Below are 112,013 nucleotides of genomic sequence, written 5' to 3'. Positions count from 1 at the left end.
CTTGCGTGCGGTTTCCTTGGCGGTGGCCGGCATCACCTGCATCAGGCCACTGGCACCGACGCTGGAGCGGGCATCCTCCATGAAGGCGCTCTCCTGGCGAGTAATGGCGAATACCCAGCTCGAGTGCAGCCCACGCACTTTGGCTTCACGCACCAGGGTATCGCGATAGGCCATCGGGAAGCGGATATCCAGGTCGTCCCAGTACTGCGCCTGGCTAATGGTGCGGATGGCCGGGAAGTACCAGTGCATGTCGTAGGCCAGGCGTGCCTGGGCCACCATTTCATCGCGGGTGAAGTGGCGGCTGACGTGGTACCACTCGCGGCGGCCTTCGACGACCTGGCCGCGGGCGTGGAACTCCAGGGCACGCTGGATGCCCGGGGTATTGCGCACCTTGTTGACCAGTTGCGGGCTCAGCAGCAGTGGCTTGTTGTTCAGCTGGTAAGGCGTTTTTGCCCGGTCAGCCGCGAGGAAGCCATAGAAGTCACGCTCGCGCGCCACGTTCTTGTACAGCAACGGAATCTGCGGGTTGTTCGGCTGGGCCAGCTCCAGGCTGCGTGCCTGCCAGTACTTCCAGCGGTTGCTGCTGGCCAGGTCCTGAGGCAGGCGCCGGGTCAGCTCGTAGGCGTCTTCCCAGCGGCCCAGGCGCAGCAGCAGGCGCAGGCGCCATTCGCTGACCGTGTTGTCGCGCAGCTCGGGGTCGTAGCGGGTCATCAGGTCAAGGGCGCGCGGATCGTAACGGCGGGCCAGGGTCAGGCCGATCTCGCGGGCGATGGCGACTTTCTCGTCGCGCGAGAAGTGCATGCGCTGGGCGTAATCGTCGAGCATCTCCATGGCGCGGTCAGGGTCCTGTCGGGCCAGGCGGCGCAGGCCGAGGCTGACCACGTCGGACATGGCTTCGTTGGCCGGGGTGAAGCGCGAGGGCTGGTTGAGCAGCTCGGGCTTTTGCGCCACGTCGATCAGCAAGCGGCCCTGCGGTGCGAGGGTAGTCAGGCCTTGCACCATGTTGTTTGCCAGCGCGTAGTTGCGCGCCTGGGCCGCCAGTTTGGCGCGGTTCCAGCGTTTGGCTTCTGTCAGCTGGCCTTCTGCGGCCCACATGCCGAACAGAGTGTCGCAGGCAGCCGGTTGCGACTTGCCGACGTTCCACAGTTTTTCGGCGCTGGCGAAGCCTTCGGCGCGCTGGCCATGGCTCAACTGGTACTGGCCATTGAGGCAGTCCAGCTCGGTGAAATTGAGCTTGGGGTCGTAGTACTTGACGAAGGTGTTCCACTCGCCGCGTTCGGCCAGCCAGCGCAGCCAACGCAATTTCATCCAGTTGGCCTGGGGCAGGTCGCCGTGCTTGGCCAGGAAACCTTCGATTTCCTCGTTGCTGGCAGTCTTCAGACGCGCGGTCAGTTCGTCGTACGCCAGGTACGGTGTGAGCGGGTAGTCGCGCAGCGCCTGGGCGTAGCGCAGGTAAGGGCCTTTGTCGCCCTTGGCCAGCGCACGCTTGGCCTCGTCGTAGTACTGGCGTTGCTGGGAAAGGTCGGTGGCCTGCGCCGCGCTGACGGTGGCGGCGGTGAGCAGCAGGCAGGAAGCAATCTGTAACAGGCGGCTGCGCATGATACGTCCGGGCAGTTGAACCATGGGGAAGTGACGGCGAAGCCAGCACTGTTGAAATCTGATTGCCTTAGCTTAGCCGTTTGCCGGCGGCGGGTGATAGCGCTGTGCTTGTAACCGGGCGTTAACGCCGACCGGGTGTCGCCAAGCCCCTGTGCGGTAGTCAACTTAATGCCGGAAAGGGCCAAGTCAGGTAGAATGCGCGCCCGCTTTCTGGAGACGAACATGACCCTGCTCAAATTCAGCGATGTGTCCCTCGCATTCGGCGCGATGCCGCTGCTGGACAAAGTGTCCTGGCAGATCGCCCGTGGCGAGCGGGTGTGCATCATCGGCCGCAACGGCACCGGCAAGTCGAGCATGCTGCGCCTGGTCAAGGGCGAGCAGAAGGGCGACGACGGCGAGATCTGGCGCGCCCCTGGCCTGAAGATCGGTGAGCTGCCACAAGAGCTGCCGGTTGCCGACGAGCGCACGGTGTTCGATGTGGTCGCCGCTGGCCTGGATGGCGTTGGAGAGCTGCTGGCCGAGTTCCATCACCTGAGCCAGAACATCCAGGGTGATGACGACCTGGAAAAACTCATGCACGTCCAGCACGAACTGGAGGCCCGCGACGGCTGGCGCCTGCAGCAGGTGGTGGAAAGCACCCTGAGCCGCCTGCAGTTGCCCGCGGACAAGACCTTGGCCGAGCTCTCCGGTGGCTGGCGCCGCCGCGTGCTGCTGGCCCAGGCGCTGGTGTCCGAGCCTGATCTGCTGCTGCTCGACGAACCGACCAACCACCTGGACATCGGTGCCATCGCCTGGCTCGAAGAAGCCCTGCGCGGCTTCAACGGCGCCGTGCTGTTCATCACCCACGACCGTTCCTTCCTGCAGAACCTCGCCACGCGCATCCTCGAACTGGACCGCGGCGGCCTGATCGACTGGAATGGCGACTACGCCAGCTTCCTGGTGCACAAGGAGGCCGCGCTGGCCGCCGAAGAGACGGCCAATGCGCTGTTCGACAAGCGCCTGGCCCAGGAAGAGGTGTGGATCCGCCAGGGCATCAAGGCCCGCCGTACCCGTAACGAAGGCCGCGTGCGTGCGCTCAAGGCCTTGCGTGTGGAGCGCGGCGAGCGTCGCGAGCGCCAGGGCAAGGCGAACATCCAGATCGAGGCGGCAGACAAGTCCGGCAAGCAGGTGATGGTGCTGGAGAACGTCAGCTTCCATCACGCCGATGGCCCGCTGCTGGTCAAGGACTTCTCCATGGTCCTGCAGCGCCAGGACCGTATCGGCCTGCTGGGTGCCAACGGTACCGGCAAGACCACCCTGCTGAAGATGATGCTCGGCGACCTGGAGCCTACCGCAGGCAAGGTCGAGCGCGGCACCAAGCTGGAAGTGGCCTACTTCGACCAGATGCGTCACCAGCTCGACCTGGAAAAGACCGTCATCGACAACCTCGCCGAAGGCCGCGACTTCATCGAGATCGATGGCCAGAACCGCCATGTGCTGAGCTACCTCGGTGATTTCCTGTTCAGCCCGCAGCGTGCGCGCACGCCGGTCAAGGCGCTGTCCGGTGGTGAGCGTGCGCGCCTGCTGCTGGCCAAGCTGTTCAGCAAGCCGGCTAACCTGCTGGTGCTCGACGAACCGACCAACGACCTGGATGTGGAAACCCTCGAGCTGCTCGAAGAGGTGCTGTCCAACTACAAAGGCACCGTGCTGATGGTCAGCCACGACCGGGCCTTCCTCGATAACGTCGTCACCAGCACGCTGGTGTTCGAAGGTGAGGGCAAGGTGCGCGAGTACGTCGGTGGCTACGAGGACTGGATCCGCCAGGGTGGTTCGGCGAAGCTGCTCGGCGTGACCGAGAGCAAGGGTGGCAAGTCCGAGCTCAACAGTGCCGTGGTCGAAAAGCCGGTGGAAGTGGCAGCGCCTGCGCCAGCCGCGCCGGCGGCGGATGCTTCGAAGAAGAAGCTCAGCTACAAGCTGCAGCGCGAGCTGGAAATGCTGCCGGGGCAGATCGACGAGGTCGAGAAGCGCATGGCCGAGGCGCAAGAAGAAGTGAACGCTGCTGGCTTCTATCAGCGGCCGATTGCCGAAACTTCGGCAGTGCTGGCCAAGATCGAGAAGCTGCAGGGTGAGCTGGATGCGCTGGTAGAGCGGTGGGCTGAGCTGGAAGGCTGAGCAGTCCTCACCGGCCTCTTCGCGGGTAAACCCGCGAAAAGGCCGGTCCTGCTCACTCTTTCTTCTGCAGTCGCACCGCCAGCACATCGCACGGCGCCCCGTGCAGCACGTCGTTGGCGGTGGAGCCCAGCAGCAATGCCAGGCCATGGCGGCCATGGCTGCCGACCACGATCAGGTCGCACTTCTGATCCTTGGCCAACTGGTGGATTTCCTGGCGCGGCTGGCCGTAGGTCAGGTGCGAGTCGCCACGGTTGATGTCGGGGTACTTGTTGAACAGGCGGTCCATGCGCTCCTTGGCCTGGTCGAACTGCTGCTGTTGCAGTTGCGACAAGTCCATCGGCACGTCGCCGCCAAAGGCCATGGCCATCGGTTCGACGATATGCACCAGCGAGACCTTGGCGCCAGTGGGTTCGGCGAGCTTCATGGCGCGCTTGATCACCGGATCGCATTCTTCGGTAAGGTCGACAGCGACCAGAAGATGTTCGTAGGACATGAGCTGTACTCCTGACAATCGCGATAGTAGAAGTATGGTCGCTTTCCGGCAGGTCATCCGTGAATACTGAGTAACCCGCTCATTTGCAACGCTTTATGGAATCTACAGATATGACGGTATGGCTAGTGGTGTCAATCCTTGCGCTGGTGCTCAGTCCGCTTTCCTGGTTGCGCCTGTCGCGCAAGCAGGGGCAGCAGATGAGCTTGCGCCTGGAGGCGCGGCGCATGGGCCTGGCCATGCAGCTGGCACCGCAGCAGTGGCCGCACTGGCTGGAAAATGAGCCGCCAAGCCCGTGCCCGCAGTACCACCGTGGGCGCCGTCGGGGGCATGAAGACAGCTGGTGCTACTGGCAGGTCAGCCCTGGCGTCTGGTGGAACCAGTGGAAGGAAGTGTGCGAGGAGCCGCGCCTGAACGAGGTGTTCGCGCGCCTGCCGGAGACCGTCTACAAGGTCGAGGCCGACAAGCGCATGATCGCCCTGTACTGGAGCGAACGCGGGGATGAATCTGTATTGCAGGATATTGCCCACGCCTTCGACACCCTCGCTTGATGGCATAACGACAAAGCGGCAACCCGGTAGTTACCAGGTTGCCGCTTTGTCGTTTCTGCAGCGCAGAAAAGGCCAGGCAGGCCGGGAAATTGTTGAATCCAGTCGCAGTGTAGCCACTGCCTGGCCCACTGCATGAAAAAATTGCAGTCCCGTCCGTTTGCTTGTGGTCAATCGCTGACATGAATGATCGGTAATCACTGTCATCATGTTTTGTGCTACGGCGATTCAAAATGACCGGAAAGTCGCGTTTTCACCCCGTTCGTGAGCATTTGACAACGCCGATCTTTTCGGAGAATGTGTGCATACCCAAATCAAACGGGCGTATGAATTGAGCGTTTGTATGTCACACCGCTCATACAGAATCCCGACTAGCGCGCTGACGGGTGTGCCTGGGGCAAGGGCGGCAAGACCTACTCTTCCACCAGCGATCGGCGTGTACAGTTCAGCTTCCATATCGTGGAGATCAGTTGATGATTTACGAAGGTAAAGCCATCACGGTTAAGGCTCTTGAAAGCGGCATCGTCGAACTGAAGTTCGACCTCAAGGGTGAGTCCGTCAACAAGTTCAATCGCCTGACCCTGGACGAGCTGCGCCAGGCCGTCGATGCCATCAAGGCCGACGCCTCGGTGAAAGGCGTGATCGTCAGCAGTGGCAAGGACGTGTTCATCGTCGGCGCCGACATCACCGAGTTCGTCGAAAACTTCAAGCTGCCCGAGGCCGAACTGGTTGCCGGCAACCTGGAAGCCAACCGCATCTTCAATGCCTTCGAAGACCTCGAAGTGCCGACCGTGGCGGCCATCAATGGCATCGCACTGGGCGGCGGCCTGGAAATGTGCCTGGCAGCCGACTACCGGGTCATGTCCACCAGCGCCAAGATCGGCCTGCCGGAAGTCAAGCTGGGCATCTACCCAGGCTTCGGCGGCACCGTACGCCTGCCGCGTCTGATCGGCTCGGACAACGCCATCGAGTGGATCGCCGCCGGCAAGGAAAACCGTGCCGAAGACGCCCTGAAGGTCGGCGCCGTCGATGCTGTGGTCGCTCCTGAGTTGCTGCAGGCCGGTGCCCTGGACCTGATCAAACGCGCCATCAGCGGCGAGCTGGACTACAAGGCCAAGCGCCAGCCCAAGCTGGAAAAGCTCAAGCTCAACGCCATCGAGCAGATGATGGCCTTCGAGACCGCCAAGGGCTTCGTCGCTGGCCAGGCTGGCCCGAACTACCCGGCGCCGGTCGAAGCCATCAAGACCATCCAGAAGGCCGCCAATTTCGGCCGCGACAAGGCCCTGGAAGTCGAGGCGGCTGGCTTCGCCAAGCTGGCCAGGACTTCGGTTGCCGAAAGCCTGATCGGCCTGTTCCTGAATGACCAGGAACTCAAGCGCAAGGCCAAGGCCCATGACGAAATCGCCCACGACGTGAAGCAGGCCGCCGTACTCGGCGCCGGCATCATGGGTGGCGGCATCGCCTACCAGTCGGCGGTCAAGGGCACCCCGATCCTGATGAAGGACATCCGCGAGGAAGCTATCCAGCTGGGCCTGAACGAGGCCTCCAAGCTGCTCGGCAACCGCGTCGAGAAAGGCCGCCTGACCCCGGCGAAAATGGCCGAGGCACTCAACGCCATTCGTCCGACCCTGTCGTACGGCGACTTCGCCAACGTCGACATCGTCGTCGAAGCCGTGGTCGAGAACCCGAAGGTCAAGCAAGCCGTGCTGGCCGACGTGGAAGGCCAGGTGAAGGAAGATGCGATTCTCGCCTCCAACACCTCGACCATTTCCATCAACCTGTTGGCCAAGGCGCTCAAGCGCCCGGAAAACTTCGTCGGCATGCACTTCTTCAACCCGGTGCACATGATGCCGCTGGTGGAAGTGATCCGTGGCGAGAAGTCCAGTGAAGTCGCCGTCGCCACTACCGTGGCCTACGCCAAGAAGATGGGCAAGAACCCGATCGTGGTCAACGACTGCCCGGGCTTCCTGGTCAATCGTGTGCTGTTCCCGTACTTCGGCGGTTTCGCCAAGCTGGTCAGCGCTGGCGTGGACTTCGTGCGCATCGACAAGGTCATGGAGAAGTTCGGCTGGCCGATGGGCCCGGCCTACCTGATGGACGTGGTCGGCATCGACACCGGTCACCACGGCCGCGATGTGATGGCCGAAGGCTTCCCGGACCGCATGAAGGACGAGCGCCGCTCGGCCGTCGACGCGCTGTACGAGGCCAACCGCCTGGGCCAGAAGAACGGCAAGGGTTTCTACGCCTACGAGACTGACAAACGCGGCAAGCCGAAGAAAGTCTTCGATGCCACCGTGCTGGATGTGCTCAAGCCGATCGTCTTCGAGCAGCGTGAAGTGACCGACGAAGACATCATCAACTGGATGATGGTGCCACTGTGCCTGGAGACCGTGCGTTGCCTGGAAGACGGCATCGTCGAAACCGCCGCCGAAGCCGACATGGGCCTGGTCTATGGCATTGGTTTCCCTCCATTCCGCGGTGGTGCGCTGCGTTACATCGACTCGATCGGTGTGGCCGAATTCGTTGCCCTGGCCGACCAGTACGCCGACCTGGGGCCGCTGTACCACCCGACCGCGAAGCTGCGCGAAATGGCCAAGAACGGCCAGCGCTTCTTCAACTGAGTGGTCAACGAGCTAGAGCGAGAGATTTGATATGAGCCTGAATCCAAGAGACGTGGTGATTGTCGACTTCGGTCGCACCCCCATGGGCCGCTCCAAGGGTGGCATGCACCGCAACACCCGCGCCGAAGACATGTCCGCGCACCTGATCAGCAAGCTGCTGGAGCGCAACGACAAGGTCGACCCGAAAGAAGTCGAAGACGTGATCTGGGGCTGCGTCAACCAGACCCTGGAGCAGGGCTGGAACATCGCCCGCATGGCGTCGCTGATGACCCAGATCCCGCACACTTCGGCCGCGCAGACCGTCAGCCGCCTGTGCGGCTCGTCGATGAGCGCGCTGCAAACCGCTGCCCAGGCGATCATGACCGGCAACGGCGATGTATTCGTGGTCGGCGGCGTCGAGCATATGGGCCACGTCAGCATGATGCATGGGGTCGATCCCAACCCGCACATGTCGCTGCACGCGGCAAAGGCGTCCGGGATGATGGGCCTGACCGCCGAGATGCTGGGCAAGATGCATGGCATCAGCCGTGAACAACAGGACCTGTTCGGCCTGCGTTCGCACCAGCTCGCCCACAAGGCGACGGTCGAAGGCAAGTTCAAGGACGAGATCATCCCGATGCAGGGCTATGACGAGAATGGTTTCCTGAAGGTTTTCGACTTCGACGAGACCATTCGCCCGGAGACCACCCTCGAGGGCCTGGCGTCGCTGAAACCGGCGTTCAACCCCAAAGGCGGCACCGTGACGGCCGGTACTTCGTCGCAGATTACCGACGGTGCTTCGTGCATGATCGTCATGTCTGGCCAGCGCGCCATGGACCTGGGCATCCAGCCACTGGCGGTGATCCGCTCGATGGCGGTAGCCGGTGTCGACCCGGCGATCATGGGCTACGGCCCGGTGCCAGCGACCCAGAAAGCCCTCAAGCGCGCCGGCCTGACCATGGCCGATATCGACTTCATCGAGCTCAACGAAGCCTTCGCCGCACAGGCCCTGCCAGTGCTCAAAGACTTGAAAGTGCTCGACAAGATGGATGAGAAGGTTAACCTGCACGGCGGCGCCATCGCTTTGGGCCATCCGTTCGGTTGCTCTGGTGCACGTATTTCCGGCACCCTGCTCAATGTCATGAAGCAGAACGGCGGTACTCTGGGCGTGGCGACCATGTGCGTCGGCCTCGGCCAAGGTATCACCACTGTCTTCGAACGCGTCTGATCGCGTTGCGGGACAGCAGCCGGGGCCTTGTGCCCCGGTTTTTGTTTTTTACAGAATTTGTTTCAAGAGGAAGGGCGACATGCAGATACAACCAGGCGTATACCGGCATTACAAAGGGCCTGAGTACCGTGTCTTCAGTGTTGCACGGCACTCCGAGAACGAAGAGTGGATGGTCTTCTACCAATGCCTGTATGGTGATTACAGTTTCTGGGTAAGGCCCCTTGCGATGTTCCTGGAGTCCGTCGAGGTTGACGGCGAGCAGGTGCCGCGCTTTGCTTTGGTCAAGGCCGAAGAAGGGCTGCCCGAGCTGTCTGGCAAGTCGCAAGCGTGATCGACCACGCTTGACCTCACTCTTTTGCCACTATATATAGCGGTGCCGCGTCTGGCACCTGACGCGTTTTTCATCTTCAGATTCAGGAATACTCCGATCCATGGGCAAATCGCTGGTCATTGTGGAATCCCCGGCCAAGGCCAAGACCATCAACAAGTACCTGGGCAACCAGTACGTGGTGAAGTCGAGTATCGGCCATATCCGAGACCTCCCCACCAGCGGTTCGGCCAGCGCAAGCAAAGAGCCGGCCGCCAAGCGTGGCAAGGCCGCGGCGGGTGAGGCTCCGGCGCTGTCGCCAAAAGAAAAGGCCCGTCGCCAGCTGGTGGCGCGCATGGGCGTCGACCCCGAGCACGGCTGGAAGGCCAAGTACGAGATCCTTCCCGGCAAGGAAAAGGTGATCGAAGAGCTGCGCCGCCTGGCCAAGGATGCCGACACCATCTATCTCGCAACCGACTTGGACCGCGAAGGGGAAGCCATTGCCTGGCACCTGCGCGAAGCCATCGGTGGTGACGACACCCGCTACAAGCGCGTTGTGTTCAACGAAATTACCAAAAAGGCTATCCAGGAAGCGTTCTCGCAGCCGGGCGAGCTGGACATCGACCGGGTCAATGCCCAGCAGGCGCGGCGCTTCCTCGACCGCGTGGTGGGCTACATGGTCTCGCCGCTGCTGTGGGCCAAGATCGCCCGAGGCCTGTCTGCCGGCCGCGTGCAGTCGGTGGCGGTGAAGCTGGTGGTCGAGCGTGAGCGCGAGATCCGTGCCTTCGTCCCGGAAGAATACTGGGAAGTGCATGCCGATCTCGGCACTGCCAAGAGCGCCAAGGTGCGCTTCGAAGTGGCGCGCGAGAAGGGCGAAGCCTTCAAGCCGCTGAACGAAGCCCAGGCCATGGCCGCGCTGGAGAAGCTCAAGGCTTCCAGCTACAGCGTGATCAAGCGCGAAGACCGCCCGACCAGCAGCAAGCCGTCGGCCCCGTTCATCACCTCCACCCTGCAGCAGGCCGCGAGCAACCGCCTGGGCTTCGGGGTGAAGAAGACCATGATGATGGCCCAGCGTCTGTATGAAGCGGGTTACATCACCTACATGCGTACCGACTCGACCAACCTGTCGGCCGACGCCCTGGACATGGCGCGCAGCTACATCGAGCGCGAGTTCGGCAAGCAGTACCTGCCGGAAGCCCCGCTGGTGTATGGCAGCAAGGAAGGCGCCCAGGAAGCGCACGAGGCGATTCGCCCTTCCGACGTCAACACCCATCCGACCAAGCTCAGCGGCATGGAACGGGACGCGGAGCGCCTGTACGAGCTGATCTGGCGCCAGTTCCTGGCCTGCCAGATGCCACCGGCGCAATACCTGTCCACCAGCGTTACCGTGGCCGCTGGTGACTTCGAGCTGCGCGCCAAGGGCCGCATCCTCAAGTTCGACGGTTACACCCGCGTGCTGCCACAACAGAGCAAGCCGGGCGAAGACGATGTGCTGCCGGAAATGGCCCAGGGCGAGGCGCTCAAGCTGATTCAGCTCGACCCGAGCCAGCACTTCACCAAGCCGCCAGCGCGCTTCACTGAAGCCAGCCTGGTCAAGGAAATGGAAAAGCGCGGCATTGGCCGCCCGTCGACCTATGCGGCGATCATTTCCACCATCCAGGACCGCGGTTACGTCACCCTGCACAACCGCCGTTTCTACTCCGAGAAGATGGGCGACATCGTCACCGAGCGCCTGTCGGAAAGCTTCTCCAACCTGATGGACTACGGCTTCACCGCCGGCATGGAAGAGAACCTCGACGACGTGGCCCAGGGCGAGCGTGACTGGAAGAACGTGCTCGACGAGTTCTACGGCGACTTCAGCAAGAAGCTGCTGACTGCCGAATCCGCCGAAAGCGGCATGCGTGCCAATCAGCCGACCATGACCAACATTCCGTGCAAGGAATGCGGCCGGCCGATGATGATCCGCACCGCTTCCACTGGCGTGTTCCTCGGTTGCTCGGGTTACAGCCTGCCGCCGAAAGAGCGTTGCAAGGCGACCGTGAACCTGGTGCCGGGCGACGAGATTGCCGCGGACGACGAGGGTGAATCGGAATCGCGCGTGCTGCTCGGCAAGCACCGCTGCCCGATCTGTGCCACGGCGATGGATGCCTACCTGCTGGACGAGAAGCACAAGCTGCACATCTGCGGTAACAACCCGGATTGCGCCGGATACGAAATCGAAGAGGGCAGCTACCGTATCAAGGGCTACGAAGGGCCGAGCCTGGAGTGCGACAAGTGCGGTAGCGAAATGCAGCTCAAGACGGGCCGTTTCGGCAAGTTCTTCGGTTGCACCAACCCGACGTGCAAGAACACCCGCAAACTGCTCAAGAGCGGTGAGGCAGCGCCACCTAAGATGGACAAGGTGGAAATGCCGGAGCTCAAGTGCGAGAAGGTCGACGACACTTACGTGCTGCGTGACGGCGCTTCGGGGCTGTTCCTGGCTGCCAGCCAGTTCCCGAAAAACCGCGAGACCCGGGCACCGCTGGTGCTGGAGATCGTGCCGCACAAGCACGAGATCGATCCGAAGTACCACTTCCTGTGCGATGCGCCGCAGAAGGACCCTGAAGGTCGCCCGGCGGTGATTCGTTACAGCCGCAAGACCAAGGAGCAGTATGTGCAGTCCGAGGTCGATGGTAAGCCGACTGGCTGGAAGGCTTTCTACGACGGTGGTGCGTGGAAGGTTGAAGACAAGCGCTGATCCATCAGTGCTGTGATTGGGGCCGCTTTGCGGCCCTAATCATTTATGATGCAGCTATCCGCCTTGCAGCCTCACGGAGGGCACTGAAATGGCCCAGGAACTCTACACCCGCACCAACCAGAAACTGTTCTTCGCAGGCCTCGCCCTGGAGTCGATGGCCAAGGCCGAACAGAGCCAGGCCATGAACGCCCAAGGCCTGGTCCAGGCCGAGCGCGAGTCGGCGCTGTTTCACCTGTACGGCGCGCTGTTGGGGCTGTGTCATGAAATCGGCGGTTTCTACCGCCTGCCCGTGGTGGCTTCGGTCGAGCAGGCGCTAGCCGACGATGCGCTGAACAACATCGCCATTCCTGAAGTTGCAGAGATGCTGGAGCTGGTTCGCCAACGCGAAACCTGGTTGGCGCAACTGCTCAGCGCTTATGCCGATTTGTTCCGACCACCGGTCGCGAAAAAAGCAGCAAAAACCGACGTTTCCCAGCCACTGATTCAGGCCGTCAATCTCGATGAGCCCGAGCACCCAGCGCTTTCGCGGGAAGAGCTGGAAAGCTGGCGTAATAACCTAAAAGGCTTGGTGAGACGTTTCCGCGACGCGTTGAGTGAGTGCTGATAGCCGCAACGGCTGGTACACTAGCCGCCTTTCGTGGAGAACAGCCCTATATGTCTACGTCGTTTCTGGAAATTGTCGAGTTGCCTGATGGCCGTATCGAGCTGCGTCGCGCCGAGGATGAAGGCTCCCTGGTAACCCTGGATTTCTCGGAAGACGCCAAGGCGTTCCTGCAGGGCCAACATGTCGAAGTTGCCAAGGCCATGCTGAGCGTTGGCGTACAGATGGCTGGTCGCCTGATGGATGGTGAGCTGGAGCGCGACGAAGGGCCGCGCGTGCTCCACTAGAGCGTCTGCTTGTACTGCTTCACAGGCAAAGCCTGAACATCAGCCGAGGCGGATGTTCAGGCTTTGTGCGTTTCCGGCACTGGCTGCACGTAACAGTTGTTGGCGAGCGGTAGCGTTGACGCTGCCAAGCCAGCTGACGACCGTGTGGCTGCGGCCCAGGCGCAGCGCTTCGCAAGCCAGTTGCAGCGCGCTTTGATTGCCGCGGGGATGTAGTAGCAGGATCCGTTCGCGGTTGAGCCCGGCATCGCGCAGCCAGGCCTGGGTCAGGCTGGCCGGTGGAGCGATCAGCGTCAGCCAGCGGGCTTCTTCCTCTTCGCTCAGCTCGCGCAGCACCGGTGCCAACAGGCTCTGGCAGTGTTCGGGGGCGCCACGCAGGGACAGCTCGCTGAACAGCTCCGGATGGCTGCTCTTGCGTGCCTGCTCGCTGGCCTTCAGGCCTGGCAGTACCGGCTGGGCGAGGAACGCTTCGAACAGTGGAAGCTGGACCTGCTGATGTGCTTGGATAGACTGCTGCATGACGCCTCCTGGATCAGCGGCGAATGACGCCGACACTCAAACCCTCGATCACCAGTTCCTGTTCTTTCAGGTCGACTTCGATGGGGGCGAACTCGGGGTTTTCGGCGATCAGCCAGACCTTGCTGCCTTCGCGCTTGAAGCGCTTGACGGTCACTTCATCGCCGATGCGGGCGACGACGATCTGGCCATTACGGGCTTCGCGGCAAGTGTGCACGGCCAGCAGGTCGCCGTCGAAGATGCCGACATCCTTCATGCTCATGCCGTGCACGCGCAACAAATAGTCGGCGGGGGGGTGGAAGAAGGTCGGGTTGATGTTGCAGGATTGCTCGATGTGCTGCTCGGCGAGAATAGGGGCGCCAGCCGCTACGCGGCCGATGATCGGCAAGCCGTTTTCTTCGGCCTTGGCCTCGAAGCCCGGGATGCGGATGCCGCGGGAAGCGCCCGGGGTCATTTCGATCGCGCCTTTACGGGCGAGGGCCTTGAGGTGCTCCTCGGCGGCGTTCGGCGACTTGAAGCCCAGCTCCTGAGCGATTTCCGCACGCGTCGGAGGGAAGCCGTTGTCTTCGAGGCAGCGTTTGATGAAGGCGAGGATCTCGGCTTGGCGTGGCGTCAGTTTCAACATGGCAGGCGCTCTGTCTTTTTATACAGTGACTGGAATTATATACAGTACTGGATGCGCTGCAAGCACAAAGCAACGGGAAATACGCAGGATGACACTTGCAGCCTGCAGTCTGGCGCTTTTAAATGGCGACCGCCCAGTCACCGAGCCTTGACATAAGCAGGCCTGAAACGTATGTTTCAAACACCTGTTTGTCTCTGTCTGGCGGAGTAGTGATGGCCCAATCTGAAACCGTTGAACGCATCCTCGATGCTGCCGAGCAGCTGTTCGCGGAACGAGGCTTCGCGGAAACCTCATTGCGGCTGATCACCAGCAAGGCCGGGGTCAACCTGGCAGCGGTCAACTATCACTTCGGCTCGAAGAAGGCGCTGATCCAGGCGGTCTTCTCGCGCTTCCTCGGGCCGTTCTGTGCCAGCCTGGAACGCGAACTGGAACGGCGTCAGGCCAAGCCCGAGCAAAAGCCCAGCCTCGAAGAGCTGCTGGAAATGCTGGTGGAGCAGGCGCTAGTCGTGCAACCGCGCAGCAATAACGACCTGTCGATCTTCATGCGCCTGCTGGGCCTGGCCTTCAGTCAGAGCCAGGGCCACTTGCGGCGCTATCTTGAGGACATGTACGGCAAGGTGTTCCGCCGCTACATGCTGCTTGTGAATGAAGCCGCACCGCGCATTCCGCCGCTGGAGCTGTTCTGGCGCGTGCATTTCATGCTCGGTGCTGCGGCGTTCAGCATGTCCGGGATCAAGGCGTTGCGCGCCATTGCCGAGACCGATTTCGGCATCAATACTTCGATCGAGCAGGTCATGCGCCTTATGGTACCGTTCCTGGCCGCCGGCATGCGTGCCGACACCGGTGTCACCGACAACGCCATGGCCAGTGCCCAGCTGCGCCCGCGGAGCAAGACTGGCAGCAGCACCGCCAAGGCCTGAAGGCTGGGCGGGGCGGGGCGCTTCGGCTAAGCTAGCGCCCATGCCTGACCTCGATTTCCTGCACATCTCCCTCGCCGACCAGTGCCTCTATGGCTTTGCCCAGGGCCAGCTGCGCGTGCGCCTTGCGGTGTCCACTGCGCGCAATGGTGCGGGTGAGCGCATCGGCTCGGGTTGCACGCCGCGAGGGCTGCACCTGGTGCGTGCACGGATCGGCGCGGGCTTGCCAGTCAATGCCGTGCTGCAAGGCCGGCGCTGGACCGGCGAGGTCTGGTCGCCAGCGCTGCACGCGCAGCATCCAGGGCGTGACTGGATCCTGACCCGCATCCTCTGGCTCAGTGGCTGCGAGCCGGGCATCAACCGCCTGGGCAGTGTCGACACCTTTCGCCGCTATATCTATCTGCACGGCACGCCAGACACGGAACCCTTGGGCGTGCCGCTGTCCCATGGCTGCATACGTTTGCGCAACACCGATCTGCTTGGCCTGTTCGAGCGCGTTCCGGCACATTGCCCGGTGCGTATCGACGAGGCCGCCTGCCCCCAGTGGGCTTCACTGAATCTGCAATGAAGGATTGCCTATGACCGCCAGCCTGCAAGGCTCCCTGATGGTGGATATCGCCGGTAAATGGCTGACTGCCGAAGATCGCCAGCTCCTGCGCCAGCCGGAAGTGGCCGGCCTGATCATCTTTGCCCGCAACATCGACAGCCCGCGCCAGGTGCGCGAGCTGTGCGCTTCGATCCGCGCCATCCGCCCCGAGCTGATCCTGGCGGTCGACCAGGAAGGCGGGCGGGTACAGCGTCTGCGCCAGGGCTTCGTGCGCCTGCCGGCGATGCGCGCCATTGCCGACAATGCCAACGCCGAATACCTGGCCGAGCAGTGCGGCTGGCTGATGGCGACCGAAGTGCTGGCAGTCGGCCTCGACCTCAGCTTCGCTCCAGTGCTCGACCTCGACCACCAGCGCAGCGCGGTGGTAGGCAGCCGTGCCTTCGAAGGTAACCCTGAGCGTGCTACACAGCTGGCCGGCGCGTTCATTCGTGGCATGAATGCAGCGGGCATGGCGGCCTGTGGCAAGCACTTCCCGGGGCATGGCTGGGCCGAGGCGGATTCGCACGTAGCGATTCCTACCGACGAGCGCAGCCTCGATCAGCTGCGCCAGGCGGACCTGGTGCCGTTCTCACGCCTCAGCGGGCAATTGGCGGCGGTGATGCCGGCGCATGTGATCTACCCGCAGGTCGACAACCAGCCGGCCGGGTTCTCGCGGCGCTGGCTGCAGGACATACTGCGTGGCGAGCTGGGCTTTGACGGAGTGATCTTCAGTGACGACCTGTCCATGGCCGGTGCGCATGTGGTTGGTGATGCCGCCAATCGCATCGAGGCGGCGCTGAGCGCCGGGTGCGACATGGGCCTGGTGTGCAACGACCGGGCAGCGGCGGAGCTGGCGTTGACCGCAGCGCAGCGCTTGAAGGTCAAGCCGTCGCCGCGCATTGCGCAGATGCGTGGGCGTGGTTTTGCGCGTACCGATTATCGCCAGCAGCCGCGTTGGTTGGAGGCCCTGGGGGCCTTGAAAGACGCACAACTGGTCGATTGACTGTACTGGCCTCTTCGCGGGACAAGCCCGCTCCTACAGGACTTCACCTACCTCAAGAACGGTGCGCTACCTGTAGGGGCGGGCTTGTCCCGCGAAGAGGCCGGTACAGGCTAGCGCCCACGCTTGCCTGGCAACGGCGCAAACAGCGCCTCGATCTCCTCATCCCCCAGCCGCCATTGCCCCGCCTGCCCACCATCGAGCAGGCTCGCCGCCAGTGCTGCCTTTTCCTGCTGCAGCGCCTGGATCTTCTCTTCCACCGTCCCCCGGGTAATCAGCTTGAACACGAACACCGGCTTGTCCTGGCCAATCCGGTAGGCGCGGTCGGTCGCCTGGTTCTCGCTGGCCGGGTTCCACCACGGGTCGAAGTGGATCACGGTGTCCGCAGCGGTGAGGTTCAGCCCCACACCCCCAGCCTTGAGGCTGATCAGGAATACTTCGCTGTCCCCCTGCTGGAACTGTTGCACCGGCGTGCGCCGGTCGCGGGTGTCGCCGGTAAGCAGGCTGTAGCGGATCTTGCGCTTTTCCAGCTCCTGCTCGATCAGCGCCAGCATCGAAGTGAACTGCGAGAACAGCAGAACCCGGCGGCCCTCGCTGAGCAGCTCTTCGAGCATCTCCAGCAGCGCACCTAGCTTGCCTTTGTCGGCCTGGTTGCCCTTGGTCTCGACACCTTTGACCAGGCGCAGGTCGCAGCACACCTGGCGCAGCTTGAGCAGGGCGTCGAGGATCACGATCTGGCTGCGCGCCGCGCCATTGCGGGCGATTTCGTCGCGGACCTTCTTGTCCATGGCCACGCGCACCGCTTCATAGGTGTCGCGTTGGGCGTCACTGAGTTCAACCCAGTGGACCATTTCAGTTTTGGCCGGCAGCTCGGTGGCCACCTGTTCCTTGGTGCGGCGCAGCAGGAATGGGCGCACCCGGCTGACCAGGTGGGCCAAGCGCTCGGTATCGGCGTGGCGTTCGATCGGGGTGCGGTAATCCTGGTTGAAGCGTTTCACGTCACCCAGCCAGCCGGGCATGAGGAAGTGGAAGATCGACCACAGCTCACCCAGGTTGTTCTCCATTGGCGTGCCGGTCAGGCACAGGCGCTGGTTGGCCTGCAGCTCGCAGACGGCGAGGGCGGCCTTGCTGGTGCTGCTCTTGATGTTCTGCGCCTCGTCCAGCACCAGCACATGCCAGGCTTGCGCGCTCAGGTGTTCCAGGTCGCGTGGTACCAGGGCATAGGTGCTGAGCACCAGGTCGTATTCGTGCAGCTTGGCGAAGTGCTTGCTGCGGCCCGGTCCGTGCAGGGCCAGAACACGCAGGCCAGGGGCGAAGCGTTGGGCTTCGTCGAGCCAGTTGGGCACCAGGCTGGTGGGCATCACTGCCAGTGCCGGGGCGGTCAGGCGCCCGGCCTGTTTTTCCAACAGCAGGTGGGCCAAGGCCTGCAGGGTCTTGCCCAGCCCCATGTCGTCGCCAAGGATGCCGCCGGTGCCCATTTCGCGCAGGGCCTGCAGCCAGTTCAGGCCCTGCTGCTGGTAGGGCCGCAAGGTGGCGTTGAGCCCGACCGGCACTTCGACCTGCAGGTCGCGGGCATCGCGCAGGCGCCGGCCGAGGTCGCGCACATGGGCGCCGCCTTCCCAGTGCAGCGGCAGGTATTCGATGTCGTTCAGGCGTGCGGCGTCGGCGCGGTCCATGCGCAGGGTCGGGCCGACCGCATCCTCGTGCAGGTACAGCTCGCCGAGTGTGCCCATCACCGCCTTGATGCGGCCGTAGGGCAGGGCGACGCGCAGCGCCGGGCTGTCCAGGCGGCCACGGTTGAGGTCGATCAGCAGGTGCTCGTCGTCGCTGCGCCGCGCCAGCTCGCTGGGGCGCAGCAGCTCGGGGTTGCTACGCAGCAGTTGCAGCACGATCGGCAGCAGGCTGTGGCGCTGGCCTTCGACCACGATGCCCAGTTCCAGGTCGAACCATTCATGCCCAGGCGCTTCGTCGATGCTGGCGTACCAGTCGTCCACCTCCTGCAGGTTGAAGGCGAAGTCGCGGTGGGTGTCGATGTCCCAGCCGGCCTCGCGCAAGCGTGGCAGGCTCTCACGGGCGAAGCGCAGCCAGGCCTCGTCGTCGGGCAGCTGGAGCATCTCGCCAGCGCTGTCGGGCAAGGCTTTGCTCTGCCGGGTGGCGGGCTTGAAACCGAGGTCGCGCAGCACCTTGCGCAGCGCCTGCTCGGCCTGGGGCTGGCGGCGGATGCGCTGGCTGGTGGCGTCGACCAGGCGGGTCAAAGGCTTGTCGTCGCTGCCGCTGGCGCGCAGGCCGTCGTAGTCGAACGCCAGTGCGGCGCGGTGCTGCATCTGCCGTTGCATGCGCCCGGTCTTGGGCGTGTAGGCACTGAATTCGAGGCTGCCAAGGGTCAGATGAGGTTTGGGGTGGATATCGTCGATCACTTGCACATCTACGGTCGTGGGCGTGGGAACCCGGTGATTCAGGGCTTTTAGCTTATGGCTGAGGGGCACCACGAGGTGTTCCGGCACATCGGGCGCGATCGTCAGCTGCATGGCGATGTGCGGGTCCAGGGTGTGCTCGACCCTGCCGACTTCCCGGGTCATGACATCGAAATAGTAAAGCGGTAGCAACGGTATGACGCAGAGCAACCGTTCTTCGCCGCTGCACCAGACGCCTCGGTAGTTGCCATTGTCCAGGCGCACCCAGCGAAACTCGGCAGGGCGTGCAGCACCTTCCTGAAGTAGCGGCAAATCGACATCAAAAAACATCCGGCCGGTTTCCAGGGCGCGCTGGAACAGCTCGCCTCCTTCCTGGCCTTTGAGTGGATAGCCACGGTCCTGGTAGCCGCCCTGATTGAGTGCGGACAACAGACGCAGAATGCGGATGTCATCCTCCGTGACAAAGCGCGGCGGTTCGTACAGGAATTCGTAAAGAGACTGGACGCGGCTGTAGCGGATGCCATCTTCAGTGCGCGTGCCCTTGCGTACCTGCAAGGCGCAACCTGCACCTTCGGTCAGTTTGAGCTGATAGCACACCATGCGGCCGCGTTTGTCTTGCGAGTCGGCGGTTCTAGGTGGCGCCTGTTCCAGGTCGGTGAGCCAGCGCTGCAGTTCAGCGGGCAGTGTGCCCTGGCTTTGCGCAGGTGTGGAGTACGGGTCACTCAGTAAAAAGAGCGCGGCTGCGCAGTGTTTGCAGTTGTGCCCCACGGGGCAGCTGCACTGGCCGCGCACGTGGCAGCGGCCGTTGACGGCATTGACAGTGATGGTTTGCCGATAATGGTTGCCTTCGCTCCCTTTGCAGTTGGCCTCGATGATCGCCCCCGAGCAGCTTTCGATCTCGACCTTGCCTTCTTCGGCGTACCGTTCGGCACGCTTGAGGGTTGCCTGGCTGAACGATTGGGTCCAGTTCGGATATTCGTTCAGCAACGCCAAGGCATCATGCTTCATCGGCTTACTGCTCCATCATCTCCGGGTCCATCACTGGCATCTTCGGCGTGCCCGGTGGCGTGACCTTCAGCAGCAGCGCCAGGTGGCCGCCATCAAGGAAGGTCAGCTGGCCGCCTTTCATGTTGCTGTTGCTCTGCTTGAACTGCTCGCTTTGCAGCACGTTACCGTTGCTGTCGAGCTGGTTGACCCAGAAGTTGGCCTCTACGGCGATGAAGCGACCGGCAGTAATGCCCAGGTTGCCCTCGATGGGGAAGTGGCCGAACTGCTCGTTGCCGACGCCCAGGGCGATGCGGCTAGTGTCGCTGCTGACCGGCTGCTGCCAGGCCTTGTGCAACAGCACGGTGTAGTCGGCGGTGGCCTTCAGCCGGGTGGCCTCGTCCTGCAGGGCCAGCGGGCGTTCGGCGCCCTTGTCCAGGCGCGGGGCGCCGGCGCTCCAGTCTTCCGGGGCGAACGGGCTGGTGAAGGCGGGCACGCTGTTCTGCCGCACCAGGATCATTTCCACCTGATACATCCCTTCGGCAAAGGCGGCTGGCGCGAACAGCGCGAGCAGCAGGGTCAGGCAACGGATGGCACGCATGGATCTTCCTTAGGCAGGCTTTGGGGTCAGGCGCTCGAACAGCGCCTCCAGGGTATTGAAGCGTTCTTCGGGGCGTTCCATCGGTACCAGGAAACGGAACTGCGTTGCGCCTTCGAACTTGTAACGTTTGGGCTGGCCCTGGATCAGCTTGATCAGGGTCAGCGGATCGACCGGGGTCTCGGCTTCGAATTCGAGCTTGCCGCCGTTGGGGCCAGCGTCGACCTTCTTGATGCCGAGGGTTTCCGCCTGCAGCTTGAGCTGGGTCAGGCGCATCAGGTTCTTGGTCGGCTCGGGCAGCAGGCCGAAGCGGTCGATCATCTCCACTTGCAGGTCCTTGAGGCCTTCTTCGTCGGCCGCCGAGGCAATGCGCTTGTAGAGGATCAGGCGGGCGTGCACGTCGGGCAGGTAGTCCTCGGGGATCAGCGCCGGCAGGCGCAGGTTGATTTCCGGGCCGCCGCCCAGCGGCTGCTCGAGGTTGGGCTGGGTACCCTTGCGGATGGCCTTGACCGCACGTTCGAGCATTTCCATGTACAGGGTGAAGCCCACCGCCTGGATCTGCCCGCTTTGGCCTTCGCCAAGCAGCTCGCCGGCACCGCGGATTTCCAGGTCGTTTGTGGCCAGCACGAAGCCGGCACCGAGGTCCTGGGTATTGGCGATGGCCTCCAGGCGCTTTTCGGCGTCGGCGCTGATCTTCTGCCGTTGCGGCGTCAGCAGGTAGGCGTAGGCCTGGTGGTGGCTACGGCCAACCCGGCCGCGCAGCTGGTGCAGCTGGGCCAGGCCAAACTTGTCGGCACGCTCGATGACGATGGTGTTGGCACTGGGTACGTCGATGCCGGTCTCGATGATGGTCGAGGCAATCAGCACGTTGAAGCGCTTGTGGTAGAAGTCGCTCATCACCTGTTCCAGATCGCGCTCGCGCATCTGCCCGTGGCCGATGCCGATACGCGCTTCCGGGACCAGTTCGGCCAGGTCGGCGGCGCACTTCTCGATGGTTTTCACATCGTTGTGCAGGTAGTACACCTGGCCGCCGCGCAGCAGCTCACGCAGCAGCGCTTCCTTGACCGTGCTCTTGTTCTGCTCCATGACGAAGGTGCGCACCGACAGGCGTCGCGCCGGCGGGGTGGCGATGATCGACAGGTCGCGCATGCCCGCCACCGCCATGTTCAGCGTGCGCGGGATCGGCGTGGCGGTCAGGGTGAGGATGTCCACTTCGCTGCGCAGGGCCTTGAGCTGCTCCTTCTGGCGCACGCCGAAACGGTGTTCCTCGTCGATGATCGCCAGGCCCAGGTCCTTGAAACGCACGTCATCCTGCAGCAGCTTGTGGGTGCCGATGAGGATATCGATCTTGCCTTCGGCGAGGTCGGCGGCCGCAGCGGCCACTTCCTTGGCCGACTTGAAGCGGCTCATCACTTCGACCTTCACCGGCCATTCGGCGAAGCGGTCGCGGAAGCTGTTGTAGTGCTGCTGGGCAAGCAGGGTGGTTGGCACCAGCACCGCCACCTGGCGGCCACTGTGCACGGCGATGAAGGCTGCGCGCATGGCCACTTCGGTCTTGCCGAAACCGACGTCGCCGCACACCAGGCGGTCCATCGGCTTGGGTGCCAGCATGTCGACGCGCACCGCCTCGATCGCCGCTTGCTGGTCGGGGGTCTCCTCGAACGGGAAGCCTGCGCTGAACGTGGCGTAATCGGCAGCCGGGTCGGCAAAGGCATAGCCCTTGCGCGCGGCGCGGCGGGCATAGATGTCGAGCAGCTCGGCTGCCACGTCGCGAACCTGTTCGGCGGCCTTGCGCTTGGCTTTCTGCCAGGCTTCGGAACCCAGCCGGTGCAGTGGCGCCAGGGCGTCATCGCTGCCGGTGTAGCGGGCGATCAGGTGCAGGTTGGCCACCGGCACATACAGCTTGGCGCCCTCGGCGTATTCCAGGGTGAGGAATTCGGCGGCCTGGCCGTCGATCTCCAGGGTGGCAAGGCCCAGGTAGCGGCCCACACCATGGTCGATGTGCACCACCGGTGCGCCTTCGCGCAGCTCGGTGAGGTTCTTGATGACCGCGTCGTTGGCCGCCTCGCCGCGTTTTTCGCGGCGCCGGCGTTGCATCACGCGCTGGCCGAACAGCGGGCTCTCGGCGACCAGAGCGACGGCCGGGTCTTCCAGCAGCAGGCCGTCGTCGAGCGGGGCGATGGTGATCGCCAGGCGCTCCCGGCCGGTAATGAAGTCGGCCCAGCTGTCGACCGTCTGCGGGCGCAGCTTGAGGCGTTCGAGCAGCTCCAGCAGTACCTCGCGGCGGCCCGCCGATTCGGCGGTGAACAGCACGCGGCCGCTGAACTGGTCGAGGAACCCGGCCAGGGCCGCCAGCGGCTGGTTGGCCTTGGCTTCGATGGCCAGGTTGGGCAGGGCGCGCGCCGGGAAGCGTTCGCGGCCGGCACCGGCTTCGAGGTCGTCGGCGCTGACCACCACCCGTGGCCACTGCTTGAGCTGGGCGAAGCAGTCTTCCACCGGCAGGAACAGTTCGGCCGGCGGCAGCAGTGGGCGGGTCAGGTCGCCACGGCGTTCTTCATAGCGCCCGCGCACGTCGTTCCAGAAGTGCTCGGCAGCCTGCTCGACGCCCGGCAGCGAGAACACCTGGGTGTCGGCGGGCAGGTAGTCGAACAGGGTCGAGGTTTCTTCGAAGAACAGTGGCAGGTAGTACTCGATGCCAGCGGGAATGATGCCGCTGGCCAGGTCCTGGAAGATCGCGCTGCGGCGGAAATCGACATCGAAGCGCTCACGGAAGCGCGCCTTGAAGCGGGTCACCTCTTCCTTCTGCATGGGGAACTCGCGCGCCGGCAGCAGGCGGATCGAGTCGACCTTGTCGATCGAGCGCTGGGTCTCCGGGTCAAAGGTGCGCAGGGTCTCGATCTCGTCATCGAACAGGTCGATGCGATAGGGCAGCTTGCTGCCCATCGGGAACAGGTCGATCAATGCGCCACGCACGGCGAACTCGCCATGCTCGTAGACCGTGTCGACGCAGCGGTAGCCGGTGGCTTCCAGGCGCGTGCGCATCTGTTCGACGTCGATGGTCTGGCCCACGTCCAGCACCAGGCTGCTGCCCAGCAGGAAGCGCGTGGGGGCCAGGCGGTGCAGGGCGGTGGTGATCGGTACTACCAGAATGCCGTGGCTCAGCTCCGGCAGCCGGTAGAGGCTGGCGATACGCTGGGAAATGATGTCCTGGTGTGGCGAGAACAGGTCGTAGGGCAGGGTTTCCCAATCGGGAAACGGCAGCACCGGCAGTTGCGGAGCAAAGAAGCGCAGCTCCTGTTCCAGACGATCGGCCGCCTGACTGTCGGCGGTCAGCAGCAGGGTGAAGCGGCCCGCGCTGCTGGCGGCCTCGGCGATGGCCAGGCTGAGGGCGGCACCGGGCAGGTTGCCCCAGGTTTGTTTGCCGGCCGTGGCCGACATTTGCGGAAGGCGCAGAACTGACACGGGAGATTGCACTCCAAGCGTTGCGGCAAAGAGATCGATTGTACCGGTGACGGTGCCTGCTGTCAGGCCTCGACAGGCCATGAACTGCGGGCTTTGCCATCGGCGACAGGCGCTCATTGCCGGTTACGCGCAGGGGCGTCATAATGTAGCCCCTTTTTTCTGTCCCTACATGTGGAAGGTTCCCGTGACTCAGAAGCCCGACCAGTGTCTTGGTGAGTGGATTGATCGTGAAGCTCTGGCTGAAGCGATGATCCCGCTTATCGGTCAGCTCTACCGCAACAACAACGTGGTGAGCTCGATTTATGGCCGCAGCCTGATCAACCGTTCGGTTATCTCGATCCTCAAAGCCCACCGCTTTGCGCGTCACCGTCAGACCGACGAGACCGAACTGTCCGTACACGAGACATTCCCCCTGCTCAAGGCCATGAGCGAGCTGAAACTGGGCGCCGCTTCGGTCGACCTGGGCAAGCTGGCCAACAAGTTCAAGCAGGAAGGCAATGGCCGAACTGCCGAGCAGTTTGTCCGTGAAGAACTGGCCGACGTGGTTGGTCAGCAGAACGCTTCGGCTCGCAAGGGTACCGACGTCGTCCTGTACGGCTTCGGCCGCATCGGCCGCCTGCTGGCGCGCATCCTGATCGAGAAGACCGGTGGCGGCGACGGCCTGCGCCTGCGTGCCATCGTCGTGCGCAAGGGCGCCGAGAACGACCTGGTCAAGCGCGCCAGCCTGCTGCGCCGTGACTCGGTGCATGGCCCGTTCGATGGCACCATCACCATCGACGAAGCCAACAACACCCTCACTGCCAACGGCAACCTGATCCAGATCATCTACGCCAAGAGCCCGAGCGAAGTCGACTACACCCAGTACGGCATCAACAATGCGCTGATCGTCGACAACACCGGCGTGTGGCGTGACGCCGACGGCCTGGGCCAGCACCTGGCCTGCCCGGGCGCTGCCCGCGTGATCCTTACCGCACCTGGCAAGGGCGCGCTGAAGAACATCGTGCACGGCATCAACCACGGTGACATCACTGCCGATGACAAGATCATCTCGGCAGCCTCCTGCACCACCAACGCCATCGTGCCGGTGCTCAAGGCCATCAACGACCAGTACGGCATCGTCAACGGCCACGTCGAAACCGTTCACTCGTTCACCAACGACCAGAACCTGATCGACAACTTCCACAAGGGCAGCCGCCGTGGCCGCGCCGCGCCGCTGAACATGGTCATCACCGAAACCGGCGCCGCCACCGCTGCCGCCAAGGCACTGCCAGTGCTGAAGGGCAAGCTGACCGGCAACGCCATTCGCGTTCCGACGCCGAACGTTTCGATGGCCATTCTCAACCTGAACCTCGAGAAGCCGACCACCCGCGACGAGATCAACGAGTACCTGCGCCAGACCGCCATGCACTCGGAGCTGCACAAGCAGATCGACTACGTCAGCTCGCAGGAAGTGGTTTCGACCGACTTCGTCGGTTCGCGCCACGCCGGTGTGGTGGATGCCGAGGCGACCATCGCCAACGACAACCGCGTTGTCCTGTACGTCTGGTACGACAACGAATTCGGTTACAGCTGCCAGGTCGTTCGCGTGATGGAAGAGATGTCGGGTGTGAACCCGCCAGCGTTTCCACGCTGATTCGCTTGTAAGCGCATGAAAAAACGGGAACCTTCGGGTTCCCGTTTTTTTTGCCTGGCATTTGTGGTCATCTGTGCCGGCCCTTTCGCGGGGCGGCACAGGCAATCGAGAACTCGATATTGCGCGCACTCCTTTCAATATTGTTGATGCTCCTCAACGCCTGCAACCAGGGCCCGACTCTGGAACGTCTGGGCGGCCCGACCATGGGCAGCAGCTACAGCATCCAGTACGTCCGCGAGCCCGGCGGCCCGGCCCCGGCCCAGGTCCAGGCAGCGGTCGAGAGCCTGCTCAACGACATCGATCAGCATTACTCGACCTACCGCGGCGACTCCACGGTCAGCCAGTTCAACCTGCTGCCCGCCAACCAGTGCATGGCCTTGCCGCCCGACATGCTCGAACTGGTCGCCTTCGGCCAGCACCTGGCAGAGCTGAGTGACGGCGCTTTCGACCTCACCGTCGAGCCGCTGCTCGACCTCTGGGGCTTCGGCCCGCAGGCCCGCCACGAACAGCTCCCCACCCCGCAGGCCCTGGCCCAGGCACGCCAGCGCGTCGGCTATCATCACCTGCGCGTCGACGGCCAGGCGCTGTGCAAGGACGCCCCGGTACAACTGGACTTCAACAGTATCGCTGCCGGCCATGCCGTCGACCTGATCGCCGAGCGCCTGCGCGCCATGGGCGTGGCCAGTTTCGTCGCCGAAGCCACCGGTGAGCTCAAGGCCGTGGGCCGCAAGCCCGATGGCAGCCCCTGGCGCATCGCCCTGGAACTGCCCCGCGAAGACCGCCAGATCGCCCGTCAGATCATTCCGGTCAATGGCCTGGGGGTATCGACCTCGGGTGACTATCGCCACTATTTCGAGGAGAATGGCCGGCGCTATTCACACACCTTCGATGCCCGCCAGGGGCGCCCGGTCGACCACGACCTGGCCGCGGTTACCGTGCTCGATGCCTCGACGCTGCAGGCTGATGGCTATTCGACCCTGCTGTTGATCCTGGGGCCGGAGCGCGGCTGGGATTTCGCCCTGGCCCATGATCTTGCTGCGGTTTTGGTGACTCGGGGCGAAGGTGGCTTCGTCTCCCGAGCGACCCCGGCATTCGAGCAGGCGGTGAAAGGCGATTGAAAGCGTTGGCAGGGATGATCGCCGCCAGGGATCGGTGAATGACATGTAGTGCAGGTAAAAATGGCCTACGACGCGACCAAGGGTTAATGTGCGCGGCGTTCACGCTTGATTAGACTGCACCCGAATTTTCTCATGACGCCCCGGCGGCATGATCGAGTCCCGCGGGTAACCGTAACCCCGGGCCAGTTCTGAAGGAGTACGCATGGCTGTCTACAACTACGACGTAGTGGTGCTGGGTTCCGGCCCGGCCGGTGAAGGCGCGGCAATGAACGCCGCCAAAGCGGGGCGCAAGGTGGCAATGGTCGACAGCCGCCGTCAGGTCGGCGGCAACTGCACCCACCTGGGCACCATCCCGTCCAAGGCGCTGCGTCACTCGGTGCGGCAGATCATGCAGTTCAACACCAACCCGATGTTCCGCGCCATCGGTGAGCCGCGCTGGTTCTCGTTCCCGGACGTGCTCAAGAGCGCCGAGAAGGTCATTGCCAAGCAGGTCGCTTCACGTACCGGCTACTACGCCCGTAACCGCGTAGACCTGTTCTTCGGCACGGGCAGCTTCGCCGACGAGCAGACCATCGAAGTGGTCTGCCCCAATGGCGTGGTCGAGAAGCTCAACGCCAAGCACATCATCATCGCCACCGGCTCGCGCCCGTACCGCCCGGCGGACATCGATTTCCACCACCCGCGCGTCTACGACAGCGACACCATCCTCAGCCTGAGCCACACCCCGCGCAAGCTGATCGTCTACGGTGCCGGGGTAATCGGTTGCGAATACGCCTCGATCTTCAGTGGCCTGGGCGTGCTGGTCGAGCTGGTCGACAACCGCGGCCAGCTGCTGAGCTTCCTGGATTCGGAAATTTCCCAGGCGCTGAGCTACCACTTCAGCAACAACAACATCACCGTACGCCACAACGAAGAGTACGAGCGTGTCGAGGGCCTGGACAATGGTGTGATCCTGCACTTGAAGTCGGGCAAGAAGATCAAGGCCGACGCCTTGCTGTGGTGCAACGGCCGTACCGGCAACACCGACAAGCTGGGCCTGGAAAACATCGGCATCAAGGTCAATAGCCGTGGCCAGATCGAGGTCGACGAGGCCTACCGCACCAGCGTGCCGAACGTCTATGGCGCCGGTGACGTGATCGGTTGGCCAAGCCTGGCCAGTGCTGCCCACGACCAGGGCCGTTCGGCTTCCGGCAGCATCGTCGACAACGGCAGCTGGCGCTTCGTCAACGACGTGCCGACCGGCATCTACACCATCCCGGAGATCAGCTCTATCGGCAAGAACGAGCAGGAGCTGACCCAGGCCAAGGTGCCATACGAAGTGGGCAAGGCGTTCTTCAAGGGCATGGCGCGCGCACAGATCGCCGGCGAGCCGCAAGGCATGCTGAAGATCCTGTTCCACCGCGAAACCCTGGAAATCCTCGGCGTGCACTGCTTCGGCTACCAGGCTTCGGAAATCGTTCACATCGGCCAGGCGATCATGAACCAGCCGGGTGAGCAGAACAATCTGAAGTACTTCGTCAACACCACGTTCAACTACCCGACCATGGCCGAAGCCTATCGGGTAGCTGCCTACGACGGCCTGAACCGGCTTTTTTGAGCGGCTCCGGCCGGTGGCCTGAGCCGGTCGGGGAGACCGATTTCAGCCCTACCCGAGGGTGGTCTTGGCCAAACCGGGAAAGTCTGTAATCAGGCTGTCCACGCCAAAATCAGCGAGCCGGCGCATCAGCGCCGGTTCGTTGACCGTCCACACCGACACATGCAGACCCTGGCCCTGGGCTTTGAGCAGGCGCTCGGGGGTGCACAGTGTCCAGTTCAAAGCCAGCAGTTCGCAGCCATAGTTCTGCGCGACCTTCAACGGGTCGAGCCAGGCGTACTCGGCAACCAGCCCGCGTTTCACATCCGGTACCAGTTCTTGGGCCGCGCCCAGCACTTCCCGTGAACTGGAGGTGATGGTCACCTTGTCCAGCAGGCCGTATTGCTGCGCCAGTTCGCGGATCGCCAGCACGGTGGTGGCGGCGCGGGTGCGCGAGGCACTCTTGACCTCCAGCTGCCAATGCTCGAATGGGCACTTCTCGAACAGCTCTTCGAGTTTCGGAATAGGGCAGGGCTGCACGTGGCCCGGGCCACCCTTGCGCGCATCGATCTTGATCAATTCGGCAGCCGGGTGCTCGACCACCTTGCCGCGTCGGCCGGTGGTGCGCTTGAGGGTGGGGTCGTGGATCACCATCAGCTCGTTGTCGGCCGACAGGTGCAGGTCCAGTTCGCAGCGGGTTACGCCGTGGGACAGGCACTGCTGAAAACTCTTCAGGGTATTTTCGGGGGCTTCGCCCTTGGCGCCGCGGTGGCCGTAGATCAGGGTCACGTTCGTTCCTTCAAATCAGGGGGATAGGGCTCAGGAGGCGGGGCCGTCTTGTTCCAGTTGCTGGCGCCGTTGCTGCTGTTGGCGCTGCAGGATGTAGCGGGCCAGCAGTTGCCGTTGGGCATCGGTCATGTCGGTGAATTCCGTGCCGACCTCGAAATCGCCGTCCGGGCGCGGGTCGCAGTGGGTGACCTTGCCGCGCAGCAGCAGGCCGTGGGCGCGTGGCATCAGCACCATCTTCACCTTCACCCGGGTGCCGGGGGCGATCTGCTGGGGTTGCGCGAACTCGATGCCACCTTCGGAAATGATTACCCGCTGGGGTTGGCCGATTTCACCGAGCAGGGTTTGCGCGACCACTGCGCTGAGCAGGTCGAGGCGCTTGTTCTGCGCCCGCAGGAACGCCGCCAGGGTGCGGTCCTTCTCGCTCAGCTGGCGCAGCAGGTGCTGCGACTCGAAGTCGGACAGGTGCAGCTCGCTGAGCAGGTTGAACAGCGGTGAATCATCCTGCAACAGTTCTGCCTCAAGGGCTTCGGCCGCACTGAGGGGGCTGATTTCCAGTGCGATCCGATCTTCGATGCGGTAGTATTCGCGGCGATCTTCTTCGTCTAATGTCGTCATGGCGAACCCATGGTTGCGGCGGTGGTCCGAGTGTAAAGCCGCCGTAGGCGCCTCGCCACAAGGACGTTCCCTTTCATCCGAACAAGCCCCGACATGTTCAGACCTCTTTTCGCATTCATCGGTACGCGTTACACCCGTGCCAAGCGCCGTAACCACTTCGTCTCGTTCATTTCCCTGACCTCGATGATCGGCCTCGCCCTGGGCGTGGTGGTGATGATCGTGGTGCTCTCGGTCATGAACGGTTTTGATCACGAGATGCGTACCCGCGTGTTGGGCATGATCCCCCACGCCACGCTGGAGAGCGGCCAGCCGATCAACGACTGGTCTGCCCTTGCCCAACAAGTAAAGCAGAATCCGCAGGTGCTGGCGGTTGCCCCGTACACGCAGATGCAGGGCCTGCTGACCCATGACGGCAAGGTGCAGAAGGTGTTGCTCAATGGCATCGACCCGGCGCGCGAGCGCGAGGTGTCGATCATCGACAACTTCATCCAGCAAGGCAGCCTCGACAAGCTGGCGCCCGGCGAGTGGGGCATCATGATCGGCGACAAGGCCGCAGCCAAGCTGGGCGTCGCCATCGGCGACAAGCTGACCTTCGTCGCCCCCGAGGTCAGCGTGACCCCGGCCGGCATGTTCCCGCGCATGAAGCGCTTCACCGTGGTCGGCACCTTCCACGTTGGCGCGGGCGAGATCGACGGTTACCTGGGCCTGACTAACATCACCGACCTGTCCCGCCTGCACCGCTGGAAGCCGGACCAGGTCCAGGGCCTGCGCCTGAAGTTCGACGACCTGTTCCAGGCGCCGCGGGTGGCCTGGAGCATCGCCCAGCAGCTGGGCGACCAGGAGTACTACAGCCGCGACTGGACCCGTACCCACGGCAACCTGTACCAGGCGATCCGCATGGAAAAGGCCATGATCGGCCTGCTGTTGCTGCTGATCGTCGCGGTGGCGGCGTTCAACATCATTTCCACTCTGGTGATGGTGGTCAACGACAAGCGCGGCGATATCGCCATCTTGCGGACCCTGGGCGCCACGCCGGGGCAGATCATGCTGATCTTCATGGTCCAGGGCACGGTGATCGGGGTGATCGGCACCCTGATCGGCGCCGTGGTCGGGATCGTCGCCGCGCTGAACGTGAGCGCGGTGATCGCCGGCATCGAGAAACTGATCGGGCACAAGTTCCTCAACGCCGACGTCTACTTCATCGATTACCTGCCGTCGCAGATCCAGTCCCAGGACGTGTACATGGTCTGCGGTGCGGCGCTGGTCCTGAGTTTCTTCGCCACCCTGTACCCGGCCTGGCGTGCGGCCCGCACCCAGCCTGCAGAGGCGCTACGTTATGAGTGAGTCGCGCATGAGTGATAAAGCCGTTCTGAGTTGCCGCAACCTGGGCAAGTCCTACGACGAGGGCCCGGAGTCGGTGCAGGTACTGTCCGGGCTCAACCTGGAGCTGCATGCCGGTGAGCGCGTGGCCATCGTCGGCAGCTCCGGCTCCGGCAAGAGTACCTTGCTCAACCTGCTCGGCGGCCTCGACCGGCCGACCCAGGGCAGCGTATGGCTGGCCGGGGAAGAACTGTCGGCCCTCGGCGAGCGTGCGCGCGGCCTGCTGCGCAACCGCGAGCTGGGCTTCGTCTACCAGTTCCACCACCTGTTGCCAGAGTTCACCGCCATGGAGAACGTGTGCATGCCGCTGCTGATCGGCCGCACCGCCATTCCGCAGGCCCGTGAGCGTGCCGAAGCGCTGCTCAAGCGGGTCGGCCTGGGTCATCGTCTGCACCATAAGCCGGCCGAACTGTCCGGTGGCGAGCGCCAGCGGGTGGCGATCGCCCGTGCCCTGGTAAACCGCCCGGGCCTGGTGATGCTCGACGAGCCGACCGGCAACCTCGACCACCACACCGCTCAGGGCATCCAGGAACTGATGCAGGAGTTGTCCAGTGCGTCGCGCACCGCCTTCCTGGTGGTGACCCACGACCTCAACCTGGCACGCCAGATGGACCGCGTACTGAAGCTCGACGACGGCCACCTGGTGGCGATCTGACCGAGTGCACGGGGTGGCGATGCCACCCCGTTTTCCCGTTTTAATTGGGTGTTTCCAACATGTTCAGACCCTTGCCCATCTTCATTGGCGCGCGCTACACCCGGGCCAAGCGCCGCAACCACTTCATCTCGTTCATTTCGATGACCTCGATGATCGGCCTGTCGCTGGGCGTGCTGGCGATGATCGTGGTGCTGTCGGTGATGAACGGCTTCCAGCGCGAAATGAGCTCGCGCATTCTTGGCCTGGTGCCGCATGCCTCGATCCTTGGCGTGCAGCCGCTGGACGACTGGCGCACGGCGGCCGACGCTGCGTTGCAGAACCCGGCTGTGATGGCCGCGGCGCCGATCACCGAGATGGAAGGCATGCTTTCGTACAAAGGGGCGATGCAGCCGATCCAGGTCAGCGGCATCGACCCGGCCGAGGAAGACAAGGTCTCGATCGTCGGCCAGCATATTGTTCAGGGCCGCCTGCAGAACCTGCAGCCGGGCGAGTACGGCGTGGTCATCGGCGAACTGACCGCGCGGCGCTTCCGCCTCAACACTGGCGACAAGCTGACCCTGATCGTGCCGGAAATCAGCAAGGAACCCGGCGGTATCACCCCGCGCATGCAGCGCCTGACTGTGGTTGGCATCTTCAAGGTCGGTGCCGAGCTGGACGGCTCGCAGGCCTACATGCATGTGGCAGATGCCGGCGAAATGCAGCGCTGGGCACCTGGCCAGGTACAGGGTGTGCGCCTGAAGCTGCATGACCTGTACGCAGCACCGCAGGTGTCCAAGGCAATCGCTGCGGGCTTGGGCGATGGCTACCGCGCCGATGACTGGTCGCACACCCAAGGGAGCCTGTTCAGCGCGATGAAGATGGAAAAGACCATGATCGGCCTGTTGCTGCTGATGATCATTGCGGTGGCGGCATTCAACATCATCGCCACCCTGGTGATGGTGGTGAACGACAAGGGGCCGGACATCGCCATCCTCCGTACCCTGGGTGCCACGCCTGCGCAGATCATGGGTACGTTCATGGTTCAGGGCAGCCTGATCGGCATTGTCGGCACCTTGATCGGCGGGGTGCTCGGGGTGATTGCCGCGCTCAATGTCAGCCAGATCGTCGGCTGGCTGGAGCGGGTGAGCGGGCAGCACATCTTCACTTCCGATGTTTACTTCGTCAGCAGCTTGCCGTCCGAACTGCAGGGCGGGGATGTGCTGATGATCTGTGCTGCCGGGTTGGTGATGAGCTTCCTGGCGACCATCTATCCGGCGTATCGGGCATCGCAGGTTCAGCCGGCGATTGGCCTGGCGGTCTGAGCCATCCAGCCAGGGCCTCTTCGCGGGGCAAGCCCGCTCCTACAGGTAACGCATTTCCCTGTAGGAGCGGGCTTGCCCCGCGATGGGCTGCAAAGCAGCCCCCCGTTTCACCGGATTTCAGGCAGCTCGATCACGAACTTTGTCCAGCCGTCCCCGCATTGCGCCCGAATACTCCCGCCATGGGCCTGCACGATCGATCGGGTAATCGCCAACCCCAACCCGGCATGCTCACTACTCCCTTCCCGCCGCGCCGGGTCCACCCGGTAGAAACGATCAAACAGGCGCGGTAACGCCGCCGCTTCGATTGCCGTCCCGGTATTGGCCACGCAAATCCGCAAGCCCGGCTCCAGCGTCACCCGTATCTGCCCGCCCGGCGGCGTGAAGCGCAAGGCATTGTCGAGCAGGTTGGACAGCGCCCGTCGCAGCATATGCCGATCCCCCTGCAAGACCGCCTCGCCTTCGCGCAGCAACTGCACCTCATTGTCCTCGGCCAACGGCGCGTAATATTCCAGCAGCGCGTCCACGTCATCGTGCAAGGCCAGCGCCGCCTGCCCCGGCACCAGCAGGCCGTGGTCGGCCTTGGCGAGGAACAGCATGTCGTTGATCATCTGCGCCATCCACTGCAGTTCTTCGAGGTTGCCATGCAGTGCTTCGCGGTATTCCTCCAGGCTGCGCGGGCGGGTGAGGGTGACCTGGGTGTGGGTCAGCAGGTTGGACAGCGGCGTGCGCAGCTCGTGGGCGATGTCGGCGGAGAACGCCGACAGGCGCTGGAAGGCGTCGTCCAGGCGTTGCAGCATGGCGTTCACGGTGGTGGCCAGTTCCGCCAGCTCCTCGGGCATTTGCACCACCGGCAGACGGGTGGTCAGTGAGCGCGCCGACACGCTGTTGGCCACCTGGCCCATCTGGCGCAGTGGGCGCAGGCCGCTGCGCGCGGCCCAGGCACCCAGCAGCGCAGTGGCCAGGGCCGACAGCCCGACGGTGAGCCAGATCAGGCGCTGCATGCCTTGCAGGAAGTGCTGGTGATGGGTGATGTCGAGAAACAGTGTCAGTTGCGCAGCCGTCTGATCGTCCGCCGGCACTGCCAGGCTTCGATAATCGACGCCGTCTGCGTACAGGGTCGTCAGCCCGGGCGTTGACGGTGTGTCTGGCAGGCCGTCGCGGCTGGCAAACCAGATCGCGCCGTCGCGGCCGTCGATGCGCAGCGCCAGGTCAGCCTGGTGGCTGAGCTCGTTGCGCAAGGCTGGCAAACGGCTCTGCAGATCGTCAGGGCCCTTCAGGCCGGCGAGCTGGCTGCGAAACAGGGACAGGCGCGATTCCAGCAGTTGCTGGTCCAGTTCGACGAAATGCTGCTCGCTGGCACGGTTGAACAGCAGCCCCGCACCCAGCGACACGGTGGCGGTACAGGCGGCAAACAGCAGTGCCAGACGCGTGCCGAGGGAAAGCCGGCGCATCAGTCCTGGCGCTCTTCGAGCACGTAGCCCATGCCGCGCACGGTATGGATCAGCTTGTTCGGGTGCGGGTCGTCGATCTTCAGGCGCAGGCGGCGTACCGCCACTTCGATCACGTTGGTGTCGCTGTCGAAGTTCATGTCCCACACTTGCGAGGCAATCAGCGACTTGGGCAGCACCTCGCCCTGGCGGCGCAGCAGCAGTTCGAGCAGGGCGAACTCCTTGGCGGTCAGGTCGATGCGTGTGCCGGCCCGTTCGGCGCGCCGGCGAATCAGGTCCAGGCGCAGGTCGGCCAGGATCAGGGTGGTGTCCTGGCTGGGGCTGGCGCCGCGGCGCAGCAGGCTGCGTACCCGGGCCAGCAGTTCGGAGAAGGCGAACGGCTTGACCAGGTAATCGTCGGCGCCCAGTTCCAGGCCGTGCACGCGGTCTTCGACGGCGTCGCGGGCGGTGAGGAACAGCACCGGGGTATCCAGCCCGGCAGTGCGCACGGCCTGCAGAATCTGCCAGCCATCACGCCCGGGCAGCATCACGTCCAGGATCAGCAAGTCGTGGTCGCCGGTCAGGGCCAGGTACTGGCCGGTCTCGCCGTCGGTAGCCAGTTCGGTGGCGAAGCCGGCTTCACTCAGGCCCTGGCTCAGGTACTGGCCGGTGCGGGCCTGGTCTTCGACGATCAGCAGTTTCATGAGGCTCCTACAGGGTCGGGTGATGGCTGAAATGATACGTGACGATGTGCCTGCTCGCCCAAGCTGACAAAGTTGTAATCTTCCCGTCAGCTAACCGCCAGCCGTGCCTTTCTAGAGTGGTCTCATCCCGCTGTGATCTTTGGAGTCATCATGAAACACCTGTTCATCGCCGCCGCTTTGGCCCTGGTCAGCCTGCCCGCCCTGGCCGGCGAGGCGAAAACCTTCGCTTTCGGCGAGCCCGCCCCGGCAGTCAAGGCCACTCGCACTGTCGAGGTAGTGCTCAAGGACATCGCCTTCGAGCCCAAGAGCCTGCAGGTGAAAGCCGGTGAGACCGTGCGTTTCGTGCTGATCAACGAAGGCAAGTTGCCCCATGAGTTCAACCTCGGTGACAAGGCCATGCATGCTGAACACCAGAAGGAAATGATCGCCATGCAGGGCAAGATGTACAACGCTGCCATGCAGCATGAGGGCATGGACCATTCGCAGATGGGCCATGCTCCGATGACCCCTGGCCAGATGGACCACGGTGCCCATGGCCATGGCGGTGGCAACACCGTACTGGTGCAGCCTGGCCAGCGCGCCGAACTGACCTGGACCTTCCGCAAGTCGGCACCGATTGAATTCGCCTGCAACGTGCCGGGGCATTATCAGGCCGGTATGGTCGGGGAGCTGACCATCGAGTGACTGGCACTCCAAGGCGGGGTGCAAAACCGGTAGACTAGGGGCAATTTCGAACCTCCAGGTCAGTTTCCATGCATCCCGCCGCCGAACATTCTCCGCTGGGCAAGTCCAGCGAATACATCGCCACCTACACGCCTTCGTTGCTGTTCCCGATCCCGCGTACGGCCAAGTGGGCTGAGCTGGGCGTGACTGCCCAGACCTTGCCGTGGCAGGGCGTGGATTACTGGAACTGCTTCGAGCTGTCGTGGTTGCTGCCCTCGGGCAAACCGGTGGTGGCCATCGGTGAGTTCGCCATTCCGGCCGATTCGCCGAACATCATCGAGTCGAAGTCCTTCAAGCTCTACCTCAACTCGTTGAACCAGACCGTATTCGCCTCGATCGGCGAGCTGCAGGCGTGCCTGGAGAAGGACCTGTCGGCGGCCGCTGGCAAGCCAGTTGGCGTGCAGGTGCGCACCCTGGCGGAGGTGGAGGCGCAGGGCGTGGTTGCCTTGCCCGGGGAATGCATCGATGCGCTGGATGTGGCGATCGACAACTACGAGCAACCGCAACCTGAATTGCTGAGCTGCAACCCGGAGCGCATGGTCGAAGAGACGGTGCACAGCCACCTGCTCAAGTCCAATTGCCCGGTGACCGGCCAGCCAGACTGGGGCAGCGTGGTGGTGGAGTACAAGGGCAGGGCGCTGGACCATGCCAGCCTGCTGACCTACCTGATCAGCTTCCGCCAGCACGCCGACTTCCATGAGCAGTGCGTGGAGCGGATCTACCTGGACTTGAAGAACCTGCTGCAGCCTGAGCACCTGACCGTGTATGCGCGGTATGTGCGCCGCGGCGGGCTGGATATCAACCCATACCGCAGCACCGGGGCGATTAGCCCGGCGAACCTGCGACTGGTTCGCCAGTAAGTTCTATGTAGCTGGGGCCGCAAAGCGGCCCCGGTCGTTTCAGATACCCATGCTGTGCAGCGAGTTGGCAATGCTGCGCAGGGTGGCGGTCAAATCCGGGTGGTCGGCCTCGAAGCGTTCGATCGCCAGGTTCACCCCGTCGACCACGTTGTTGTCCGGCGTGGCTTCCTCGAGCTTCAACTGCGCTTCGATCTGCCTGGCTTCTTCGTGCAGGGCGGCCAGTTCTTCATCCGTAAGCGGTACGTTGCGGTCCAGTTGCTCGCGCAGGCTGTTCAAGCGCTCTTGCAATTCGCGGGCAGGCATTGGCTTTTCTCCATCAATGGCTTGGCAAGGCATGGACCTCAGCGAAGCGGCAAAGGTTCTCGCCTGTCTCCTAGCGTAATCCACTCGCTGGCGCTTTGCATGATCCGCATCAATGGTGCTGTGTCAGGGTTTTTCGCCCTTGCTGCAGCGCAGCGCGATGTCGGCAAGGCAGGTATCCAGTTCATCGAGGTGGTCGATTACCGAATGCACGCCCAGGCTGAACAGGGCCAGCGTGGCCTTGCCGCGGGCCAGATCCTGCTCTTGCTGGGTCATGGCCTGCCATTGCCTGGAGGAGAGGTCGCACGACGGGCTGCAGGCCGCCAGCCCCACTGTCCACAAGCCGGCGTTGAGGCCTGACTGCAAGAGCTTGGGCTCACCGCTGACCAGCACGCAACCTTCCAGGCGTTCGCTGTCCAGGCTCATCAAGGCCTGCCAGCAGGCATTCGGCGCCGGCCAGCGCACGCCGTTGACCGAGTGACCTGGCAACCAGTCTGGTAACACGGTGGCCAGGCGCCTGCTTTGCAAGCTGCTCAAGTCGTCCAGCCAGATGCACGGCACCTGCGCATGGCGCAGGCCAGCCAGCGTTTCGAGGGCGCCAGGGGCGGGCAGGGGGCTGCCGTCGGTGGCCTGGACCAGGCAGCCGCGCAGGCCGAACAGCACAGCGGTAATGGCGGGTGCAGCGAGCATGGTAACGTCCCTGAAATAATCCGCAGGCTATTCGACGATTGTTACCGTGCTGTGACGGGCAACAGTTGTTCACAATTTATTGAGCAAAAATGTGTAAAGCTGTTTATCAGCGTGCAAGGCTCTATACTGCCGCAGTACAGCAGCGCCCCGTTGCGCTTGCGGCCGAGAATTTCGATGGAGAAACATCTATGCGTAGGATCGGTGCCGGTGTGATCGAGCGAGTCACCCAGGCCTTTGTCTGCGCCAGCTTGCTGCTGGCGCCCATGGCAGCCACTCAGGCCGCCACCGAGGAAGATCCTTGGGAAGCGGTCAACCGACCGATTTTCCGTTTCAACGATACGATCGATACCTATGGCCTCAAGCCATTGGCCAAGGGCTACCAGTGGGTCACCCCGCAGTTCTTGCAGGATGGCATCCACAACATGTTCAACAACGTCGGGGATGTCACCAACCTGGCCAACGACGTGCTGCAATTCAAGCCCCATGCAGCGGGCGTGGATACCGCGCGGCTGATCGTCAATACCGTGTTCGGCCTTGGCGGCTTCTTTGACGTCGGCACCAAGATGGGCCTGCAGCGCAACGACGAAGACTTCGGCCAGACCCTCGGTCGCTGGGGCGTGCCCAGCGGCCCGTACGTCGTGATCCCGCTGCTCGGCCCGAGCACCGTGCGGGACGGCCTGGCCAAGTACCCCGACACCTATACCGAACCCTACCGCTACATCAACGATGTACCGGTGCGTAACTCGATCTTCGCCCTGAACGTGGTCGACACCCGGGCCAGCCTGTTGTCGGCCGAGAAGCTGATTCAGGGTGACAAATACATCTTCATCCGCAATGCCTATCTGCAGAACCGCGAGTTCAAGGTCAAGGATGGCGAAGTCGAAGACGACTTCTGATCCGTGCAGGCATGAAAACGGCGACCTTCGGGTCGCCGTTTTTGTTACCGCTCAATGCATGGCCAGGATGCGAAGGCCGAGTTTCTGCTGCCCATCGGGTTGATCGGCGATCCACACCACCTCGGTGCTGGTGTGCAGGCCCTTGAGGGCCGGGTGATCGGAGTCGATGCGCACCTCCAGGTGGTCACCGACTTTGAATTGCTGCGGCGCCTGGACCTGCATGCCGCCGCTGGAAAGGTCCAGGCACACCGCCGCGATGACCTGCCCCTCATGCAGCAGGCTGACCTCGGTGTCGATGCGCATGCGGATGAAATCGCGTTTCTCGCTGTGGTTGGAGGGTGTATGAGGCATGCTGCATCCTTCCCAATAGGTTGTACTGGTTGGCGTTTTTATAACTCTCGGTGATTTACCCTGTAAAGAGCAGCGTACTCGACCGACGTATGCTTGAAACGCCTTGCGGATGGGAGTACCGTCTGCGCCTTACGAGGTATCTCGACTGGTTGCCTGGGCCGCGTTCTTGGCCTACAACTCAAGTAGAGCGTTACCACAGAGTATTCCAGCAGTTGGATGTCAGCCTTGCTGGCACCCCTGCACCCACCCAAATCGGCGCCGTTCGCCCACATGCAGAAAATCAGTGCAACGCTGCTGATCATCGATGATGACGACGTGGTCCGTGCGAGCCTCGCCGCCTATCTGGAAGACAGTGGCTTCAGCGTCCTCCAGGCCGGTAATGGCCAGCAGGGGCTCCAGGTCTTCGAAGAACACCAGCCCGACCTCGTGATCTGCGATCTGCGCATGCCGCAGATGGGCGGCCTCGAACTGATCCGCCAGATCAGCGAGCGCGCACCGCAGTTGCCGGTGATCGTGGTGTCGGGTGCCGGCGTGATGAGCGATGCGGTCGAGGCCTTGCGCCTGGGCGCTGCCGACTACCTGATCAAGCCGCTGGAAGACCTCGCCGTGCTCGAACACTCGGTACGCCGGGCGCTTGACCGTTCGCGCCTGGTGCTGGAAAACCAGCGCTACCGCGACAAGCTGGAAGCGGCCAACCGTGAACTGGAAGCCAGCCTGCACCTGTTGCAGGAGGACCAGACCGCTGGTCGCCAGGTGCAGATGAACATGCTGCCGGAAAGCCCCTGGAAGCTCGGCGAGTTCTCTTTCGAGCACCAGATCATCCCGTCGCTGTACCTGTCGGGTGATTTCGCCGACTACTTCCGTGTGGATGAGCGGCGCATAGCCTTCTACCTGGCCGATGTCTCCGGGCACGGTGCATCATCGGCGTTCGTCACGGTGTTGCTGAAGTTCATGACCACGCGGCTGTTGTTCGAATTCAAGCGCAGCAGCAAGCTGCGCGAGTTCAAGCCTTCGGAAGTGCTCAGCCACATCAACCGCGGGCTGATCAACTGCAAGTTGGGCAAGCACGTGACCATGGTCGGTGGTGTGATTGATGAAGAAACCGGCCTGCTGACCTACGCCGTGGGCGGCCACCTGCCGCTGCCGGTGCTGTATACCCCGGGCCAGGCCCGCTACCTGGAAGGCCGCGGCCTGCCGGTGGGGCTGTTCGACGAGGCGACCTACCAGGACCTGGTGATCGAGCTGCCGCCGCAGTTCAGCCTGAGCTTGATGTCCGATGGCATTCTGGACCTTTTGCCGGGGCATACGCTCAAAGATAAAGAAGCTGCTTTGCCGGAGATCGTCAATGCAGCGGGTGGTAGCCTGGATGGGCTGCGCCAACGATTTGGATTGGCTACGCTTGGGGAGATGCCGGATGATATCGCCCTATTGGTGTTGAGCAGGAACCTTCAATGAGTACCGGTAGAATCCAGTTCGCCGAGCAGAGCGGTACCTTTGTACTGAAATTCGTCGGTGAAGTGCGTCTGACACTGTGTTCGGCGCTGGATGCGACGATCGAGAAGATTTTCACCGCGCTGAACTTCTCGACCATCGTCATCGACCTGACCGAAACCGAGAGCATCGACAGCACCACCTTGGGCCTGCTGGCCAAGCTGTCGATCCTGTCGCGGCAGAAGGTGGGCCTGTTGCCGACCGTGGTTACCACCAACCCGGACATTTCGCGCCTGCTGCAATCCATGGGCTTCGACCAGGTGTTCAACATCGTCGACCGCCCGGTGCCACGCCCAGAGTGCCTGACCGATCTGCCGTCGCAGGATCAGAACGAGGATGTGGTGCGCTCCAAGGTGCTGGAGGCGCACAAGATCCTCATGGGGCTCAATGACTCCAACCGCGAAGCCTTCCATGACCTGGTGAATGCGCTGGAGCGGACCTGATCCCTTTCGGTATGACACGGTCATTGTAGGAGCGGGCTTGCCCCGCGAAAGGGCCACCAGTTCATACCCAGATCGCATCCCAGTGTGGGTAGTCCCCCGACCGCGTCACCAGTCCAGCCCTTATCGGATTGGCAATAATGTACCTGGCGACTTCCTGCACATGCTCTTTTCGGCGTAGCGCTCGGTCGTAATACCCTGCTTGCCATATTTTGCGGCGCGCCATGCCAGCTTGATAAAGCGCATGGCTACTGCATGATTTGAACCGGCGCATCAGATGGCACAGGGTTCCAGTTTGCAGTTCAATCAGCCAATGCACATGGTCAGGCATGACGACCCACGCCAAAGATTGGGTCAGTCCATCACTATCAGTTTTCCGCAGTTGATGAATGACGGCGCGGGCAAAGCGCATCTGAGTAAAGATGCGTTGTCGCTGATAGGTGACAGTGGTGAGCAGGTAAAGCTCGCCCGGTTGAGAAAAGCGGCCACGGCGCAGGAGGTGGTTGTGGGCACGATCCATGTGATATCCCTTGATGAGCGTTCAAGCGAAACATAGTTCAGGTAGCCGTGGCGTGAAGCAGGTAATGGTTGCTGGATATTGGTTGCCAGTACTGGCCCTTTCGCGGGGCAAGCCCGCTCCTACAGGATTCGCGTGGTCGCCAGGTGACATTTAATCCCGCTGCGCAAACTCGGTCGCCTCACTGCCATCCGCACTCAGCTGGAACACCCGCGCCGGCCGCCCTTGCTCATCGAACAGCACCTGCCCCAACCCCGCCCCATTCCACAGCCGCTCCCCGGCCTTGCTGCGGCTGGGCGTGAGTGGCACCACCTCCATCTGCCGGCGCTTGGTGAACCAGTTCAGTGGTGATCGTGGCGAATACAGCCAGCGGTTGAGCCGGTCCAGCACGTCCAGCAAGCGCCGTGGGAACTCGTTCTTGATCCCGCTGCTGGTCACCTGCCACAGATGCGGGCTGCGTTGGCGGTGGCGGATCAGCACCTCGTAGACGAACGAATAGTGCACGTCGCCCGAGAGGATCACGTAGTGCCCCGGTGTGCGTGAATGGCGGAAGATGTTCAGGATCACCTGCGCCGCGCCACGGTGGGCCATCCAGTTTTCGGCATCCACCAGCAACGGGTAGCCCAGCCAGCTGAACACCTTCTGCACGGTCTCGATCAGCTTGACGCCAAAGATCGGTGCCGGTGACACGATGATTGCCGAGGGGTGGTCCAGCAGCGCCTGCTGCAGCTCGCACAGCGCTTCCCAGTCGAGCAGGCCGGACGGCTTGCCCAGGTCGCTTTCGCTGCGCCAGCGGCGGGTGCGGGTGTCCAGCACCAGCAGCGGCGGCTCGCTGGGCAGGCTGTACTGCCAGCCCTGGAAGCGCAACAGCTCGCCGATCAGCTCATCCTGCTGCCGGGTTAGCGTCTGGCACTGGCTGACCAGTATGTTGCAGCCATCCGGGTCGTTGCCCCAAGCCTGGCACAGCAGATAGCCCAGCAGCGCATTGCCGATGATCCGCCGCGAGAAGGGGTTGCCGTAAGCGGTTTCTTCCCATTGCGCCGAGAGGTTCCAGTCGTCGGTGATGTCGTGGTCGTCGAAGATCATCAGGCAGGGCAGGTGGGCCATCACCCGTGCCACGTCGCTCAGGCTGGCGGCGAAGGCCTCGATCAGCGGCAGTTCCTCGCGGTAGCGCGCCTGGTCTTGCTGGCTCAGGCCGCTAGGCATGCCCAGGTCTACCAGGCGCCAGGGCGCGGGCGCCCACACCAGCAGATACATGGCCATGACCTCGGCGAAGGTCACCAAGTGGTTGTCGGCGTTGCTGGAGGAGAAGATCGGCTTGCGCTTGCCGCCGAAGAAGCGCTCGCGCAGGGTTTCGTTGCCCTGCTGGGCGGGCAACAGGTCGGCGCGATGGTAGTAGCTGGCCGGGTGGCTGTAGAGCGTTTGGCTGTCGGTGACCACCGCGCCGTCCAGCGATTCGTCGAACAGCCCCAGGCGTTCGATCAGTGAATGGATGGCGCGCAGCATCGGGCCGGCGACGTCGTCGGTATAAATCTGGTCGCCTGTCATCAATAGCACGGCGGGGCGGTCTTCCGGTCGTTGGCAGGTTTGTAGCAACCGGTCAGCGCAGAGCAGGCCGTCGGCGGCCGGGTGATGCGGCTTGCGGCAGGACCCATGCAGCACCTGGTCAAGGCGGTCGCGCAGCACCAGGCTGGGGCGATGGCTGCCAGGGTAAAGCAGGTGCGGGGCCCAGTCGGCGATGCCCAGGCCATCGATCAGCAGCTCGTAGGCGATGGCGACGTTGCGCGGCAGGGGCTCGGCGAAGTGAATGTCCAGCAGGTGAATGAAGGCGTGCTGGCCGACAGCAACGACTTGGCAATCGACCTTGGCGGTGCCGTCGAGGATGAATTCGGGCTGCAGGGGTTGGCTGCCGACCAGCCAGATGGCTAGCCTTTGCGGTTCCAGGCGGCGCATTACCGGGCCGGCGAGTACGAGGGGCAATGGGGATGAGGTCATTTTGCCTTTGAGTTCAGAACGCATTCATAGCCCGCTGAAACAAAACGGGCGGAAAATGCTGAACATTTCCCGCCCGTCTGGCAAACCTTAGATGTATCAGGCTTTTTCAGCCATCAACTTCTCGAGCTTTTCCTGATCGCGGGCAAACTGGCGAATGCCTTCAGCCAGTTTCTCGGTGCCCATGGCATCTTCGTTCATCGCCCAGCGGAACTGGCTTTCGTTCAGCACCTGCTTGGCCTCACCGGCATTGCCCGGCTTGAGAATCCGCGGCAGCTCGCCCTGGTCACTGCCCAGCTTGTCCAGCAGGTCCGGGCTGATGGTCAGGCGATCGCAGCCGGCCAGCTGTTCGATCTGGCCGAGATTGCGGAAGCTGGCGCCCATGACCACGGTGTCGTAGCCATTGGTCTTGTAATAGTTGTAGATGCGCGTGACCGACTGCACACCCGGGTCTTCGGCGCCGACGTAGTCCTGGCCGGTGCTTTTCTTGTACCAGTCGTAGATACGGCCCACGAACGGCGATATCAGGAACACGCCAGCGTCGGCGCAGGCCTGGGCCTGGGCGAAGGAGAACAGCAGGGTCAGGTTGGTCTGAATGCCTTCCTTTTCCAGCTTTTCGGCGGCGCGGATGCCTTCCCAGGTGGAGGCCAGCTTGATCAGCACGCGGTCTTTCGATACCCCGGCGGCTTCGTACAGGCCGATCAGCTGACGTGCCTTGTTCAGCAGCGCCGGCTCATCGAACGACAGGCGCGCATCCACCTCGGTGGAAATTCGCCCCGGAATGACCTTGAGAATGCCCGCGCCCACGGCCACGGCGAACTTGTCGCAGGCCAGGTCGACATTGCCCTTGGCATCGGCCTTCACCTGCTTGAGCAGCTCGGCATAGCCCGGCATGGCGGCGGCCTTGAGCAGCAGCGACGGGTTGGTGGTGGCATCGACCGGCTTGAGGCGGGTGATGGCATCCAGGTCCCCGGTGTCGGCAACCACGGTGGTGAACTGCTTGAGTTGTTCCAGCTTGGAGGTCATGGGCGTGCTCTGTCCTGTGCATTTACTCGACATTACCCGAGGCCCGACGGGCGCTCAAGAGGCCAGTGGGGCAGGGCAGAATTGCCGAAGGTGATGATTCGAGTCAGCAGCTGGCGCGAGGTTCCCTGAGGGCTCGCCTTGAGTGTTTTAGCGCCTGTGGGATCGAGCGCCGCCCGCGCGGCGCTCGATCCCACAGGCGCTGAAGATATTGTGGCAAGCACCTGTCAGACTCGCCGCAACCCCAACCTCACCGCCCTTGCATCAACTCCGCCGCCTGATCGAACACCTTCAGCGGCTCCGCCGCCTTGTGAATATCCGCCGACAACAATTGGCGGAACCGTCGCGCCCCCGGGAAACCCTGGCCAAGCCCCAGAATATGCCGGGTGATGTGATGCATCGCGCCACCACTCTCCATGTGCGCCACGATATAAGGCCGCAACTGCTCCAGTGCCTCGCTGCGGCTCACCACCGGCGCTTGGCTGGCAAACAGTTGCTGATCCACCTCGGCCAGCAGGTAAGGGTTGTGGTACGCCTCACGCCCCAGCATTACGCCATCGAAGGTCTCAAGGTGCGCCTGGCATTCCGCCAGGGTCTTGATCCCGCCATTGAGCACGATCTCCAGGTCTGGGAAGTCCGCCTTCAACTGCGCGGCCACGTCGTAGCGCAGCGGCGGGATCTCGCGGTTCTCCTTCGGCGACAGGCCCTCGAGAATCGCAATGCGCGCATGCACGGTAAAGCTCCGGCAGCCGGCCTCACGCACCTGGCCAACGAAATCGCACAGCTCGGCATAGCTGTCGCGGCCATTGATGCCGATGCGGTGCTTCACCGTCACCGGCGTGGATACCGCATCCTGCATGGCTTTCACGCAATCGGCCACCAGTGCCGGATGGGCCATCAGGCAGGCACCGATCATGTTGTTCTGCACCCGGTCGCTCGGGCAGCCGACGTTGAGGTTGACCTCGTCGTAGCCGGCTTCCTCGGCCAGCTTGGCGCAGGCGGCCAGGTCGGCCGGCACACTGCCGCCCAGCTGGAGGGCCAGCGGGTGCTCGGAGACGTCGTGGCGCAGGAAACGGTGCGCGTCGTTGTGCAGCAGGGCACCGGTGGTGACCATTTCGGTGTAGAGCAGGGTTTGCTTGGAGAGCAGGCGCAGGAAGAACCGGCAATGACGGTCCGTCCAGTCCATCATGGGAGCCACGCTGAAGCGTCTGGACGGCTCAGCGCGCGTGGTATCTGGCTTAGCGCCTGATTTTGCAGTGATTTCGTTCAACGTGTTTCGTACCGATTTTCGGGGGTTTTGGGGCGTTTTTACCAAGCGCTTGTTGCAATGTACCAATCGAATCAGGACGTGTACCAATTCTCATGGCAACGATCAGACCCCGCAAGAAGGCCGACGGCTCCATCAGCTACACAGCTCAGATCCGCATCAACCGCGATAAGGTGACAGTCTACCAAGAGAGCCAGACGTTCGCCCGCAAACAGGCGGCGGTGGCCTGGGCGAAGCGACGGGAAACCGAGTTGGCGGAGCCTGGTGCAATCGAGCGGGCCAGCCGGGTAGGGCACACGGTCAAGCAGATGATCGATCGCTACCTAGTCGAGGCCGAGAAAGCCCGGCCGTTGGGCGATACGAAGCGCCGCACGTTGAATGCCATCAAGAACAGCTACCTGGGGGAGAAGGTGGATTCTGACCTCACCCAGCAGGTGCTGGTGGACTATGCGCTGTGGCGCATGAGTCCTGAAGGTGGAGGCATTAAACCGCAGACTGCCGGCAATGACCTGGCGCACCTGGGGTCGGTGCTGTCCCTCGCCAGGGCGGCGTGGGGGTATGAGATTGACGCGCAAGCAATGCCAGATGCGCGTCTGGTGCTGAAGAAGTTCGGCTACAACCTGAAGAGCCGAGAGCGGGATCGGCGTCCTACGCTCGATGAGATCGATAAGGTGATGGAGCACTTCTTCGAGATGTTGCAGCGGCGTCCGAGCGTCATCCACATGCCCAAGGTAGTAGCGTTCGCGATTTTTTCGACCCGCCGAATGGACGAGATCACACGCATACGGTGGGAAGATCTCGATGAGCACCGGCAGGCAGTGAAGGTGCGGGACATGAAAAACCCCGGTCAGAAGATCGGCAACGATGTCTGGTGTTACTTGCCGGATGAAGCGTGGATCATCGTGCAGAGCATGCCCAGAGAATGTCGCGAGATATTTCCTTACAACACGGATTCAATCGGTACAGCCTGGTCGAAGGCATGCAAGATGAAAGGGATAGAGGATCTGCACTTCCACGACTTGCGTCACGAAGGGGTGAGTCGGTTGTTTGAAATGGACTGGGACATACCGAGGGTCTCAAGTGTATCTGGTCACCGTGATTGGAACTCGCTGCGGCGGTATACCCATTTGCGTGGGCGAGGTGATGGGTATAAAGGCTGGAAGTGGATGGATCAGATCATTCAGGCCCCGGTTAAACTCGGCGCCCGGGCGGAGTAGGCGGGTGGGTAACGATGCTACCTCTATAAGCGCTTACAAGTGGTAGGCATCGGCTTTGGGTCGATTGCGGTCAGTCGAGTACGGCTGCTTTCGACCCATAGCTGACGGACATCCTAGCTTCTATTCGCTTCAGCACGCCTGGAGCCAGCAGTGCCAGTACGTTGTTGGATAGGATTTCCACTGCCCGACAAACCAAGTGCTTACATCTGCGGCGGCCAGTTGTGTGTTTCACTCTGGCAGTCACGGCACCATGCGTACAGTGCGTCGTAGAGCGCCAGGCCTTGCTTCAGCATTTCTTGGTCATCCGCGTAGCAGCGTGAAAGCCCCAACGAAATGGCGTAGAGGCCCGCGGATTGAGGCGTTAGGTCGAGCCGTGACGTGTCAGCCCCGCGAACGATTTCTGCCAGCCTGGCCAGAGCAGGATCATCAAGTTGGTACTTCCTGAGGAATGCATCGAAGCTGCACAGCGGCCCGACATGGCTCAACTCAACCCCTGGAATGTCATAGGGCGTGGCGCCTTCATCATTTGCCACACGCAGGACCTCGCTGCTGGGGACGTAGAGGAACATCGGGGCTGGATCGATGAACCGCTGTATGAGCCAAGGACAGGCAATACGATCGATCTTCGGACGTTCACGCGTTACCCATTTCATTGGACGCCTCCCGCCGGCAGACAATGAGTCATGAAATGCCGGCCGATGGTACTGGCCGGCTGTTGGTTTCAAACACGCAACAGATGGACTGCCAGACCAGCCAGGGCGCAGGCAAACAGTACTTGGATTACACCCCGTTTGAAGCGGAACAAGGCAATCGCAGCAGCAACCGCGATCACCGCCGACGGCCAGTCAAAAGCCCCACTGAAACCCTTTGGCCAAAGCACGTGGTAGCCGAAGAACATAGCGAGGTTCAGGATCACCCCCACCACAGCGGCGGTGATGCCTGTCAGCGGGGCGGTGAATTTCATCTCGTTGTGAGTCGACTCCACCACCGGGCCACCGGCAAGGATGAAGATGAACGAAGGCAGGAAGGTGAACCAAGTGACGAGGCTCGCCGCGATCGCGCCGGCAAGGAATGAGTGTTCCGCACCGAACATCGAATGCACATAGCCACCGACGAAGCCGACGAAGGCAACGACCATGATCAGTGGCCCAGGCGTGGTTTCCCCCAAGGCGAGGCCATCGATCATCTGGGTTGGCGTCAGCCAACCGTAATGCCCAACAGCTCCCTGATAGACATAGGGCAGCACAGCGTAGGCACCGCCGAAGGTCATCAGGGCGGCCTTGGTGAAGAACCAGCCCATCTGCGTCAGCGTGCCCTCCCAGCCAAACGAGAGCGTCAGCAGCCCCATAGGCAGGATCCAGAGCCCAGCAGCGATCAGCAACAGGCGTACTAGGTGACCCCATCTGAAACGTGCATGTTCAGGTGTTGGGGTATCGTCATCGATCAGGGCCGGGCCATAGCTGTTCTTCGCCACCCCATGACCGCCACCGATCACGAATTTGCTTGGGGCGAAGCGCCCCCCCGCATAGCCAATGATGGCGGCAACCAGCACGATCAGCGGGAACGGCATGTTGAGGGCGAAGATGGCCACGAACGAGGCCCCGGCTATGGCCCACAGCCAACCATTCTTCAACGCTCGCGAACCAATTCGGTGGGCAGCATGGACGACAATGGCCGTGACCGCCGGCTTGATGCCATAGAAGATCCCCGCGACTACCGGCACCTCGCCAAAGGCGACGTAGACCCAGGACAAACCGATCAGGATGAACAGCGAAGGCAGCACGAACAATGCGCCGGCAATCACCCCGCCCCAGGTGCGGTGCATGAGCCAGCCGATGTATGTGGCGAGCTGCTGAGCCTCAGGACCAGGTAGTAACATGCAGTAATTCAGCGCATGCAGAAAGCGCTTCTCACTAATCCACCGCCTACGCTCGACCAACTCCTGGTGCATGATCGAGATTTGTCCGGCAGGCCCGCCAAAGCTGATGAAACCTAGCTTGAGCCAGAACAGGAAGGCTTCATAGAGGCCGATCGGCTGCTGAGTCGCTTGCGATGGCGGCTGTTCACTCACTGCTGAAGTGGTATCAACCATTTTGGGTTTCCTCACTTGCGAAAGCCGTCAGGAGGCCATCGAAGATGCCTCCGGCGACCGTTGTCAGTTGATCGTCATCGCCAATGCTCTCTCTCAAGCCGGCGAGGACACGCTCGATGCCTGGTGCTTCGGAAGGTTGGACGCCCCCCACATCCAGGTAGTGGATGACGCCTGCCAGGCGTGCCAGGCCTGGCTGCTGAACACAAAAGCTCTCGATAAGGGTTTCGAAGGAAACCCGCTGGCCAACGTGGCTGAACCTGGCCCCATCAAAATCAAAGCCGAGCGCATCGCTTGGGCAGTCGCTGGGACTGTCCAACCAAATGAATTGGGCGTCTGCATCGATGAAGCGACGGATCAGCCAGGCACATGCCAATCGATCCACCCACGGGCGTTTTCGCGTTGCCCATCGGCGACCTTGGTATTCGCTGCGCTCCAGCTGATTGACGGCCTCATCGTGCGCACTTGGCTCATCGGAGGACAGTGCACGGCTAATCGCGGTTTCAAGCTCCTGTAGGGCCGAGTCGGTTTGTTTCTTGAACACACCTGGGAAGAAGTCGATCGCCGCCAACTGGCCGAAGGCCTTCCTGAGCTTGCGCACCTGCCGGGCTATCTGCAGCGCATTATACGGGGACAAGTCAGCTCGGCAGCCTGCAATTTCCTCCATCAGCTTGGCGTACTCATCGCTTCTGTCGAATAGCCCGCTGAAGCGCTCCTCGCGTTCAGGCAGCGACAGCAGAAATGCCGTTCCGTTGATGGCCAACACATCTCGCTCCACGGCTTCGAGCGTTTCTCGGCCTGCGCACTGTTCTGGCAGCAGGTAAACACCATCACGCAGCACAGCTGCACCAGAGGCCTTCAGCGTCCTCCAGGCGCGCATACGCTCGGTGGCATTGGCCGTCGGCAGCCCAAGGATCAGTAGCGACCAATAAATCATGTAGAGTATTCAACGTAAAATGTATGTTTCTCTACACTACTCTAGGTCTAATAAGAAGCAAGGGGTATTCATCGAGTGTGCTGAATAGCAGGGAGTCGCTTTGACGATGCTCTTCCCACGGCATGCGCAACCTGCAAAGGCAAATTGCTTTGCCCAAGCCTTACATCCTCAGGATCAAGTTGCTCAGGAATGACCGCTATGGGTCGTTAGCTGCCCTCGCCAAAGTCCGGTCCGGATTGATCGTCGACGATGTCGACGGCCACCGGCACCTGGCCAGGCGAGGTGCAATTTCCCGGTTATAGGGCATCACCAAGCTCTCGGACAAGCTGCCGGAAGTGGTGATGGGGCTGGGAGCCCTGGCGGCTGCGGTTGGGGCGTTGGGTTACCGGCGTGGAGGCAAGGCGGAGGCAGCTCAAGCCGATGTCGCTCTGCCCAAGACGGGTATTCCGGTGGTAGATGTGGGCTTGGACGCACTGGGCAAGGTGCTTGGCGCCCCGGCCAGCAATGACGCCGGCCCAGTGGTTGGCAATGATCCGCAACGGGTGTTCGTGGTGAACGCGAACGCAATCGGCCGTGTTGGTGAGAGCAGCATCGGGGCGGGAACGGCAGAGCAACCTGGGAGCCGCCGCGCGCGTCGGCGTCGTCGTCGGGTTGCGGCCAAGTTGTCTCGGTCGCGGCCAAGCGTGCCAGCTCCTCGAGCAGTAGCCTCGGCTCCAGCTTCGGTTCCGGTGGCCCGTCCGCCAAAAGCGTTGGTACCCACGTTGACACTGGCGGAGCAACTGCCGAAACCTGCGGTTCAACTGCCTGTTCATGGCGCTCAGGCGCTGGCCGGTGCGGCTTCCCCTGAGCTTGGACGCCTGGGGCAGATGGTTCGTGGCGTGCGCGGTGTCACCCGGTACATCGGCAAACTGCCGGGTGGCAAGTTTGCGGACGCCATTCCCGGTGTGCTCGACACTGCAGTCAATGCTGAAACGCGTGACGAGAAGGCAGAAGGGTATGGCGGCGCGGCAGTCGGCATGGCCGGCGCCTGGGCAGGTGCTTCGGTGGGGGCTGCAATCGGTTCGGCTGTGCCAGTCATCGGTACCGCGATTGGCGGGGCGATTGGCATGGCCATCGGTGGTATCGGTGGCGAAGCGCTCGGCGGGTGGCTGAGTAAGAAACTGTTCGGGGAGGATAAGCCAGAGGCCGTGGCAGAGGCGCCTGAGCCAAAAGGCAAAGAGCAGCCCAGGGTAGTTACTGCAGAGAGCCCACCAGCAGCGCCCCTTGTGGCGATCAGCCCCGTGGTCGGTATGCCGGCACCGGTGCCTGTGGTGAAGGCGCCGCCGGCACCCGCACCTGCATCGGCGGTTTCACCATCACGGCCAAGCAAGTCCGCTGTAGGGATGCCACCACCGGTGGCTGCAGTTCAAAAATCGGTAACGGTCGAGACGGCTACCTACAGGAGATGGACGATGCCTATCAACGAGAAACAGCTGCTGCAGATCCTCCCGAACGCCGGCCGCAAAGCCGGCGTTTTTGTTCCCGGCCTCAACGCCACCATGGGCAAGTTCGCCATCATCACGCGCCTGCGCATGGCCGCGTTCCTCGCTCAGGTCGGGCATGAGTCGGGCCAGCTGCGGTACGTGCGCGAGCTGGGCAATGACAAGTACCTGTCGAAGTACGACACCGGCCGCCTGGCAGAGCGCCTGGGCAATACGCCTGAGGCAGACGGTGATGGCCAGCTGTACTGCGGTCGCGGGCTCATCCAGGTGACGGGCAAGTTCAACTATCAGGCCTGCAGCGAGGCCCTGTTCGGGGACAGCCGGTTGCTCAATACCCCCGAGCTGCTCGAGCAGCCGGTCTACGCGTCGATGTCGGCCGGCTGGTTCTGGCAGAAAGAAGGCCTGAACAGCTTGGCCGATAAGGGCGACATCCTGGCCATCACCAAGCGGATCAATGGCGGGACCAATGGCCTTGATGAGCGCAAAGCGATCTACAAGCGGGCGCTCGAGGTGCTGCAGTGAACGCCTGGGCCACTCGCTTGCTCGTCGTGACTGCGCTGCTCATCGCGTGCGCTGCCGGCGCCCGCGCAGCCTGGATGTGGCAGGAAAACGCTTACATGAAACAGCTCGCCGAGCAGGCAGACAATTACGGTGAACAGCTGGCGGCGAAGGATCGGGCGCATCTCCTTGAGCGGGAGAAGGCAGCAGCTGCGGCGCTAGACCGGCTGGATGAACAACGCAAGGCGCGCGGCGCCCTGGAAGCCCGCCTGCAGCAGCAGGCCCAAACGCACTGGAAGGAAATGAACGATGCTCAACAAGCTCAAGCTCGCCTGCGTGACAGGCTTGCTACCTCTGATCTGCGGCTGTCAGTCCTTGTCGACGCCGGAGCCTTTGCCGCCTCGCGTTGTGACGGTGGGGTGCGAGAAGCCGCCGCCACCGGAGACGTGGTACCTGGCGCCGTACGCGCCCAACTTGACCCAGCGCATGCTCAACGAATTGTCGCCATCACCGACGAAGGCGACCGGGGGCTGATCGCGTTGCAGGCCTGCCAGGCCTACGTGCGCGAAGTCACCAAGTGAAAAGAGGCGAGCCGGATGGATGCGTCAACATCCAGCCGGCCCGCCGAACCCGCAGACCATTCCTGCAAGTCCAGCCGCAGCCTCTGCCTTGTGCACAAAGCGCGGCGAGCCTAACACCTGTTTATCCATACAGTAAAGACTTGCATACCTATGACCTCTCCAATCATCCCCTGGATGGGTGGCAAACGCCGCCTGGCCGACCGCTTGATCCCCCTCTTTCCCCCTCATGAATGCTATGTCGAAGTCTTCGCAGGCGGTGCCGCGTTGTACTTCATGCGTCCCCAGCCCGCCCCGGTGGAGGTGCTGAACGATCTCAACGGTGACCTGGTCACCCTCTACCGCGTTGTGCAGAATCACCTGGAGGAGTTCGTGCGCCAGTTCAAGTGGGCGCTCAGCTCCCGCCAGATCTTCGAGTGGCAAAAGATGACGCGCCCTGAAACCCTGACCGACATCCAGCGTGCTGCACGCTTCTTCTACCTGCAGCAGCACGCCTTCGGCGGCAAGGTCACCGGGCAGACGTTCGGTACAGCTACGACCGGTCCGGCCATCAACCTGCTGCGCATCGAGGAGAATCTGTCCGCCGCATGGCAGCGCCTCGCCGGCACCTACGTCGAGAACCTGTCCTGGCTCGCCTGCGCCGAGCGCTATGATCGAGCGCACACGTTCTTCTACATGGACCCGCCTTACTGGCAGACCGCCGGCTATGGCGTGGACTTCCCCTTCGAGGAGTACGAGCGGATGGCCGACTTCATGCGACGGTGCAAGGGCAAGGTGATGGTCAGCATCAACGACCACCCGGACATCCGGCGTGCTTTCGACGGCTTCCACTTTGAGTACTTGGATATTCGCTACACCAACACAAATCAGCGCCAGAGCAAGGCGGAGGTGACCGGTGAGCTGGTGATCCTGAACTGGGTGCCGGATCAGCTCGGGCAGCTTTCCTGACAGCTCTGCGAAAGAGGAAGGGTTTTGTTCGTAGGCGGCGTGTCTTGTAGGATGAGCCGCCTCAACGATATCGCGCTGAGATTAAGGACAACCAGAAGAAGGTAGGGAATGTGAAGACGCATCAACGTGCTGTATTTTTGGCCGCTGTGGCCCTTTCGGTAACAACGGCTTTAGTTGGCTGCAAAGACCAGGGCTACAAGATCACAGGAAACAACCAGAAAGAGATCGGCCAGTACGAGAAACAACGCGAGGAAGCGATGGCCTACCTCTTGAAGACGACAGCCCATGTCGGTGAAATCCGAGGACTGTCAACTCTTCCAGTGGGGGCGGATTTGGTTGGCCAGAATAAAAAGATGCTGGCTCTCAAGTCTGAGGGTGATGCGTTCGGTGTCCTGTCCCCGCTGTCCCAATGCCGTGGGGCAGGTTACAAGGCTCAAGAGTACTGGTTGACGGTGGCGGGAACCGTCCGTACTCAGACGCCCGAAGAAGCTTTGAAGGCATACGTGAATGAAGCTCAGGGATGTCAGCAGCAAATTGACAATGCCCCGGCCGCAGTTACCTACATCGAAACGCCCCTTGATAAGCACGCGCCCGTGGACGGCTGTTTGAAGGTGGTTTCTCTCGGGGGCGATGAGAAAGTGCAAGCATGGACCTGCCCATCTGACTTGCTATCCCGGAAGTGAGATATGCCGCGTTGAGCCGGCACTTTCACAGTGCCGGGCTAACGGGGCGTCCGCTCAACATGTATTGGCTGCCTGCCTCGCTTGGTGGTGTGTTCTGAGGCCTTGGAGCAGCGTAGGGATGCTGGATCGTTTATGACTGCGCGTCGCTGGCCAGCTCGGCCAATCGCTGGATGGCGACGTGGCCGACAAGGATTTTCTCGCGCTTGATATTGAGGCGTGGCAAGTCGTGCTGAATGTCCAGGTCGACGCGTACTCCCAGAGCGGCGGCGTGGGCTATATAGCAAGAAACTCGGTTATTGGCGGTTTCGATCAATATTAGCATCGCAGGCAGTAGTACTAAGCCAACTGCCTAATCGGAAGGTGCGAAAGTCTAAAGATTACGAGGAGTTTCTAAAGCGTACCGCCTTTTTTAAAAGATAGATCTTGCGATCAATATCCCCATCGAGGATTGGTGAGTCAAGAAAGGAATTCGCTTCATTTAGGCTCTTGAAGTCTTTATTTCCAACATAGAAAAATATTAGTGATCGAAATATGCGATGGATTTGGTAGGATATATGATCCGCCGATGGTGAGCTGACTCCGGCGTGGACATTTCTGTTTCTATACACCTTTGCGGTTTCCATTATTTGTTTTACTAAGTCGTGGTCTTTGTAGATGTATGAGCATCGTCGAATTAGTATGTCGCTGTTGTCGTTCTCGTTTACGACGGACTCGAGAGCTCCCCATAATTTTATTATGCTGTAATCACTGTCTTTGTCATCCAGGGCGCGGGTGTAGCGAATAATGCCGTCGCGGAGCCGCTCTCCACCTCGGATGTTACAGATTTTGTTAATAATTTTCCTGATCGCTGAGGAGGTTTGATTTAGTGTTTCTTCTTTGAATGTAAAGGTTCTTTCTTTGACTTCATCAACTTCGTACCAGTATTGGTCGATAGCAAGTGAGCCGTTAGGTTCGTGGAGCGTGTGCATGCCACCAAGTCGTATACGATTAATTGCGCCATTCCTTCGGCCCGATAAGGATATGCTCATGCCTGGGTTTGAATAGAAGGATAGTACTCCCCTGATAAAGTCCAAATAATCTAACGCAGCATAGAATGCATCCGTGGTGCTACGTGCTTGGACGGACACCACCACTCCCGTATAGTGTTCGGGGGAGTGCTCGTAAGTTCTATTCCATTGCTGGTTAAACTTCTTGCGGGTCCGGTATTTTTTCGGGATGCCAGAAGTGTGCAGTTTTAGTTTTATGCCTCCTATAGTAATCTGTGTAATTGGTAGGCGCCCTTCTAGTGATATGGATGTAACTAAGTGGAATTCCTGGCTGGGTTTTTTTAGATAGTCCTTCAGGCTGGAGTTTATTTGATTGATCAGTTCATTTTTGTTTGGTTTTTTGATGGAAAGCGCTGCCTTGATGTGCTTATCTAGTGCGAAATCAAATACGCGTCCCCGTGTTTCTGGCGCCAATTGATCGCAGTTCATGAATTCAATCATGTTTAGAAGAATATCTTTGAATTCAAAGTAAGCTGAATCATAGCTGACGCGTTCGTCACTCGTTAAGGACGCCGACTCAATTATTCTGTTCAAGATGACTTCGGGTTTGAAGTTTTTGCTCTTGGTGCTCCAGCGCGAATGTGCAGACATTACAAGTCTATCTCCTTGCGTCAGTTAAAGGCCGGAAGTGTCGCCCCAGAAATGTGCGCAGCATTAATCGGCATTTCTCGGTCGATAATTTTATCTGAGAGGGTGTGCAAGTTTTTAGTGTAAAAATGGTATGTGAGAATGAAGTCGTGCCCGTAGGCCAATTAATCGGGTATGATGAGTTAGTCCAATCCATCATCGAGTCTCGTTGCGGCGCACCGACAGTGTTTACCTAGGCCTTTAACTAAGCCGTTGGAGTCTTTGTAGTGGAGCAAATAGGGGCAGGCCGCGCGCCATTCCATGCTAAACGACGTCCAAACCCCTGTTTAGGGGCTTGGGCGCCTTTTTCTTTACCACTACAGCACGACTGGTGAGTGCACTACTATGATGTTAGTTACCGTGCTGCTTGTTGTTCGCTTGTTGTTGGTGGTGGGCTGAAGAACCCTTTCAAGCCCGCAACGATGTCAATAGCTGATTTCGCTTCAATAGATGGTGCTAACAACGTCGTGACCCGGAGTGTGCTCTTGTGTGCGACGTCGCCACGATTTTTACCGTAACTTGACAGGCTGGCAGCGAGAGGTTCATCAATTTCATCAATCATTTTGCCGCAGAAAATTGATAGCTTTTGGAACGAGGATTCCTTGATTCCATTGTTGTCAGTGATGGTTTTTTCTGCTGCCTTGATCAGTTGTTCAATGCTGGCAAGGAATTTCTGTTTATCGAAGGGGTGTTCGGTAGGAAGCTGGAAAGACAGAATGTTAGATATGGCAAAAATCTCAGGGTGCTCTCGGGTCTTGAAATCTGCCGCTTTTATTTGTTGAATCTTCTCGCGCAGAGCTGTCTTTGCTTTGGTCTCGATGAATTCTTCCAGTTCAGCATGGGCCAGTAATCGAAAGGCTGCAAGTTTGTCTAAGTCTGGCGTGTAGCTGAGTGGGTCATTTTTCTCAGCTTCTATTTGGTCGAAAACAAATTTTTGAATTAAGTCATTAATCCGGTTTTCGAGATTTTGGATGAGAGGGTCTGTCATGGCAACAGTCTCTGATTCCGTTGGTCATAATTCAGATTTAGTGTCCTACTGAGCTGCTGGCCCCAAGCATCGATCCTATAAGTGGTAGCGCCCACGGTTTTAGGGGTTTTCTCCACAGCGTCTCGGAATTCTCGATTGGTGCAAATTTCTTGAAAGGCCTGGAATACCTGAGCTTTTTGCTGCAGAGCTCGATCGGATACGTAAGGATCCGAAAAGAATCGCGTAATACAATCGAATACGGCGCGATTGATCACGCGTTCGAATTTATCCCCGATCCATTTTTTGAAAGAGTCTTTGCCGAAGATGCCAAGTGTTGTTGCTAAGGCCAGGTCTAGCCGCTCAAGGGCGGATTCAGCTTCGAGCTTGCGAGTTTCCCAATCGGATTCATAGTACTTGACTGTTTGATCTAGGAAGTCCTTGAAGTCACCACGGTAGTCTTGCAAGGCTCTGTCGTATGCGATGAATCGAAGGACTAGCTCAGAGTCTCGCATGCGCTTGTCTAGGCCTTCGCCGAAGAGTGCCTGGAAGTGTTGGCTTCCCTCGAGGTAAAGCTCAATTCGATCAAGAAGATTTCCGCCAACTAAAGCTTTGCGGAGTTCCTGAGGAGAAAGTGGGAGGCTGCCGCTATTCAGTCGGAAGAAAATCGCATAAAGGAAATTTTCGTCTTTCCAGTTGCGTATTACTGTCGATCGAAGGGTGCTATTGTCTAAGTACTCTCTATCTTCAGCGGCTAGCTGGGTATACTTAAGATTGTTGAGGTCTGGCCGGATATCAAGGCCGCGAAGCGCGTACTGTCCGTTCAGGAAGTCATTGATTGCGAGTAAGCGCTGTTTCCCATCAATAACAATGAAGCGGCCTCGATGATCCTTGTTTTCCGCGAGGACAATGTTTGGAACTGGCATGCCCACGATAATGGACTCGACCAATCGACTTTTGCGGATATCATCCCAAGCGGCTCGTCGTTGGAAACCTGGCTGCAGGTCAATATTGCCTTTGCTGATTTGACCGACGATTGTTTCAATTGTCCAGTCAGCATTCATCACGATAGCATCTTTGAAAGAGATGCTATCGGAAAGATCATTCTCGTCTTCCTGTTGATCATCAGGAATGAGTGTCGAGTCCTTTTCAGTCATGGGCGGAATCCTGGCGCAGAGGTAATAGGATCCGAAGCTATGGCAAAATGATGCTGGGAGTCAACGACAATGCTGGGGTGGTTGGTACAAAAATGGTACACGGCCAACTATTTTCAGTGGTAGCCCCCTATTTTCGAGGCCTCTAAGGTAGGTATGCCCAATCCATCATCGGCGCAACGCTGAAGCGGCGGGACGGCTCAGGCCTTGTGGTGCTTGTGTTAATGGTCTGTTCTAGGGGCATTGGGGTCTAGGGCAACAATCGGAACAAGGACAAAGGCCGATGGCGCGGTCAGTGACCTCGCAGATCGGCCTTCAGGAAAAGTTGCCCCAGTTTACCAAGAGTGGCTGGCGCGTGCCTGCCCACTGCCAGGATGGCGACGCAATGTCGGTTTTACCTCTCAGCCCCGCAGCCAACCCGCCCTGATAGGCACTGCCATAAGGCTGCGATAGCACCGCTCCGCCAGATCGGTGACAGACTGGCCGATACGTCTCCAGATTGGCGAGAACCCTGAATAAACCAAGAACGAAACAATCACCGCGCCCACCATGTCGAGCGGAAAGTGCACCCCCAGAAACACCCGCGCCCAGGCCACGCTCAAACCGGTCAACAAAATGACCACACCCCACCCAGACAAACCATCCAGCAGCAAGGTCAAGCCCATGCAGGCAAACACGGTCATATGATCGCTAGGAAATGACGAATCCGGCGCATGCAGCATCCAGTTATGCCCCAACCCGATCATGAACGGCCGTGGATGCGGCCAGACTGCCCAGATGGCCTGATTGACGCCCAGCGCGATCACCGTAACCAAGGTCGCCTTGAGTACCAGCCTGCGTTCCCCACGGTGCCCCCACAGCCAGAACCCCAGCATCAACACGGGCAGCAGAAAGATCAGCCCCTTGGCAATGCCGATGGCGAGCAGGACTAGCCACTGCGGCGTATCACTGCCGCCGTTGATCAGCAGGAAGAGGGAGCGGTTGAGTGTTTCGAGTTCGCCCATGATGTATGTCCCCGCCGTGCGTTCAGACGCTGTTTCAATTCCAATTAAAGCCGCTTGCGCGCATTGCACAGCGGCCGACAAGCAAAAAAGCCGATGGCGCGATCAGAGATATCGCCATCGGCTTTCAGACATCTGTATCAGTCCGCGAGCTACTTCTGGTCGTTGGCCGCCGTCTGTTGAACCTGCTCCGCCTTGTCCTGCGGCAACAGGTCGAACTCATGCAACCCATCCTTGCGGTACGGGTCGCCAATCCAGCGTGGCGTTGGCGCGAACTGCGCGTTCACCAGGCTCTTGGCCGGCTCGTACTTGTCGTAGCTCAAGCCTGCCAGATCCGACAGCGTATGAATCAGGTGCGAGCTGCTGTAGGGGCGCTTGGCCATCGACTGCAGGTCCCGTGGGTGCTCGGCCTGCCAGCTCGGTGAAGTCCACAGCAGGAACGGCACGGTGTACATCGGCCGGGTCGGCGCGCCTTCGTTGCGGCCCAGGCGGTCGTGGTTGCCGGAGCTGTATACGTCTTCGCCATGGTCGGACAGGTACAACAGGAAGCCGTTGGGCGTAGCCGCCGAATATTGCTTGATCAGGCTCGACACCACGAAGTCGTTGTAGCGCACGGCGTTGTCGTAGAAGTTGTAGGTTTCCACCTGGTCATCGGTCAGCGCAGCCGGTGCACCCTTGCGATCGGTGAAGTGCTGATAGGCATCCGGGTAGCGGTAGCGGTAGTCCATGTGGGTGCCCAGCAGGTGGACGATGATGAACTTCTTCGGCGCCGGGTCCTTCAGGGCCTTCTCGAACGGCGGCAGCACCACTTCGTCGTACTGGCTGGCGTTCTGGTTGCGCTGGTTGTTCAGGTACACCGGCTCGTCCGTCTGCTGCGAGAAGGTGGTGAGCATGGTGTTGCGCTTGGTCATGGTCTGTTGGTTGGTGATCCAGAAGGTCTTGTAGCCTGCCTGTTTCATCAGGTTGATCAGCGACGGGTCGGTGAGGAAGCGGTCGGGGTGTTCTTCGTCACCGAAGGTGAGGATCTGCTGCATCACCTCGATGGTGTAGGGGCGCGGGGTGACCACGTTCTGGAATACGGTCAGGCTCTTGTCGGCGGCCAGGGCATCCAGGTTGGGAGTGGTGTCGCGGTTGTAGCCGTACAGGTGCATGTGCTCGCGGGTGGTCGATTCACCCAGTACCAGCACCAGCGTGCGCGGGGCTTCGCCACTGCTGTCCTGAAGGTTCTGCAGGGGCGGCAGGGCGGCGTTCTGGGCCAGCAGGTTCTGCATGTTGTTGAGCTGCTGCAGGTATTGGCGGTAGCCGACCACCAGCTGCCACGGTACGGCCGGTTCCATGCGCTGCTGGACCTTCTCCATGGCATCGGCGAAGTTGCGTTCCTGGGTGACCATCTGCTTGTAGAACGGCAGCACGAGGTTGGCGGCCAGCAACAGCACCACCACCGGAATGCGGCTACGCAGGCGCAGGGTGACCGGGCGCACGCGGGTCCACAGCAGCACGGCGCCGACCGTGTAGGCCAGCAGGCCGAGCATCAGGCCAATGCTGAAGTACTGGCTGAAGTATTCGCCCGCTTCGGCGGTGTTCGACTCGAACATCACGAAGATGACGCTTTGCGAGAATTCCTGGTGGTAGATGCCGAAGTAGCTCAAACCCACCAGCGAGGCGGCCCACAACACCACGCCGATGATGGCGGCGAGGGTGCGGGTGAGGCGTGGCAGCAGCAGCACCGGGACGAACCACAGGGTGCTGAGGAACAGGGCATCGCGGAAACCGGCGAAACCGGTGGTGCCACTGAACAGCAGAAGCGCCTGGGTGACGCCGGAGAAGTACCAGAAGAACAGCAGGAGCCAGCCCAGGCCGGCCCAGTCCACGCGCTTGGGCGCGGATGGGGATGCGGTGTTTGCCACGTTTGCCTCGTAGAACCATGGCGGCAGCCAGAAAAGGAGGGGCTGCCGGAAAGGCAGAGAGGCTAGAGAGCGGATAGTGAAAATTACGTTAACGAAACATGGAAGAAATCTTAACAAAGCATTACGAGGGGGCGGGGAGGGGGTGGTTCCTATAAAGCGGCCCACGAATCTTGGCACTGTCACAGCCATTGCCGTGTCTTCTTGGCAGCCCTTTCGCGGCGTAAAACCCCACAAAGACTGCACGCTGGCTTGATTTCAGCGCTATCTAGAGGATTGAGAACGGACAAGGAACTCCCGCTCGATCAAAGCGCTCAGCAAAATCAGCAAGAACCCGAGGTCGGTTTCAGGAAGCGCCTGGTCGCTCGCACACTATCGTTTGCCGCCACAAGTGCCATGCTTATGGGATGCCCTTGAGCCCAGTGCGCGCAGACGCACGGCCATCGGCAAGGAGGCCTCCGCGCCCACGCCACCGTGACGTGGCCGGTGTGCCGCAGCAGAACACGCCGGATACCTGCCCTCCACAACAATTCAGGCAGGGTCCGTGATGCCGAGGTCCGCTGTATGCCTGATGAACTGCTTCACCTGCCGGTAATCCAGACCATCCTGACCCGCGAGAAGGACACCCCCGGCGCACTGTTGCCGATCCTTCACGCCGTCCAGGACGCTATCGGTTTCATCCCCGAAGCTGCCGTTCCTGAAATCGCCCATGCCCTCAACCTCAGCCTCGCCGAGGTGCGCGGGGTGATCAGCTTCTATCACGACTTCCGCACCACGCCGCCTGCCCGCCACACCTTGCGCCTGTGCCGCGCCGAATCGTGCCAGAGCCGTGGCAGCGAGGCCTTGGCCGCGCAACTACGCGAACAGCTGGCGCTGGATGATCACGGCACCAGCGCCGACGGTGCCATCAGCCTGCGCCCGGTGTACTGCCTGGGCGCCTGTGCCTGCTCGCCGGCGCTGGAGCTGGATGGCCAAGTTCATGCGCGGCTCACCCCTGAGCGCCTGCGGGCGTTGGTGAACGGTTGCCTGGAGGGTGAAACATGCTGAAGTTGTTCATTCCCTGTGACTCGGTCGCTCGTGCAGTCGGCGCCGATCAGGTCGCCGATGCCATTAAAGCTGAGGCCGAGCGCCGCCAGTTGCCCATCGATATTCAACGTACCAGCTCGCGTGGCCTGTATTGGCTGGAGCCGCTGCTGGAATGTGAAAGCAGCGAAGGGCGTCAGGGCTTCGGCCCGGTCACTCCGGCAGACGTGCCGTCGTTGCTTGACGCCCTGGCCGGTGAGCCCGGCGGTCATTCGCTGGCGCTCGGCACGGTCGAAGACATCGCCTACCTGAAATCTCAGCAACGCCTGCTGTTTGCTCGCGCCGGCATCACTCGTCCGTTGTCGCTGGACGACTACCGCGCCCACGGCGGTTTCAAAGGCCTGGAAAAGGCGGTGGCGATGGACGGCGCTGCGGTGGTCGCTACCGTGCTCGATTCTGGCCTGCGCGGCCGTGGCGGCGCAGCGTTCCCGGCCGGCATCAAGTGGCGCACCGTACGCGACGCCAGGGCAGGGCAGAAGTACGTGGTGTGCAACGCCGATGAAGGCGACTCTGGCACCTTCGCCGACCGAATGCTGATGGAGGGCGACCCCTTCCTGCTGATCGAAGGCATGATCATCGCTGGCCTCGCCGTCGGGGCCGACCAAGGCTACCTCTATGTGCGCTCGGAATACCCCGACGCTATTCGCGTGCTCAACCAGGCGCTAGCCATCGCCCGCGACGCCGGCTACCTCGGCAGCAACGTGGCCGGCAGCAGCCAGGCCTTCGACCTGGAAGTGCGGGTGGGTGCCGGTGCCTATATCTGCGGCGAGGAAACCGCGCTGCTCGAATCCATCGAAGGCAAGCGCGGCATCGTTCGTGCCAAGCCGCCGTTGCCCGCGCTCGAAGGCCTGTTCGGCCTGCCGACCCTGGTGCACAACGTGCTCACCCTGGCCTCGGTGCCGACCATCTTGGCCGAGGGCTCGGCGTTCTACCGCGATTTCGGCATGGGCCGCTCGCTGGGCACCATGCCGTTCCAGCTGGCCGGCAACATTCGTCATGGCGGCCTGGTGGAACGCGCCTTTGGCCTGACCCTGCGCGAACTGGTGGAAGGCTATGGCGGCGGCACTGCCAGCGGCCGCCCGCTCAAGGCAGCGCAGGTTGGCGGGCCGCTCGGCGCCTGGGTGCCGCCCAGCCACTTCGATACCCCGCTGGATTACGAGGCCTCCGCCGCCATGGGCGCGATGCTCGGCCACGGCGGCGTGGTGGTGGCCGACGACACCCTGAACATGGCCAGCATGGCGCGCTTCGCCTTGCAGTTCTGTGCCGAGGAATCCTGCGGCAAGTGCACCCCGTGCCGGATCGGCTCGACCCGTGGCATGGAGGTGGTCGACCGGCTGATCGCGACCAGTGATTTCACCGAGCGCCATGACCAGGCTCTGCTGCTGCGCGACCTGTGCGACACCATGCAGTACGGCTCGCTATGCGCCATGGGCGGCATGACCGCCTACCCGGTGGCCAGCGCCCTCAAGTACTTCCCCGCCGATTTCGGACTGACCACCACGGAGGCCGCACAGTGATCAATTACTTCGACCCCGCTTCTGATAAAAGCAGCGACCTCGGCACGCCGGCTCGCGACAGCGATGTGCAGATCAGCCTGAACATCGATGGCCGCAGCATCAGCGTGCCGGCCGGCACCTCGGTGATGCGCGCCGCTGCCATGCTCGGTACCAGCATCCCCAAACTGTGCGCCACCGACAGCCTCGAGGCGTTCGGCTCATGCCGCATGTGCATGGTGGAAATCGAAGGCATGCGTGGCTACCCGGCCTCGTGCACCACTCCGGTCAGCGAAGGCATGGTCGTGCGCACGCAAACCCCGCGCCTGGCCGACCTGCGCCGCAATGTGATGGAACTGTACATCTCCGACCACCCGCTGGACTGCCTGACCTGCTCGGCCAATGGCAACTGCGAACTGCAGACCGTTGCCGGCCAGGTCGGCCTGCGCGAGGTGCGCTACGGCTATGACGGCGCCAACCATCTGGCCGAGAAGAAAGACACCTCCAACCCTTATTTCGACTACGAACCCAGCAAGTGCATCGTCTGCAGCCGCTGCGTGCGTGCCTGCGAGGACATTCAGGGCACCTTCGCCCTGACCATCACCGGGCGTGGTTTCGATTCGCGGGTGGCAGCGGCCGGCGGCGACAACTTCCTGGCCTCCGAATGCGTGTCGTGCGGCGCCTGCGTGCAGGCCTGCCCGACCGCGACGCTCACCGAGAAGAGCCTGGTCCAGCTGGGCCAGCCCGAGCGTGCAGTGATCACCACCTGCGCCTACTGTGGCGTTGGCTGCTCGTTCCGCGCCGAGATGAAGGGCGACCAGCTGGTGCGTATGGTCCCGGACAAGAACGGCGGCGCCAACCACGGCCACGCCTGCGTCAAGGGCCGCTTCGCCTGGGGCTATGCCACCCACCCCGACCGCATCACCAAGCCGATGATCCGCAAGCGCCTGGAAGACCCGTGGCAGGAAGTCAGCTGGGATGAGGCGGTGACCTACGCCGCCAGCGAGTTCCGCCGTATCCAGCTCAAGTACGGGCGCGACTCCATTGGCGGTATCACTTCCAGCCGCTGCACCAACGAAGAAGCCTACCTGGTGCAAAAACTGGTGCGCACGGCGTTCGGCAACAACAACGTCGACACCTGCGCACGGGTTTGCCACTCGCCGACCGGCTATGGACTGAAGCAGACACTGGGCGAGTCGGCCGGCACCCAGAGCTTCGACTCGGTGATGCAGGCCGACGTGATCCTGGTGATCGGCGCCAACCCCACCGACGCCCACCCGGTATTCGGTTCGCAGCTCAAGCGCCGCCTGCGCCAGGGCGCACGGCTGATCGTCATCGACCCGCGGCGCATCGACCTGGTCGACTCGCCCCACGCCCGTGCCGAACTGCACCTGCAGCTGCGCCCAGGTACCAACGTGGCCATGCTCAATGCCCTGGCCCACGTGATCGTCAGCGAGGGCCTGCTGGCCCAGCGTTTCATTGACGCCCGCTGCGAGACCGAGGACTTCGCCCGCTGGCGTGCCTTCGTCAGCCTGCCGGAAAACGCCCCGGAAACCCTGGGGCCTGTATGCGGCGTGCCCGCCGAGCACATCCGCGCCGCTGCCCGGCTGTACGCCACCGGTGGCAACGCGGCGATCTACTATGGCCTGGGGGTGACCGAACACAGCCAGGGCAGTACTGCGGTGATGGGCATCGCCAACCTGGCCATGGCCACCGGCAACATCGGCCGCGAAGGGGTCGGGGTGAACCCGCTGCGCGGGCAGAACAACGTGCAGGGTTCCTGCGACATGGGCTCGTTCCCCCACGAGCTGCCCGGCTACCGGCACATCTCCAACGAGGGCGTGCGCGCCGAGTTCGAGCAGGCCTGGGGCGTGACCCTGCAACCTGACCCAGGCCTGCGCATCCCCAACATGTTCGAGGCGGCGCTGGATGGCAGTTTCAAGGCGCTGTACTGCCAGGGAGAGGACATCGCCCAGAGCGACCCCAACACCCAGCACGTCACCGCCGCCCTGCGCGCCATGGAGTGCGTGGTGGTGCAGGACATCTTCCTCAACGAGACGGCCAAGTTCGCCCACGTGTTCCTGCCGGGCAGCTCGTTCCTCGAGAAGGACGGCACCTTCACCAACGCCGAGCGGCGTATCTCGCGGGTGCGCAAGGTCATGGAGCCGCTGGCCGGCAAGGCCGACTGGGAGGCTACCGTGGCCCTGGCCAATGCCCTGGGTTACCCGATGAACTACCGCCACCCGTCCGAGATCATGGACGAGATCGCCCGCCTGACGCCGAGCTTCCACCGCGTCAGCTATGCCGAGATCGACCGCCACGGCAGCCTGCAATGGCCGTGCAACGACGCCGCCCCCGACGGCACCCCGACCATGCACATCGACCAGTTCGTGCGCGGCAAGGGGCGCTTCATGCTGACCGGTTATGTGCCCACCGACGAAAAGGTCAATGGCCGCTATCCGCTGCTGCTGACCACCGGGCGCATCCTCAGCCAGTACAACGTCGGCGCCCAGACCCGGCGCACCGCCAACACTGCCTGGCACGATGCCGACCGGCTGGAGATTCACCCCAACGACGCCGAAAGCCGTGGCATCCACGATGGCGACTGGGTCGGCATCGGTAGCCGTGCGGGGCAGACCGTGCTGCGCGCCAAGGTCAGCGAGCGGGTGGCCCCTGGGGTGGTCTACACCACCTTCCACTTCCCCGAGTCCGGCGCCAACGTGATCACCACCGACAACTCCGACTGGGCCACCAACTGCCCGGAATACAAGGTCACGGCGGTGGAGGTGGTGAAGGTGTTCCAGCCGTCGGAATGGCAAAAACGCTACCAGGATTTCAGTGACGAACAGCGGCGCCTGCTTCAGGAGCGCCGCACGGCGGAAAAAGCCGAGGTGCGCCGATGAGCAGTGACAACTTGGTCAAGATGGCCAACCAGATCGCCCACTACTTCGACAGCGAGCCTGATCGGGCGCTGGCGGTGCAGGGGGTGAGGCAGCATCTGAACAGCTTCTGGACACCGGCCATGCGTCGGCAGCTGGGCGAGTGGATTGCCGACCATGGTCAGGAAGGGCTGGATGCCAAGGTGGTGGAGGCCCTGGCATAGCGCTGGCCTGTGCCGGCCTCTTCGCGGGGCAAGCCCGCTCCTACAGGTATATCACCGGCCTTTAGGAGCGGGCTTGCCCCGCGAAAGGGCCGGTACAGAAAAAATGAAATGTCCGTCATTTATGCAAGACGAACCCCACCGCGATGCTACGCTCGCGGAAACACTCGTGACGGATATTTCCTATGGACATGAACTGGCACCAGGCCCTGCAAGAGAGCCTGAGCTGGCTTGCAATCGCCTCGTTCATCACCCTCATCGGCTTCACCGCCGCCGCTTCACTGGCCGTGCGCTACACGCGCTGGGGCAGCCAGTTCTGGCAGTTGGCGGGGCCGTACTTCACCTTCCGGCGCAGCTGGCGCCCGTTGCTGGTGTTTGGCCTGCTGCTGGTACTGACGTTGTTCTCGGTGCGCCTGAACGTGCTGTTCTCGTTCTGGTACAACGGCTTCTACAGCGCCCTGCAGGCCCTCGACCAGACGGCCTTCTGGTACCTGCTGGGGGTGTTCGCGGTGCTTGCCACCATCCACGTGCTGCGCTCGCTGTTCGCCTTCTACGTAACCCAGGCGTTCAGCATCCAGTGGCGGGTGTGGCTGACCGAGCGCCTGACCGGCGACTGGATGAAAGGCGATGCCTATTACCGCGGTCGCTTCCTCGCCGAGCCGGTGGACAACCCCGACCAGCGTATCGAACTGGACGTCAGCGCCTTCGTCAGCAACTCGGTGTCGCTGGCCCTGGGCGCGGTCAGCGCGTTGGTCTCGCTGGTGGCCTTTACCGGCATCCTCTGGGGGCTGTCGGCGCCGCTGACGCTGGCGGGGTATGAGATTCCCCGGGCGATGGTGTTTGCGGTCTACATCTATGTGCTGATCGCCACCTGGATCGCCTTCCGCCTCGGCCAGCCGTTGATCCGCCTGAACTTCCTCAACGAAAAACTCACGGCGAACTTCCGTTATGCGCTGATGCGCCTGCGCGAGAACGCCGAGAACATCGCCTTTTACCAGGGTGCGCCGGTCGAACGGGCAACCCTGCTGGGGCGCTTCGGTGCGCTGATCGTCAACGTCTGGGCACTGGTGTTCCGGAACCTGAAATTCAGCGGCTTCAACCTTGGTGTCAGCCAGGTTGCCGTTGTGTTCCCTTTCATCCTGCAGGCACCGCGCTTCTTCAGCGGGGCAATCAAGCTGGGTGACGTGATGCAGACCGCCCAGGCGTTCGGCCAGGTGCAGGATTCGCTGTCGTTCTTCCGTGAGTCCTACGACACCTTCGCTCAGTACCGCGCCACCCTCGACCGTTTGACCGGTTTCCTCGATGCCAACGACCAGGCCAGCGCGCTGCCACGGGTGCTGGTCGAAGACCAGCCGCGGGCGCTGGACATCATCGGCCTGCAGGTACTGCGCCCGGACGGCCACGCACTGATCGCCGACCTCGACTTGCGCCTGCACGGTGGCCAGGCGCTGCTGATCAAAGGGCCGTCGGGCAGTGGCAAGACCACCTTGCTGCGCGCCTTGGCGGGGTTGTGGCCGTATGCCGAGGGCGAGGTCCGGCGGCCGTTGGGCACCCAGGCGTTGTTCCTGTCGCAGCGGCCTTACCTGCCGCTGGGCGACCTGCGCACGGCCATTGCCTACCCGGCCGACAGCCAGCCGGAGGATGAAGCACGCATGCAGCAGGCCCTGCGCGAGGTCAACCTGGCACACCTGGCCGAGCGGCTGGCAGTGAATTGCGACTGGTCGAACATTCTCTCGGTCGGTGAGCAGCAGCGCCTGGCGTTTGCCCGGGTGCTGTTCAACCGGCCGCAGGTGGTGTTCCTCGACGAGTCCACCTCGGCGATGGACGAAGGGCTGGAGCACGCGATGTATGCGTTGCTGCGCAAAGAGATGCCGGAGACCTTGCTGGTGAGCGTGGGGCATCGCAGCACCTTGGCCGACTTCCATACCCACCGGCTGGAAGTGGATGGGCAGGGCGGCTGGGCGCTGCGCCAGCAGGAGGTTCTGGCTTAGCGGTTGTCATTGCCGGCCTCTTCGCGGGTTCTGGCTTAGAGGCCGGCACTGGCAACAAAGATTCAGGGCTGGTGCTCGGCATCCAGCATCACAATCAGTTCAGCCCCTTCATTTCGCACATTCCCCACGTCCTTGCCCACCGCAAACCACTCGAACGCCTCCACCGGCAAGCATTGCTCCCGCGCCAGGCGTTCGGCCTCCTCGGCTGGTACTTCAGGGTCGATCCACGCCCGGGCATGCTCCGGGCTCAGCACCAGGGGCCGGCGATCATGGATATCGACCATCCCCGCATCGCTGGCGGCGGTGATGATGACGAACCCATCCCCCTCGTTCGGCTCCATCCCCGCATGCACCTCGGCCAGCGCCGCCATGAACATCGGCGCCTGGCTTTTCAGGCGAATGAACCAGGGCTGCTTGCTCTTGGGGTCCTGTGGGTCGGCCACCCACTCATACCAGCCATCGGCCATTACCAAGGCTCGCCCTTGCGGCCAAAGGACCTTGAAGAACTTGCCGGTGGTCACCGTCTCGACCCGCGCGTTGATCGGTGCCGGCCGTTTACCCGTGGCCCAGAACGGTGCCCAACCCCAATGGCAAGGGTCGATGCGCAGGCCATCGGTGGCGTGATGCAGGACCAGCACGCGGCTGCCGGGGGCAACGTTGTAGCGGCCGATCGGCACGTTGTCGTAGCCGCTGATCACGTCCTGCTCGGCGTCCAGTTCACGCAGGTAGTCGGCCAGGCCCTGGTACTGGGCGAAGCGTCCACACATGGCATGTACCCCCACTTGTCGAAATATCCTACGGCGAAATTGACCGGATACCCGCTACGGCGTTTACTGTATATATATACAGTTTAATATCAAGGCCGTCGCATGATTTCCATCCTGGGTCCCATCACCGGCGGCAGTGCTGCCGTGCCGCGCTACCTGTTCCGTGTCCCGGCGGGCTTTCCGTCGCCAGCCGCCGACCACATGGAGCAACCCATCTCGCTGGACGAGCTGCTCAACCTGCGCGCACCGCACATCTATCTGGTCAGGATAGACGGCGACAGCATGCAGGGGGCCGGTATCTTCGATGGCGACCTGGTGCTGGTCGACCGCTCGATCCAGCCGCGCCATGGCCATATCGTGATTGCCGCGGTCAACGGCGAGCCCTTGTGCAAGCGGCTGCAGCGCGTCGCCGGGCAAGTGCTGCTGCGCTCGGAGAACCCACGCTATGCGCCACGCTACATCATGGAGGGTGACGACTTCATGATCTGGGGCGTGGTGACTTTCAGTGTGCGCAGCCATGACCCGGCTTAGCGCAGCCGCATCACCCCGACCAGAGTGGCACCGGCAAAGCCCGCCCCGACCAGGAAGGTCGCCTGGAACCCGGCGCCATCCCACAGCAGCCCGGCCACCACGCTGGCGACCAGCAGGGCCACCCCGGTCAGCAGGTTGAACAGGCCGAATGCCGTGCCGCGCAGGTTGGCCGGCGCGCTGTCGGCGATCAGCGCGGCGAAGATGCCCTGGGTGAAGCCCAGGTGCAGGCCCCAGGCCGCCACGCCCAGTGCCAGCCCGGCCCAGCCTGGCAGCAAGGCCAGCAACAGGTCGGCGGCGATCAGCAGGGCCAGCCCGATCATCAGCACGCCACGGCGGCCCACCCGGTCCGACAGCGCGCCGGCCGGGTAGGCCGACAGCGAATAGGCCAGGGCCATGAGTACCAGCACCGCGGGCGCCCACAATGGCGCAACGCCCATGTCCTGGGCGCGCAGCAGCAGGAATGCCTCGCTGAAACGGGCCAGGGTGAACACCATGGCCAGGCCGATCAACCGCCAGTAGGCCGGGCCCAGACGCGCCAACTCATGCAGTGTCAGCGGCGAGCGCACCGGCCGCGCGCCGGGCGCCGTCTCGGGCTCGCGGACGAAGGCAACGAGAATGTACACGGCGACCAACGCCGGGATCACCGCCACCCAGAACACCGTCTGGAAATGGCTCGCGGTCAGCCACATCAGCACGATCGCCAGCAATGGGCCGAGGAACGCGCCGACGGTGTCCAGCGTCTGGCGCAGGCCGAAGGCCGCGCCGCGCAGTTCGGGCGGGGTCACATCGGCCACCAGTGCATCGCGGGGGGCACCGCGGATGCCCTTGCCGATACGGTCGACGAAGCGCGCCGCCGTCAGCCATTCCAGCCCGGAGGCCATGGGGAATACCGGCTTGGTCAACGCGCCCAGGCCATAGCCCAGCACCGTCAGCAGCTTGCGCTTGCCGAGGCGGTCGCTGAGCGCGCCGGAGAAGACCTTGGTGATTGCTGCGGTGGCCTCGGCGATGCCCTCATGAAGCCGACGGCGACCACCGAAGTGCCGAGCACGGTGACCATGTACAGCGGCAGCAGGGCGTGGATCATTTCCGAGGAAATGTCCATGAACAGCGACACGAAGCCCAGCGCCCAGACGCTGCGCGGAATCTTCGGCAGGACCTTGGCGGTGGTGCTGTGCTCGGTCTTTTCGGCGCTGCGCATCGGGAGTCTCGGCGCGGTTGTCACAGTTCGAAACTGTAGGACTTCGTACGCAGGATGCAAATCGGATGAAGGGCGGGAGGCAGCATTGGGCCAACTGTTTGAGATAATTACACACGAATTAACGGAGAATGACGAAATGCGCCGGGTCAGTTCTCGGCAAATACAGAACGGCCATGGTAGTGAAAGATTTTCCGAGAATTATCCGGCTGCTAGACCGCTGGCGGAATGCGGCGCGAAAAAATGAGCCAAGGCTTTACTACTGCACTAGAAGAGCTTTTTCTTGTTAAGTAAACGAACCCATTAAGCCGGCTCCTCGATACCAGGGCGCCAGCGGCGGACACCCGTCACCCCGCGCCCAGCGCGCCACGTGCAGCGCGGCTGGGAGCATGAGCAGGGCATCACTTGTCGTGGGCGCCGACTTGGAACATCCGTGGGTCGTACATGAAATCGTACATTTCAACCACCTGGATCTGGCTCACCGCTGGGTGGCTGGCGTTGATCAGGATGTTGCGTTCCAGCGGCAGAAGGCAATTCGTAGTGGCAAAACGCCAAATAGCGGCCATCAAGGCTAATTCAATACATTGCGCTGCCCGAGCCACTGTTCGAAGTGGGTAAAAGTGTCGATGGCGGCCTGTACCGTGGTGGCCTGCGCCGGCCCTTCAGCCGATGCCTGGCCAAGCCGCTCGAGGAAGCTGCGCCAGTAGCTGCCGGTCAGCGGCCCGTATACATCGAGAAAGGCGGCACCGCTGTCGTGGCCGATGCCCAGGCGCTCGGCCATCACCCGCTTGAGCACCTGGCCACCCAGGGTCGAGCCCTCCAGCACGTACATCACGCCCAGCGCGCTGGCTTCGTCGTGGATGGCCGGCAGTGCCCGGCACAGTGGCAGGGCGTCGATGTCGGCTTTGCTCAGCTTCAGGGCCTGCAGGTCACGGGACAAGGACGCGGTCTTGCGGCGTTCTGGTCCCTGATAATCGCTCAGGTAATGTTCCAGGGGGGCATGAAAACCGTAGTAGGCCTGCAACAGGCGACGGTAGGCAGCACTGTCGAAGCCTGGGCTGAAGAAGGGCAGGCGGGCTTCCAGCGCCTTGTGGCAGTCACGGGTGCCTTCACGCAAGGCGAGCAGCAAGGGGCTGGTTGAGGTGGCGGGCATCGATCAAGGGCTCTGGTGGCATTTCGCCTAGGTTGGAGTGGCGATGCTAACCCGGCGTTCCGCTTTGGCGTGACTTTGTTGCAGTAAAAACGCGGCTGACGTGCTAAACCAGTCGGCCTGACTATCAATGAAGAACGCCATGGTGAAAGCCGTACACCTGACCTTGCTCTGCCACGCCCTGACCCAGGCTCAGAAAAGCGGGCGTCTGGCCCAGCCCGACGACGGCATTTTATCGCTGACCGTCGAGCCCTTACCGATCCCTCCCGCCACGCAGTTGATGGCAGCGCCGGAGCCGCGTGCGGCGCAGACGGCGCAGTGGCTCTCGTCGCAGGCGCAGATCGAGCCGGCCTTGGCCGATTGCGCTCTCGGCCAATGGCAGGGCTTGCCGCTCAAGCAGCTGCAGGCCGAGCAGCCTCAGGCGTTGGCGCAGTGGCTCAACGACCCGTTCAGCGCACCCCACGGCGGTGAGTCGTTCGCGCAGGTGTGCGAGCGTGTGGGGGCCTGGTTGATGGCCTTCGACAGGCCGGGCGAGTGGCTGGCGGTGACTCACCCTTGGGTGATTCGCGCGGCGCTGATGGTGGTATTGGAATGCCCACTGGCTGCCGCGCAGCGGATCGATGTGCTGCCGTTGTCACGGGTCGGGTTGAGCTTTACCGGGCAGTGGCGCTTGCGTCTGGGCTGAGCAAGCGCCGGTTGCCGGGTCAGAACGCCAGCTTGTAGCCGATCAGCAGCAGCATGGTCGCCAGGCAGGGGCGCAGCACGCGGTCGGAGATGCGCCCGGTGAGGTGGCTGCCCAGGTAGATACCGGGCAGCGAGCCCAGCAACAGGTAGCCCAGCAGCGACCAGTCCATGTTGCCCATGCCGGCGTGGCCGATACCGGCGACCAGGGTCAGGGGCACCGCGTGGGCGATTTCGGTGCCGACCAGACGGCGGGTGGCCAGGAACGGGTAGAGCAGGAACAGCGCCACGGTGCCCAAGGCGCCAGCGCCGATCGAGGTCAGGGTGACCATGACGCCCAGGACCACGCCGGTCAGCACGGTGAGGGTGTTCAGGCTGCGGTCGCTGAGGTGGTAATGGTCACCCGCGTGACGGCTGGCGAACGCTTGCAGGCGCGACTTGAACAGGATCGCCAGCGCAGTGAGGATCAGCACCACCGCCAGGCCTTGCTTGATGATGGCGTTCAGCGCTGTGGTGTCGGTGTGCAGGGTGCTGAGGAACCACAGGGTCAGGGCTGCCGCCGGCACGCTGCCGAGGCTGAGCAGGCCGGTGATCTTCCAGTCGATGTTCTTGTTGCGCGCATGTACCCAGATACCACCGCCCTTGGTGATGGCGGCATACAGCAGGTCGGTGCCCACGGCAGTCGCGGGGTTGATGCCGAACCACAGCAGGATCGGGGTCATCAGCGAGCCGCCGCCGACGCCGGTCATGCCGACGATGAAACCCACAACCAGTCCGGCAATGGTGAAACCGAAAGATCCTACATCCATACGCTACTCGACTGCCCAGCTTTGCCCGTTATCGGATGGGTGCCAGCATATAGGGAGTTTTTATAGCCAAATAGACTTGTTCGTTATTAGGTTATAACCGGCGTCAGCGGTCGGTCATCACCACCATCACATGGGCATCGCCGCCATCTTCGCTTTCCGACAGGTAGATGTGCCCCACCTGGCTGTCGAAATACGCCGTTTCCTGTGGCCCGATGCTGACCGCTTCGCCGGTTTCGAATTCGATGCGCACCCGGCCGCTCAGCACCACTGCGAACTCTTGGCCCGGGTGGCGGATAAAATCGTCGAACTGGCCGCGTTCGCGAGCGATGATGCGGGCGTAGGCAGGGGTCATGCGCCGTTCCGGAAAGGCCCCGGCGATCGGGTGGTAATCGTAGGTGCCGGTGGAATATCCGGCGGCGGCTGGCAACGAGTCGACTACCACGGTCACCGGCGCCGCCACGGCTTCCGCCACTGGGCCACTGGCACGGAACAGGTGGGCGATGTCGACATTCAGGGCACGCGCGGCAGCGGCCAGTTTTTCGTAGCTCACCGAAACCTGCGCCAGTTCCATCTTCGACAAGGTCGACACCGGCACACCACTGAGCTCGGACAATTGCTTGAGGGTCATCTGGCGTGCCTTGCGCACCTGGCGCAGGCGCCCGCCGACTTCGGCGCGGTCTAGCAAGGGCAGGGCAGCGGGGCGGGCATCAGGCATTCGCGGGTCTCGGCATACGTCATGGGTCGCGCATCTTAACTCGCGCGCTTGCATGTTTCGAAATTCTCATATATTAGAATTCTCATAAATGATAATTTGCGCAGCAGGAACGTGCATGACCCAGATCTACGACACCCTGATCATCGGCGCCGGTATCGCTGGCGCCTCGCTGGGCTATCGCCTGGCCGGTGAACGCCGCGTGCTGTTGCTCGAACGCGAAGCGCAACCGGGCTACCACTCGACCGGGCGCTCGGCTGCGATGTTCATGGAGGCCTACGGCACCCCGCAGATCCAGGCCCTGACCCGCGCCAGCCGAGCCTTCTACGAAGCGCCGCCAGCTGGCTTCTGCGAGCACCCGTTGCTCGAACCGCGTGGCTGCCTGTATGTCGCCAGCCATGAACAACGCGAGCTACTTGAGCACACCCACGCGCAGAACCTGGCCAACGGCACTGCGGTCAGCCTGCTCGACCGCGACGCGGCGCTGGCGCTGGTCCCCAGCCTGAACGCCGACAGCCTGGCCGGTGCGGTGCATGAGCCGGGTGCCATGGACCTGGATGTGCACGCCCTGCACCAGGGCTTCCTGCGTGGCTACCGTGCCGCTGGTGGCGAATTGCGCTGCAACGCTGAATTGCTCCGGGCCCGTTACGTCGATGAACTGTGGCAGGTGCAGCTGGCTGATGGCAGCCAGCTGCAGGCGCACACCCTGGTCAATGCCGCGGGTGCCTGGGCTGACCGGGTGGCCGAGCAGTGTGGTGTGGCCCGCGTCGGCCTGCAGCCGTGCCGGCGCAGTGCGTTCACCTTCCCTGGCCCGGCCGATCAGGACTTTGCCCGTTGGCCTGCGGTGATCGGTGTCGACGAGAGCTTCTACTTCAAGCCCGACGCCGGCCAACTGCTGGGCTCACCGGCCAATGCCGACCCGGTCGAGCCTCAGGATGCCGCGCCCGAGGAGCTCGATATAGCCCTGGGCATCTACAACATCGAGGCCATGACGTCGCTGTCCATCCGCCGCCCCAGCCACACCTGGGCGGGCTTGCGTTCGTTCGTCGCCGACGGCGACCTGGTGATTGGTTTCGACCCGCAGATGCCGGCGTTCTTCTGGCTGGCGGCGCAAGGTGGCTATGGTATCCAGTCGGCAGCCGGTGCTTCGCGCCTGGCCGCCGACTTGCTGCTCGGGCAAGCGCTGTGCCCGAGCCTGACCGCCCAGGGAGTGGCGCCCGAGCGCCTGTCCCCGGCACGTTTCCAGTAACCCTGAAAGGAGTTTGTCATGAGCAATCAGATCCAGCGTTTCCCCAGCAGCCTGCCGTTCCCGTTTTCCCGTGCGGTGAAGGCCGGCGGTTTCCTCTTCCTGTCCGGCCAGGTGCCGATGAGCACGGCTGGCGAGGTGGTGCGCGGTGACATCCAGGCCCAGACCCGCGCCGCCTGCGAGCGCATCGCCGAGAGCCTGGAGGCCTGTGGTGCGCGCTTCGACCAGGTGGTCAAGGTGACGGTGTGGCTGTCGTCGATGGACCATTTCGCCGGTTTCAACGAGGTCTACAAGGCGTTCTTCGGCGCCGCACTGCCGGTGCGTTCGACCGTGGCCTCGGCGTTGGCGCTGGGCGTGGATGTGGAGATCGAAGTGCAGGCATTCGTCGGCGAAGGCTGAGCCAGCCGCAGTTCGCGGCCAAGCCCTGTGAGGCCACAACAACAATAACCAGAGGTTCACATGCAAGAGCAACTGAAGATCGCCGGGGCCTTCGTCGGCGTGATCGTGGGGGCGGGCTTCGCGTCCGGGCGGGAACTGCTGTTGTTCTTCGTCGATTTCGGCCTCTGGGGGCTGTTGGGCGCCCTGATCAGCGCGGCGCTGTTCACCTTCCTCGGCATGGCCCTGGCCGGGTTGGGCAACCGCCAGCGCGCCACCTCGCACAAGGATGTGATCCAGGCCATCTGTGGGCGTCACCTGGGGCTGTTCGTCGATTGGCTGATTACTTTCTTCATGTTCGCCGTGACCGTGGTCATGCTGGCCGGTGGTGGAGCATTGCTGGAGCAGCAGTTCGGCATTCCGGCACGGACCGGCAGCGTGCTGGTGACGCTGCTGGTGGTGGCGATCGTGTGCCTGGATGTGCGCAAGGTCATTGTCGCCATTGGCGCGATTACCCCGTTGCTGATCCTGGTGGCCTCGGCGATTGCCCTGTACGCGGTGTTCACCCGTGGGCAGAGCCTTGCCGCGCTCGACCAGCTGGCCAGCCAGCAACAGGCCGGCACCCGGCACTGGTTGCTTGGGGCGTTTCTGTACGTGTCCTACAACATCGTTGCCGGGGCACCGATCCTGGCGATCCTCGGCGGCTCGGCCAAGGGCGAGAAGGCTGCCGTGTGGGGCGGCCTGCTCGGGGGCGCTGCGCTGGGCTTGCTGATGTTGGTGATGAGTGCCGGGCTGCTGTCGCGCCTGGACAGCGTGGCCGACTTGCCCATGCCGATGCTGTCGATTGCCAACGAAGTGTCGCCGCTGCTGGGCGTGGTGATGTGCCTGATCATCTTCGGCATGATCGTCAACACGGCGGTTGGCACTTTGTTCTCGTTCCTGTCGCGGCTGTTGCCAGCGGGCACGGCCAAGTTCCGCTGGGGTTCGGTGGTCACCGGAGTGGCGGCGTTCGTCTGCAGCCTGGTGGGGTTCATCAGCCTGGTGGGCGAGGTGTATCCGCTGTTCGGTTACCTGGGCTTCGTGCTGATGGCGGCGGTGTTGCTGGCCTGGGTGCGGCGGGGCAGGAGTGGCCAGGCGGCGGTCGCCTAGCGCGCAAACCCTCGTCGGCGAGCGCCGACGAGGGGCGCTGCATCAGATGCGGAAGCTGCCCACCAGCTGCTTCAGGCGCCCGGCCTGCTGAGCCAGGGCATCGCAATGCTGCAGGGTCTGGTTGAGGTTCTCCACCCCTTGCTGGTTGAGCGCGTTGATCTGGGTGATGTCCAGGTTCAGGCTCTCGACCACCGCCGTCTGTTCCTCGGTTGCCGTGGCCACCGACTGGTTCATGCCGTCGATTTCACCGATGCGCTGGGTCACGCTGGCCAGGCGCTCGCCGGCCTGGTTGGCCACCTGCACGGTCTGTTCGCTCGATACCTGGCTGGTGTTCATGGTGTGCACCGCCTCGCGCGAGCCTACTTGCAGGCTGGTGATCATGCGGTGGATTTCTTCGGCCGATTCCTGGGTGCGGTGTGCCAGGTTGCGGACCTCGTCGGCAACCACGGCAAAGCCGCGCCCGGCCTCACCGGCACGGGCGGCTTCGATGGCGGCGTTCAGCGCCAGCAGGTTGGTCTGCTGGGAAATGCCCTTGATCACGTCAAGGATCTTGCCGATCTCGTCGGTGCTGGCATTGAGGGTTTCGATCTGTTCGCACGACTCGCTGATGCGCTGGGACAGCGCGGTCATGGCGTTGATTGCCTGCTCGACCACCTCACGGCCGCCATGGGCCTGGTCACTGGCGCCGCTGGCGTGTTGCGAGGCATCGGCCGCGTTGCGGGCGATCTCTTGTGTCGCGGCGCCCAGCTGGTTGATCGCCGCGGCCACGCTGTTGGTGCGCATGCTCTGTTCTTCGGAGCCGATGATCGAGGCGTTGGAGGCGTTGACCACTTTTTCCGACAGGTCGTGCACCAGGCGGGTAGCCGAAGACACTTCGCTGATCGAGGCATGGATGCGTTCGACGAAGCGGTTGAACGAGCTGGCCAGTTCGCCGAATTCGTCCTTGTGCTGCACGTCGAGGCGGCGGGTCAGGTCGCCTTCACCTTCGGCAATGTCGCGCATGGCGCGGCCCATGGTGGTCAGCGGGCGCATCAGCACCGGGATCAGCAGGCCGAGCAGCACGGCGATGGCGATCACGGCGATGAGCATGGCGATGATCGCCGAGGTGCGGAACTGGCTGATGGCAGCGTAGGCTTTGTCCTTGTCGATCGACAGGCCGATGTACCACTGCGCCGATGGCAGGCCGGCGACCGGGGCGAACGAGATCAGCCGTTCTTCGCCGTTGAGGGTGACGTCCTGCATGCCGGCAGTCACGCGCAGGCCGCTGCCTGGGTAGATGTCCTTGAGATTCTTCATCAGCTGGTCTTTGTCCGGGCTGACGATCACCTGGCCATTGCTGTCGGCGAGGAAAGCGTGGCCGATGCCGCCGAAGTCGACCGAGTTGATGATCTCGACCAGGGTGTCGAGGGTCAGGTCGCCGCCCACCACGCCGATCAGTTCGCCGCTGCGCTTGCTTTTCACCGGTACCGCGATGGTCACCATCAGGCCACCGACGGCGCCCTGGTACGGGGCGGTGAGCACGGTCTGGCCGGCGCTTGCCGCACTGGCGTACCACGGCCGCTGGCGGGGGTCGTAGCCGGCCGGCATCTGCGTGTCAGGGCGCTGGGTGAACACGCCATTGGCCTGGCCCAGGTAAGTGAAAAGGAAATTTCGCGTGTAGGAAGGCTGCTCGATCAGCCCGCCCAGGGTCTCTCCTGCCCCTTGTTCGGCAATGTCCTGCGCCAGGTTTTCCAGCACCAGAATGCGCCCGCTCATCCAGTTCTGCACGCTGCTGGCGGTCAGCGCGCCGGCCTGCTGCACGGAAGATTCGATGTTCTGGCGAAGGGTGTTGCGTTGCAGATAATCGTTGTAGAGCGTGAACAGCGCAAAGGCCAGCACCACGACACCGCAGGCGCTGAGGAGGATCTTGTGGCGAAATTTCAGGTTCATGTTTCGAGACCTTGAGCCATGGAGGGGAGGGCGCCGCGCGCTTGTGGCACGATGGCGGGGCCTGTCTCCTGGTATATCGGCTTGCCCGGTAAAATGTTGAAACACTTACCTATTTTTTGCGGCCCCGGTCGACGGACGGTGAGCTAGCCGGCGGCCAGCAGGTCGATCAGCAGGCGTGCGCCCTGGCGCAGGGGCTGCTGCTTGCGCCAGAAGGCATGGATCGGCAGCTGCAGTTCGTTGCGGGTATTGCGAAACTGCAGGCGCACCAGGCGCCCGGCAGCGACCAGCGGCGCCACCCGGGCCAGTGGCAGGTCGCCCCAGCCAAGGCCGGCTTCGACCATCTGCAGGGCCAGGTCGAAGCTGTCGGTGGACCAGTGCGTGGCGCCGATCAGCGGGCGTGGATCGAGCAGTGGCAGGTCGCGGCTGCGGACCAGGATCTGGCGCACATTGACCAGGTCTTCGAGGTAGTGGATCCGGCCCTCGCGCAGGGCCGGGTGGGCCGGCGCCAAGGTGGCCACCAGCGACTCCATGCCGATGTGCTGGAAGCTGCGGCGGGCATCGACCTGCAGGCCGGCAAAGGCCAGGCACAGGTCGGCGCGGCCGCTGTCGAGCAGGTGCAGAGCTTCTTCCTGAGGGGCGCTGAGCAGCTGAATATCGAGCAGTGGGTAGCGTGCGCCGAGGCTGGCAATGGCCGCCAGCAGCGGGCGGTGGTCGATATCCGGCACCACGGCAAGGGTCAGGCTGCTTTCCAGCCCTTGGGAAAGCTCCAGCGCATGCACCTGCAGCAGGCCCAGCTGTTCGGCGATCAGCCGTGCATGGGGTTCCAGTGCCAGGGCCTGGGCGGTGGCGCGGACCTCGCGTGAGCCGCGCTCGAACAAGGTGTAGCCCAGTTCGGCTTCAAGGTTGCCGATGGCCATGCTCACCGCCGAAGGCACGCGCTGCAGGGCGCGGGCAGCGGCGGAAAACGAACCGCGGTCGAGCACGGCGAGAAACAGCTGGATGTTGTCGCTGGAAAAGTTCATGGCAGCCTCCTGTCAGTCAATCTGAAAGCTGCTGACTTTTTCTGTCAAGCGGATTGAATCATCCTTTCGCCTCATCGCATTTCGACACATGAGGTAACCCGTGCAGGGCGTCAAACGCAAACTGGTCTACGTGACCTTCTATGAACTGATCGGCCTGTGCATGTCGACACTGGGGCTGGCCTATCTGTCGGACACCCAGGCGTCACACACTGGGCCGCTGGCGGTGATGATCACCACCATCGCCATGCTCTGGAACCTGATCTACAACAGCCTGTTCGAGTCGTGGGAGAGCCGCCAGGCCAAGCGTGGGCGCAGTGTGGCGCGGCGGGTGGTGCATGCCGTCGGCTTTCAGCTGACCTTGGTGGTGTACCTGATTCCGCTGATTGCCTGGTGGCTGGACATGAGCCTGGTGGAGGCATTTCTGGTGGACCTGGCGTTCATCATTCTGATCCCGTGTTACACCTTCGCCTACAACTGGGCGTTCGACCGGATCTTTGGCTTGCCGACTTCGGCCATGGCTGCGGCCTAAGGCAGGCGAATCAGCAGCGGCTCCTGTGCTGTCGGCACCTGCCGCTGTTCGCTCTGCTGCTCCACCAAGGGTTGTGGCATGGTCGCCAGCAGGCTGTCCTCGACCTGCCCAGACAGGTAGTACACCCCCGCCAGTGCGCCGCTCTGGCGGTTCTCCATCAGCTCCTGCCATTCCTGGTTGAGTGCGACATTCAGGATCACCCGCAACTGCTCGATCATCTGCGGCTGGTCACGGTTATGGGCCATGATGCCGTAGCCTGTCGATACGATCGAAATCATCGCCCCGGCCACCTTGCCCACGGCGCTGGCCACGGCGCTGGCGATGCCGCGTGGGGCCAGCGTGGCGCCAATTTTCTCGCTGGCATCAGTCGCCACCGACGACAAGCCTGCGTCGGTTTTGCCAGGGCCTTTGGCGGCCTGCTTGTGCAAATGGTCGCGCAACGCCAGCCAGGCCGGTTGCTGCTCCAGTGACTTGGCCCGTAGCAACTCATACAGCGAGGCATTGCGGGCGGAGGGTGGCCCCAGGTGGATGGCCGGGATGCGGTTCAGGCGCTGGCTGATTTGCTCTGGGGCGGCATTGTAGCGCTGGATGATGGCGGGCAGTTGCTGGCCGAACAACTGTATGTACAGCTCGCAGGCACGATCGCGGATGCCCTCGGGGTTGATCTGTTCGGCCACCGGTTCGATGACCCGTTGGTGGTACTGCTCCTGCAGGTACAGCGCCAGGCGTTTTTCCGCAGGCTCGCGGCCCTCGCCGCTGTCGAGCTTGTACCAGGCGACCTTCATGGTAAGCCACTGCTGGGTCCAGTAGCCGGTGAACCAGGGGATGAAGTCTTTTTCGGTGCGTTGCTGCACTTGCTCCTTCCACACCCGCATCGAGCGCCGCGCATAGTCGTTGGCGGAGCCCGCGGCGCTGGCAGAAGCCTCGATCAGCTCCTGGTCGATGCGCTGCCAGGCGGCAGGGTCGAGCACCGCCGGTGGAGGTGGGGCAGGCGGGCGTCTGCCGGCGCAGCCGGCGATGGCCAGCAAAAGGCACAGCATGATTAACAGCCGCGGGCTCACTCGGCGGCCTCCCTGCAGATAGAGGCTGGGGGTTATCCGAGTATAGGGGCACGGTTTGGCGGCTGCTGTGCAGCCCATCGCCGCCCCGGTTTAATCGAGGTCGAGCTTGTCTTCGAGGCGGTCGAGGTGATCATGCATCAACGCCAGCGCCGCCCCGGCATCACCGGCTTCCACAGCATCGATGATCGCGGCATGTTCCTCCCAGGCGCAGTGGTCGCAGCAGGGCGACTCATAACGGGCGATGATCAATGAGGTCATCGGCACAAGGCCGTTGAGAAACCGCGCCAGCGGCTCATTGGCTGCGACCTGGGCGAGCTTCAGGTGAAACTCGCCACCCAGGCGGATGGCGGCGCAGCGCTCGCCGCGCTCATGGTGCTGGCGCTCGCGCTCGACCAGTTGGCGCAGCTGGCGAACCTGCGCTGGCCGGGCACGCTGGGCGGCCAGGCTGATCAAGGTGGTTTCGGCCAGGCGCCGGGCGCTGAGCACCTGGCGCGCCTGCTCGGGGTCGGGGGCGGCCAGGTGCGCGGTGTGGCTGGGGCGCTGCACCACGACTTGCTGATCCGACAGGCGCCCGAGCACCCGGCGGATCACCGTGCGGCTGACCCCGAAGGCATTGCCCAGGGCCTGTTCGGGCAACAGGCTGCCAGGCGGCAGGCGCTGCTCGAGAATCGCGTCGAACAGACGAGGGTAGATCTGCTCGGCCGACAGGCGGGTTTCACCGGCGGCGAGCAGGGCAGGCAGGCGGGGGGCGGCTTGGGCGCAGGCGGTCATGGTCGCTCTCCTGGGGTCATTGGCCGGGCTGGTCGTCCGGGATGTTGAGTTGAATGCCCATGCGCTGCCCCTCGGCGAGGATGTGCTGGCGCATCTGGGCACTGGCCTGGGAGCTGTTGCGTTCGCGTATCGCGCGCACCACGGCTTCGTTTTCCTTGAGCCGCGCGGCCAGGTGCTCGGGCGAGTTGTGCAGCATGCTGGCGCTCTGCTTGAGGGCATTGCCGGTCTGTTGCACCACGCTCTGGAAGATCGGGTTGGTGGTCAGTGCGAACAGTGCTTCATGGAAGGCGATGTAGGCCTTGACCCCGGCTTCGCTGTCTTCGGCTTCCAGGGCTTCGCGCATGTCCATCAGGGTCAGGCGCAACTGGCCGATGTCCTGGTTGTTGGCCGATTGCGCGACCAGGCCGACGATGAACGGCTCCAGGGTGTAGCGCAGCTCCAGCACGTCGGCCAGGCTGGCCGCTGCGGCGCTTTCGCCGGCTGGGTCCTGGGCTGCTGCCTCGGCATCCAGCACCAGCACACCCTTGCCCGGCAGCGAGCGCACCAGGCCGAGGGTTTCCAGCACGGTTACCGCTTCACGCAGGCTGGGGCGGCTGATGCCAAGCTGTTCTGCCAGCTCGCGCTGGCCGGGCAACATGTCGCCGGAGCGCCATTGGCCACGGGCCAGGGCCTGGCGCAGTTTTTCCACCACGGAGGTGACGACGGTCGATGAGCTGATCACGGTTTGCTCCTGAAAAGGCCGGCGAAAGTGCCGGCCACGCGGGCTCAGAATTCCTGCTGATGGGCGTTGGGTTGTTTGCGCGGCGCATGGGCGAAGCCGGGTTTGCCTGCGAGCACGTTGTGCGCGCGCTCAAGGTCGATATCCTTTTCCCAGCGGGCGATGGCCACGGTGGCCACGCAGTTGCCGATCAGGTTGGTCAGTGCCCGGCCAATGCCCATGAACCAGTCCACCGCCAGTACCAGTACCAGGCCCACCACCGGAATCGCTGGCACGGCGGTCAAGGTCGCGGCGAGAATCACCAGCGCCGAGCCTGGGATGCCGTGAGCGCCCTTGGAAGTCACCAGCGACACCAGCAGGATGGTCAGCAGGTCGGTCATTGCCAGAGGCGTGCCGGTGGCGTTGGCAATGAACACGATGGCCAGGGTCAGGTAGATGGAGAACCCGTCGAGGTTGAACGAGTAGCCGGTGGGGATCACCAGGCCGACGGTGGAACTGCCGATGCCCAGGTGTTCCAGCTTGCGCATGATCTGCGGTAGCACGGCGTCGGACGACGCGGTGCCGAGGACAATGGTCAGTTCCTCACGCAGGTACTTGATGAACGGCAGCAGTTTCAGGCCTGACACGCGCATCACGGTACCCAGTACGATCAGCACGAAGCCGGCACAGGTCAGGTAGAACAGTGCCACCAGGCCACCCAGGTGCTGCAGCGACTCCAGGCCGTACTTGCTGGTGGTGAAGGCGATGGCGCCGAACACACCGATCGGCGCCAGGCGCACGATCATGCCCATGATGCGGAAGATCACATGACTCAGCTCGTTGATCAGCCGCGAGATGCCCGTGGCCGAGTCGCCCACCAGGTTCAGCGCGCTGCCGAACAGCACCGAGAACAGCAGCACCTGCAGGATGTTGTTGTCGGCGAAGGCACCGACCACCGAGTTCGGGATCAGGTCCATGAAGAACGCCGTGGCCCCATGAATATGCTGGCCACGCTCGGCCAGGCTGCTGGCGTCGGCGCTGGACAGCTGGTCGAGGTGGATATTGGCGCCGCTGCCGATGCCGCTGCTGAAAGCGAACACCAGCCCGATGACCAGGGCGATGGTGGTCAGTACTTCGAAGTAAATGACCGATTTCAGGCCGATGCGCCCGACCTTCTTGAGGTCGCCGGCACCTGAAATGCCGCTGACCACCACGCAGAAGACGATCAGGCCGATGAGCATCTTGATCAGCTTGATGAAACCATCGCCGAGGGGTTTGAGTTGCAGGGAGACTTCGGGGAGGCTGAGGCCGCAGGCGATGCCGAGGGCAAGGCCGAGTACGACTTGCAGGAAGATCGAACGCGAGCACCATTTGAGCATGGGAGTGATCTCTGATCGGTGTCCTTGCTTCGGTGCCGCACGGGGCAAAAGAGCGCAGGACTTCTTTATTGTTGTGGTCTTACCGGTTTGTTCAGCGCCGGAGCATAAAACCGTGAAAAATCCGACATTGCAAGGAGTTTTGGCCTTACCGGTCTGACCAGTTACGAGGCATTGGCAGCGATCAGGCTCTAGTTCGGTGCATGGGCCATTACTGCCGACCCAGGCGGTCCGACGAAATCAGCTCAGGACTGGACCAACGCCTGGTCAGCCGATGCAATCAGCTTGCCAGGATCGTAGGGCGGGGTGCCCCGTGCCGGGTAACCGACACGGGAGGCTGGCTTAGGCGTCGGCCGCGAACGCTCGTGGGTTGGTTTCGCTCATGCTCAAGGTCAGTCCGGCTATCAATGCTTCACGGGCTCGTTGGCGACTTTCCAGTAACAGTTCTGAAGCCCGCAGGTAGCGTTCACTGTCGTTGGACAGGTCGACCCGTTGCAGCACACCTGCGCGGCGCCAGGCAATTTGCCCCATGTGCTGCTCCAGGCTGGCGATGTAGCCAGGCGGGACCTCGGGCCCGGTGTAAGCGCCAGCCTCCGCGGCGCGGTCATTGAGCGTGTCGAAGTATTCCGAAGCGCCCTCCCATTGCCGGGCAAAGGCCTTGAACTCATGAGGCCGCAATCGTTCAAGCCAACGCTGCCAGAAGGGTTGATCGCTGGCCCAGCCATTGAGGTGTTGCGCGCTTGCCTCGGCCCACACTGCATGCTCCAGGGCCTGTAAGGTGTTGTCGCTCAGGCGCGCGAGATATTCATACTGCATGGTGACCGGCTGCGTAGGCAGCCGGAGCCGCTGCTGCAGGTGGATCCGTGCGAACAAGGCCATTTCCAGTTCATCCAGAAGGAAGTCCGGCTCGGTCAACAGCGCGTCGCTGAGGTCATCATGGATCGACAAAGCCGGTGCCGCCTCGCGCTCGGCGGCATTGCCGGCCTCGGCCAATGCCCTTCGTCTGGCACGCCGTGCGTTGTACAGCCCGCCGATCTGCTCATCGAGCAGGCGCTGGCGCATCAGGCTCGCGGCGCTTTCGATGGCGACCTGTTCATTGCTGGCCCCCGGTTGTGCATGGACCACCGATTGCCAAACGGTCACCTCGGTCTCGATCTGCTGGAAGAGCAGGATGGCCTGGTCGACGCATTGCTGGCCTGCATCTGTCAGCAGGTCGTTGATCTGCTGCTGCAACTGGGCAATACCTGTACCAGGCCGATCTGTATGCGCACCGTCGACCAATGCCTGCAGCACGTGGCGCATGCGTTGATTCATCGCGGCTGAACTCGTCTGGTAGGCCTGCGTACCGGGCATGCGTTGATACAAGTCAAACAGCGGTTGCCAGTTTGCATCCATCCAGTAACTGGAAACGTGTCCCCGCAGTGCGGGGGGCCAACCGGCTGACCAGTCTTCTTCGTTGGTGCTCTGCTGGGGCGCCAGGCCGGCGTCTTCGAGCCGTTGCAACGCCAGCTCGCTGAGCGGATTGTCGTCGAAGGCATGGTTCAGTTCATCGTCGCCTTCGCGTACCCGGCGGGCGAAGGCCGTATCGCGCAACACAGGCACATCGACCAGTTCGTTCAGGCTCAGATCGATGGCGCGCAGGTTCATGGGCTCCTGATTCATCAATGCGATCAGCCCCGCAGGCCATTCGAAAATCAGCGTACGCTCCAGATCAAGTTGTTCGAGTGCGCTCCAGCCGGTCAGGTCGGGCGCCAGTTCCAGCGGGTTGTAGCGCAGCGAAAGCAGGCGCAGGCGGTTCAAGCCGGCAAGCGCCGTGCGGCTTTCGTCGGTCAGCACGATTTCATTGCGCCCCAGTTCGAGGTGGGTAAGGCTGGGCCAGCGCTGCAGTGCCTGAAAATGCTCCGCGCCGAAGGTCAGGTTATTGAGGTCGGCCTGGAAAAAGCTCAGGGCCGGCAGTTCGGCTAGCCGTTCAAGAGTACTGACGGAGAGGTTCTGCAGACTTTGTGACAGGTTCAGGCGCTTAAGGTCATGCAGGCGGGTCAGCGTGGTGAGATCGGCCTCCCGAGAGAGATCGAGCAGGTTGTGCGAAAGGTCGAGTGATTGTATGTCGGCGAGTTCGCCCAGTGCTGCAGGAATTGTCCGCAGAGCGTTGTTTTCGAGGTCCAGGTTGCGTGCCCGAGGGAAGGCTCTGAGAAAACTATCCAACTGAGTATCGGCACGATCCGCCAGCCCGCTGATGCGCAGTTGGCGAACATGGGGAAGGGCTACGCTCAGCGTTGGCAGCGTCCCTAGGTCTGCCGCATCGATCTCTACAATCACGAAGTTGAGGGCGCCGGTCGGGTCGACGGGGTTCTCCCGTCGCCACGCCTGGCGTATGAGCTGGGCCTGCAGATCACGAGCCGTGCGCTGCTGGCCTCGGGCAGCCTCGACCCAGCCTTGCAGCTCGCTGTCGAGGCGTTGGTAATCGGCGCGCAGCCCTTCGAGCAAGCGGGCGAATGCGCCAGGCCGATCGCCTGCTTCATCCCGCAGCTGCTGGCGCAACCATTCGCGTTCCTCCAGGTTGCCGGTCGGGTACAGCTGGTCGAACAGTTCATCGTCGCTCAGCCAGCCGCGACCGCGGCCACTGAGCCTGTAGCCCGGCTTGCCGGCCAGCCAGCTCGGTGGGTTGTAAAGTGGACGAACCGGCGCCATGCCCAAGTCGCCCGCAGTGGTTTCGCGATCCTGGCATGCCAGTTCGAACAAGGCATCGCGCAGCCCCGTTACATCATGGATGTCCAGCTTCAGAGCGTTGCGTTCGCTATCGGGCAGGGCCCGCAGGATGGATGCCAGCAGCTCATCGCGGTTGCCCAGGACCTGGCCTGAGTCGTCGGCGGGCTCATAGCCCAGGCCGCTGCGCTGCACCTGTTTGCTGGTCGTACCATTGCCCGCCACGTCGATCAGGCGGCCATTGTCACGAAGTTCCAGGCTGATGTCGCCAGTCCATCCAGGTAGCCGAGGCAGGTTGGCGAACACCAGCCGGTCGCGGTCAGCACCGCTTCCCTGCGCTTGCCGGAGCTGAGCTAGCGCGCGGTTGAGGCGCGCGTCACGCAAGTACAACCGCGCCTGTTCGGCCAGGCGCAAGGGCAGCCGGCCACTCTGCTTGAGCGCGGCCAGGTCCTGGCTGGAAGCGGTTGCCAGAATTTCACTGCGTATTCGGGGGCTGAGTGAAGGAAAGTCTCGGGCCAGCACACTGTTATCGGCGAGACCGGCATTTTGGGGCAGCGTAGCGCCAAAGGCTTCGAGGCTGTCCAGGAGCAGGGCCGGCAAAGGGCGATGATCCTGCAGCAGTCGGCGCACAGCGGCGTCGTCATAGCCGCTGCTGCGCAGGGCATGCATCAGCGCGGTATCGTCCAGGCCGGCGCTTGCCGGGCCGAGGCGGCGTGCCAGGCCAGGGCTCTGCCAGGCCAATGGCCGCTCGTGCTCCAGCAACCATGTACCTTCGCCATTGCCCACCAGCCTGGGCTGGTGACGATGGTACTTGCCCGGTGCAAGTCGCCAGCGCCCCTTGCCCGCGGACTCCACGGCGTATGCCTGATCTTCGTGCAGCCACCAGCGCTGCCCTTCCCAGGTGTGCAAGCCGCTGGCGGGCAGTGTCGTTTGCGCTGGCCAGGGGCGGGGCCGGGCGAACGCCGACAGGCCGCCATGCCACAGGCGTTCGCTGTCGCCTTCGCCGACGCGTTGCCAATCATGCAATGGCCCGGTCGGTTCGACGAAATGCCCGGCGGCGCCAATGGCGGCGAACTGCGCAAGGTTCTCGAACACGGCGAACAAATGGCCGATGGCCTGGTCGCTTTCGCCTTCATTGGCTGCATGCACCCCTTCGAGAAACTCGTCCACCACTTGCGCACCGCCCACCACCAGCATCACCTCGGCGAGCCCGGGGACGAAGAAGCTCGCGACATTCAGAATATTCAGGCCAGCCGCCAGCCAGCCTTCGACGGTTGCGCGTAGCGCCGCCGCGTCGCGCTGCTCGGTCGGCACCACGATATGGGCTGCATCCTGGCGTTTGCGTTCAAGCATTGTGCGTGTGCGCTCGGCGAAACAGTCTTTGCGCCAAGGCGTTGCGCTCCATGGCAACCTGGCGTTTTTATCCAGGGTCTCCTGCCACAGATGGCGGGGGTTGGGAAACAGCCGAGAGATCCAGCTGAAATGCTCGCCTTTTTCCAGACTTGGAGTGACTGGCTGCAGCGTGGCATAGGGGAAGCGAGGAAACAGCGTCTCGCGTAGCCGCTTGGCGAATAGAGGCTGTTGGTCATGGCCGACATAACGCAGGTAAAAGCGCCGTTGCTCGTCGTGCCAGAGCATTTGCGTCATGGCTTGGCCCAGCGCTGCGAGCGAAGGGTACTGGCGCAGCGCCTTGGTTGGGTGGCCAGGCAGGTAAAGCAGGCACACTTCCTTGTTGGCCTGCGGCCGCATGCGGATCAGCAACGGACCATTCAGCGGGCAGTCGAGCAGGGTGAGGAAACAGCATTCCAGTGCTTGCAAGCTACCATCGGGGCGCGGGAGCGAAAACGCGCCTGCCAGTGCTGCCTCGCCCAAGGACTGACCGTGGCTGTCGATGTGCCCATGCAACTTCGCCAGGCTGATTTCGGCGGCAAAGGCGGCCTTGTCCTGTCGTATTTGCATTTGCCGCGTGAGGTCGGTGTCGAGCAGATCAGTCAGGTGATCCTGATAGCGGCGTCCGAGGTCCAGATTCCGGACTGCCTTGACGAAGCGTCCGGCATCGATGTCGGTACTAGCCGCTGCGTCCTTGTTCAGATACAGCCTTACCTGGTCGCCCTCGTCGAAGTTCAGCATGGCTGCCTCCAGCCATGACCTGTTGCGTCCTTGGGTGATGTCCCAGAGCCAGCCCTGGCCAACATCAGGCAGCTCCCGCTCGGCAAACCAGTATGCCAGCGCATCTTCCAGTTGCGGGCGGCAAAATGCTTCAGGTGCCTGCACGCCTGCCAGATGCATGCGAAGCTGACGGGTGGCACGATGGCTTTCCCGTACGCGTAATTCCAGTTGCTTGCGTTCTGCAGGCGTACGGGTTGTCAACCATTGCGGTGCGCGTCGTTGTATGAGCGCCAGGTGTGGCGAAGGCTGTGTGGGCATGAGCCGCTCTCCATTGTCGGGCGGCCAGCGTAGGGAGGGACACAGAGCGATTGGGTTATCGGGTTACAGCCCGGTCGACGGCGGTATGCATTTGATCGCGGCTAGCTCCGGGTGTGCCACCAGTTTGTCGATATGCAGCGAATCGTCGTTCATCCAGCTTTCGCTGAGGACCCGATAGTGCTCCATGTCACGGCAGCGTAGGCGCAGGCTGTAATCGAAGTGGCCACTGATCAGTTGGCATTCGTGAACTTCCGGGCACTTCAGCATGGTGGCCTCGAAGGCTTTCTGCGCGACGCGCCCGCTCTGGTTGGACAGGGCCACCAGCACCAGCAAGGACAGGCCAGGGGCGAGTTTCTGCAGGTCGATGATCGCGCCGTAGCCGCGGATCACCCCGCGGCGTTCTAGCTTGCGCACCCGCTCCAGGCAGGGGCGCGGGGTGAGGTGGACCAGGGTCGAGAGCTTCTCGAAGGTGATGCGGCCGTCGTGGCGCAGTACGTCGAGGATGGCTTCGTCGATGCGGTCCAGCGGTGGGGCGTTGGCGTCCTTGGTGTCCATGCGCGGGGCTTCTTTCGAAAGAGGGCATGGACAGGGTAGGCGCAAACCGGAGCCGCTGCGCGACCCCGGGTTGTATCAGGCACAGGCGCTTTCTGCCTTGTGCATCGCGCGCGCCCCCACTACCCGAGGTTGCAGCAGCGCATAGAGGTCCTTCGGGTTGTCCAGCTTCGGCACCAGCGTAATGTCCTGGCCGATCCCCAGCATGCGTGCGCTATCGAGCACGTAGCGCAGCGCCGAGTAGTCTTCCAGGGCAAACCCGACCGAGTCGAACAAGGTCACTTGCTCGGCATGCTCGCGGCCTTGCACAAGCCCCGCGATCACCTGCCAGAACTCGATCACCGGCGAGTTGCCAGGCAATTGCTGGATCTCGCCCTCGACACGGCTCTGTGGCTCGTATTCGACGATCACCCGCGCCTGTTCGACGATGTCGCGGTGCAGCTCGGTCTTGCCCGGGCAGTCGCCGCCCACGGCGTTCAGGTGCATGCCCGGCTCGATCATGTCCGGCGTGAGGATGGTCGCATAGGCCTTGTCGGCAGTGACCGTGGTGACGATGTCGGCACCGCGCACCGCTTCGGCAACCGAACTGGCGACACTCAGCTTAAGCCCGGGGCGGCCGGCGAGATTGGCCACCAGCTTGGCAGAGGCCGTCGGGTCGATGTCGTACAGGCGGATTTCGTCAATGCCCACCAGGGTATTGAAGGCGATGGCCTGGAATTCGCTTTGTGAGCCATTGCCGATCAACGCCATGCTGCGGCTGTCTTCACGCGCAAGATAGCGTGCCGCCAGTGCCGAGGTGGCGGCCGTGCGGATCGCGGTGGTCAGGGTCATCTCGCTGAGCAGCAGCGGTGTGCCAGTGTCGACATCGGCCAGGGTGCCGAAGGCCATCACCGTGGGCAGGCCGTGACGGGTGTTCTTCGGATGGCCATTGACGTACTTGAAGGCGTACAGGCTGGCGTCGGACACCGGCATCAGTTCGATAACCCCATCGGGCGAGTGGTTGGCCACCCGTGCACACTTCTCGAAGGCCGGCCAGCGCAGGTAGTCCTGACGGATATATTCGGCCATCTCAACCAGGCAGGTGGGCAGGCCTTTACGGTTGACCAGGCGGGCGAGGTCTTGCACATCGATGTAGCGGGTCATGACGGGTCTCCTTGCGGCGACGCTCCAGTAAGGGCTGTGGAGATATTGTCAGACGCGCAGCGTTGCGATGCTGGCTGAAGCAGGGGCTGGCGACAGCGGGGCTGGCTGATTTTGGCCAAGCGGCAGCAGAATCGGCTGAGGCAAACCTCTACCCGCCATCAGGCAATCTTTTTCAAGGCGTGGTACGGCTGTTCTGTTGCCCAACTCCTCAACTGGCCGTACATATGAAAACGGCACCTCGAAAGGTGCCGTTTTTACTCACTTATGCAGCTCTTCGGCTGCATACAGCGTGTTTTCCAGCAGGCAGGCGCGGGTCATCGGCCCGACACCACCCGGAACCGGCGTGATCCAGCCGGCGCGCGGCAGGGCGGTCTCGTAGACCACGTCGCCGACCAGCTTGCCGTGTTCCTGGCGGTTGATGCCGACGTCGATGACGATGGCTCCTTCCTTGATCCACTCACCCTTGACCAGGCCAGGCTTGCCGGCTGCCACGACCACCAGGTCGGCGCGGCCGACGTGGCCGGCCAGGTCCTTGGTGAAGCGGTGGCAGACGGTCACGGTGCAACCGCCCAGCAGCAGCTCCATCGCCATCGGGCGGCCCACGATGTTGGATGCGCCGACGATCACCGCATTCATGCCATAAAGGTCCTGGCCGGTGCTTTCCAGCAGGGTCATGATGCCTTTGGGCGTGCACGGGCGCAGCAGCGGGATACGCTGGGCCAGGCGGCCGATGTTGTACGGGTGGAAGCCGTCGACGTCTTTGTCGGGGCGGATGCGCTCGAGCAGCAGCGACGCATCCAGGTGCGCCGGCAGCGGCAGTTGCAGCAGGATGCCATCGACGGCCGGATCGTCGTTGAGGCGGTCGATCAGCTCGGTCAGCGCTTGCTGCGTGGTCTCGCTGGGCAGGTCGAAGGCCTGGGAAATGAAGCCGACCTCTTCGCAGTCCTTGCGCTTGTGCGAGACATAGACTTGGGAGGCGGGGTCGGTGCCGACCAGGATCACCGCCAGGCCCGGAGTGCGCAGGCCTTGCTGGCGACGCTCCTCGACACGTTGAGCGATCTGCTTGCGCAGGTTGGCGGCGATCGCCTTGCCATCGATTAGGTGTGCAGTCATAGACGCGTGATTAACCATCGAGAAAGGAACAATAAAGAGGGCGTATTCTCGCACGACATCGCCCAAGGGCAAAGGCGGGTGGTCGGGCAAATCCCCTAACCCCTTAAATAAATTAAATTTTTTCGAGAAAGGTGTTGACGACCTGGAGGCTCGCCTATAAGATTCGCCGCACTTGTCGGGCACAGCCTAGCACTGGTTGGCGAGGTCGGGCAGAATGAGTGGTTTAGCAGTTATCTGTTAAAGGCTTGTTCGGTTAGGCTTCAAGCTTAAGCGCCCGTAGCTCAGCTGGATAGAGCATCCGCCTTCTAAGCGGATGGTCGCAGGTTCGAGTCCTGCCGGGTGCGCCATTTAGGCAGCTTGGGCAAGCAAGTAAGGCTGTAATGCAATATGGTGGGCGTAGCTCAGTTGGTAGAGCGCTGGATTGTGATTCCAGTTGTCGTGGGTTCGATTCCCATCGTCCACCCCATATTCGACGAAGGCGCCTTTGATTGAACGATCTGGCGCCTTTGTTTTAAGCGTTACGCGGACGTGGTGAAATTGGTAGACACACTGGATTTAGGTTCCAGCGGCGCAAGCTGTAAGAGTTCGAGTCTCTTCGTCCGCACCATGCTTCTGTAAGGTTGTATCGCAACACTGAAACACCGCAATATGGTGGGCGTAGCTCAGTTGGTAGAGCGCTGGATTGTGATTCCAGTTGTCGTGGGTTCGATTCCCATCGTCCACCCCATATTTTTTGAAGGCGCCTTGATCGTGAGATCGGGCGCCTTTGTTGTTTCTGGGGTGTTTCGCCTGAGCCTTGCAGTGTCTGCGAGATTGAGCGCCGCGCGGGCGGCGCTCGTTCTCCCGGGCGCGGGAAGGCTCAAGCTGAAATCGTCGCAGCCATAACTCCATCTCGCCCCTTGTAATCCTCTGGTGACACCCCAATAAAAGCTGTTAGATTTCAGCCGGTTGAAACACCGGCCCATTTGGCCGGCAGAGGAACACCCCGATGATTGCAAAAGAAGCCCGCCAGGCCTTGGCGCTGCAGCGCTTTGCCGAAGCCAATCGGCAACTGCTCGAGGAAATCCGCGAGCTGGACACGCGTGAGCAGGCCCAGCAGATCGAGTGGGCATTCGAGGATGCCGCCGATGAGCAGGGTATTCAGCCCTGGGAGCTGGCGCTGCAGCTGATTGCCGAAAGCCCCGAGCAACTGCAGGCCATGCGCCTGGAGACCCATCGCGAAGTGGCTGAGGCGTTGGGTGTGGAGTGGGAGGAGTACTGCCAGTTCAATGAGATCGATCCTGAATAAGCAGGTCGCTTTCAAGCTGACGGTTGTTTGACAAGGTATTTCGGTTGTGTGCCACCCATTGGGAGGTATGCAGCCCTCTATATATAGAGGCTTGGCACTTCACCGTGCGGGCCATGCAAGTTAATCGACCGGCGAGGTTTCCCGTCGTCCCGGGTGGGGTGACTTCTGGTGCGTGACTCACTAGAATGCTTGCCCTTGATTCTGGAGTCGGGCTATCGCCGGCTAACGTCTGTGCAACGAGGAATATCCATGCAAGTTTCTGTTGAAAACACTTCCGCTCTCGAGCGCCGCATGACCATCGCCGTTCCGGCCGAGCGCGTCGAGAACGAAGTCAACAAGCGTCTGCAACAGACTGCCAAGCGCGCCAAGGTCGCGGGCTTCCGCCCAGGCAAGGTGCCGATGAGCGTGATCCGTCAGCGTTTCGAAGCCGATGCCCGTCAAGAGGCGTTCGGTGACCTGGTCCAGGCTTCCTTCTACGAAGCCATCGTCGAGCAGAAGCTGAACCCGGCTGGCGCTCCGGCCGTCGAGCCGAAGTCCTTCGAGAAGGGCAAGGACCTGGAATTCGTTGCCATCTTCGAAGTGTTCCCAGAGTTCACCGTTGCCGGCTTCGAGTCGATCAACGTCGAGCGCCTGAGCGCCGAAGTGGCTGACGCCGACCTGGACAACATGCTGGAAGTCCTGCGCAAGCAGAACACCCGCTTCGAGGCTGTCGAGCGCGCTGCGCAGAACGACGACCAGGTCAACATCGACTTCGTCGGCAAGGTCGACGGTGAGGTGTTCGCCGGTGGTTCCGCCAAGGGCACCCAGCTGGTACTGGGTTCCGGCCGCATGATCCCAGGCTTCGAAGATGGCCTGGTTGGCGCCAAGGCTGGCGAAGAGCGCGTTGTCAACGTGACCTTCCCAGAGGACTACCAGAACCTGGACCTGGCTGGCAAGGCCGCCGAGTTCACCATCACCGTCAACAGCGTATCGGCCCCTGCGCTGCCAGAGCTGAACGAAGAATTCTTCGCCCAGTTCGGCATCAAGGAAACGACCCTGGAAGGCTTCCGCACCGAAGTTCGCAAGAACATGGAGCGTGAGCTGCGTCAGGCGATCAAGACCAAGGTCAAGAACCAGGTCATGGACGGTCTGCTGGCCGCCAACCCGATCGAAGTGCCAAAGGCCCTGCTGGAAAACGAAGTCAACCGTCTGCGCGTCCAGGCTGTTCAGCAGTTCGGTGGCAACATCAAGCCTGAGCAACTGCCGGCCGAGCTGTTCGAAGAGCAAGCCAAGCGCCGTGTGGTGCTGGGCCTGATCGTCGCCGAAGTGGTCAAGCAGTTCGACCTGAAGCCGGACGAAGGCAAGGTTCGCGAAATGATCGAAGAAATGGCTTCGGCTTACCAAGAGCCTGAGCAGGTCATCTCCTGGTACTACAAGAACGACCAGCAGCTGAACGAAGTTCGTTCGGTTGTGCTGGAAGAGCAAGTTGTAGATACTGTTCTGCAGAAAGCGACTGTGACCGACAAATCGGTCTCGTACGAAGATGCCGTTAAGCCAGCACAGGCTCCTGCCGACGCTGAGTAACAGGCTTCTCTCGTAGGAAACCCCCACAAGCCAGCCTTCGAGCTGGCTTGTGCGTTATCAAGCCATGACTATTTGGGAGTGAGCGCAGGACATGTCCCGCAATTCTTATATTCAGCAGAGCTCTGACATCCAGGCCGCAGGCGGCCTGGTCCCGATGGTTATCGAGCAGTCCGCCCGTGGCGAACGTGCCTACGACATCTACTCGCGCCTGTTGAAGGAGCGAGTGATCTTCCTGGTTGGCCCGGTAGAGGATTACATGGCCAACCTGGTAGTGGCGCAGCTGCTGTTCCTTGAGGCGGAAAACCCGGACAAGGATATCCATCTGTACATCAACTCCCCAGGCGGTTCGGTGACTGCCGGCATGTCGATCTACGACACCATGCAATTCATCAAGCCGGACGTCTCGACCATCTGCATCGGCCAGGCCTGCAGCATGGGTGCGTTCCTGTTGGCCGCGGGTGCCAAGGGCAAGCGTCACTGCCTGCCGAACTCGCGCGTGATGATCCACCAGCCACTGGGCGGTTTCCAGGGCCAGGCTACCGATATCGAGATTCACGCCCAGGAAATCCTCAATATCAAGGCGCGCCTGAACGAGCTGCTGGCCTACCACACTGGCCAGGAACTCGAGACCATCAAGCGTGACACCGAACGTGACAATTTCATGAGCGCCTCGCGCGCGGCCGAGTACGGCCTGATCGACTCGGTGTACGACAAGCGGCAACTGGCCTCCTGAACCCAGGTGCCAGAGCAGGTAGGTGCGGAAAGCGCCTACCTGCGGACTTGAAAAAGCCCGCAATTGCCTTCATCTTGTGTTGCAAGCCTACCGGATTGGATCGATCGAATGACTGACACCCGTAACGGCGAGGACAGCGGCAAATTGCTTTATTGCTCCTTCTGCGGCAAAAGCCAGCACGAAGTGCGCAAACTGATTGCCGGGCCCTCGGTATTTATCTGCGACGAGTGCGTCGACCTGTGCAACGACATCATCCGTGAGGAGGTGCAGGAAGCCCAGGCCGAGAGCAGCGCGCACAAATTGCCTTCGCCGAAAGAAATCAGCGGCATCCTGGACCAGTACGTCATCGGTCAGGAGCGCGCGAAGAAGGTGCTGGCGGTGGCGGTGTACAACCACTACAAGCGCCTGAACCAGCGTGACAAGAAGGGCGACGAAGTCGAACTCGGCAAGAGCAACATCCTGCTCATCGGGCCTACCGGCTCGGGCAAGACCCTGCTCGCCGAAACCCTTGCACGGTTGCTGAACGTACCGTTCACCATTGCAGACGCCACCACCCTGACCGAAGCCGGTTATGTGGGTGAGGACGTCGAGAACATCATTCAGAAACTGCTGCAGAAGTGCGACTACGACGTGGAAAAGGCCCAGATGGGCATTGTCTACATCGACGAGATCGACAAGATCTCCCGCAAGTCGGACAACCCGTCCATCACCCGTGACGTTTCGGGCGAGGGCGTGCAACAGGCACTGCTGAAGCTGATTGAAGGCACCGTTGCTTCGGTTCCGCCGCAGGGCGGCCGCAAGCACCCGCAACAGGAATTCCTGCAGGTTGATACCCGCAACATCCTGTTCATCTGCGGTGGCGCCTTCTCCGGCCTGGAAAAGGTCATCCAGAACCGCTCCACCAAGGGTGGCATCGGTTTCGGCGCCGAAGTACGCAGCAAGGAAGAGGGCAAGAAGGTTGGCGAATCGCTGCGTGAAGTCGAACCGGACGATCTGGTCAAGTTTGGCCTGATCCCTGAGTTCGTCGGTCGCTTGCCGGTTTTGGCGACCCTCGACGAGCTGGACGAGCCTGCGCTGATGCAGATCCTCACCGAGCCGAAGAATGCCCTGACCAAGCAGTATGCCAAGCTGTTCGAGATGGAAAGCGTGGACCTCGAGTTCCGCACCGACGCCCTCAAGGCCGTCGCGCGCAAGGCCCTGGAGCGCAAGACTGGCGCCCGTGGCCTGCGTTCGATCCTGGAAGGCGTGCTGCTCGACACCATGTACGAGATTCCTTCGCTGAAGGATGTCAGCAAGGTGGTGATCGACGAGAGCGTCATCGAAGGCACTTCGCAGCCGCTGATGATCTACGAGAACAGCGAGCCGCAAGCCAAGGCCGCGCCCGACGCCTGATTTCAGGTAAATGCCGGGTGATGGCAGCAAGCAAGAAAGGGGCCTACGGGCCCCTTTCTGCTTTTCCTATGCAAGCGCTTGTAATTTCCCAAGCGTGCCCCCACATTAGGTCCAAGCATCATTTCCACCGGTTTCCGGCCATAAGGCCGCTGTAGAGGCGAAATCATGAAGACCACCCTCGACTTGCCTCTTTTGCCATTGCGCGATGTCGTCGTCTATCCGCACATGGTCATCCCACTGTTCGTGGGGCGTGAGAAGTCTATCGAAGCCCTCGAGGCCGCGATGACGGGCGAGAAGCAGATCCTGCTACTGGCCCAGAAGAACCCGGCCGATGACGATCCAGGCGAAGACGCCCTGTATCGGGTCGGTACCATCGCTACCGTATTGCAACTGCTGAAGCTGCCCGATGGCACTGTCAAGGTGCTGGTCGAGGGCGAGCAGCGCGGTGCGGTCGAGCGTTTCACCGAAGTTGAAGGGCACATCCGTGCCGAAGTCTCCCTGATCGACGAAAGCGACGCTGCCGAGCGCGAGTCGGAAGTCTTCGTGCGCACGCTGCTGTCGCAGTTCGAGCAGTATGTGCAGCTGGGCAAGAAAGTCCCCGCCGAAGTGCTGTCGTCGCTGAACAGCATCGAAGAGCCTGGTCGCCTGGTCGATACCATGGCCGCGCACATGGCGCTGAAAATCGAGCAGAAGCAGGAAATCCTCGAGATCGTCGACCTGGCGACCCGTGTCGAGCACGTGCTGGCACTGCTGGATGCCGAAATCGACCTGTTGCAGGTCGAGAAGCGTATTCGTGGCCGGGTCAAGAAGCAGATGGAGCGCAGCCAGCGCGAGTACTACCTGAATGAGCAGATGAAGGCCATTCAGAAGGAGCTCGGCGATGGCGACGAAGGCCACAACGAAGTCGAAGAGCTGAAAAAGCGCATCGAAGCCGCCGGCCTGCCGAAAGATGCCTTGGCCAAGGCCCAGGCCGAGCTGAACAAGCTCAAGCAGATGTCGCCAATGTCTGCCGAAGCCACCGTGGTGCGCTCGTACCTCGACTGGCTCGTGCAGGTGCCGTGGAAGGCCCAGAGCAAGGTGCGTCTGGACCTGGCCAAGGCCGAGGAAATCCTCGATGCCGACCACTATGGCCTTGAAGAGGTCAAGGAGCGGATTCTCGAGTACCTCGCCGTGCAGAAGCGGGTGAAGAAGATCCGCGGTCCGGTACTGTGCCTGGTTGGCCCGCCTGGCGTGGGCAAGACTTCGCTGGCCGAGTCGATCGCTGCCGCGACCAATCGCAAGTTCGTGCGCATGGCCTTGGGCGGCGTGCGTGACGAGGCCGAGATTCGTGGTCACCGTCGTACCTACATCGGTTCGATGCCTGGCCGCCTGATCCAGAAGATGACCAAGGTCGGTGTGCGTAACCCGCTGTTCCTGCTCGACGAGATCGACAAGATGGGTAGCGACATGCGTGGCGACCCGGCTTCGGCGCTGCTGGAAGTGCTCGACCCGGAGCAGAACCACAATTTCAACGACCACTACCTGGAAGTCGACTACGACCTCTCGGATGTGATGTTCCTGTGCACCTCGAACTCGATGAATATTCCGCCGGCGCTGCTCGACCGCATGGAGGTCATCCGCCTGCCGGGCTACACCGAGGACGAGAAGATCAACATCGCGGTCAAGTACCTGACGCCCAAGCAGGTCAAGGCCAACGGTTTGAAGACCGAAGAGCTGGACATCGACGTCTCGGCGATTCGCGACATCATCCGTTATTACACCCGCGAAGCCGGTGTGCGTGGCCTGGAGCGCCAGATCGCCAAAGTCTGCCGCAAGGTGGTCAAGGAACATACCGGGCAGAAACAGGTCAAGGTCAAGGTCACCAGCGAGCAGCTCGAGCACCTGCTTGGCGTGCGCAAGTTCCGTTACGGTCTGGCCGAGCAGCAGGATCAGATCGGCCAGGTCACCGGCCTTGCCTGGACCCAGGTGGGCGGCGAATTGCTGACCATCGAGTCGGTCGTCATCCCTGGCAAGGGCCAGCTGATCAAGACCGGCTCGCTGGGTGATGTCATGGTCGAGTCGATCACGGCCGCGCAGACCGTGGTCCGCAGCCGCGCCCGCAGCCTGGGGATTGCCGCCGACTTCCACGAGAAGCACGACGTGCATATCCACATGCCCGAAGGTGCCACGCCGAAGGACGGCCCGAGCGCTGGTATCGGCATGTGCACCGCGCTGGTGTCCGCGCTGACGCAGATTCCGGTACGCGCCGACGTGGCCATGACCGGTGAAATCACCCTGCGTGGGCAGGTGCTGGCCATCGGCGGGTTGAAGGAAAAGCTGCTGGCCGCACACCGTGGCGGGATCAAGACAGTGATCATTCCCGAGGAGAATGTTCGCGATCTGAAGGAAATTCCGGAAAATATCAAACAGGATCTGCAGATCAAACCGGTCAAATGGATTGACGAAGTCCTGCAAATTGCGCTGCAATACGCCCCGGAGCCCTTGCCAGATGTGGCTCCGGAGATTGTCGCTAAAGATGACAAACGCGACGGCGATGCTAAGGAAAGAATCAGCACGCACTAGTAGTTTTTGGCTGGGGGGCTTTCCTTGACAGTTTTTTCTGGGCCTTGCTATAAAGCGGCACGCTATTGTCAAGCTGCCACCCGGCACACGTTTCATAAGCTTTTCTTTACATACTTAGAAACAAACTCAATAGAGAAATAAGGGGACTTAGAGTGAACAAGTCGGAACTGATTGACGCTATCGCTGCATCGGCTGACATTTCCAAGGCTGCCGCCGGCAAAGCTCTGGACGCTGTGATCGACTCCGTAACTGGCGCCCTGAAAGCAGGCGACGACGTCGTTCTGGTTGGCTTCGGTACCTTCTCGGTCAAAGAGCGCGCCGAGCGCACCGGCCGTAACCCACAAACCGGCAAGGCGATCAAGATCGCTGCTGCCAAGGTTCCAGGTTTCAAGGCTGGCAAAGGCCTGAAAGACGCCGTCAACTAAGTCGTCTCTTTCAGCCGGACCTGGCCTGGCCAGGTCCGAGCACGCTGATGGCGGGCCGCAAACGTTCCCGCCTGACACGTTTGCTAAGAAAAGGCGCATCCTCGGATGCGCCTTTCTTTTATCAGGATTCTACCCACGCTCCGCGGTTGTCGACGCAGTGGTACAGCCGTTTCTGGGGGACGCATGCTGCAAAATATCAGGGACAATTCACAAGGTTGGATTGCCAAGACCATCATTGGCCTCATCGTCGTGTTGATGGCGTTGACCGGCTTTGAAGCCATTTTCAAGGCCGCCACCCACAGCCAGGACGCGGCCAAGGTGAACGGCCACACCATCAGCCTGAACGAGCTGAGCCAGGCCGCCGACATGCAGCGCCGCCAGCTGATGCAACAGCTGGGCAAGGATTTTGACCCAGCGCTGCTGGATGAAAAGCTGCTGCGCGACTCTGCGCTCAAGGGCCTGATCGATCGAAAACTGCTGCTGCAGGGTGCCGAAGACGCCAAGTTCGCCTTCTCCGAAGCCGCGCTGGATCAAGTGATCCTGCAGACGCCGGAATTCCAGGTCGATGGCAAGTTCAGCGCCGATCGTTTCGACCAGGTCATCCGCCAGATGGGCTATGGCCGCATGCAATTCCGCGACATGCTCGGGGAAGAGATGCTGATCGGCCAGCTGCGTACCGGTATTGCCGGCAGCAGCTTCGTCACCGACCAGCAGGTCGACGCCTTTGCCCGCCTGGAAAACCAGACCCGCGACTTCGCTTCCCTGACCTTCAAGGCCAACCCGGCAGCGGTCAAGGTCAGCGATGACGAGGTCAAGGCGCATTACGACCAGCACGCCAAGGAGTTCATGACTCCGGACCAGGTGGTCATCGACTACATCGAGCTGAAAAAGTCGGCGTTCTTCGACCAGGTCAAGGTCACCGACGAAGAACTCAAGGCCCAGTACGAGAAGGAAGTCGCCAACCTCGCCGAGCAGCGCCATGCCGCGCATATCCTCATCGAGGTCAACGACAAGGTCACCGACGCCCAGGCCAAGGCCAAGGCCGAAGAGATCGAGCAGCGCCTGGCCAAGGGCGAAGACTTCGCCAAGCTGGCCAAGGAGTTCTCCCAGGACCCAGGCTCTGCCAGCAATGGCGGTGACCTCGGCTTCGCCGGCCCGGGCGTGTATGACCCGGCCTTCGAAGACAGCCTGTACAAGCTCAACGACGGCCAGGTATCGGCCCCGGTGCGTACCGAGTTCGGTTACCACCTGATCAAGCTGCTGGGCAAGCAGGCGCCGGAAGTCCCGAGCTTCGCCAGCCTGAAGGACAAGCTGACCCGCGACCTGAAGACCCCGCTGGTCGAGCAGCGTTACGTCGATGCCAGCAAGCAGCTGCAGGATGCCGCCTACGAGGCTTCCGACCTGGCCCAGCCGGCCCAGGACCTGAACCTCAAGGTGCAGACTTCCGCTCCGTTCGGCCGCGAAGGCGGCGAGGGCATCACGGCCAACCGTGGCGTGATTCAGGCTGCGTTCTCCGAAGAAGTGATGGATGAAGGTGCCAACAGCACCGCCATCGAGCTGGACCCGGAAACCACCGTGGTGCTGCGCGTCAAGGAGCACCGCAAGCCGGAGCAACTGCCGCTGGAGGCCGTGGCCAAGAACATCAGCGAACACCTGGCCAAGGAGAAGGCGACTGCCGAACTCAAGACCAAGGCGGACAAGCTGATTGCCGGTCTGCGTGACGGCTCCATCGCTGCCGCTGGCGCTCACGACGGTCAGGAATGGAAGACTCACGAAGCCGTGACCCGTGGTCAGGACGGTATCGATCCGGCCGAGCTGCAGGCGCTGTTCCGCCTGGCCAAGCCGCAAGCCAAGGACAAGCCGGTGTACGGCAGCGTGGTCCTGGCCGACGGCAGCCTGGTCGTGCTGCAGCTCAAGGGCGTCAACGAAGGTGCCACCGCCAGCGACGACGAGAAGCAGCAGATCCGCCGCTACCTCGCATCGCGTGCTGGCCAGCAGGACTTTGCGGCTTACCGCAAGCAGCTGGAAGGCACTGCCGACATCACCCGCTACTGAGTGATGGATGCATGACGAAACAGGCCGCGCGATGCGGCCTGTTTCATTTCTACCGCCCGTACCGGCCTAACGTTTCTTGCCTTCGTAATTGTCCAGCGTATCCCGCGCAATCTCTCGCCCCAGCGCAATCAGTTCCGGCGCCTTGTAGAACTCGAAGAACCGGCACACCCGCTTGGGCACGTTGATCAGCACATCCGGCGGATAGCCGGCAATCTTGTACTGTGCCAGTGACGTCTGCATCACCTCGAAGCTCTGGTTGATCAGGTCGAGCAGCGAGGCCGGCCCGACGTTGTCGATGATGAACGAGCCGGTCGCCGACTTCGGTGCGCCTTCACGTTCGGGCGCAGCGGCGGGTTGCTGTGCCTCGGGGTCGGCAGTGTCGGCCAGCCACGGGTTGGGCGGTGCCAGCCCTTCGGCGACGATCTCCTGCTCGATGCGAATCAGCTCTTCGGCCGGCTTGCGCCGAAATGGCAGGCGCGAGCCCAGTGAGCTGAGCAGGGCGTCGAAACGCATCTTGAAGGCGGCGGGCCGCTCGATCACCGGCAACTGATACTGCTTCTGGTTGGTGGCGTTAAGATTGACCGCGATGATCAGGTCACAGTGGCTGGATACCACCGGGACGATCGGCAGCGGGTTGAGAATGCCGCCGTCGACCAGCATGCGGTTGCCCTGCATCACGGGTGTGAACAGGCTCGGTATCGCCGCCGAGGCGCGCATGGCCTGATGCAGGCAGCCTTCCTGGAACCAGATTTCCTGCTGGTTGGTAAGGTCGGTCGCTACCGCTGTGTAAGGTATGCGCAACTGCTCGATGTTCATGTCGCCGACAATTTTGCGAATCTGGCCGAACACCTTGTCACCGCGGATGGCACCAAGGCGAAAGCTGACGTCGACCAGGCGCAGCACGTCCAGGTAGTCCAGGCTTTCGATCCAGTTGCGATATTCCTCCAGTTTGCCTGCCGCGTAGATACCGCCAATCACCGCGCCCATGGAGCAGCCGGCGATGCAGGCGATGTCGTAGCCGCGCCGTTCGATTTCCTCGATCACGCCGATATGGGCATACCCACGAGCGCCTCCCGATCCCAACACCAATGCCACGCGTTTGCTCATGAGCTTTCCCCGGCTGGTACAACCATGGTCCTACAATGCACTCATCGCGGCCTGTGCTTCAATCCAGACTGCGCTGAACTACTCTAAGCAAAGCATATCGAGCCTGGCACTTTTCAGGTGTACAGGCGTCGAACAGCCACTCTTTTGACCTTTGAGGTATTACTGATGAAAGCCTGGATCTGCCTTCCATTGATTGCCCTGGCCCTTGCAGGCTGCGCGGGCAAGACCGCCTACCGCGAAAGCTGCGCGACTCAGCTGGATGGCGCCTGGAAGGAGCTGGACCTGGCCAAGGCCGAAGGGTTCGCCGGCACCGTCAGCTATTCCAAGGCCCTGTCGCTGCTGACCGGGGCCAAGACGCAGCAGCAGTTCGAAGGGTACGAAGGGTGTACCCACAAAGCCGAAAAGGCCCGCTTCTACATTCGTGAGTCGCGCGCCGGGCGCTGACCAAGGAGCATCACATGTCCGTCATGCTCGATCATGTCGTTGCCCAGTTGCTGGCCTTGCAGGTGCGTCTGCTGGCCTGTCGCGAGCGCCTGGACGCCAATACCGACAGCGAGGCCCTGCACGACCTGCGGACCACTCTGCGGCGCCTGCGCAGCCTGCTGCGGCCGCTGCAGGGGCTGCCGGGTGTGGAGCAACTGGAGGAGGCGGCCAAGTCTTTGGGTACCTTGACCACGCCTCTGCGTGATCGTGAGGTGCTGGCTGCCGAACTCATCGGGCGCGGCTATGCCGAAGCCGGGCAGTTACGCCTGGCGGAGCGCGACAGGACCTTTGCCAGCGTTGCCGCCAGCCCGCAGCTGACCCGGGTGCTGGCGATCGTCGATGCGTTCCCGCTGTTCTTGCGGGCAGCGGAACGAGAGGGGCTGGCCAAGTCGCTGGACAAGCGTGTCGACAAGCGCCTGGTCAAGCAGTGGCACAAACTGCGCGAGGCCCTGCAGGACCCCGCCCATGATCGCCATCGCTTGCGCCTGCTGATCAAGCGTGTGCGCTATGGTGATGAGGCCTATCCGCAGCTCGATCATGCCGGCAAGAAGCTGCAACGCCTGTTGAAGAAGGCCCAAGGCGATCTGGGTGATTGGCATGACCGCCTGCAGTGGTTGCTGCAGGCCAAGGACCACCCCGACCTGGCACCTTGCATGGTCGACTGGGAGCAGGAACTGCACGAGGCCGAGCGCACATCCGATGACACCCTTGATGCGCTGCAGGCCGCGGTAAAGCGGCGTCAGCCCGGCAAATGACCGATATGCGGGCTGATCGGCCGGGGTTTGCTGGCTAGTATTGGCGGTCCTTTTGCTACAGGTAAGAGCCAGGAGCCGGCCGATGAATTTCAACCAATTGCTCGAAGCCGTTCGGGAAAACCCTGACGCGGTCAGAATTCCGCCCAGCTGGGCTCAGGGGCGCGCCGTGTTCGGCGGCCTGATGGCGGCCCTGGTTTACGAAAACATGCGCCTGAAGCTCACCGATGATCGCCCGGTGCGTTCGCTGGCCATCAGCTTCGTCAGCCCGGCGGCAGCGGATGTGCCCATTCGTTTCGAGGTCGAAGTGCTGCGTGAGGGCAAGGCGGTCAGCACGCTGCTGGGTCGCGCCATTCAGGATGGTCAGGTGGTTACGCTGGTGCAGGGTAACTTCGGTGCGGGTCGGCCATCGGTGGTCGATGTTGCGGCGGCGCCCGCCGTGGAGATGAAACCGCTTGAACAAGCGGCCGCGGAGTTGCCTTACATCAAGGGCGTCACTCCGGAGTTCATGCGCCATGTCGCCTTGCGTTGGGCGGTTGGCGGTCTGCCGTTCAGCGGCAACTCGTCGCGTCACATGGGTGGTTGGGTGCGCTTGCGTGATGTTGCCCAAGAGCAGGTCAACGAGGCGCACCTGCTGGCGCTAGTGGACGCCTGGCCACCGAGCCTGTTGCCGTTCCTCAAGCAGCCGGCAGCGGGCAGTACGCTGACCTGGACCATTGAATTCATCCAGCCGACGGCGAAACTGTCCACGCTGGACTGGTGCTATTACCGTGTCGAGACCGAACATGCGCGTGACGGCTATGGCCATGCAGCGGCAGCATTGTGGAGTGCAGAAGGGGAGCTGCTGGCCTTGAGCCGGCAAACGGTCACGGTGTTCGCCTGATCATCAGCGCCGATGCTTGTGCCGTTCGCGCCACGCCTTCCACCAGGCACCGCTGAGAACGAAGCGTGGGAACGTGATGAACTGCTCGGTGAGCAGCCTCTGCACGGCGTCCTTGCGGTTGGCGAACGGTTCCGGCTGTTCGGCTTCCAGGCGATGCCCGTGGCGTTGCAGGCCCAGGCCCGCGATCAGGGCAATGACGCCGACGGCGATCTGGCCCAGGTCCAGGGCGAACAGGCCTGACAGCACCAGCAGGGCACCGAGGATGAACAGCGGTACGGCAATCAGGTGCAACACCAGGTTGGTCGGGTGCCGGTGATTGTGGTGGTAGCCACGCCATTGCCAGGCGTGCAGGTTGGTCAGTCGTTTGCTCATGGGCAGGTCCTCGCGATGTTCGTCGCGCTGTACGTTACAGGCATGCCCAAAGCTTAGTGCGGCCCCGGTTACGGGGCCAATCGAGGGTGGCTATGGCGACTATAGCTTGAGCTGGCCAATGGCTTTGCTCAGCTCGCCGGCCAGGGTCGCCAGTTGGCTGCTGGTGGTGGCCGAGCCGACGGTCTGCTGCACGGTCTGTTCGGTGACATCGCGGATGCTCACCACCGCGCGGTTCATTTCTTCGGCCACCTGGCTTTGCTGCTCGGCGGCGACGGCGATCTGCGTATTGCTCTCGCGCATCTGGGCGACCGCGCCGGTAATTTCGGCCAGTGCCGCGCCGGCCTCCTGGGCCTGGCGGACGCAGTCGTCGGCCTTGTACGAACTTTCCTGCATGAACTCCACTGCGTCGCGGGTGCCGGCTTGCAGGTCGGCAACCATTCGGGTGATTTCGTCGGTGGAGGTCTGTACGCGCTTGGCCAGGTTGCGCACTTCATCGGCAACCACGGCAAAACCACGGCCCAAGTCGCCAGCGCGGGCGGCTTCGATGGCCGCGTTGAGTGCCAGCAGGTTGGTCTGCTCGGCAATGCTGTGAATGACCCCGACCACGCTGTTGATCTTCTGGCTGTCGTCGGCGAGCTGACGAATCATTTCGGCGGTTTGCTGAACGCCGCTGGAAAGCCCGGAGATCGAATCCTGTACCCGGCTGACCACTTCCTTGCCGCTGCCGGCAAGGGTGTCGGCAGTCTGCGACAAGTCCCGAGTGGCGCCAGCATGCTGGGCAATGTGGTGCACGGTGGCCGACATTTCGTTGATCGCCGTGGCCGCCTGGTCGGTTTCGCTCTGTTGGCCGAGCATGCCGTGGCGCACGTCGTTCATGCTCGCGGCCAGGCGCGCGGCCCCGGAGTCCAGCTGCGCGGCGGTGTGGGCGACGGTGCTGACCACGCGGTGGTAAGTGGCTTGCATGGCGTTGAAGGCGCCGGCCATCTGGCCGACTTCGTCACCGCAGGCCAGGGGCACGCGGGCCGACAGGTCGCCGGTCCTCTCCACGTGCAGCATGACGTCCTTGAGGGTATTGAGCTGGCTGAGCAGGAAGCGGATCAGCAGCTGCGAGGCACCGAGCATCGCCAGCATCAGAATCAGCACGCAGAAAGCGTAGTTGCTGAAGCGGTCGAGGAACACCTGGCGCAGGCTTGGCGCGGCTGCCAGCACGGCCAGTTGCTGGTCGCCATGGCGCAGCACCTGGGCGCCGCGCAGCGGGTTGTCGCCGAGGATCCAGGCGGCCGGCAGTGCTACCCAGCCTTGTGCATTGGCCAGGGCTTCGAGATCTTCACCCGCGTAAGTCGGGGTCTGGCCGGGTAGCCAGGTGATCAGGTTGGCCTGGCGGGGCAAGGCCTGCCCGGTGGGCCAGGCGGCCAGCAGTTCGGCCTGTGCTTGCGCCTGGGCCTGGGCGGCATCGGCGCGGGCGCGTTGCTCCAGGTGCACCGCGTACAGTACAAGCAGCAAGGTCGTGACGAAGGCCACCGCGTTGACGGCCCAGAATTTGTACTTCAGGGAAATATTGCTAAGCCAGGCACCCATGGGTAGGTCTTCTCTGAGTTGAGCGGAAACATTATTGGCAAGGTGCCATCATTGTGCCCGCGCACTCGAGAACGCTTCATGACATGCGTCAAGGAAGCTGGAAGAAGGCCTTGGCCGTGGCACTGGTGTGCTGGGCGCAGTGCTCGATACTCTCGTTGCGGTGTAGCGCCACTTCGCGCAGCACCTCGGTCAGGAATGCCGGCTCGTTGCGGCTGTTCTTCGGCTTCGGCCGCAGGCTGCGTGGCAGCAGGTAAGGCGCATCGCTCTCCAACATCAGCCGGCCCTCGGCAATATTTGCCACCAGCGGATGCAGGTGGGTGCCACGACGCTCGTCACAGATCCAGCCGGTGATGCCGATGTGCAGGTCCATGTCCAGGTAGGCGAACAAGGCTTCACGCTCACCGGTAAAGCAATGCACCACGGCGGCTGGCAGGTGGTCGCGGTAATCCTTGAGGATGGCCAGCAGGCGCTCGCTGGCATCGCGTTCGTGCAGGAACACCGGCAGGCGCAGCTCGGCCGCCATCGCCAACTGGGCTTCCAGGGCCTTCTCCTGCAGTGGGCGAGGGGAGAAATCACGGTTGAAATCCAGCCCGCATTCACCCACGGCACGCACCCGTGCTTCAGCCAGGAGTTGGCGCAGTTGCCGCTCGCTGTTGCCATCCCAGGACTTGGCATCGTGAGGGTGCACGCCCGCTGTCGCGAACAGGTGCTGGCCGTCGCCATCGAGCTGCTGGCAGAGTTCCAGCGCCTGCTCGCTGACCTCCAGGCTGGTGCCGGTCAGGACCATCTGGACCACGCCGGCCTCGATGGCGCGCTCGACGATGGCGGCCTGCTGGCCGTGGAAACTGCTGTTGGTCAGGTTGACGCCGATATCGATCAGTTGCATGGTGCTACCTCGTGCCGCGGGGCGGCCAGCATAGCAAAAAGCGTGATATTCGGAAAAAACCAAGAACTTCAGGCGTTTGCCGTGGTCTTTTACCGTCATTTCTCACGACCGCGCATACCACCATGGCTGCCGCCCACCGACCACGGACACGAATTCGCATGCTGCGATACCTGCTGACCCTGTTGCTGATGCTCGGGCTGACCACGGTCGGTCCGGCCTATGCACGGCTATCGGGGCCACAGCAGAACGTGCCGGTGAACTCGGCCCGTGACCTGCAGCAGATCCGCAGTACCAAGGTGCTGCGTGTGCTGGTCAACCAGAGCCGCAACAGCTCCGGTGAGATCAAGGGCGAGCCGGTGGGTATCGAGTATTACCGCCTGCGTGGGCTTGAGCATTACCTCAATGCCCGGGCCGGCGATGGCCAGCAGATCCGCCTGAAGATCATTCCACGGGCCAAGGAGCAATTGCTCGGTGCCTTGCAGCGCGGTGAGGGTGACCTGGCCGCACCGGGCGAACTGCTTGACCCGGCCGTGACAGGTGGGGTCAACAGCAGTGCGCCGGTGCTGGACCAACTGCCGTTGCTGCTGGTCGGGCGCAAGGGGGAGCGCAGCTACACCCGTGCCGAGCAGTTATCCGGGCGTACGGTGGCATTGACCAGCGCCAGCGCGGCAGGGGCGGTGATTCAGCAGCTCAACCAGCAGCTGGCGCTGCGCAAGCGGGCGCCGATCAAGATCGAATGGGTCGATTCGACCCTGGCGGTGGAAGATGTGCTGGAGATGGTGCAGGCCGGTATCTATCCACTGACCATGGTGGAGCGCCCGATTGCCCAGCGCTGGGCCAGGGTCATGCCTAACCTGCGCCTGGACAGCCGGGTGCAGCTGGGGCAGGCACAGGCCATGCGTTGGTATGTGCGGCGTGATGCGACCATGCTGCTGGCCACGGTTGACCGCTTTCTACAGGGTTATCATGCACCGGAAAACCAGGATGCGGCCTTCGAGCGCATCTACCGGCGCCAGTACCGTGTGCACAACCCATTGGCGCGCAAGGACCGCCAGCGCTTGAACGCGCTGCGCCCGGTATTGCAGAAGCACGGTGAAGCGCAGCAGATCGACTGGTTGAACCTGGCGGCCCTGGCCTTCAAGGAGTCCACCCTGAACCCCGCGGCACGCGGCAGCGGCGGAGCACACGGCCTGATGCAGATCACCCCGTCGGCAGCGCAACGGGTGGGAGTCAGCGACACCGGCTCGGTCGATGGCAATGTCCAGGCCAGTGCGCGCTACCTGGCGCTGATCCGTCGCAAGTTCTTCGCCAGCCCGCAGATCAATGAGCGCGAGCGCATGGCGTTTGTGCTGGCGGCCTACAACCTTGGCCCGGAGCGGGTCCAGGCCATGCGCGCCGAGGCCCGCAAGCGCGGCCTCAACGGCAATCAGTGGTTCTTTCAGACCGAGCGCATCGCCATGGAGCAGGTCGGCATGGGGCCGGTCAATTTCGTCAACAGCGTCAACAAGTACTTCCTGGCGTTCAATCGCGAACGCCCGGCACTGGAGCGTGTGGTCAGTCGCTGACAAATCGATTTTGTCGATTGTTATGTTGGGTTTTTTGCGATTTTAATATTGAATGAATTGATTATTATAGCGCCCATCCCAACACAACATCCCAGTTTCAAGGACGCTTCGAAATGAACAACGCAATCAGCAAACTGCTCTCCACCCGCGCTGGCCTGGGCCTCAGCGTGATCCGCATCCTCGTCGGTGTGATCTTCATGGCGCACGGTGCGCAGAAACTGTTCGGCCTGTTCGGTGGCTACGGCCTGGAAGGCACCGGCCAATGGATGGAAAGCATCGGTCTGGCGCCGGGCTACCTGATGGCCCTGTTGTCCGGTAGCGCCGAGTTCTTCGGCGGCCTGGCCCTGGTGATCGGCCTGTTGGCACGCCCGGCAGCACTGGCGCTGACGGTGACCCTGGTGGTGGCGATCTTCTCGGTGCACATCAACAATGGCTTGTTCATGTCCAACAACGGCTATGAGTTCGCCCTGGCGCTGCTGGCCGGCACCGTGGCGGTACTGATCGAAGGCGCGGGCCGCTTGTCCCTCGACCGCCTGATCGCCCGCTGACAGATCACCAATTGCAAGCTGCAAGCCCCAAGCCGAACACATTTCAGCTTGGGGCTTGCAGCTTGCGGCTTGTCGCTCTAGCATACCGCCTGCGCCGATTTAAACAGCTACTTGCGGGGCGCAGGACTGGCCCCCTCTCCGGGTCATCCGAAATACCGCTAAAGCGCTGGTTCGGTGACGCCTCCCACCGCTGCCCAGCGGGATTCGCGAGGCGGAGAGAAACTCCATGAGTTGTCCACGTACCAGTGTCTGTTTGAGCCCACTACCAGCCAGCCAGGCTTCCCGCACACCGCGCATCCTGCTCGGTGGCCAGCATCAGCCCACGCTCTTGCGTCACCTTGAAGGCTTGTCGCGTCGCAAGGGCCAGGCCCGCGCCTTTCTTATCCAGTTTGCCGAAGACGCCTGCCGCCTGGAGCAGTTCGGCAATGATCGCTTCGACCTGGCGGTGATCCAGGCACCTGCCCGGGAAGACGCGGCCGAAGTCATTGGCCAGCTTACCCGCATCGCGCGTCAGGGCCTGATTACCCGACGCTGAGGAGCGCGCCGTTGAGCACCAACATCATCACCACGGAAGGTCACGAGGCCCTTAAGAAGGAGCTGGATCATCTGTGGCGGGTCTATCGCCCGGAAATCACCCAGAAAGTGACCTGGGCCGCTTCGCTGGGTGATCGCAGCGAGAATGCCGACTACCAGTACAACAAGAAGTTGCTGCGCGAGATCGACCGTCGGGTCCGCTATCTGCGCAAGCGCCTCGAGGACGTGAAGGTGGTCGCCTACTCGCCGCAGCAGGAAGGCAAGGTGTTCTTCGGTGCCTGGGTCGAAATCGAGAACGATGGCGGCGAGACCATGAAGTTTCGCATTGTCGGGTATGACGAGATTTATGGCCGTAACGACTATATCTCGATCGACTCGCCGATGGCCCGGGCCCTGCTCAAGAAGGAGGAGGGCGATGAAGTGCTGGTGAATACACCGACCGGTCAAGCAACCTGGTATGTGAACAGTATCGATTACGGGCAATGAATTGTTATCGCATGTACCGACGCTAAGGCCGGTACATGCAAGCATCAGGTCTCCCTCAGTACTGCCAGTGGGCTGGCATTCAAGGCTCGCTGAGTGCCCAGTACCCCGGCCCCGCCCACCAGCAGCGCCCCGACCAGCGGCAGCACCAGCAGCCACGGATGCGGGCTCCACTGCAGGTCGAACGCATAGCGATACAGCACCCAGGTTATCAACTCGCACCCCAGCGCCGCCAAGGCGCCACTGGCCGCCCCCAGCAAACCGAACTCGATGCGCCGTGCCTTGACCAACAAGGGGCGAGCGGCGCCCAGTGCCCGCAGCAAGGCACCTTGGCGAATCCGTTCGTCGAGCGTCGCCTGCAGCCCGGCGAACAACACGGCAAGCCCCGCCGCCAGCACGAACAGCAACACATATTCGACCGCCAGGGTGACCTGGGCGAGGATGCTGCGTAGCTGCTCGAGCAAGGCATCGACCTGCAGGATGGTCACCGCCGGAAACGCCCGCGACAGCGCCACCACATCCAGGTCATGGCCTGGCGCCAGATAGAAGCTGGTCAGGTAGGTGGTTGGCAGCCCCTGCAGGGTGCCCGGCTGGAAGATCATGTAGAAGTTCGGCTGAAAGCTGTCCCAATGCACGCTACGCAGGCTGCTGACCCGCGCCTGGCGCTGCTCGCCGCC

99 protein-coding genes, 4 tRNA genes and 2 pseudogenes (2 of these 105 cut by a window edge) are annotated in these 112,013 nt (G+C 62.4%); 57 read left to right on the top strand and 48 right to left on the bottom strand.

Annotation, left to right across the window (positions count from 1 at the left end):
• Nucleotides 1–1,599 carry the 5' portion of a transglycosylase SLT domain-containing protein gene (locus ACOKS3_RS19990; protein ID WP_103449811.1) on the bottom strand. Its footprint begins 330 nt before the window's first position, so the window shows 1,599 of its 1,929 coding nt (coding positions 1–1,599); it begins with the start codon at nucleotides 1,597–1,599; the stop codon falls past the left edge of the window.
• A gap of 222 nt (nucleotides 1,600–1,821) precedes the next feature.
• Here ACOKS3_RS19990 and ACOKS3_RS19985 point away from each other — a divergent pair, with 222 nt between their 5' ends.
• Nucleotides 1,822–3,750 (top strand): ATP-binding cassette domain-containing protein, encoded by a 1,929-nt coding sequence (locus ACOKS3_RS19985; protein ID WP_103449812.1) that lies wholly within the window; start codon nucleotides 1,822–1,824, stop codon nucleotides 3,748–3,750.
• 52 nt (nucleotides 3,751–3,802) lie between these two features.
• Here ACOKS3_RS19985 and ACOKS3_RS19980 read toward each other — a convergent pair whose 3' ends face one another.
• Nucleotides 3,803–4,243, bottom strand: coding sequence for a universal stress protein (locus ACOKS3_RS19980; protein ID WP_110631251.1), 441 nt, complete (start codon nucleotides 4,241–4,243; stop codon nucleotides 3,803–3,805).
• A gap of 110 nt (nucleotides 4,244–4,353) precedes the next feature.
• Between ACOKS3_RS19980 and ACOKS3_RS19975 the strand changes: the two genes are divergently transcribed.
• The 7 genes from ACOKS3_RS19975 to ACOKS3_RS19945 all read left to right on the top strand — a co-directional run bounded on the left by ACOKS3_RS19975 (nucleotide 4,354) and on the right by ACOKS3_RS19945 (nucleotide 12,548).
• Complete coding sequence (locus ACOKS3_RS19975; RefSeq protein ID WP_103449814.1) at nucleotides 4,354–4,791, top strand: hypothetical protein; 438 nt, start codon at nucleotides 4,354–4,356, stop codon at nucleotides 4,789–4,791.
• Between the two features lie 470 nt (nucleotides 4,792–5,261).
• The gene (gene fadB / locus ACOKS3_RS19970) at nucleotides 5,262–7,409 is read left to right on the top strand and encodes a fatty acid oxidation complex subunit alpha FadB (RefSeq protein WP_103449815.1); all 2,148 of its coding nucleotides are present in this window, start codon (nucleotides 5,262–5,264) and stop codon (nucleotides 7,407–7,409) included.
• A 31-nt stretch (nucleotides 7,410–7,440) separates the two neighbouring features.
• Nucleotides 7,441–8,616, top strand: coding sequence for an acetyl-CoA C-acyltransferase FadA (gene fadA, locus ACOKS3_RS19965; protein WP_103449816.1), 1,176 nt, complete (start codon nucleotides 7,441–7,443; stop codon nucleotides 8,614–8,616).
• A gap of 79 nt (nucleotides 8,617–8,695) precedes the next feature.
• On the top strand, nucleotides 8,696–8,947 hold the full coding sequence (locus tag ACOKS3_RS19960; protein WP_103449817.1) for a DUF1653 domain-containing protein: 252 nt from the start codon (nucleotides 8,696–8,698) through the stop codon (nucleotides 8,945–8,947).
• Between the two features lie 100 nt (nucleotides 8,948–9,047).
• Nucleotides 9,048–11,660 (top strand): type I DNA topoisomerase, encoded by a 2,613-nt coding sequence (gene topA, locus ACOKS3_RS19955; protein ID WP_103449818.1) that lies wholly within the window; start codon nucleotides 9,048–9,050, stop codon nucleotides 11,658–11,660.
• 88 nt (nucleotides 11,661–11,748) lie between these two features.
• The gene (locus ACOKS3_RS19950; protein WP_422764142.1) at nucleotides 11,749–12,264 is read left to right on the top strand and encodes a DUF6586 family protein; all 516 of its coding nucleotides are present in this window, start codon (nucleotides 11,749–11,751) and stop codon (nucleotides 12,262–12,264) included.
• 50 nt (nucleotides 12,265–12,314) lie between these two features.
• Nucleotides 12,315–12,548: a hypothetical protein gene (locus ACOKS3_RS19945; RefSeq protein ID WP_004376430.1), complete on the top strand. Its 234-nt coding sequence runs from the start codon at nucleotides 12,315–12,317 to the stop codon at nucleotides 12,546–12,548.
• A gap of 39 nt (nucleotides 12,549–12,587) precedes the next feature.
• Here the strand turns inward: ACOKS3_RS19945 and sulA are convergent, their stop codons facing one another.
• Nucleotides 12,588–13,064: an SOS-induced cell division inhibitor SulA gene (sulA, locus tag ACOKS3_RS19940; RefSeq protein ID WP_085674816.1), complete on the bottom strand. Its 477-nt coding sequence runs from the start codon at nucleotides 13,062–13,064 to the stop codon at nucleotides 12,588–12,590.
• 13 nt (nucleotides 13,065–13,077) lie between these two features.
• Nucleotides 13,078–13,686: a transcriptional repressor LexA gene (gene lexA, locus ACOKS3_RS19935; RefSeq protein ID WP_103449820.1), complete on the bottom strand. Its 609-nt coding sequence runs from the start codon at nucleotides 13,684–13,686 to the stop codon at nucleotides 13,078–13,080.
• A 212-nt stretch (nucleotides 13,687–13,898) separates the two neighbouring features.
• Here lexA and ACOKS3_RS19930 point away from each other — a divergent pair, with 212 nt between their 5' ends.
• From ACOKS3_RS19930 to nagZ, 3 genes are read left to right on the top strand one after another with little or no spacing between them, the layout of a single operon-like run.
• Complete coding sequence (locus ACOKS3_RS19930) at nucleotides 13,899–14,606, top strand: TetR/AcrR family transcriptional regulator (RefSeq protein WP_103449821.1); 708 nt, start codon at nucleotides 13,899–13,901, stop codon at nucleotides 14,604–14,606.
• A gap of 40 nt (nucleotides 14,607–14,646) precedes the next feature.
• Nucleotides 14,647–15,171, top strand: a complete 525-nt coding sequence (locus tag ACOKS3_RS19925) for a L,D-transpeptidase family protein (protein ID WP_422764143.1) — start codon at nucleotides 14,647–14,649, stop codon at nucleotides 15,169–15,171.
• A 22-nt stretch (nucleotides 15,172–15,193) separates the two neighbouring features.
• On the top strand, nucleotides 15,194–16,192 hold the full coding sequence (gene nagZ / locus ACOKS3_RS19920) for a beta-N-acetylhexosaminidase (protein WP_422764157.1): 999 nt from the start codon (nucleotides 15,194–15,196) through the stop codon (nucleotides 16,190–16,192).
• A gap of 110 nt (nucleotides 16,193–16,302) precedes the next feature.
• On the opposite strand, the gene ACOKS3_RS19915 is transcribed toward nagZ, so the two are convergent.
• Genes ACOKS3_RS19915 through mfd form a run of 3 tightly spaced genes read right to left on the bottom strand, consistent with a single transcriptional unit; the run spans nucleotide 16,303 to nucleotide 23,647 of the window.
• A complete protein-coding gene (locus tag ACOKS3_RS19915) occupies nucleotides 16,303–19,611 on the bottom strand; it encodes a DEAD/DEAH box helicase (RefSeq protein ID WP_422764145.1) in 3,309 nt (1,102 codons plus the stop codon).
• Between the two features lie 4 nt (nucleotides 19,612–19,615).
• Nucleotides 19,616–20,188, bottom strand: coding sequence for a CsiV family protein (locus tag ACOKS3_RS19910; protein ID WP_103449825.1), 573 nt, complete (start codon nucleotides 20,186–20,188; stop codon nucleotides 19,616–19,618).
• Between the two features lie 9 nt (nucleotides 20,189–20,197).
• On the bottom strand, nucleotides 20,198–23,647 hold the full coding sequence (gene mfd / locus ACOKS3_RS19905; protein ID WP_103449826.1) for a transcription-repair coupling factor: 3,450 nt from the start codon (nucleotides 23,645–23,647) through the stop codon (nucleotides 20,198–20,200).
• Between the two features lie 169 nt (nucleotides 23,648–23,816).
• Between mfd and ACOKS3_RS19900 the strand changes: the two genes are divergently transcribed.
• The 3 genes from ACOKS3_RS19900 to sthA all read left to right on the top strand — a co-directional run bounded on the left by ACOKS3_RS19900 (nucleotide 23,817) and on the right by sthA (nucleotide 27,995).
• Nucleotides 23,817–25,280 (top strand): glyceraldehyde-3-phosphate dehydrogenase, encoded by a 1,464-nt coding sequence (locus tag ACOKS3_RS19900; RefSeq protein WP_103449827.1) that lies wholly within the window; start codon nucleotides 23,817–23,819, stop codon nucleotides 25,278–25,280.
• 146 nt (nucleotides 25,281–25,426) lie between these two features.
• Complete coding sequence (locus ACOKS3_RS19895) at nucleotides 25,427–26,398, top strand: FAD:protein FMN transferase (protein WP_422764146.1); 972 nt, start codon at nucleotides 25,427–25,429, stop codon at nucleotides 26,396–26,398.
• 202 nt (nucleotides 26,399–26,600) lie between these two features.
• Nucleotides 26,601–27,995 (top strand): Si-specific NAD(P)(+) transhydrogenase, encoded by a 1,395-nt coding sequence (gene sthA / locus ACOKS3_RS19890; protein WP_103449829.1) that lies wholly within the window; start codon nucleotides 26,601–26,603, stop codon nucleotides 27,993–27,995.
• A 48-nt stretch (nucleotides 27,996–28,043) separates the two neighbouring features.
• Here the strand turns inward: sthA and ACOKS3_RS19885 are convergent, their stop codons facing one another.
• Together ACOKS3_RS19885 and ACOKS3_RS19880 are read right to left on the bottom strand one after the other, a co-directional pair.
• A complete protein-coding gene (locus ACOKS3_RS19885; protein WP_103449830.1) occupies nucleotides 28,044–28,760 on the bottom strand; it encodes a glycerophosphodiester phosphodiesterase in 717 nt (238 codons plus the stop codon).
• Nucleotides 28,761–28,790: 30 nt separating this feature from the next.
• The gene (locus tag ACOKS3_RS19880; protein ID WP_103449831.1) at nucleotides 28,791–29,375 is read right to left on the bottom strand and encodes a PilZ domain-containing protein; all 585 of its coding nucleotides are present in this window, start codon (nucleotides 29,373–29,375) and stop codon (nucleotides 28,791–28,793) included.
• A gap of 93 nt (nucleotides 29,376–29,468) precedes the next feature.
• Between ACOKS3_RS19880 and ACOKS3_RS19875 the strand changes: the two genes are divergently transcribed.
• From ACOKS3_RS19875 to ACOKS3_RS19865, 3 genes are read left to right on the top strand one after another with little or no spacing between them, the layout of a single operon-like run.
• Nucleotides 29,469–30,719 (top strand): lipoprotein-releasing ABC transporter permease subunit, encoded by a 1,251-nt coding sequence (locus ACOKS3_RS19875; RefSeq protein WP_103449832.1) that lies wholly within the window; start codon nucleotides 29,469–29,471, stop codon nucleotides 30,717–30,719.
• A gap of 7 nt (nucleotides 30,720–30,726) precedes the next feature.
• Nucleotides 30,727–31,410 carry a lipoprotein-releasing ABC transporter ATP-binding protein LolD gene (lolD, locus tag ACOKS3_RS19870; RefSeq protein WP_181004551.1) on the top strand — a complete coding sequence of 228 codons (684 nt, stop codon included), beginning with the start codon at nucleotides 30,727–30,729 and terminating at the stop codon, nucleotides 31,408–31,410.
• A 59-nt stretch (nucleotides 31,411–31,469) separates the two neighbouring features.
• Nucleotides 31,470–32,711, top strand: coding sequence for a lipoprotein-releasing ABC transporter permease subunit (locus ACOKS3_RS19865; RefSeq protein ID WP_422764147.1), 1,242 nt, complete (start codon nucleotides 31,470–31,472; stop codon nucleotides 32,709–32,711).
• A 107-nt stretch (nucleotides 32,712–32,818) separates the two neighbouring features.
• On the opposite strand, the gene ACOKS3_RS19860 is transcribed toward ACOKS3_RS19865, so the two are convergent.
• On the bottom strand, nucleotides 32,819–34,162 hold the full coding sequence (locus ACOKS3_RS19860; protein ID WP_422764149.1) for a heavy metal sensor histidine kinase: 1,344 nt from the start codon (nucleotides 34,160–34,162) through the stop codon (nucleotides 32,819–32,821).
• Nucleotides 34,162–34,842 (bottom strand): two-component system response regulator CinR, encoded by a 681-nt coding sequence (cinR, locus tag ACOKS3_RS19855; RefSeq protein WP_103449835.1) that lies wholly within the window; start codon nucleotides 34,840–34,842, stop codon nucleotides 34,162–34,164. Before cinR ends, ACOKS3_RS19860 begins: the two co-directional genes overlap by 1 nt.
• 150 nt (nucleotides 34,843–34,992) lie before the next feature.
• On the opposite strand from cinR, the gene ACOKS3_RS19850 reads away from it, so the two are divergent.
• On the top strand, nucleotides 34,993–35,526 hold the full coding sequence (locus ACOKS3_RS19850; protein WP_422764150.1) for a cupredoxin domain-containing protein: 534 nt from the start codon (nucleotides 34,993–34,995) through the stop codon (nucleotides 35,524–35,526).
• Nucleotides 35,527–35,594: 68 nt separating this feature from the next.
• Nucleotides 35,595–36,425, top strand: coding sequence for an NADPH-dependent 7-cyano-7-deazaguanine reductase QueF (gene queF / locus ACOKS3_RS19845; RefSeq protein ID WP_103449837.1), 831 nt, complete (start codon nucleotides 35,595–35,597; stop codon nucleotides 36,423–36,425).
• Between the two features lie 39 nt (nucleotides 36,426–36,464).
• On the opposite strand, the gene ACOKS3_RS19840 is transcribed toward queF, so the two are convergent.
• Together ACOKS3_RS19840 and ACOKS3_RS19835 are read right to left on the bottom strand one after the other, a co-directional pair.
• Entirely contained in the window at nucleotides 36,465–36,728 is a 264-nt protein-coding gene (locus ACOKS3_RS19840; protein ID WP_103449838.1) for a DUF4404 family protein, read from the bottom strand.
• Between the two features lie 123 nt (nucleotides 36,729–36,851).
• Nucleotides 36,852–37,415 carry a phosphonoacetaldehyde phosphonohydrolase-related protein gene (locus ACOKS3_RS19835; protein WP_103449839.1) on the bottom strand — a complete coding sequence of 188 codons (564 nt, stop codon included), beginning with the start codon at nucleotides 37,413–37,415 and terminating at the stop codon, nucleotides 36,852–36,854.
• A gap of 188 nt (nucleotides 37,416–37,603) precedes the next feature.
• Between ACOKS3_RS19835 and ACOKS3_RS19830 the strand changes: the two genes are divergently transcribed.
• Nucleotides 37,604–38,311 carry an MlaA family lipoprotein gene (locus ACOKS3_RS19830; RefSeq protein WP_103449840.1) on the top strand — a complete coding sequence of 236 codons (708 nt, stop codon included), beginning with the start codon at nucleotides 37,604–37,606 and terminating at the stop codon, nucleotides 38,309–38,311.
• A 51-nt stretch (nucleotides 38,312–38,362) separates the two neighbouring features.
• Here the strand turns inward: ACOKS3_RS19830 and ACOKS3_RS19825 are convergent, their stop codons facing one another.
• On the bottom strand, nucleotides 38,363–38,662 hold the full coding sequence (locus ACOKS3_RS19825) for a PilZ domain-containing protein (RefSeq protein ID WP_422764152.1): 300 nt from the start codon (nucleotides 38,660–38,662) through the stop codon (nucleotides 38,363–38,365).
• A gap of 270 nt (nucleotides 38,663–38,932) precedes the next feature.
• Here ACOKS3_RS19825 and rssB point away from each other — a divergent pair, with 270 nt between their 5' ends.
• Both rssB and rssC read left to right on the top strand, forming a co-directional pair.
• A complete protein-coding gene (gene rssB, locus ACOKS3_RS19820) occupies nucleotides 38,933–40,117 on the top strand; it encodes a two-component system response regulator RssB (RefSeq protein ID WP_103449909.1) in 1,185 nt (394 codons plus the stop codon).
• The gene (gene rssC / locus ACOKS3_RS19815; RefSeq protein WP_027919583.1) at nucleotides 40,114–40,596 is read left to right on the top strand and encodes an anti-sigma factor antagonist RssC; all 483 of its coding nucleotides are present in this window, start codon (nucleotides 40,114–40,116) and stop codon (nucleotides 40,594–40,596) included. Before rssB ends, rssC begins: the two co-directional genes overlap by 4 nt.
• 61 nt (nucleotides 40,597–40,657) lie before the next feature.
• Here rssC and ACOKS3_RS19810 read toward each other — a convergent pair whose 3' ends face one another.
• The 4 genes from ACOKS3_RS19810 to dusA all read right to left on the bottom strand — a co-directional run bounded on the left by ACOKS3_RS19810 (nucleotide 40,658) and on the right by dusA (nucleotide 45,386).
• Nucleotides 40,658–41,113, bottom strand: a complete 456-nt coding sequence (locus ACOKS3_RS19810; protein ID WP_103449842.1) for an REP-associated tyrosine transposase — start codon at nucleotides 41,111–41,113, stop codon at nucleotides 40,658–40,660.
• Between the two features lie 150 nt (nucleotides 41,114–41,263).
• A complete protein-coding gene (locus ACOKS3_RS19805; RefSeq protein WP_422764153.1) occupies nucleotides 41,264–43,105 on the bottom strand; it encodes an alkaline phosphatase D family protein in 1,842 nt (613 codons plus the stop codon).
• Between the two features lie 96 nt (nucleotides 43,106–43,201).
• A complete protein-coding gene (gene tal, locus ACOKS3_RS19800; RefSeq protein WP_103449844.1) occupies nucleotides 43,202–44,128 on the bottom strand; it encodes a transaldolase in 927 nt (308 codons plus the stop codon).
• 247 nt (nucleotides 44,129–44,375) lie between these two features.
• The gene (gene dusA / locus ACOKS3_RS19795) at nucleotides 44,376–45,386 is read right to left on the bottom strand and encodes a tRNA dihydrouridine(20/20a) synthase DusA (protein WP_422764158.1); all 1,011 of its coding nucleotides are present in this window, start codon (nucleotides 45,384–45,386) and stop codon (nucleotides 44,376–44,378) included.
• Between the two features lie 101 nt (nucleotides 45,387–45,487).
• Here dusA and ACOKS3_RS19790 point away from each other — a divergent pair, with 101 nt between their 5' ends.
• Nucleotides 45,488–46,609, top strand: a complete 1,122-nt coding sequence (locus ACOKS3_RS19790; RefSeq protein WP_422764154.1) for a site-specific integrase — start codon at nucleotides 45,488–45,490, stop codon at nucleotides 46,607–46,609.
• 200 nt (nucleotides 46,610–46,809) lie between these two features.
• On the opposite strand, the gene ACOKS3_RS19785 is transcribed toward ACOKS3_RS19790, so the two are convergent.
• The 3 genes from ACOKS3_RS19785 to ACOKS3_RS19775 form a co-directional block, all read right to left on the bottom strand.
• Nucleotides 46,810–47,262 (bottom strand): chromate resistance protein ChrB domain-containing protein, encoded by a 453-nt coding sequence (locus ACOKS3_RS19785; RefSeq protein ID WP_422764155.1) that lies wholly within the window; start codon nucleotides 47,260–47,262, stop codon nucleotides 46,810–46,812.
• A gap of 68 nt (nucleotides 47,263–47,330) precedes the next feature.
• Nucleotides 47,331–48,701: a chromate efflux transporter gene (gene chrA / locus ACOKS3_RS19780; RefSeq protein ID WP_463581453.1), complete on the bottom strand. Its 1,371-nt coding sequence runs from the start codon at nucleotides 48,699–48,701 to the stop codon at nucleotides 47,331–47,333.
• Nucleotides 48,694–49,635, bottom strand: a complete 942-nt coding sequence (locus ACOKS3_RS19775) for a chromate resistance protein ChrB domain-containing protein (RefSeq protein WP_422763927.1) — start codon at nucleotides 49,633–49,635, stop codon at nucleotides 48,694–48,696. The genes chrA and ACOKS3_RS19775 overlap by 8 nt, the downstream gene beginning before the upstream one ends.
• A 1,451-nt stretch (nucleotides 49,636–51,086) precedes the next feature.
• On the opposite strand from ACOKS3_RS19775, the gene ACOKS3_RS19770 reads away from it, so the two are divergent.
• The 5 genes from ACOKS3_RS19770 (at nucleotide 51,087) to ACOKS3_RS19750 (ending at nucleotide 54,142) form a co-directional block, all read left to right on the top strand.
• A complete protein-coding gene (locus tag ACOKS3_RS19770) occupies nucleotides 51,087–51,638 on the top strand; it encodes a glycoside hydrolase family 19 protein (RefSeq protein ID WP_422763931.1) in 552 nt (183 codons plus the stop codon).
• On the top strand, nucleotides 51,635–52,195 hold the full coding sequence (locus tag ACOKS3_RS19765) for a lysis system spanin subunit (RefSeq protein WP_422763926.1): 561 nt from the start codon (nucleotides 51,635–51,637) through the stop codon (nucleotides 52,193–52,195). The genes ACOKS3_RS19770 and ACOKS3_RS19765 overlap by 4 nt, the downstream gene beginning before the upstream one ends.
• A gap of 150 nt (nucleotides 52,196–52,345) precedes the next feature.
• On the top strand, nucleotides 52,346–53,140 hold the full coding sequence (locus ACOKS3_RS19760; protein WP_422763925.1) for a DNA adenine methylase: 795 nt from the start codon (nucleotides 52,346–52,348) through the stop codon (nucleotides 53,138–53,140).
• A 110-nt stretch (nucleotides 53,141–53,250) separates the two neighbouring features.
• Nucleotides 53,251–53,823, top strand: a complete 573-nt coding sequence (locus ACOKS3_RS19755; protein WP_422763924.1) for a hypothetical protein — start codon at nucleotides 53,251–53,253, stop codon at nucleotides 53,821–53,823.
• A gap of 178 nt (nucleotides 53,824–54,001) precedes the next feature.
• The gene (locus ACOKS3_RS19750; protein ID WP_422763923.1) at nucleotides 54,002–54,142 is read left to right on the top strand and encodes a hypothetical protein; all 141 of its coding nucleotides are present in this window, start codon (nucleotides 54,002–54,004) and stop codon (nucleotides 54,140–54,142) included.
• A gap of 58 nt (nucleotides 54,143–54,200) precedes the next feature.
• Here ACOKS3_RS19750 and ACOKS3_RS19745 read toward each other — a convergent pair whose 3' ends face one another.
• From ACOKS3_RS19745 to ACOKS3_RS19725, 5 genes are all read right to left on the bottom strand, one after another.
• Nucleotides 54,201–55,460, bottom strand: a complete 1,260-nt coding sequence (locus ACOKS3_RS19745) for a hypothetical protein (RefSeq protein ID WP_422763922.1) — start codon at nucleotides 55,458–55,460, stop codon at nucleotides 54,201–54,203.
• A gap of 391 nt (nucleotides 55,461–55,851) precedes the next feature.
• Complete coding sequence (locus ACOKS3_RS19740; protein WP_422763921.1) at nucleotides 55,852–56,484, bottom strand: hypothetical protein; 633 nt, start codon at nucleotides 56,482–56,484, stop codon at nucleotides 55,852–55,854.
• On the bottom strand, nucleotides 56,481–57,617 hold the full coding sequence (locus ACOKS3_RS19735; RefSeq protein WP_422763920.1) for a DUF262 domain-containing protein: 1,137 nt from the start codon (nucleotides 57,615–57,617) through the stop codon (nucleotides 56,481–56,483). Before ACOKS3_RS19735 ends, ACOKS3_RS19740 begins: the two co-directional genes overlap by 4 nt.
• A gap of 398 nt (nucleotides 57,618–58,015) precedes the next feature.
• Nucleotides 58,016–58,618, bottom strand: a complete 603-nt coding sequence (locus ACOKS3_RS19730; protein WP_422763919.1) for a phosphatase PAP2 family protein — start codon at nucleotides 58,616–58,618, stop codon at nucleotides 58,016–58,018.
• Between the two features lie 149 nt (nucleotides 58,619–58,767).
• The gene (locus ACOKS3_RS19725) at nucleotides 58,768–60,522 is read right to left on the bottom strand and encodes a phosphoethanolamine transferase CptA (RefSeq protein ID WP_422763918.1); all 1,755 of its coding nucleotides are present in this window, start codon (nucleotides 60,520–60,522) and stop codon (nucleotides 58,768–58,770) included.
• A 561-nt stretch (nucleotides 60,523–61,083) separates the two neighbouring features.
• Here ACOKS3_RS19725 and ACOKS3_RS19720 point away from each other — a divergent pair.
• The 5 genes from ACOKS3_RS19720 to ACOKS3_RS19700 all read left to right on the top strand — a co-directional run bounded on the left by ACOKS3_RS19720 (nucleotide 61,084) and on the right by ACOKS3_RS19700 (nucleotide 68,186).
• Nucleotides 61,084–61,566 (top strand): formate dehydrogenase subunit gamma, encoded by a 483-nt coding sequence (locus ACOKS3_RS19720; protein WP_103448197.1) that lies wholly within the window; start codon nucleotides 61,084–61,086, stop codon nucleotides 61,564–61,566.
• Nucleotides 61,560–63,119 carry a formate dehydrogenase beta subunit gene (locus ACOKS3_RS19715; protein WP_422763917.1) on the top strand — a complete coding sequence of 520 codons (1,560 nt, stop codon included), beginning with the start codon at nucleotides 61,560–61,562 and terminating at the stop codon, nucleotides 63,117–63,119. Before ACOKS3_RS19720 ends, ACOKS3_RS19715 begins: the two co-directional genes overlap by 7 nt.
• A complete protein-coding gene (gene fdhF / locus ACOKS3_RS19710) occupies nucleotides 63,116–65,998 on the top strand; it encodes a formate dehydrogenase subunit alpha (RefSeq protein ID WP_422763916.1) in 2,883 nt (960 codons plus the stop codon). The genes ACOKS3_RS19715 and fdhF overlap by 4 nt, the downstream gene beginning before the upstream one ends.
• Nucleotides 65,995–66,198, top strand: a complete 204-nt coding sequence (locus ACOKS3_RS19705) for a formate dehydrogenase subunit delta (RefSeq protein ID WP_103448194.1) — start codon at nucleotides 65,995–65,997, stop codon at nucleotides 66,196–66,198. Before fdhF ends, ACOKS3_RS19705 begins: the two co-directional genes overlap by 4 nt.
• A gap of 182 nt (nucleotides 66,199–66,380) precedes the next feature.
• Nucleotides 66,381–68,186: an ABC transporter ATP-binding protein/permease gene (locus ACOKS3_RS19700; RefSeq protein WP_103448193.1), complete on the top strand. Its 1,806-nt coding sequence runs from the start codon at nucleotides 66,381–66,383 to the stop codon at nucleotides 68,184–68,186.
• 62 nt (nucleotides 68,187–68,248) lie between these two features.
• Here the strand turns inward: ACOKS3_RS19700 and ACOKS3_RS19695 are convergent, their stop codons facing one another.
• A complete protein-coding gene (locus ACOKS3_RS19695; RefSeq protein ID WP_422763915.1) occupies nucleotides 68,249–68,953 on the bottom strand; it encodes an SOS response-associated peptidase family protein in 705 nt (234 codons plus the stop codon).
• Between the two features lie 102 nt (nucleotides 68,954–69,055).
• Here ACOKS3_RS19695 and ACOKS3_RS19690 point away from each other — a divergent pair, with 102 nt between their 5' ends.
• Nucleotides 69,056–69,484 (top strand): LexA family protein, encoded by a 429-nt coding sequence (locus ACOKS3_RS19690; protein ID WP_422763914.1) that lies wholly within the window; start codon nucleotides 69,056–69,058, stop codon nucleotides 69,482–69,484.
• Here ACOKS3_RS19690 and ACOKS3_RS19685 read toward each other — a convergent pair.
• The 3 genes and pseudogenes from ACOKS3_RS19685 to ACOKS3_RS19675 all read right to left on the bottom strand — a co-directional run bounded on the left by ACOKS3_RS19685 (nucleotide 69,481) and on the right by ACOKS3_RS19675 (nucleotide 71,832).
• Nucleotides 69,481–70,682: pseudogene (locus ACOKS3_RS19685) on the bottom strand (MFS transporter). The gene ACOKS3_RS19690 and the pseudogene ACOKS3_RS19685 overlap by 4 nt on opposite strands.
• 398 nt (nucleotides 70,683–71,080) lie before the next feature.
• Nucleotides 71,081–71,245, bottom strand: coding sequence for a hypothetical protein (locus tag ACOKS3_RS19680; RefSeq protein ID WP_422763913.1), 165 nt, complete (start codon nucleotides 71,243–71,245; stop codon nucleotides 71,081–71,083).
• Nucleotides 71,246–71,250: 5 nt separating this feature from the next.
• The gene (locus tag ACOKS3_RS19675) at nucleotides 71,251–71,832 is read right to left on the bottom strand and encodes a biliverdin-producing heme oxygenase (protein WP_422763912.1); all 582 of its coding nucleotides are present in this window, start codon (nucleotides 71,830–71,832) and stop codon (nucleotides 71,251–71,253) included.
• A gap of 142 nt (nucleotides 71,833–71,974) precedes the next feature.
• On the opposite strand from ACOKS3_RS19675, the gene ACOKS3_RS19670 reads away from it, so the two are divergent.
• Nucleotides 71,975–72,514 (top strand): histidine phosphatase family protein, encoded by a 540-nt coding sequence (locus ACOKS3_RS19670; RefSeq protein WP_103448290.1) that lies wholly within the window; start codon nucleotides 71,975–71,977, stop codon nucleotides 72,512–72,514.
• Between the two features lie 19 nt (nucleotides 72,515–72,533).
• On the opposite strand, the gene ACOKS3_RS19665 is transcribed toward ACOKS3_RS19670, so the two are convergent.
• Together ACOKS3_RS19665 and ACOKS3_RS19660 are read right to left on the bottom strand one after the other, a co-directional pair.
• Nucleotides 72,534–73,319 (bottom strand): sulfite exporter TauE/SafE family protein, encoded by a 786-nt coding sequence (locus tag ACOKS3_RS19665; RefSeq protein WP_103448188.1) that lies wholly within the window; start codon nucleotides 73,317–73,319, stop codon nucleotides 72,534–72,536.
• 103 nt (nucleotides 73,320–73,422) lie between these two features.
• On the bottom strand, nucleotides 73,423–74,034 hold the full coding sequence (locus ACOKS3_RS19660) for a helix-turn-helix domain-containing protein (protein WP_159409558.1): 612 nt from the start codon (nucleotides 74,032–74,034) through the stop codon (nucleotides 73,423–73,425).
• A gap of 115 nt (nucleotides 74,035–74,149) precedes the next feature.
• Here ACOKS3_RS19660 and ACOKS3_RS19655 point away from each other — a divergent pair, with 115 nt between their 5' ends.
• Genes ACOKS3_RS19655 through ACOKS3_RS19645 form a run of 3 tightly spaced genes read left to right on the top strand, consistent with a single transcriptional unit; the run spans nucleotide 74,150 to nucleotide 76,801 of the window.
• Nucleotides 74,150–75,280, top strand: coding sequence for an NAD(P)/FAD-dependent oxidoreductase (locus ACOKS3_RS19655; protein WP_422763911.1), 1,131 nt, complete (start codon nucleotides 74,150–74,152; stop codon nucleotides 75,278–75,280).
• A gap of 18 nt (nucleotides 75,281–75,298) precedes the next feature.
• On the top strand, nucleotides 75,299–75,676 hold the full coding sequence (locus ACOKS3_RS19650; protein ID WP_103448185.1) for a RidA family protein: 378 nt from the start codon (nucleotides 75,299–75,301) through the stop codon (nucleotides 75,674–75,676).
• A 60-nt stretch (nucleotides 75,677–75,736) separates the two neighbouring features.
• Nucleotides 75,737–76,801 (top strand): YkvI family membrane protein, encoded by a 1,065-nt coding sequence (locus ACOKS3_RS19645; RefSeq protein WP_103448184.1) that lies wholly within the window; start codon nucleotides 75,737–75,739, stop codon nucleotides 76,799–76,801.
• A gap of 42 nt (nucleotides 76,802–76,843) precedes the next feature.
• On the opposite strand, the gene ACOKS3_RS19640 is transcribed toward ACOKS3_RS19645, so the two are convergent.
• The 3 genes and pseudogenes from ACOKS3_RS19640 to ACOKS3_RS19630 form a co-directional block, all read right to left on the bottom strand.
• The gene (locus ACOKS3_RS19640) at nucleotides 76,844–77,584 is read right to left on the bottom strand and encodes a methyl-accepting chemotaxis protein (RefSeq protein WP_371922750.1); all 741 of its coding nucleotides are present in this window, start codon (nucleotides 77,582–77,584) and stop codon (nucleotides 76,844–76,846) included.
• A 114-nt stretch (nucleotides 77,585–77,698) separates the two neighbouring features.
• Nucleotides 77,699–78,730 (bottom strand): annotated as a pseudogene (mcpA, locus tag ACOKS3_RS19635) (methyl-accepting chemotaxis protein McpA); the annotation flags it as partial.
• 143 nt (nucleotides 78,731–78,873) lie between these two features.
• Nucleotides 78,874–79,752 (bottom strand): LysR family transcriptional regulator, encoded by an 879-nt coding sequence (locus ACOKS3_RS19630; protein ID WP_103448182.1) that lies wholly within the window; start codon nucleotides 79,750–79,752, stop codon nucleotides 78,874–78,876.
• A 100-nt stretch (nucleotides 79,753–79,852) separates the two neighbouring features.
• On the opposite strand from ACOKS3_RS19630, the gene ACOKS3_RS19625 reads away from it, so the two are divergent.
• Nucleotides 79,853–80,281, top strand: a complete 429-nt coding sequence (locus ACOKS3_RS19625; RefSeq protein WP_103448181.1) for a PACE efflux transporter — start codon at nucleotides 79,853–79,855, stop codon at nucleotides 80,279–80,281.
• Here the strand turns inward: ACOKS3_RS19625 and ACOKS3_RS19620 are convergent.
• From ACOKS3_RS19620 to folD, 8 genes are all read right to left on the bottom strand, one after another.
• Nucleotides 80,278–81,342, bottom strand: a complete 1,065-nt coding sequence (locus ACOKS3_RS19620; RefSeq protein ID WP_103448180.1) for a hypothetical protein — start codon at nucleotides 81,340–81,342, stop codon at nucleotides 80,278–80,280. The genes ACOKS3_RS19625 and ACOKS3_RS19620 overlap by 4 nt on opposite strands.
• 90 nt (nucleotides 81,343–81,432) lie before the next feature.
• Nucleotides 81,433–82,113: a GntR family transcriptional regulator gene (locus ACOKS3_RS19615; RefSeq protein WP_103448179.1), complete on the bottom strand. Its 681-nt coding sequence runs from the start codon at nucleotides 82,111–82,113 to the stop codon at nucleotides 81,433–81,435.
• 16 nt (nucleotides 82,114–82,129) lie between these two features.
• Entirely contained in the window at nucleotides 82,130–82,834 is a 705-nt protein-coding gene (locus ACOKS3_RS19610) for a FadR/GntR family transcriptional regulator (RefSeq protein ID WP_103448178.1), read from the bottom strand.
• A gap of 44 nt (nucleotides 82,835–82,878) precedes the next feature.
• Complete coding sequence (locus ACOKS3_RS19605) at nucleotides 82,879–84,189, bottom strand: C4-dicarboxylate transporter DctA (RefSeq protein WP_103448177.1); 1,311 nt, start codon at nucleotides 84,187–84,189, stop codon at nucleotides 82,879–82,881.
• Nucleotides 84,190–84,528: 339 nt separating this feature from the next.
• Entirely contained in the window at nucleotides 84,529–89,319 is a 4,791-nt protein-coding gene (locus ACOKS3_RS19600; protein ID WP_422763910.1) for a dermonecrotic toxin domain-containing protein, read from the bottom strand.
• Between the two features lie 63 nt (nucleotides 89,320–89,382).
• The gene (locus ACOKS3_RS19595) at nucleotides 89,383–89,874 is read right to left on the bottom strand and encodes an Lrp/AsnC family transcriptional regulator (protein ID WP_103448175.1); all 492 of its coding nucleotides are present in this window, start codon (nucleotides 89,872–89,874) and stop codon (nucleotides 89,383–89,385) included.
• A 75-nt stretch (nucleotides 89,875–89,949) separates the two neighbouring features.
• Entirely contained in the window at nucleotides 89,950–91,014 is a 1,065-nt protein-coding gene (locus ACOKS3_RS19590; RefSeq protein WP_103448174.1) for an ornithine cyclodeaminase, read from the bottom strand.
• Between the two features lie 258 nt (nucleotides 91,015–91,272).
• The gene (gene folD / locus ACOKS3_RS19585; protein ID WP_422763909.1) at nucleotides 91,273–92,127 is read right to left on the bottom strand and encodes a bifunctional methylenetetrahydrofolate dehydrogenase/methenyltetrahydrofolate cyclohydrolase FolD; all 855 of its coding nucleotides are present in this window, start codon (nucleotides 92,125–92,127) and stop codon (nucleotides 91,273–91,275) included.
• 270 nt (nucleotides 92,128–92,397) lie between these two features.
• Between folD and ACOKS3_RS19580 the strand changes: the two genes are divergently transcribed.
• The 11 genes from ACOKS3_RS19580 to ACOKS3_RS19530 all read left to right on the top strand — a co-directional run bounded on the left by ACOKS3_RS19580 (nucleotide 92,398) and on the right by ACOKS3_RS19530 (nucleotide 102,145).
• A tRNA-Arg gene (locus ACOKS3_RS19580) sits at nucleotides 92,398–92,474 on the top strand.
• A 43-nt stretch (nucleotides 92,475–92,517) separates the two neighbouring features.
• Nucleotides 92,518–92,593: transfer RNA gene (locus ACOKS3_RS19575), tRNA-His, on the top strand.
• Between the two features lie 56 nt (nucleotides 92,594–92,649).
• A tRNA-Leu gene (locus ACOKS3_RS19570) sits at nucleotides 92,650–92,734 on the top strand.
• Between the two features lie 44 nt (nucleotides 92,735–92,778).
• A tRNA-His gene (locus tag ACOKS3_RS19565) sits at nucleotides 92,779–92,854 on the top strand.
• Between the two features lie 261 nt (nucleotides 92,855–93,115).
• Nucleotides 93,116–93,415 (top strand): DUF6388 family protein, encoded by a 300-nt coding sequence (locus ACOKS3_RS19560; protein ID WP_422763908.1) that lies wholly within the window; start codon nucleotides 93,116–93,118, stop codon nucleotides 93,413–93,415.
• 249 nt (nucleotides 93,416–93,664) lie between these two features.
• Nucleotides 93,665–94,978 carry a trigger factor gene (tig, locus tag ACOKS3_RS19555; RefSeq protein WP_103448171.1) on the top strand — a complete coding sequence of 438 codons (1,314 nt, stop codon included), beginning with the start codon at nucleotides 93,665–93,667 and terminating at the stop codon, nucleotides 94,976–94,978.
• A gap of 91 nt (nucleotides 94,979–95,069) precedes the next feature.
• On the top strand, nucleotides 95,070–95,711 hold the full coding sequence (clpP, locus tag ACOKS3_RS19550) for an ATP-dependent Clp endopeptidase proteolytic subunit ClpP (RefSeq protein ID WP_003250240.1): 642 nt from the start codon (nucleotides 95,070–95,072) through the stop codon (nucleotides 95,709–95,711).
• 108 nt (nucleotides 95,712–95,819) lie between these two features.
• Entirely contained in the window at nucleotides 95,820–97,103 is a 1,284-nt protein-coding gene (gene clpX, locus ACOKS3_RS19545) for an ATP-dependent Clp protease ATP-binding subunit ClpX (RefSeq protein WP_103448170.1), read from the top strand.
• 165 nt (nucleotides 97,104–97,268) lie between these two features.
• A complete protein-coding gene (gene lon / locus ACOKS3_RS19540) occupies nucleotides 97,269–99,665 on the top strand; it encodes an endopeptidase La (RefSeq protein ID WP_103448169.1) in 2,397 nt (798 codons plus the stop codon).
• 152 nt (nucleotides 99,666–99,817) lie between these two features.
• Entirely contained in the window at nucleotides 99,818–100,090 is a 273-nt protein-coding gene (gene hupB / locus ACOKS3_RS19535) for a nucleoid-associated protein HU-beta (RefSeq protein ID WP_103448168.1), read from the top strand.
• 183 nt (nucleotides 100,091–100,273) lie between these two features.
• Nucleotides 100,274–102,145: a SurA N-terminal domain-containing protein gene (locus ACOKS3_RS19530; protein WP_103448167.1), complete on the top strand. Its 1,872-nt coding sequence runs from the start codon at nucleotides 100,274–100,276 to the stop codon at nucleotides 102,143–102,145.
• A 66-nt stretch (nucleotides 102,146–102,211) separates the two neighbouring features.
• On the opposite strand, the gene ACOKS3_RS19525 is transcribed toward ACOKS3_RS19530, so the two are convergent.
• Entirely contained in the window at nucleotides 102,212–103,252 is a 1,041-nt protein-coding gene (locus ACOKS3_RS19525; protein WP_103448166.1) for a patatin-like phospholipase family protein, read from the bottom strand.
• Nucleotides 103,253–103,417: 165 nt separating this feature from the next.
• Between ACOKS3_RS19525 and ACOKS3_RS19520 the strand changes: the two genes are divergently transcribed.
• From ACOKS3_RS19520 to ACOKS3_RS19510, 3 genes are all read left to right on the top strand, one after another.
• A complete protein-coding gene (locus ACOKS3_RS19520; RefSeq protein WP_103448165.1) occupies nucleotides 103,418–103,696 on the top strand; it encodes a hypothetical protein in 279 nt (92 codons plus the stop codon).
• Between the two features lie 14 nt (nucleotides 103,697–103,710).
• Complete coding sequence (locus tag ACOKS3_RS19515; protein ID WP_103448164.1) at nucleotides 103,711–104,490, top strand: CHAD domain-containing protein; 780 nt, start codon at nucleotides 103,711–103,713, stop codon at nucleotides 104,488–104,490.
• Between the two features lie 82 nt (nucleotides 104,491–104,572).
• Nucleotides 104,573–105,370: an acyl-CoA thioesterase gene (locus ACOKS3_RS19510; protein ID WP_103448163.1), complete on the top strand. Its 798-nt coding sequence runs from the start codon at nucleotides 104,573–104,575 to the stop codon at nucleotides 105,368–105,370.
• Nucleotides 105,371–105,373: 3 nt separating this feature from the next.
• Here ACOKS3_RS19510 and ACOKS3_RS19505 read toward each other — a convergent pair whose 3' ends face one another.
• The 3 genes from ACOKS3_RS19505 to ACOKS3_RS19495 form a co-directional block, all read right to left on the bottom strand.
• Complete coding sequence (locus ACOKS3_RS19505; protein ID WP_103448162.1) at nucleotides 105,374–105,742, bottom strand: Mpo1-like protein; 369 nt, start codon at nucleotides 105,740–105,742, stop codon at nucleotides 105,374–105,376.
• Between the two features lie 99 nt (nucleotides 105,743–105,841).
• Entirely contained in the window at nucleotides 105,842–107,320 is a 1,479-nt protein-coding gene (locus ACOKS3_RS19500) for a methyl-accepting chemotaxis protein (protein WP_103448161.1), read from the bottom strand.
• Between the two features lie 88 nt (nucleotides 107,321–107,408).
• Entirely contained in the window at nucleotides 107,409–108,206 is a 798-nt protein-coding gene (locus ACOKS3_RS19495; RefSeq protein ID WP_422763907.1) for a TatD family hydrolase, read from the bottom strand.
• Between the two features lie 158 nt (nucleotides 108,207–108,364).
• Between ACOKS3_RS19495 and ACOKS3_RS19490 the strand changes: the two genes are divergently transcribed.
• The 4 genes from ACOKS3_RS19490 to greB all read left to right on the top strand — a co-directional run bounded on the left by ACOKS3_RS19490 (nucleotide 108,365) and on the right by greB (nucleotide 111,339).
• A complete protein-coding gene (locus ACOKS3_RS19490; protein ID WP_422763906.1) occupies nucleotides 108,365–109,771 on the top strand; it encodes an MltF family protein in 1,407 nt (468 codons plus the stop codon).
• 113 nt (nucleotides 109,772–109,884) lie between these two features.
• Nucleotides 109,885–110,319 (top strand): DoxX family protein, encoded by a 435-nt coding sequence (locus tag ACOKS3_RS19485; protein ID WP_159409591.1) that lies wholly within the window; start codon nucleotides 109,885–109,887, stop codon nucleotides 110,317–110,319.
• Between the two features lie 226 nt (nucleotides 110,320–110,545).
• Nucleotides 110,546–110,854, top strand: coding sequence for a hypothetical protein (locus ACOKS3_RS19480; RefSeq protein WP_103448157.1), 309 nt, complete (start codon nucleotides 110,546–110,548; stop codon nucleotides 110,852–110,854).
• Between the two features lie 11 nt (nucleotides 110,855–110,865).
• Nucleotides 110,866–111,339: a transcription elongation factor GreB gene (gene greB / locus ACOKS3_RS19475; RefSeq protein WP_103448156.1), complete on the top strand. Its 474-nt coding sequence runs from the start codon at nucleotides 110,866–110,868 to the stop codon at nucleotides 111,337–111,339.
• A gap of 44 nt (nucleotides 111,340–111,383) precedes the next feature.
• On the opposite strand, the gene ACOKS3_RS19470 is transcribed toward greB, so the two are convergent.
• A protein-coding gene (locus ACOKS3_RS19470; protein WP_422763905.1) for an ABC transporter permease crosses the window boundary here: on the bottom strand, nucleotides 111,384–112,013 show its final stretch. 1,878 nt of this gene lie beyond the right edge of the window; 630 of the gene's 2,508 nt are visible here — the last part of the coding sequence; its start codon lies beyond the right edge, outside the window — the gene reads right to left on this strand; the stop codon is at nucleotides 111,384–111,386.

This window comes from Pseudomonas sp. HS6-2, from assembly GCF_049325675.2.
GTDB classification, from domain to species: Bacteria; Pseudomonadota; Gammaproteobacteria; order Pseudomonadales; family Pseudomonadaceae; genus Aquipseudomonas; species Aquipseudomonas putida_N.
Note: the sequence above shows the minus strand (reverse complement) of the source record. Positions and strands in the feature narration are given on the sequence as shown.

What these genes read in the sequence shown, in the direction of transcription:
- ACOKS3_RS19640 (WP_371922750.1), bottom strand. Translation starts at nt 77,584, where the DNA reads ATGCGCACCAACAGCGTGGCCGCGGCGATCAACCAGCTGGGCGCCGCG.
- clpP (WP_003250240.1), top strand. Translation starts at nt 95,070, where the DNA reads ATGTCCCGCAATTCTTATATTCAGCAGAGCTCTGACATCCAGGCCGCA.
- ACOKS3_RS19720 (WP_103448197.1), top strand. Translation starts at nt 61,084, where the DNA reads ATGCCTGATGAACTGCTTCACCTGCCGGTAATCCAGACCATCCTGACC.
- ACOKS3_RS19525 (WP_103448166.1), bottom strand. Translation starts at nt 103,252, where the DNA reads ATGAGCAAACGCGTGGCATTGGTGTTGGGATCGGGAGGCGCTCGTGGG.
- ACOKS3_RS19515 (WP_103448164.1), top strand. Translation starts at nt 103,711, where the DNA reads ATGTCCGTCATGCTCGATCATGTCGTTGCCCAGTTGCTGGCCTTGCAG.
- ACOKS3_RS19680 (WP_422763913.1), bottom strand. Translation starts at nt 71,245, where the DNA reads ATGGCCGCTATTTGGCGTTTTGCCACTACGAATTGCCTTCTGCCGCTG.
- ACOKS3_RS19805 (WP_422764153.1), bottom strand. Translation starts at nt 43,105, where the DNA reads ATGACCTCATCCCCATTGCCCCTCGTACTCGCCGGCCCGGTAATGCGC.
- ACOKS3_RS19980 (WP_110631251.1), bottom strand. Translation starts at nt 4,243, where the DNA reads ATGTCCTACGAACATCTTCTGGTCGCTGTCGACCTTACCGAAGAATGC.
- clpX (WP_103448170.1), top strand. Translation starts at nt 95,820, where the DNA reads ATGACTGACACCCGTAACGGCGAGGACAGCGGCAAATTGCTTTATTGC.
- ACOKS3_RS19645 (WP_103448184.1), top strand. Translation starts at nt 75,737, where the DNA reads ATGCAAGAGCAACTGAAGATCGCCGGGGCCTTCGTCGGCGTGATCGTG.
- ACOKS3_RS19660 (WP_159409558.1), bottom strand. Translation starts at nt 74,034, where the DNA reads ATGCCTGATGCCCGCCCCGCTGCCCTGCCCTTGCTAGACCGCGCCGAA.
- ACOKS3_RS19520 (WP_103448165.1), top strand. Translation starts at nt 103,418, where the DNA reads ATGAAAGCCTGGATCTGCCTTCCATTGATTGCCCTGGCCCTTGCAGGC.
- lolD (WP_181004551.1), top strand. Translation starts at nt 30,727, where the DNA reads ATGAGTGATAAAGCCGTTCTGAGTTGCCGCAACCTGGGCAAGTCCTAC.
- sulA (WP_085674816.1), bottom strand. Translation starts at nt 13,064, where the DNA reads ATGCAGCAGTCTATCCAAGCACATCAGCAGGTCCAGCTTCCACTGTTC.
- ACOKS3_RS19650 (WP_103448185.1), top strand. Translation starts at nt 75,299, where the DNA reads ATGAGCAATCAGATCCAGCGTTTCCCCAGCAGCCTGCCGTTCCCGTTT.
- ACOKS3_RS19700 (WP_103448193.1), top strand. Translation starts at nt 66,381, where the DNA reads ATGGACATGAACTGGCACCAGGCCCTGCAAGAGAGCCTGAGCTGGCTT.
- rssC (WP_027919583.1), top strand. Translation starts at nt 40,114, where the DNA reads ATGAGTACCGGTAGAATCCAGTTCGCCGAGCAGAGCGGTACCTTTGTA.
- ACOKS3_RS19590 (WP_103448174.1), bottom strand. Translation starts at nt 91,014, where the DNA reads ATGACCCGCTACATCGATGTGCAAGACCTCGCCCGCCTGGTCAACCGT.
- ACOKS3_RS19790 (WP_422764154.1), top strand. Translation starts at nt 45,488, where the DNA reads ATGGCAACGATCAGACCCCGCAAGAAGGCCGACGGCTCCATCAGCTAC.
- topA (WP_103449818.1), top strand. Translation starts at nt 9,048, where the DNA reads ATGGGCAAATCGCTGGTCATTGTGGAATCCCCGGCCAAGGCCAAGACC.
- ACOKS3_RS19695 (WP_422763915.1), bottom strand. Translation starts at nt 68,953, where the DNA reads ATGTGTGGACGCTTCGCCCAGTACCAGGGCCTGGCCGACTACCTGCGT.
- ACOKS3_RS19510 (WP_103448163.1), top strand. Translation starts at nt 104,573, where the DNA reads ATGAATTTCAACCAATTGCTCGAAGCCGTTCGGGAAAACCCTGACGCG.
- ACOKS3_RS19485 (WP_159409591.1), top strand. Translation starts at nt 109,885, where the DNA reads ATGAACAACGCAATCAGCAAACTGCTCTCCACCCGCGCTGGCCTGGGC.
- ACOKS3_RS19775 (WP_422763927.1), bottom strand. Translation starts at nt 49,635, where the DNA reads ATGATTTATTGGTCGCTACTGATCCTTGGGCTGCCGACGGCCAATGCC.
- queF (WP_103449837.1), top strand. Translation starts at nt 35,595, where the DNA reads ATGCATCCCGCCGCCGAACATTCTCCGCTGGGCAAGTCCAGCGAATAC.
- ACOKS3_RS19690 (WP_422763914.1), top strand. Translation starts at nt 69,056, where the DNA reads ATGATTTCCATCCTGGGTCCCATCACCGGCGGCAGTGCTGCCGTGCCG.
- ACOKS3_RS19770 (WP_422763931.1), top strand. Translation starts at nt 51,087, where the DNA reads ATGCCTATCAACGAGAAACAGCTGCTGCAGATCCTCCCGAACGCCGGC.
- ACOKS3_RS19740 (WP_422763921.1), bottom strand. Translation starts at nt 56,484, where the DNA reads ATGACAGACCCTCTCATCCAAAATCTCGAAAACCGGATTAATGACTTA.
- ACOKS3_RS19715 (WP_422763917.1), top strand. Translation starts at nt 61,560, where the DNA reads ATGCTGAAGTTGTTCATTCCCTGTGACTCGGTCGCTCGTGCAGTCGGC.
- ACOKS3_RS19880 (WP_103449831.1), bottom strand. Translation starts at nt 29,375, where the DNA reads ATGACGACATTAGACGAAGAAGATCGCCGCGAATACTACCGCATCGAA.
- ACOKS3_RS19655 (WP_422763911.1), top strand. Translation starts at nt 74,150, where the DNA reads ATGACCCAGATCTACGACACCCTGATCATCGGCGCCGGTATCGCTGGC.
- lon (WP_103448169.1), top strand. Translation starts at nt 97,269, where the DNA reads ATGAAGACCACCCTCGACTTGCCTCTTTTGCCATTGCGCGATGTCGTC.
- ACOKS3_RS19895 (WP_422764146.1), top strand. Translation starts at nt 25,427, where the DNA reads ATGCTCCTCAACGCCTGCAACCAGGGCCCGACTCTGGAACGTCTGGGC.
- ACOKS3_RS19730 (WP_422763919.1), bottom strand. Translation starts at nt 58,618, where the DNA reads ATGGGCGAACTCGAAACACTCAACCGCTCCCTCTTCCTGCTGATCAAC.
- ACOKS3_RS19605 (WP_103448177.1), bottom strand. Translation starts at nt 84,189, where the DNA reads ATGCTCAAATGGTGCTCGCGTTCGATCTTCCTGCAAGTCGTACTCGGC.
- ACOKS3_RS19665 (WP_103448188.1), bottom strand. Translation starts at nt 73,319, where the DNA reads ATGGATGTAGGATCTTTCGGTTTCACCATTGCCGGACTGGTTGTGGGT.
- ACOKS3_RS19505 (WP_103448162.1), bottom strand. Translation starts at nt 105,742, where the DNA reads ATGAGCAAACGACTGACCAACCTGCACGCCTGGCAATGGCGTGGCTAC.
- ACOKS3_RS19595 (WP_103448175.1), bottom strand. Translation starts at nt 89,874, where the DNA reads ATGGACACCAAGGACGCCAACGCCCCACCGCTGGACCGCATCGACGAA.
- chrA (WP_463581453.1), bottom strand. Translation starts at nt 48,701, where the DNA reads ATGGTTGATACCACTTCAGCAGTGAGTGAACAGCCGCCATCGCAAGCG.
- ACOKS3_RS19925 (WP_422764143.1), top strand. Translation starts at nt 14,647, where the DNA reads ATGCCTGACCTCGATTTCCTGCACATCTCCCTCGCCGACCAGTGCCTC.
- sthA (WP_103449829.1), top strand. Translation starts at nt 26,601, where the DNA reads ATGGCTGTCTACAACTACGACGTAGTGGTGCTGGGTTCCGGCCCGGCC.
- ACOKS3_RS19900 (WP_103449827.1), top strand. Translation starts at nt 23,817, where the DNA reads ATGTGGAAGGTTCCCGTGACTCAGAAGCCCGACCAGTGTCTTGGTGAG.
- ACOKS3_RS19835 (WP_103449839.1), bottom strand. Translation starts at nt 37,415, where the DNA reads ATGCTCGCTGCACCCGCCATTACCGCTGTGCTGTTCGGCCTGCGCGGC.
- ACOKS3_RS19930 (WP_103449821.1), top strand. Translation starts at nt 13,899, where the DNA reads ATGGCCCAATCTGAAACCGTTGAACGCATCCTCGATGCTGCCGAGCAG.
- ACOKS3_RS19825 (WP_422764152.1), bottom strand. Translation starts at nt 38,662, where the DNA reads ATGCCTCATACACCCTCCAACCACAGCGAGAAACGCGATTTCATCCGC.
- ACOKS3_RS19975 (WP_103449814.1), top strand. Translation starts at nt 4,354, where the DNA reads ATGACGGTATGGCTAGTGGTGTCAATCCTTGCGCTGGTGCTCAGTCCG.
- ACOKS3_RS19760 (WP_422763925.1), top strand. Translation starts at nt 52,346, where the DNA reads ATGACCTCTCCAATCATCCCCTGGATGGGTGGCAAACGCCGCCTGGCC.
- ACOKS3_RS19490 (WP_422763906.1), top strand. Translation starts at nt 108,365, where the DNA reads ATGCTGCGATACCTGCTGACCCTGTTGCTGATGCTCGGGCTGACCACG.
- fadA (WP_103449816.1), top strand. Translation starts at nt 7,441, where the DNA reads ATGAGCCTGAATCCAAGAGACGTGGTGATTGTCGACTTCGGTCGCACC.
- ACOKS3_RS19560 (WP_422763908.1), top strand. Translation starts at nt 93,116, where the DNA reads ATGATTGCAAAAGAAGCCCGCCAGGCCTTGGCGCTGCAGCGCTTTGCC.
- ACOKS3_RS19745 (WP_422763922.1), bottom strand. Translation starts at nt 55,460, where the DNA reads ATGTCTGCACATTCGCGCTGGAGCACCAAGAGCAAAAACTTCAAACCC.
- ACOKS3_RS19910 (WP_103449825.1), bottom strand. Translation starts at nt 20,188, where the DNA reads ATGCGTGCCATCCGTTGCCTGACCCTGCTGCTCGCGCTGTTCGCGCCA.
- tal (WP_103449844.1), bottom strand. Translation starts at nt 44,128, where the DNA reads ATGACCTCCAAGCTGGAACAACTCAAGCAGTTCACCACCGTGGTTGCC.
- ACOKS3_RS19810 (WP_103449842.1), bottom strand. Translation starts at nt 41,113, where the DNA reads ATGGATCGTGCCCACAACCACCTCCTGCGCCGTGGCCGCTTTTCTCAA.
- ACOKS3_RS19735 (WP_422763920.1), bottom strand. Translation starts at nt 57,617, where the DNA reads ATGACTGAAAAGGACTCGACACTCATTCCTGATGATCAACAGGAAGAC.
- ACOKS3_RS19860 (WP_422764149.1), bottom strand. Translation starts at nt 34,162, where the DNA reads ATGCGCCGGCTTTCCCTCGGCACGCGTCTGGCACTGCTGTTTGCCGCC.
- ACOKS3_RS19615 (WP_103448179.1), bottom strand. Translation starts at nt 82,113, where the DNA reads ATGACCGCCTGCGCCCAAGCCGCCCCCCGCCTGCCTGCCCTGCTCGCC.
- ACOKS3_RS19630 (WP_103448182.1), bottom strand. Translation starts at nt 79,752, where the DNA reads ATGAACTTTTCCAGCGACAACATCCAGCTGTTTCTCGCCGTGCTCGAC.
- cinR (WP_103449835.1), bottom strand. Translation starts at nt 34,842, where the DNA reads ATGAAACTGCTGATCGTCGAAGACCAGGCCCGCACCGGCCAGTACCTG.
- ACOKS3_RS19985 (WP_103449812.1), top strand. Translation starts at nt 1,822, where the DNA reads ATGACCCTGCTCAAATTCAGCGATGTGTCCCTCGCATTCGGCGCGATG.
- ACOKS3_RS19500 (WP_103448161.1), bottom strand. Translation starts at nt 107,320, where the DNA reads ATGGGTGCCTGGCTTAGCAATATTTCCCTGAAGTACAAATTCTGGGCC.
- ACOKS3_RS19830 (WP_103449840.1), top strand. Translation starts at nt 37,604, where the DNA reads ATGCGTAGGATCGGTGCCGGTGTGATCGAGCGAGTCACCCAGGCCTTT.
- ACOKS3_RS19960 (WP_103449817.1), top strand. Translation starts at nt 8,696, where the DNA reads ATGCAGATACAACCAGGCGTATACCGGCATTACAAAGGGCCTGAGTAC.
- ACOKS3_RS19950 (WP_422764142.1), top strand. Translation starts at nt 11,749, where the DNA reads ATGGCCCAGGAACTCTACACCCGCACCAACCAGAAACTGTTCTTCGCA.
- ACOKS3_RS19945 (WP_004376430.1), top strand. Translation starts at nt 12,315, where the DNA reads ATGTCTACGTCGTTTCTGGAAATTGTCGAGTTGCCTGATGGCCGTATC.
- ACOKS3_RS19915 (WP_422764145.1), bottom strand. Translation starts at nt 19,611, where the DNA reads ATGAAGCATGATGCCTTGGCGTTGCTGAACGAATATCCGAACTGGACC.
- folD (WP_422763909.1), bottom strand. Translation starts at nt 92,127, where the DNA reads ATGACTGCACACCTAATCGATGGCAAGGCGATCGCCGCCAACCTGCGC.
- tig (WP_103448171.1), top strand. Translation starts at nt 93,665, where the DNA reads ATGCAAGTTTCTGTTGAAAACACTTCCGCTCTCGAGCGCCGCATGACC.
- ACOKS3_RS19875 (WP_103449832.1), top strand. Translation starts at nt 29,469, where the DNA reads ATGTTCAGACCTCTTTTCGCATTCATCGGTACGCGTTACACCCGTGCC.
- fadB (WP_103449815.1), top strand. Translation starts at nt 5,262, where the DNA reads ATGATTTACGAAGGTAAAGCCATCACGGTTAAGGCTCTTGAAAGCGGC.
- rssB (WP_103449909.1), top strand. Translation starts at nt 38,933, where the DNA reads ATGCAGAAAATCAGTGCAACGCTGCTGATCATCGATGATGACGACGTG.
- ACOKS3_RS19675 (WP_422763912.1), bottom strand. Translation starts at nt 71,832, where the DNA reads ATGCCCGCCACCTCAACCAGCCCCTTGCTGCTCGCCTTGCGTGAAGGC.
- ACOKS3_RS19785 (WP_422764155.1), bottom strand. Translation starts at nt 47,262, where the DNA reads ATGAAATGGGTAACGCGTGAACGTCCGAAGATCGATCGTATTGCCTGT.
- ACOKS3_RS19865 (WP_422764147.1), top strand. Translation starts at nt 31,470, where the DNA reads ATGTTCAGACCCTTGCCCATCTTCATTGGCGCGCGCTACACCCGGGCC.
- ACOKS3_RS19840 (WP_103449838.1), bottom strand. Translation starts at nt 36,728, where the DNA reads ATGCCTGCCCGCGAATTGCAAGAGCGCTTGAACAGCCTGCGCGAGCAA.
- ACOKS3_RS19480 (WP_103448157.1), top strand. Translation starts at nt 110,546, where the DNA reads ATGAGTTGTCCACGTACCAGTGTCTGTTTGAGCCCACTACCAGCCAGC.
- ACOKS3_RS19705 (WP_103448194.1), top strand. Translation starts at nt 65,995, where the DNA reads ATGAGCAGTGACAACTTGGTCAAGATGGCCAACCAGATCGCCCACTAC.
- ACOKS3_RS19850 (WP_422764150.1), top strand. Translation starts at nt 34,993, where the DNA reads ATGAAACACCTGTTCATCGCCGCCGCTTTGGCCCTGGTCAGCCTGCCC.
- lexA (WP_103449820.1), bottom strand. Translation starts at nt 13,686, where the DNA reads ATGTTGAAACTGACGCCACGCCAAGCCGAGATCCTCGCCTTCATCAAA.
- ACOKS3_RS19600 (WP_422763910.1), bottom strand. Translation starts at nt 89,319, where the DNA reads ATGCCCACACAGCCTTCGCCACACCTGGCGCTCATACAACGACGCGCA.
- ACOKS3_RS19495 (WP_422763907.1), bottom strand. Translation starts at nt 108,206, where the DNA reads ATGCAACTGATCGATATCGGCGTCAACCTGACCAACAGCAGTTTCCAC.
- ACOKS3_RS19530 (WP_103448167.1), top strand. Translation starts at nt 100,274, where the DNA reads ATGCTGCAAAATATCAGGGACAATTCACAAGGTTGGATTGCCAAGACC.